General features: G+C 59.7%; 99 protein-coding genes. 42 read left to right on the top strand and 57 right to left on the bottom strand.

The annotated features are described in order from the left end of the window. Nucleotides 1-67: 67 nt before the first annotated feature. From AB5Y95_RS08875 to AB5Y95_RS08785, 19 genes are all read right to left on the bottom strand, one after another. Nucleotides 68-1,150, bottom strand: a complete 1,083-nt coding sequence (locus AB5Y95_RS08875) for an LPS O-antigen chain length determinant protein WzzB (RefSeq protein ID WP_368160653.1) — start codon at nucleotides 1,148-1,150, stop codon at nucleotides 68-70. A gap of 19 nt (nucleotides 1,151-1,169) precedes the next feature. Next, complete coding sequence (rfbC, locus tag AB5Y95_RS08870; protein WP_244366863.1) at nucleotides 1,170-1,709, bottom strand: dTDP-4-dehydrorhamnose 3,5-epimerase; 540 nt, start codon at nucleotides 1,707-1,709, stop codon at nucleotides 1,170-1,172. Nucleotides 1,710-1,729: 20 nt separating this feature from the next. After that, a complete protein-coding gene (rfbD, locus tag AB5Y95_RS08865; protein WP_368160652.1) occupies nucleotides 1,730-2,626 on the bottom strand; it encodes a dTDP-4-dehydrorhamnose reductase in 897 nt (298 codons plus the stop codon). 30 nt (nucleotides 2,627-2,656) lie between these two features. Continuing rightward, nucleotides 2,657-4,618, bottom strand: coding sequence for a polysaccharide biosynthesis protein (locus tag AB5Y95_RS08860; RefSeq protein ID WP_368160650.1), 1,962 nt, complete (start codon nucleotides 4,616-4,618; stop codon nucleotides 2,657-2,659). 82 nt (nucleotides 4,619-4,700) lie between these two features. Further along, a complete protein-coding gene (locus tag AB5Y95_RS08855; RefSeq protein ID WP_244366866.1) occupies nucleotides 4,701-5,258 on the bottom strand; it encodes a sugar transferase in 558 nt (185 codons plus the stop codon). A 1-nt stretch (nucleotide 5,259) separates the two neighbouring features. Continuing rightward, nucleotides 5,260-6,171 (bottom strand): NAD-dependent epimerase/dehydratase family protein, encoded by a 912-nt coding sequence (locus AB5Y95_RS08850; RefSeq protein WP_244366867.1) that lies wholly within the window; start codon nucleotides 6,169-6,171, stop codon nucleotides 5,260-5,262. 56 nt (nucleotides 6,172-6,227) lie between these two features. Next, nucleotides 6,228-7,037, bottom strand: a complete 810-nt coding sequence (locus AB5Y95_RS08845) for a glycosyltransferase (RefSeq protein ID WP_244366869.1) — start codon at nucleotides 7,035-7,037, stop codon at nucleotides 6,228-6,230. A gap of 809 nt (nucleotides 7,038-7,846) precedes the next feature. Further along, nucleotides 7,847-8,476, bottom strand: coding sequence for a haloacid dehalogenase-like hydrolase (locus tag AB5Y95_RS08840; protein ID WP_368160647.1), 630 nt, complete (start codon nucleotides 8,474-8,476; stop codon nucleotides 7,847-7,849). Continuing rightward, nucleotides 8,451-9,785, bottom strand: coding sequence for a hypothetical protein (locus AB5Y95_RS08835; RefSeq protein WP_368160645.1), 1,335 nt, complete (start codon nucleotides 9,783-9,785; stop codon nucleotides 8,451-8,453). The genes AB5Y95_RS08840 and AB5Y95_RS08835 overlap by 26 nt, the downstream gene beginning before the upstream one ends. After that, complete coding sequence (locus tag AB5Y95_RS08830; RefSeq protein ID WP_368160642.1) at nucleotides 9,785-10,678, bottom strand: glycosyltransferase family 2 protein; 894 nt, start codon at nucleotides 10,676-10,678, stop codon at nucleotides 9,785-9,787. Before AB5Y95_RS08830 ends, AB5Y95_RS08835 begins: the two co-directional genes overlap by 1 nt. 15 nt (nucleotides 10,679-10,693) lie before the next feature. After that, nucleotides 10,694-11,944, bottom strand: a complete 1,251-nt coding sequence (locus AB5Y95_RS08825) for an O-antigen translocase (protein WP_368160640.1) — start codon at nucleotides 11,942-11,944, stop codon at nucleotides 10,694-10,696. Further along, a complete protein-coding gene (locus AB5Y95_RS08820; RefSeq protein ID WP_244367213.1) occupies nucleotides 11,941-13,044 on the bottom strand; it encodes a DegT/DnrJ/EryC1/StrS aminotransferase family protein in 1,104 nt (367 codons plus the stop codon). The genes AB5Y95_RS08825 and AB5Y95_RS08820 overlap by 4 nt, the downstream gene beginning before the upstream one ends. Nucleotides 13,045-13,076: 32 nt before the next feature. Further along, nucleotides 13,077-13,604, bottom strand: a complete 528-nt coding sequence (locus AB5Y95_RS08815) for a GNAT family N-acetyltransferase (protein ID WP_368160636.1) — start codon at nucleotides 13,602-13,604, stop codon at nucleotides 13,077-13,079. A gap of 12 nt (nucleotides 13,605-13,616) precedes the next feature. Beyond that, the gene (locus tag AB5Y95_RS08810) at nucleotides 13,617-14,021 is read right to left on the bottom strand and encodes an FdtA/QdtA family cupin domain-containing protein (protein WP_244365277.1); all 405 of its coding nucleotides are present in this window, start codon (nucleotides 14,019-14,021) and stop codon (nucleotides 13,617-13,619) included. Nucleotides 14,022-14,024: 3 nt separating this feature from the next. Continuing rightward, a complete protein-coding gene (gene rfbA, locus AB5Y95_RS08805) occupies nucleotides 14,025-14,891 on the bottom strand; it encodes a glucose-1-phosphate thymidylyltransferase RfbA (protein ID WP_244365276.1) in 867 nt (288 codons plus the stop codon). Then, a complete protein-coding gene (gene rfbB, locus AB5Y95_RS08800) occupies nucleotides 14,891-15,976 on the bottom strand; it encodes a dTDP-glucose 4,6-dehydratase (protein ID WP_368160632.1) in 1,086 nt (361 codons plus the stop codon). The genes rfbA and rfbB overlap by 1 nt, the downstream gene beginning before the upstream one ends. Before the next feature lie 781 nt (nucleotides 15,977-16,757). After that, nucleotides 16,758-18,167 (bottom strand): efflux transporter outer membrane subunit, encoded by a 1,410-nt coding sequence (locus tag AB5Y95_RS08795; protein ID WP_368160629.1) that lies wholly within the window; start codon nucleotides 18,165-18,167, stop codon nucleotides 16,758-16,760. After that, nucleotides 18,160-21,309 (bottom strand): efflux RND transporter permease subunit, encoded by a 3,150-nt coding sequence (locus tag AB5Y95_RS08790; RefSeq protein ID WP_139432864.1) that lies wholly within the window; start codon nucleotides 21,307-21,309, stop codon nucleotides 18,160-18,162. Before AB5Y95_RS08790 ends, AB5Y95_RS08795 begins: the two co-directional genes overlap by 8 nt. A gap of 17 nt (nucleotides 21,310-21,326) precedes the next feature. Then, nucleotides 21,327-22,520, bottom strand: a complete 1,194-nt coding sequence (locus AB5Y95_RS08785) for an efflux RND transporter periplasmic adaptor subunit (protein ID WP_017782277.1) — start codon at nucleotides 22,518-22,520, stop codon at nucleotides 21,327-21,329. 143 nt (nucleotides 22,521-22,663) lie between these two features. Here AB5Y95_RS08785 and AB5Y95_RS08780 point away from each other — a divergent pair, with 143 nt between their 5' ends. The 3 genes from AB5Y95_RS08780 (at nucleotide 22,664) to AB5Y95_RS08770 (ending at nucleotide 25,422) form a co-directional block, all read left to right on the top strand. Then, nucleotides 22,664-23,305: a TetR family transcriptional regulator gene (locus tag AB5Y95_RS08780; protein WP_041203640.1), complete on the top strand. Its 642-nt coding sequence runs from the start codon at nucleotides 22,664-22,666 to the stop codon at nucleotides 23,303-23,305. 239 nt (nucleotides 23,306-23,544) lie between these two features. After that, nucleotides 23,545-24,048 (top strand): class I SAM-dependent methyltransferase, encoded by a 504-nt coding sequence (locus tag AB5Y95_RS08775; RefSeq protein ID WP_368160780.1) that lies wholly within the window; start codon nucleotides 23,545-23,547, stop codon nucleotides 24,046-24,048. 195 nt (nucleotides 24,049-24,243) lie between these two features. Continuing rightward, nucleotides 24,244-25,422: a dicarboxylate/amino acid:cation symporter gene (locus AB5Y95_RS08770; protein WP_065016974.1), complete on the top strand. Its 1,179-nt coding sequence runs from the start codon at nucleotides 24,244-24,246 to the stop codon at nucleotides 25,420-25,422. Between the two features lie 64 nt (nucleotides 25,423-25,486). Here the strand turns inward: AB5Y95_RS08770 and tesB are convergent, their stop codons facing one another. The 6 genes from tesB to AB5Y95_RS08740 form a co-directional block, all read right to left on the bottom strand. Further along, on the bottom strand, nucleotides 25,487-26,350 hold the full coding sequence (gene tesB / locus AB5Y95_RS08765) for an acyl-CoA thioesterase II (RefSeq protein ID WP_368160623.1): 864 nt from the start codon (nucleotides 26,348-26,350) through the stop codon (nucleotides 25,487-25,489). A 188-nt stretch (nucleotides 26,351-26,538) separates the two neighbouring features. Beyond that, entirely contained in the window at nucleotides 26,539-27,462 is a 924-nt protein-coding gene (gene rluB / locus AB5Y95_RS08760; protein WP_005302885.1) for a 23S rRNA pseudouridine(2605) synthase RluB, read from the bottom strand. After that, on the bottom strand, nucleotides 27,455-28,051 hold the full coding sequence (gene scpB, locus AB5Y95_RS08755; protein ID WP_368160620.1) for an SMC-Scp complex subunit ScpB: 597 nt from the start codon (nucleotides 28,049-28,051) through the stop codon (nucleotides 27,455-27,457). The genes rluB and scpB overlap by 8 nt, the downstream gene beginning before the upstream one ends. Nucleotides 28,052-28,083: 32 nt before the next feature. Next, nucleotides 28,084-29,019, bottom strand: coding sequence for a ScpA family protein (locus tag AB5Y95_RS08750; protein ID WP_368160617.1), 936 nt, complete (start codon nucleotides 29,017-29,019; stop codon nucleotides 28,084-28,086). Then, nucleotides 28,967-29,587, bottom strand: a complete 621-nt coding sequence (locus tag AB5Y95_RS08745; RefSeq protein ID WP_005302891.1) for an L-threonylcarbamoyladenylate synthase — start codon at nucleotides 29,585-29,587, stop codon at nucleotides 28,967-28,969. The genes AB5Y95_RS08750 and AB5Y95_RS08745 overlap by 53 nt, the downstream gene beginning before the upstream one ends. A gap of 238 nt (nucleotides 29,588-29,825) precedes the next feature. Beyond that, the gene (locus tag AB5Y95_RS08740; RefSeq protein WP_368160614.1) at nucleotides 29,826-30,707 is read right to left on the bottom strand and encodes a PHP domain-containing protein; all 882 of its coding nucleotides are present in this window, start codon (nucleotides 30,705-30,707) and stop codon (nucleotides 29,826-29,828) included. 437 nt (nucleotides 30,708-31,144) lie between these two features. Here AB5Y95_RS08740 and AB5Y95_RS08735 point away from each other — a divergent pair, with 437 nt between their 5' ends. The 8 genes from AB5Y95_RS08735 to AB5Y95_RS08700 all read left to right on the top strand — a co-directional run bounded on the left by AB5Y95_RS08735 (nucleotide 31,145) and on the right by AB5Y95_RS08700 (nucleotide 40,562). After that, nucleotides 31,145-32,779 carry an anthranilate synthase component 1 gene (locus AB5Y95_RS08735; RefSeq protein ID WP_368160612.1) on the top strand — a complete coding sequence of 545 codons (1,635 nt, stop codon included), beginning with the start codon at nucleotides 31,145-31,147 and terminating at the stop codon, nucleotides 32,777-32,779. Then, the gene (locus tag AB5Y95_RS08730; protein WP_005359135.1) at nucleotides 32,772-33,371 is read left to right on the top strand and encodes an aminodeoxychorismate/anthranilate synthase component II; all 600 of its coding nucleotides are present in this window, start codon (nucleotides 32,772-32,774) and stop codon (nucleotides 33,369-33,371) included. The genes AB5Y95_RS08735 and AB5Y95_RS08730 overlap by 8 nt, the downstream gene beginning before the upstream one ends. 15 nt (nucleotides 33,372-33,386) lie before the next feature. Beyond that, nucleotides 33,387-34,400, top strand: coding sequence for an anthranilate phosphoribosyltransferase (gene trpD / locus AB5Y95_RS08725; RefSeq protein WP_368160609.1), 1,014 nt, complete (start codon nucleotides 33,387-33,389; stop codon nucleotides 34,398-34,400). Further along, on the top strand, nucleotides 34,400-35,920 hold the full coding sequence (gene trpCF, locus AB5Y95_RS08720) for a bifunctional indole-3-glycerol-phosphate synthase TrpC/phosphoribosylanthranilate isomerase TrpF (protein ID WP_368160606.1): 1,521 nt from the start codon (nucleotides 34,400-34,402) through the stop codon (nucleotides 35,918-35,920). Before trpD ends, trpCF begins: the two co-directional genes overlap by 1 nt. Before the next feature lie 80 nt (nucleotides 35,921-36,000). Beyond that, on the top strand, nucleotides 36,001-37,194 hold the full coding sequence (gene trpB / locus AB5Y95_RS08715) for a tryptophan synthase subunit beta (RefSeq protein WP_128836189.1): 1,194 nt from the start codon (nucleotides 36,001-36,003) through the stop codon (nucleotides 37,192-37,194). After that, nucleotides 37,191-37,997: a tryptophan synthase subunit alpha gene (gene trpA, locus AB5Y95_RS08710; RefSeq protein ID WP_368160603.1), complete on the top strand. Its 807-nt coding sequence runs from the start codon at nucleotides 37,191-37,193 to the stop codon at nucleotides 37,995-37,997. Before trpB ends, trpA begins: the two co-directional genes overlap by 4 nt. Before the next feature lie 1,044 nt (nucleotides 37,998-39,041). Beyond that, complete coding sequence (locus AB5Y95_RS08705) at nucleotides 39,042-40,022, top strand: DUF2971 domain-containing protein (RefSeq protein WP_368160600.1); 981 nt, start codon at nucleotides 39,042-39,044, stop codon at nucleotides 40,020-40,022. Between the two features lie 213 nt (nucleotides 40,023-40,235). Next, nucleotides 40,236-40,562, top strand: coding sequence for a hypothetical protein (locus tag AB5Y95_RS08700; RefSeq protein WP_368160597.1), 327 nt, complete (start codon nucleotides 40,236-40,238; stop codon nucleotides 40,560-40,562). Here AB5Y95_RS08700 and AB5Y95_RS08695 read toward each other — a convergent pair. Then, complete coding sequence (locus AB5Y95_RS08695; protein ID WP_368160594.1) at nucleotides 40,549-41,091, bottom strand: metal-dependent hydrolase; 543 nt, start codon at nucleotides 41,089-41,091, stop codon at nucleotides 40,549-40,551. The genes AB5Y95_RS08700 and AB5Y95_RS08695 overlap by 14 nt on opposite strands. 142 nt (nucleotides 41,092-41,233) lie before the next feature. Here AB5Y95_RS08695 and AB5Y95_RS08690 point away from each other — a divergent pair, with 142 nt between their 5' ends. Further along, a complete protein-coding gene (locus AB5Y95_RS08690; RefSeq protein ID WP_005302916.1) occupies nucleotides 41,234-41,476 on the top strand; it encodes a DUF3297 family protein in 243 nt (80 codons plus the stop codon). Nucleotides 41,477-41,673: 197 nt separating this feature from the next. Continuing rightward, entirely contained in the window at nucleotides 41,674-42,216 is a 543-nt protein-coding gene (locus tag AB5Y95_RS08685; protein WP_368160591.1) for a beta/gamma crystallin-related protein, read from the top strand. Nucleotides 42,217-42,285: 69 nt separating this feature from the next. Here AB5Y95_RS08685 and AB5Y95_RS08680 read toward each other — a convergent pair whose 3' ends face one another. Beyond that, a complete protein-coding gene (locus AB5Y95_RS08680) occupies nucleotides 42,286-42,729 on the bottom strand; it encodes an inhibitor of vertebrate lysozyme family protein (RefSeq protein ID WP_368160588.1) in 444 nt (147 codons plus the stop codon). Nucleotides 42,730-42,910: 181 nt separating this feature from the next. Then, the gene (locus tag AB5Y95_RS08675; RefSeq protein ID WP_017765670.1) at nucleotides 42,911-44,122 is read right to left on the bottom strand and encodes a NupC/NupG family nucleoside CNT transporter; all 1,212 of its coding nucleotides are present in this window, start codon (nucleotides 44,120-44,122) and stop codon (nucleotides 42,911-42,913) included. A gap of 482 nt (nucleotides 44,123-44,604) precedes the next feature. Between AB5Y95_RS08675 and AB5Y95_RS08670 the strand changes: the two genes are divergently transcribed. Continuing rightward, nucleotides 44,605-45,759: an ElyC/SanA/YdcF family protein gene (locus AB5Y95_RS08670; RefSeq protein ID WP_368160585.1), complete on the top strand. Its 1,155-nt coding sequence runs from the start codon at nucleotides 44,605-44,607 to the stop codon at nucleotides 45,757-45,759. A gap of 2 nt (nucleotides 45,760-45,761) precedes the next feature. Here AB5Y95_RS08670 and AB5Y95_RS08665 read toward each other — a convergent pair whose 3' ends face one another. Further along, nucleotides 45,762-46,043: a hypothetical protein gene (locus tag AB5Y95_RS08665; RefSeq protein ID WP_368160582.1), complete on the bottom strand. Its 282-nt coding sequence runs from the start codon at nucleotides 46,041-46,043 to the stop codon at nucleotides 45,762-45,764. An 87-nt stretch (nucleotides 46,044-46,130) separates the two neighbouring features. Between AB5Y95_RS08665 and tauA the strand changes: the two genes are divergently transcribed. The 5 genes from tauA (at nucleotide 46,131) to AB5Y95_RS08640 (ending at nucleotide 51,488) form a co-directional block, all read left to right on the top strand. After that, on the top strand, nucleotides 46,131-47,105 hold the full coding sequence (gene tauA / locus AB5Y95_RS08660; RefSeq protein WP_368160579.1) for a taurine ABC transporter substrate-binding protein: 975 nt from the start codon (nucleotides 46,131-46,133) through the stop codon (nucleotides 47,103-47,105). 23 nt (nucleotides 47,106-47,128) lie between these two features. After that, nucleotides 47,129-47,896, top strand: coding sequence for a taurine ABC transporter ATP-binding subunit (gene tauB, locus AB5Y95_RS08655; RefSeq protein ID WP_368160577.1), 768 nt, complete (start codon nucleotides 47,129-47,131; stop codon nucleotides 47,894-47,896). Then, nucleotides 47,893-48,723 carry a taurine ABC transporter permease TauC gene (tauC, locus tag AB5Y95_RS08650; protein ID WP_279972026.1) on the top strand — a complete coding sequence of 277 codons (831 nt, stop codon included), beginning with the start codon at nucleotides 47,893-47,895 and terminating at the stop codon, nucleotides 48,721-48,723. The genes tauB and tauC overlap by 4 nt, the downstream gene beginning before the upstream one ends. Next, entirely contained in the window at nucleotides 48,720-49,574 is an 855-nt protein-coding gene (tauD, locus tag AB5Y95_RS08645) for a taurine dioxygenase (protein WP_368160574.1), read from the top strand. Before tauC ends, tauD begins: the two co-directional genes overlap by 4 nt. Nucleotides 49,575-49,808: 234 nt before the next feature. Continuing rightward, entirely contained in the window at nucleotides 49,809-51,488 is a 1,680-nt protein-coding gene (locus AB5Y95_RS08640) for an alpha/beta fold hydrolase (RefSeq protein ID WP_368160571.1), read from the top strand. Between the two features lie 98 nt (nucleotides 51,489-51,586). Here the strand turns inward: AB5Y95_RS08640 and AB5Y95_RS08635 are convergent, their stop codons facing one another. The 6 genes from AB5Y95_RS08635 to cyoA form a co-directional block, all read right to left on the bottom strand. After that, a complete protein-coding gene (locus AB5Y95_RS08635) occupies nucleotides 51,587-52,948 on the bottom strand; it encodes an MFS transporter (protein WP_017765676.1) in 1,362 nt (453 codons plus the stop codon). A 189-nt stretch (nucleotides 52,949-53,137) separates the two neighbouring features. Further along, nucleotides 53,138-54,034, bottom strand: a complete 897-nt coding sequence (cyoE, locus tag AB5Y95_RS08630) for a heme o synthase (protein WP_017780806.1) — start codon at nucleotides 54,032-54,034, stop codon at nucleotides 53,138-53,140. A gap of 11 nt (nucleotides 54,035-54,045) precedes the next feature. Beyond that, nucleotides 54,046-54,375: a cytochrome o ubiquinol oxidase subunit IV gene (locus AB5Y95_RS08625; protein WP_005302933.1), complete on the bottom strand. Its 330-nt coding sequence runs from the start codon at nucleotides 54,373-54,375 to the stop codon at nucleotides 54,046-54,048. Further along, entirely contained in the window at nucleotides 54,375-54,986 is a 612-nt protein-coding gene (locus AB5Y95_RS08620; RefSeq protein ID WP_005302934.1) for a cytochrome o ubiquinol oxidase subunit III, read from the bottom strand. The genes AB5Y95_RS08625 and AB5Y95_RS08620 overlap by 1 nt, the downstream gene beginning before the upstream one ends. Before the next feature lie 4 nt (nucleotides 54,987-54,990). Further along, nucleotides 54,991-56,967, bottom strand: a complete 1,977-nt coding sequence (gene cyoB / locus AB5Y95_RS08615) for a cytochrome o ubiquinol oxidase subunit I (protein WP_005302935.1) — start codon at nucleotides 56,965-56,967, stop codon at nucleotides 54,991-54,993. After that, complete coding sequence (cyoA, locus tag AB5Y95_RS08610) at nucleotides 56,967-58,004, bottom strand: cytochrome o ubiquinol oxidase subunit II (RefSeq protein WP_201891915.1); 1,038 nt, start codon at nucleotides 58,002-58,004, stop codon at nucleotides 56,967-56,969. The genes cyoB and cyoA overlap by 1 nt, the downstream gene beginning before the upstream one ends. Nucleotides 58,005-58,611: 607 nt before the next feature. Between cyoA and AB5Y95_RS08605 the strand changes: the two genes are divergently transcribed. Further along, entirely contained in the window at nucleotides 58,612-60,537 is a 1,926-nt protein-coding gene (locus tag AB5Y95_RS08605; RefSeq protein WP_005302938.1) for an FAD/NAD(P)-binding protein, read from the top strand. Then, on the top strand, nucleotides 60,534-61,727 hold the full coding sequence (locus tag AB5Y95_RS08600; RefSeq protein WP_368160567.1) for a cytochrome c: 1,194 nt from the start codon (nucleotides 60,534-60,536) through the stop codon (nucleotides 61,725-61,727). Before AB5Y95_RS08605 ends, AB5Y95_RS08600 begins: the two co-directional genes overlap by 4 nt. Nucleotides 61,728-61,789: 62 nt before the next feature. Here AB5Y95_RS08600 and AB5Y95_RS08595 read toward each other — a convergent pair whose 3' ends face one another. Beyond that, nucleotides 61,790-62,125 (bottom strand): DUF3634 family protein, encoded by a 336-nt coding sequence (locus AB5Y95_RS08595; protein WP_017780689.1) that lies wholly within the window; start codon nucleotides 62,123-62,125, stop codon nucleotides 61,790-61,792. 121 nt (nucleotides 62,126-62,246) lie between these two features. Then, the gene (locus tag AB5Y95_RS08590; RefSeq protein ID WP_368160564.1) at nucleotides 62,247-63,215 is read right to left on the bottom strand and encodes a nucleoside hydrolase; all 969 of its coding nucleotides are present in this window, start codon (nucleotides 63,213-63,215) and stop codon (nucleotides 62,247-62,249) included. Between the two features lie 292 nt (nucleotides 63,216-63,507). On the opposite strand from AB5Y95_RS08590, the gene AB5Y95_RS08585 reads away from it, so the two are divergent. After that, nucleotides 63,508-64,068 carry a HutD family protein gene (locus AB5Y95_RS08585; RefSeq protein WP_368160561.1) on the top strand — a complete coding sequence of 187 codons (561 nt, stop codon included), beginning with the start codon at nucleotides 63,508-63,510 and terminating at the stop codon, nucleotides 64,066-64,068. Between the two features lie 108 nt (nucleotides 64,069-64,176). Continuing rightward, entirely contained in the window at nucleotides 64,177-64,632 is a 456-nt protein-coding gene (locus AB5Y95_RS08580) for a PD-(D/E)XK nuclease superfamily protein (RefSeq protein ID WP_139398451.1), read from the top strand. Between the two features lie 16 nt (nucleotides 64,633-64,648). Here AB5Y95_RS08580 and AB5Y95_RS08575 read toward each other — a convergent pair whose 3' ends face one another. Beyond that, nucleotides 64,649-64,855: a hypothetical protein gene (locus tag AB5Y95_RS08575; RefSeq protein WP_010633391.1), complete on the bottom strand. Its 207-nt coding sequence runs from the start codon at nucleotides 64,853-64,855 to the stop codon at nucleotides 64,649-64,651. A gap of 191 nt (nucleotides 64,856-65,046) precedes the next feature. Beyond that, nucleotides 65,047-65,487 carry an azurin gene (azu, locus tag AB5Y95_RS08570; RefSeq protein WP_005302949.1) on the bottom strand — a complete coding sequence of 147 codons (441 nt, stop codon included), beginning with the start codon at nucleotides 65,485-65,487 and terminating at the stop codon, nucleotides 65,047-65,049. A 332-nt stretch (nucleotides 65,488-65,819) separates the two neighbouring features. On the opposite strand from azu, the gene AB5Y95_RS08565 reads away from it, so the two are divergent. After that, nucleotides 65,820-66,860, top strand: coding sequence for an FAD:protein FMN transferase (locus AB5Y95_RS08565; RefSeq protein WP_368160557.1), 1,041 nt, complete (start codon nucleotides 65,820-65,822; stop codon nucleotides 66,858-66,860). Between the two features lie 155 nt (nucleotides 66,861-67,015). Here AB5Y95_RS08565 and AB5Y95_RS08560 read toward each other — a convergent pair whose 3' ends face one another. After that, nucleotides 67,016-68,221 (bottom strand): MDR family MFS transporter, encoded by a 1,206-nt coding sequence (locus tag AB5Y95_RS08560; protein ID WP_368160554.1) that lies wholly within the window; start codon nucleotides 68,219-68,221, stop codon nucleotides 67,016-67,018. 256 nt (nucleotides 68,222-68,477) lie between these two features. After that, the gene (locus tag AB5Y95_RS08555; protein ID WP_368160551.1) at nucleotides 68,478-68,903 is read right to left on the bottom strand and encodes an Hsp20/alpha crystallin family protein; all 426 of its coding nucleotides are present in this window, start codon (nucleotides 68,901-68,903) and stop codon (nucleotides 68,478-68,480) included. Nucleotides 68,904-69,158: 255 nt separating this feature from the next. Between AB5Y95_RS08555 and AB5Y95_RS08550 the strand changes: the two genes are divergently transcribed. From AB5Y95_RS08550 to AB5Y95_RS08530, 5 genes are all read left to right on the top strand, one after another. Beyond that, nucleotides 69,159-70,805: a tetratricopeptide repeat-containing response regulator gene (locus AB5Y95_RS08550; RefSeq protein ID WP_201883880.1), complete on the top strand. Its 1,647-nt coding sequence runs from the start codon at nucleotides 69,159-69,161 to the stop codon at nucleotides 70,803-70,805. Between the two features lie 60 nt (nucleotides 70,806-70,865). Next, nucleotides 70,866-71,828 carry an ion channel gene (locus AB5Y95_RS08545; RefSeq protein WP_368160547.1) on the top strand — a complete coding sequence of 321 codons (963 nt, stop codon included), beginning with the start codon at nucleotides 70,866-70,868 and terminating at the stop codon, nucleotides 71,826-71,828. 126 nt (nucleotides 71,829-71,954) lie between these two features. Then, nucleotides 71,955-72,761 carry an exodeoxyribonuclease III gene (xthA, locus tag AB5Y95_RS08540; RefSeq protein ID WP_005302963.1) on the top strand — a complete coding sequence of 269 codons (807 nt, stop codon included), beginning with the start codon at nucleotides 71,955-71,957 and terminating at the stop codon, nucleotides 72,759-72,761. A 339-nt stretch (nucleotides 72,762-73,100) separates the two neighbouring features. Beyond that, the gene (locus AB5Y95_RS08535; RefSeq protein ID WP_024943359.1) at nucleotides 73,101-74,300 is read left to right on the top strand and encodes an efflux RND transporter periplasmic adaptor subunit; all 1,200 of its coding nucleotides are present in this window, start codon (nucleotides 73,101-73,103) and stop codon (nucleotides 74,298-74,300) included. Nucleotides 74,301-74,309: 9 nt separating this feature from the next. Then, nucleotides 74,310-77,414: a multidrug efflux RND transporter permease subunit gene (locus AB5Y95_RS08530; protein ID WP_024943360.1), complete on the top strand. Its 3,105-nt coding sequence runs from the start codon at nucleotides 74,310-74,312 to the stop codon at nucleotides 77,412-77,414. A gap of 112 nt (nucleotides 77,415-77,526) precedes the next feature. Here the strand turns inward: AB5Y95_RS08530 and AB5Y95_RS08525 are convergent, their stop codons facing one another. Continuing rightward, nucleotides 77,527-78,711 carry an OmpP1/FadL family transporter gene (locus AB5Y95_RS08525; protein ID WP_368160543.1) on the bottom strand — a complete coding sequence of 395 codons (1,185 nt, stop codon included), beginning with the start codon at nucleotides 78,709-78,711 and terminating at the stop codon, nucleotides 77,527-77,529. A gap of 255 nt (nucleotides 78,712-78,966) precedes the next feature. Between AB5Y95_RS08525 and AB5Y95_RS08520 the strand changes: the two genes are divergently transcribed. From AB5Y95_RS08520 to AB5Y95_RS08505, 4 genes are all read left to right on the top strand, one after another. After that, nucleotides 78,967-79,404, top strand: a complete 438-nt coding sequence (locus AB5Y95_RS08520; protein WP_368160540.1) for a hypothetical protein — start codon at nucleotides 78,967-78,969, stop codon at nucleotides 79,402-79,404. 299 nt (nucleotides 79,405-79,703) lie between these two features. After that, nucleotides 79,704-81,221, top strand: coding sequence for an efflux RND transporter periplasmic adaptor subunit (locus AB5Y95_RS08515; RefSeq protein WP_368160537.1), 1,518 nt, complete (start codon nucleotides 79,704-79,706; stop codon nucleotides 81,219-81,221). 73 nt (nucleotides 81,222-81,294) lie between these two features. After that, complete coding sequence (locus AB5Y95_RS08510) at nucleotides 81,295-84,444, top strand: efflux RND transporter permease subunit (RefSeq protein ID WP_368160534.1); 3,150 nt, start codon at nucleotides 81,295-81,297, stop codon at nucleotides 84,442-84,444. A gap of 31 nt (nucleotides 84,445-84,475) precedes the next feature. Then, nucleotides 84,476-84,838 carry a copper-binding protein gene (locus tag AB5Y95_RS08505; protein ID WP_054544432.1) on the top strand — a complete coding sequence of 121 codons (363 nt, stop codon included), beginning with the start codon at nucleotides 84,476-84,478 and terminating at the stop codon, nucleotides 84,836-84,838. Between the two features lie 73 nt (nucleotides 84,839-84,911). Here the strand turns inward: AB5Y95_RS08505 and AB5Y95_RS08500 are convergent, their stop codons facing one another. Together AB5Y95_RS08500 and AB5Y95_RS08495 are read right to left on the bottom strand one after the other, a co-directional pair. Next, a complete protein-coding gene (locus AB5Y95_RS08500; protein ID WP_042006581.1) occupies nucleotides 84,912-86,606 on the bottom strand; it encodes a pyridoxal-dependent decarboxylase in 1,695 nt (564 codons plus the stop codon). Nucleotides 86,607-86,794: 188 nt separating this feature from the next. Beyond that, nucleotides 86,795-87,811 (bottom strand): lipoate--protein ligase A, encoded by a 1,017-nt coding sequence (locus tag AB5Y95_RS08495; RefSeq protein ID WP_368160531.1) that lies wholly within the window; start codon nucleotides 87,809-87,811, stop codon nucleotides 86,795-86,797. Between the two features lie 437 nt (nucleotides 87,812-88,248). Between AB5Y95_RS08495 and AB5Y95_RS08490 the strand changes: the two genes are divergently transcribed. Then, a complete protein-coding gene (locus tag AB5Y95_RS08490) occupies nucleotides 88,249-90,684 on the top strand; it encodes a diguanylate cyclase (protein WP_005302980.1) in 2,436 nt (811 codons plus the stop codon). A gap of 69 nt (nucleotides 90,685-90,753) precedes the next feature. On the opposite strand, the gene AB5Y95_RS08485 is transcribed toward AB5Y95_RS08490, so the two are convergent. Genes AB5Y95_RS08485 through AB5Y95_RS08465 form a run of 5 tightly spaced genes read right to left on the bottom strand, consistent with a single transcriptional unit; the run spans nucleotide 90,754 to nucleotide 96,204 of the window. Beyond that, nucleotides 90,754-93,939 carry an efflux RND transporter permease subunit gene (locus AB5Y95_RS08485; RefSeq protein ID WP_368160528.1) on the bottom strand — a complete coding sequence of 1,062 codons (3,186 nt, stop codon included), beginning with the start codon at nucleotides 93,937-93,939 and terminating at the stop codon, nucleotides 90,754-90,756. Further along, nucleotides 93,932-94,981, bottom strand: coding sequence for an efflux RND transporter periplasmic adaptor subunit (locus tag AB5Y95_RS08480; protein ID WP_267996663.1), 1,050 nt, complete (start codon nucleotides 94,979-94,981; stop codon nucleotides 93,932-93,934). Before AB5Y95_RS08480 ends, AB5Y95_RS08485 begins: the two co-directional genes overlap by 8 nt. Before the next feature lie 36 nt (nucleotides 94,982-95,017). Continuing rightward, nucleotides 95,018-95,464 carry a YeeE/YedE family protein gene (locus AB5Y95_RS08475; protein WP_017765698.1) on the bottom strand — a complete coding sequence of 149 codons (447 nt, stop codon included), beginning with the start codon at nucleotides 95,462-95,464 and terminating at the stop codon, nucleotides 95,018-95,020. 12 nt (nucleotides 95,465-95,476) lie between these two features. Continuing rightward, nucleotides 95,477-95,890: a YeeE/YedE family protein gene (locus AB5Y95_RS08470; protein WP_010633373.1), complete on the bottom strand. Its 414-nt coding sequence runs from the start codon at nucleotides 95,888-95,890 to the stop codon at nucleotides 95,477-95,479. After that, nucleotides 95,890-96,204: a helix-turn-helix transcriptional regulator gene (locus AB5Y95_RS08465; RefSeq protein WP_010633372.1), complete on the bottom strand. Its 315-nt coding sequence runs from the start codon at nucleotides 96,202-96,204 to the stop codon at nucleotides 95,890-95,892. Before AB5Y95_RS08465 ends, AB5Y95_RS08470 begins: the two co-directional genes overlap by 1 nt. A gap of 88 nt (nucleotides 96,205-96,292) precedes the next feature. On the opposite strand from AB5Y95_RS08465, the gene AB5Y95_RS08460 reads away from it, so the two are divergent. From AB5Y95_RS08460 to AB5Y95_RS08450, 3 genes are all read left to right on the top strand, one after another. Next, nucleotides 96,293-96,478 carry a DUF2892 domain-containing protein gene (locus tag AB5Y95_RS08460; protein ID WP_005302992.1) on the top strand — a complete coding sequence of 62 codons (186 nt, stop codon included), beginning with the start codon at nucleotides 96,293-96,295 and terminating at the stop codon, nucleotides 96,476-96,478. Nucleotides 96,479-96,903: 425 nt separating this feature from the next. Then, nucleotides 96,904-97,278 (top strand): hypothetical protein, encoded by a 375-nt coding sequence (locus AB5Y95_RS08455; RefSeq protein ID WP_019840178.1) that lies wholly within the window; start codon nucleotides 96,904-96,906, stop codon nucleotides 97,276-97,278. A 191-nt stretch (nucleotides 97,279-97,469) separates the two neighbouring features. After that, the gene (locus AB5Y95_RS08450; protein ID WP_368160524.1) at nucleotides 97,470-98,198 is read left to right on the top strand and encodes an MgtC/SapB family protein; all 729 of its coding nucleotides are present in this window, start codon (nucleotides 97,470-97,472) and stop codon (nucleotides 98,196-98,198) included. 61 nt (nucleotides 98,199-98,259) lie between these two features. On the opposite strand, the gene AB5Y95_RS08445 is transcribed toward AB5Y95_RS08450, so the two are convergent. From AB5Y95_RS08445 to grpE, 8 genes are all read right to left on the bottom strand, one after another. Further along, nucleotides 98,260-99,270 carry a substrate-binding domain-containing protein gene (locus AB5Y95_RS08445; RefSeq protein ID WP_368160521.1) on the bottom strand — a complete coding sequence of 337 codons (1,011 nt, stop codon included), beginning with the start codon at nucleotides 99,268-99,270 and terminating at the stop codon, nucleotides 98,260-98,262. A 27-nt stretch (nucleotides 99,271-99,297) separates the two neighbouring features. Further along, nucleotides 99,298-100,713, bottom strand: coding sequence for a glycoside hydrolase family 32 protein (locus AB5Y95_RS08440; protein ID WP_368160518.1), 1,416 nt, complete (start codon nucleotides 100,711-100,713; stop codon nucleotides 99,298-99,300). Further along, nucleotides 100,713-102,077, bottom strand: a complete 1,365-nt coding sequence (locus tag AB5Y95_RS08435) for a sucrose-specific PTS transporter subunit IIBC (RefSeq protein ID WP_124251056.1) — start codon at nucleotides 102,075-102,077, stop codon at nucleotides 100,713-100,715. Before AB5Y95_RS08435 ends, AB5Y95_RS08440 begins: the two co-directional genes overlap by 1 nt. A gap of 81 nt (nucleotides 102,078-102,158) precedes the next feature. Next, the gene (locus tag AB5Y95_RS08430; RefSeq protein WP_368160778.1) at nucleotides 102,159-103,115 is read right to left on the bottom strand and encodes an aminoimidazole riboside kinase; all 957 of its coding nucleotides are present in this window, start codon (nucleotides 103,113-103,115) and stop codon (nucleotides 102,159-102,161) included. Nucleotides 103,116-103,230: 115 nt separating this feature from the next. After that, complete coding sequence (locus tag AB5Y95_RS08425) at nucleotides 103,231-104,721, bottom strand: carbohydrate porin (protein WP_214454933.1); 1,491 nt, start codon at nucleotides 104,719-104,721, stop codon at nucleotides 103,231-103,233. Nucleotides 104,722-104,984: 263 nt separating this feature from the next. Continuing rightward, on the bottom strand, nucleotides 104,985-106,127 hold the full coding sequence (gene dnaJ, locus AB5Y95_RS08420) for a molecular chaperone DnaJ (protein ID WP_005303007.1): 1,143 nt from the start codon (nucleotides 106,125-106,127) through the stop codon (nucleotides 104,985-104,987). A 254-nt stretch (nucleotides 106,128-106,381) separates the two neighbouring features. Continuing rightward, nucleotides 106,382-108,310 (bottom strand): molecular chaperone DnaK, encoded by a 1,929-nt coding sequence (gene dnaK / locus AB5Y95_RS08415; RefSeq protein ID WP_005303009.1) that lies wholly within the window; start codon nucleotides 108,308-108,310, stop codon nucleotides 106,382-106,384. A gap of 271 nt (nucleotides 108,311-108,581) precedes the next feature. Continuing rightward, nucleotides 108,582-109,157, bottom strand: coding sequence for a nucleotide exchange factor GrpE (grpE, locus tag AB5Y95_RS08410; RefSeq protein WP_208201130.1), 576 nt, complete (start codon nucleotides 109,155-109,157; stop codon nucleotides 108,582-108,584). Nucleotides 109,158-109,423: 266 nt separating this feature from the next. On the opposite strand from grpE, the gene nadK reads away from it, so the two are divergent. From nadK to AB5Y95_RS08385, 5 genes are all read left to right on the top strand, one after another. Further along, a complete protein-coding gene (nadK, locus tag AB5Y95_RS08405; RefSeq protein ID WP_005303013.1) occupies nucleotides 109,424-110,308 on the top strand; it encodes an NAD(+) kinase in 885 nt (294 codons plus the stop codon). A 148-nt stretch (nucleotides 110,309-110,456) separates the two neighbouring features. Continuing rightward, nucleotides 110,457-112,121, top strand: a complete 1,665-nt coding sequence (gene recN, locus AB5Y95_RS08400) for a DNA repair protein RecN (protein WP_042051209.1) — start codon at nucleotides 110,457-110,459, stop codon at nucleotides 112,119-112,121. Between the two features lie 600 nt (nucleotides 112,122-112,721). Further along, the gene (locus AB5Y95_RS08395; RefSeq protein ID WP_126881409.1) at nucleotides 112,722-113,615 is read left to right on the top strand and encodes a DHHA2 domain-containing protein; all 894 of its coding nucleotides are present in this window, start codon (nucleotides 112,722-112,724) and stop codon (nucleotides 113,613-113,615) included. Between the two features lie 378 nt (nucleotides 113,616-113,993). After that, on the top strand, nucleotides 113,994-114,434 hold the full coding sequence (locus AB5Y95_RS08390) for a universal stress protein (protein ID WP_005303019.1): 441 nt from the start codon (nucleotides 113,994-113,996) through the stop codon (nucleotides 114,432-114,434). A gap of 224 nt (nucleotides 114,435-114,658) precedes the next feature. After that, nucleotides 114,659-115,029 (top strand): biotin/lipoyl-binding protein (locus tag AB5Y95_RS08385; protein ID WP_368160510.1); only part of this gene is annotated, 371 nt, incomplete at its 3' end.

The raw sequence follows: 115,029 nt of genomic DNA, 5'->3' as shown, positions 1-115,029 counted from the left end.
AGTGGCGCTGATGCAAACATCAAAAAAAGGGGGGCCATAGCCCCCCGTTTCTTATTTCATTTTGTCATCATACCTGTTCTGGCCGGCGAAAAGCATGCCGAGCCAGTACGATGCCGATCCCCAGCATACCGCCAAGCAAGGTGGCCAGCACGACTACCAGAGGACGCTTGGGTTTGTCACGGCTCAAAGGCTCGCTTGGGGAAGAGAGGTAGGAGAAAGATTGAAATGGCTGCTCGCCAAGCCTAAGTACCTTAAGAGAGTTCCGTTGCAAGCGCAGATTACCGAGGGTCGGGTTCATGAACTCGGGGTTCTTGATCTCCTTAAGTACCTTGAGCTTCTCTGCTAAAGCCTTTGCCCCGAGATCAATGGGCAAGCTACCTTGATCTTGCAAGTTCTGAACAGGTTCTTCGATTCCCGCAGCCTTGGTGATACGCAGGCTGTATTCAGTTCTCAATAAATCATCCTGCAACTGCATCAACGTATCGTTCTTCACACTCTCGAACTGGGTATCTAACATTTTTAGCTGGTTCCTCCAAATAGTATCCAGCTCCTGATTTTTTACGGCTAATTCCTGCTGCTGAATAAAATCGATGTATTTTTCGAGGCGCTGCTCAGCCTCTGCTGCCGTGCTAGCCGAAAAGGATAACGTTGTGTTGTCGCTCAACTTATCTGACAATCTAGCATTAATACCATCAGCCATTTTCGCCAATAGTAAACGCTTCGTGCGCTCATCAGTGATACCCAACCGTGTTGCTTCGGCATCCAAATACCCTTCGTCGGTCAAAAACCGGCGCTTATTATTAAAGCTGTTAAAACTGTTCAAAAAATCATTGTAAAGAGATTTTTTATCAAAAATAGCAAAGGCTGTTGTAGGTATCTGAGCCCCCGCTAGCTGGGCAATTTTCAGCTCAAGAGATTCGATCTCTTTAAGGGTCGGCTGCTTTATTTCCGCCTGACTAATCCAGACTTGAGGAGCAAAAAAAGCGTAACATAGTCCTGCGAGGAAAAATACGCCGACCATCAGTATTACAATCATTTTCTGCTGCCACAATAGCAACAATAGCTCATGTAAATCAAAGTCGTCAGAGGTGGGCTTCCAGCTATGTGGAATAGGCATCTCGGACTGGTTGGTAATTTCTTTATTAGTCATGGCGACATTTTCTTCCTAATCAGTTAAGTGAATTAATAAAAGGTGCTTGGCGATCTTTCTCAGATATGAACAATGGAGAATTTTTCATGATAGGCCAGTCAATATTCAGCACAGGGTCAGCCCAATTTAGAATTCGTTCATTATCTGGACTGTAATAGTCGGTACATTTGTAGAGCACTACAGCCTGTTCGCTCTGCACATAGAAACCATGGGCAAATCCCGGAGGAACCCAAAGCGACATTGGCTTGTCACTACCTAGGTGTTGTCCAGCCCATGCTCCATAGGTTCTGCTTTCTTTGCGCAAATCAACGACCACATCGAAAACCGAACCAGAGATAACTTGAACAAGCTTGCCCTGTGGCTGCGCTATCTGATAATGCAGACCACGTAATGTTCCTTGCCGAGAGTGACTGATATTATCCTGTACGAATGTATAATCACCACAATACTTCATAAACTCACGTTGACGAAATAGCTCCATCAACTGGCCACGCTCATCCTTGTGGATCGCATGATAAATGAGTATTACATCAGGAATACATAATGATTCGAATGTCATCCAACTGTGCCTTGATAGGATTACGCTGATTTATTAATAGAAAGCTGTCGAATAGTTTCCACTACTCCCTCCTCCCAAGGAGAGAAATTAAATCCAAAAGTGTCACTAAACAACTTATTATCTAGTCTCGAGTTCAATGGCCTTCGTACCTTACTCTCATAATACCTACTTGCTACAGGAACAATCGAGGGTCTACAACTTAGCATACCGGAATGGAAAGCCTCCTGAAAAATTAATGTAGCATATTCATACCAGCTGACGTGTCCACTCGCGACGACGTGATAAGTTCCCTCAAGTAATGGATTAGCCAGCGTCTGACTGATTGCACTAAAGGTAGCTTCAGCCAACATCCGAGCCGATGTAGGAGCACCGATTTGATCACAAACTATTTGAAGGGACGAATGGCTCGGAGCCAAGTTCAACATCGTTTTAAGAAAGTTTGATCTATAAGGACTGTGCAACCAACTTGTGCGCAATATCAATCGCCGGCATCCACTTGCTATAATGGCTTGTTCACCTTGCCATTTGCTCAAACCATAGACGTTCAAAGGAGCAGGCTTATCATTCTCACACCATGGCTTATGACCACTGCCATCAAATACATAATCTGTAGAAAAGTGAACCAACAAAGCCCCGACATTTTTAGCCGCCTTGGCCAATATATCTACAGATTCTGTGTTGATTTTATACGCCAATTCAGATTCAATTTCGGCCTGTTCCACAGATGTATAAGCGGCTGCGTTAATAACAACTGCAGGCCGTAATCTTGTTACCAAGTGAGCTAATCGATCAGGGTAAAGCAGCTCTACATCCGTTCGCTTGGGCAACAAAATGTATTCTTCTCCTGCCAACTGGAAAAGACTCAACCCAAGTTGCCCTGCGCCCCCCAACAACAGTATTAATGAATGATGATTCATTGTATATGTGTTTTATTAAATACTTATAGTTCAATGAATGGAACGATGGATTTCAGTGTTTAAGAATTCAATTTCTGTCAGAGTTGGTGAAGCTGCATTAGTTCCCAACTCAGTTCTCGCTTTCCATACCAAATCACAAATACCATCGGTTGGTGTAAATGCAGCTGGCGCCTCCAACAACAAATATCGGAGTTGCTCATGATCGAATTCATGACAAGCAGTATCAATTTTTGTCAACAGCACTCTCAGCTCGGTCCAAGGCAGCATACTTTCATTCGCCTTCATTATTCTTGGATGATGTGTGCCAGATACGTTGTCACCGATGAGAAGTTCCTCGTACAATTTCTCACCAGGACGAAGCCCTGTAATTTTAACCTCTATATCTCCAGCAGGATTCTTTTCATTTTTTAAAGAGAGACCACTTAGACGTATCATTCTATGCGCCAGCTCAATTATTTTAACAGGCTGACCCATGTCAAGTACAAATACATCTCCGCCACATCCCATTGCCCCCGCTTGGATAACCAGCTGCGCAGCCTCAGGAATAGTCATAAAATAACGAATAATATCAGGGTGAGTCACCGTAATAGGCCCACCAGTTCTAATCTGCCTCCTAAAAAGAGGCACAACAGACCCTGAGGAACCTAAAACATTTCCAAATCGAACCATACAAAAGCGAGTTTTGCTTTGTGCTGAAGCCAATGCTTGTAATGCTAACTCAGCTAAGCGCTTAGTCGCCCCCATAGTATTTGTGGGACGAACTGCTTTATCAGTAGAGATGAGAACAAAAGTCTCTACTCCAGCAGCGATAGCGGCCTGAGCGCTATAAAGCGTGCCAAAAATATTATTCCGAACCCCTTCGACAACATTGTACTCCACCAACGGGACATGTTTGTAAGCAGCAGCATGGTAAACAGTCTGAATCTGAAAATTATTCATAATAGTGACCAATCGGTTCTGTCGCTGTACAGACCCCAAGAGAGGAACTATTTCTAATTCAATACCTTCATCTTGACAAATTTCGTTTAGCTCTTTATCGATTGCATACAGAGCATACTCTGATAACTCAAAAAGAACGAGCTTACTGGGTTTACAGCAAATAATCTGACGACATAACTCAGAACCAATAGACCCACCAGCTCCGGTCACCATGACACGTTTTCCAGTTATGTTTGCATTCATCAGTTCTGGAATTGGAGCGACTGGATCCCGTCCTAATAAGTCTTCTATAGAAACGTCCTTCAATTCATCAATAAGAGCTTTTCCATCAACAAGATCAGCCATGCCAGGAATGGACAGAACCTCACAAGGAAAATGCTCTAAACGCCGAATGACCTCTTGGCGTACCGAACGAGAAGCACTAGGGATTGCCAGTAACACTTTTTTGATATCAAATCGCTCAATCAAATATGAAATCAGATTCGGGGAATATACATTTATTCCCTGAATAGTCGTCTTTGCCAAACTTTTAGAGTCATCAACAAATGCCACAGTAAAAAATTCTTGCCCTTGGCTCAAGGCCTGTTGCAGCTGACGACCAGAGGATCCGGCGCCATATATAATTACAGGCGTACGAGATTTATTTCCACGGTTGATCAACATTCTGAAAAATAGTCTGGTCCCACCTATAAGCAAGATTGCAAACGCAAAGTAGATTATAGGAACAGTTCTTGGAAGAGAAACTGTGAAGAAGAAACCAAGCATGACTAATAGCATCGTCGAAATGAAGACACCTAGTACAACTGTCCAAAGTACTTTAAAACCAACGTAACGCAGAACAGCTCGATATAATCCTAACCGCATAAAAATGAAGATTGTTATTGGTACTAATAATGCCAGCGCCTGCCAGTGTAGAACACTTTTAATGGGTATAGCATCATCCAGCCTAACCCAAAACCCTCCCCAAAAAGCCAGCGATAGCAAGACCGTATCAGCAAGCACACTGATGACTCGCTTATATAAGCGTGGAATGCCAAAAAATGATGCCAACATTATTACACCCCATGGTAAAAATAACGATGAAATACTGTTTCACTACTGATATACATGAAAATAACCTCATAGAATCATATAGTTATTTTTTTTTCACCGCATCTCCTTTACCACTACCAGTAGCAGTCATAGCAATATAACGAACATAGTTAGTAAAAGTTAAACTATCTATCATTTGGCGATCAGTTTTTGCCAACAACTTAGGAGTAGACATATCTATATTTTTCACTTGTGCCAACCCAGTAATACCAGGTAATACATTATATATCCCAAGGGCATCACGTTCAGCAATCAACTCATCTTGATTAAACAAATTAGGTCGAGGTCCAACTAAACTCATCTCCCCCTTCAACACATTTATTAATTGTGGTAACTCATCAATCTTTGTTTTTCTTAAAAAACGTCCAAATTTGGTTATAGATGTAGAACTGGCCAAATGACTGGCTACAGATTTAGTATCAACAGACATAGTGCGAAACTTAATAAGACGAAATGCTTTTTTATTTTTACCAACACGAGTTTGAATAAAAATTGGAGAACCCGTATCAAAGAAACCAACTACAGTAACTATAAGTAAGACAGGTAACAGCAACAACAAACCACATAAAGCGGCAAAAAAATCGAAAAAACGAATTAACATGTCAACCCCTTATGAAACAACGCCTAATGCCCTCTTCCATTGATATCAATGGTTGCCAGCCTAAGGTTTCTTTTGTGTATGTGATATCAACTTGCAAATCATCACACAGACTTCTTATAACCGCATCTCTTCTAGTAATCTTACCTGCAAACCTGAGCCAACTTATAGGCAATGGCAATAACTTAGATGATTTCTTGCCAGAATACATTTCCATCATTTTGAGCAGTTCAGTAGTAGAAACATCTTGCCCATCACTGACTAAAAATATTTTATTGGCAGCTAGAGGATGCTCAGTACAAGTAATTATAAAGTCAACAAGATTATCTATGGCTATAAAGTTACGCTTATTATTAACTTTCCCCAGTGGCAGCCAGTAATCATTATTTACCGCATTTATAAGCCTGCCAAAACTCCCAGGAGCCCCAGCTCCATATACTAATGGAGGGCGAATTATGACAACATCCATGCCACTATTATTAGCTATTTCAAGCAGACCAATTTCAGCTTTGAGTTTTGAATCTGCATATTCATCACAAGGCTGAGGGACATCATCATATCGGAAAGGCACGCCATTGTTATTTCTTCCATTAACTCCAATAGAACTAATGAAGATAAATCTTTTTACACCTGCATCAGCTGCCTGTCTAGCAAGATTCAATGTACCGGAGGTATTTACTTCAGAATACATTTCTGCTGAAAAATCCTTCCTGTGTGCGCAAGCAGCTGTATGGATCACAACTTTCACACCTTCTACAGCACTCTGGTAGCTTGAGTGGCCATCTATCTCACCATAAAAAAAATAACCGTCAAAATGGGGAATATCTTTACGGCTTAGTATTTTTAATGGAACATCAACTAACTTATTTAGTATTGCATTTCCAACAAACCCGCTTGCACCAGTCAACAATATCATAGACAAGACCATCTAATAGTTAAAAAACAAAATCCCTCAGCATTCCTCAGCCACGTTTATTCTCTCAAAAATTCCCTATATATATACTTTCTGAATTTACCAGGTACGAATCTTACTGGGAGTCTAATCGCAATATTACGAATTAATTCATAAGCGTTGGTAAACCCAGTTTTATAAAAACTATATTGAACTTTCAGCTCAGATAAGAAGTAAACCAACCCACCTCTACGAAACTCCATACCATTACCAGTTCTCGCGTAAACTAATACATCTGGCAAATTAGCGGTTACAACTCCATTTTTTATCATTCTAACCCATAAAGCATAGTCTTCATATAAATAGTCATCTTGATATGCACCGGCTGACAATACAGCTGACTTTCTATAAGCAACCGCCATATGATTAAATGGATTTCTTTTCTTTGCAAAAGCTACGATTTCATTGTGATGGATTGGTATTTTTTTTATTGAATGCACATCATCACTTTCTTTATCGAACTCACCGACCCATGTACTTAACAGTCCAACATGCGGATTATTCAGCAAGAATTCTATTTGTCGCTCAAAGCGAAGAGGATGACAAATATCATCCGTATCCATTCTAAAAATTACTTCATGACGACAAAGTTTCAATCCTTCATTTAAGGCTGGCCCTAGACCAACATTATTCTCCAATCTTAAAATGTTTATCGGCAGCCGAGCAGACCATTGTCTCACAGTATCTTCAAGAGAAGCTGTAATAGGTCCATCAAAAACGATGAGCACCTCATTTGGAAACAAAGTCTGTTCAGATAAGCTCTGTAAACATAAAGCTAGATAATCTGGGCTCTCTTTATGATAAAGAGACATTAATACACTAAAGTCCATACCTTTATCCTTTGACTCTAAATAAGAGAATCAATTTCTTAAATCAGCAGCCTTCAAAAAAATAAGCGTTCGATAGAGTAGAAAATACGACGCCAACATTAAAGGTAAAAGGACTATCTCACCATAAGCGACGTAAAATGTAACCAACAACGCCACTAGTATAAAGTAAATCCAAACCCTATAACGATCGTTTTTCGCCAAACCGGATAACATTGATATATTATATTTATCTTTTGCCGCAAATTCTATTGTGCTGACAAATGGATATATTACCCAAAGCAGGAAGATATGACTAATGCTACAAAATAAAAATACAGAGCCAAAATACCTGAAAAATACTAGACAGGAATACAATGGGATATTAATCATACTACGAGCGCTATTATATATGAAATAGAGAACTATAATTGCGAGACATGATAATGCTGTAGATAGGAAAGTATTTATAGCTACTGCATATAATACATAAAGCAATCCAAATAAAACCATCAGTCTGAGCGTATATATGTATAACTTATGCTTTTCATAAAACTCTGTTTCATTATTACTCAGACGTAGTGTTGGATTTATTTCTCTTTTTATTAATTCTGCATCGTTATAAATATAACCTAATTCATAGGCTCCATATATACATGTAACGGAGACGCAAAAAAATATCATGTCTGCCAATACACTATTGGTCTCTGCACCATATATATACATATAGGCTATAAATGTGGGTATAATGTATGTGAATATCCAAGCAACTTTACTTTTCAAACCAAACAGTCTGGTATGAAATGTATACATCAATGGTATATAGAGAAATTTCATTTAATCACCAGATCAACAGTAAATCCATTTTTTTTCCAAAAAGAAATATGCTTTTGTTTTGATAATACAAATGAGCTTTTAGACATTTTGAGCAGTTCTAGGTCACTGATATTATCAGTCACTGTGAGTTCTATATCCATATCTTTAAAAGAAGCATTCTTTTTCCCTAGAAGATCATTGGATAAAAAACCAGAGCAAATCCCATCAGGGGAAAATGAGAGCGATGATGCCTGATACCTCCCCCCTAATCTTTCAGAAATAACCTGAATAATGATATCTAGCGATGCAGAACAATATAGGACATCAACCCCGCTTTGTTGCTTAGAACGCTCTAAAAGCTGATGTGTTGTGTCAATTTTTTTATACTGCAATACATGCTCATAAAAATCGTTTGCTGCTTCTATTAATGTAGCTCTTTCAATCCCCTTTAAACTATATATGAACAGAAAACGATAAATGTCTAAAGATATGACTTTTCCTAAAGCGACCAAAAGCAGCTTTATTGGTCTCCAATCAAGAAGTTTTATATAGATAGAATTTTTTCTAAAAAATCTTATAAAATCAAATGTGGTATTACTGTCATATAAGGTGCCACAAACATCAAATATTATTAGTTTTTTTACCATCTACATCTCCGTTTATAGTTAAAACCCTACATAACAACCCGATAAATACAAAAAACATGCATGGTAAAAGTAAAGCGCTCAACAACATTCCTGGCTTTAGGAGAATAGATATGACATTAAACCACAAAACTGTGTATACAGCTGAAAGATAGTGATTTGATCTACCGGATTTTATTATCATCCGAATTACATATACGTATACACCAAGAAATATAACGAATAGACCGCCTGCATATCCAAAAAATTTATATGCAAATAAATCAAAATGGTCTGTAGGCCCGCCAGCGATATCGTGAAGAGGATAATGATAGAGTAGAATTTGTCGGCCTAATTCGAATGAGCTAACATCATATCCCGCTATAGAACTAAGTACAGATACACCAAGTAATGGTGCAAAGATAATAACAAAAAAATTATCAACATCAATACCATCAATTACATTATATGGTAACCCCATATAATATACATCACCATTTGATAAAATTCTGTCTGTAAATCTTATAAATAGAGAGATAAATATATCGACAAACTCGCTCTCCGCATTTAATGTACTTGAAAAATTGAAATACAACACACAAAAAATAGCAGACAGTCCGAACGAAGAAATATAAAGAATATGCTTTATCTTATATGTTGGTTTTCCATGAAAAACTGACTGCGCATAGAAGCATGCTAAACCATAAAGAAAAACATCTGATTTAGCGCCACTGATGACACTGTTGAAAATTATATAAGAGATGAGACCAATGGAAATTATTTTTCTTTTAAAGGCATTGCTGGCTTTATGAAAAGATATAGATAAATATGCAGTAATAAAATATGACGAATATTCCCAAAATTTTACTGCCGGACCAATCCCCCTATTATCCTCAAATCTGTTCGTTGTGGAAAACAGTGAAAAACCTTTACTATGGATTAGCATTAGAGTCAATAAAATATAGATAAGGGTGATGCAGCCAACAGCAAAGGATGAACCGTTAGCATTAACTAATCCACGAAATATATATGTTATTCGACCACACTCACACCCAGAATACTCCAGTATCTTAAGAGAAAATAAAAACAATATACCATAGATTAGTAACATGATGAATATGTAACTATCAACATACCCGCCCAGCCACAATAAACCGACCACTGCATACGATGTGGCATATGTAAATGTATAGATTATATGAAAGGGGTCTAAAATACCTCCAATACAAAACCGTTTAACCAAAAAATACTGGGATATGAATAAAAAAATCGCTATTAGTATATACTTGTATATATCTTGATAAGCAAAGGAGAAAAATTCTTCATAGTCCATTAATATTTTGCCTTGTAATAAATGAACAATGGCAGATATCTAATATATGAACACTTATATTTTTTAAGTAAAAACAGTACAACATCGAATCTTAATGACAACATCGATTTTATAAAGTATAAGTACCAATACATAGCTTTAGAATGATTACAGACTTTAGTATTAGGTGCTAGCTTATTATAGACAGCTTCAAACATGGAATACATTTTAGCATAATTCTTATATGTATTATTATCATGATGTCTATATTTCACCAAGTTCATATCTGGAAAAAATGCAAATCGCTTAATCGCTTCATCTTTCAAAGCTTGGAAATACTTAATAAAAATTGGATAATCATCAAACTTTAGATCATTATCTATCAAATTATAACTTTTAAACTCTGAGGTTTTAAAAATTGTAGACTGTAATAATATTGGGGCGGGATGTGCATAAAAAACTTTCTCTGCAATTTCATGCTGCGGTAAAGAAAAAAAGTCTCTATGTTTGTTTGTATATGTCGATTGATAACGGTCATCGTTGGAGAAACTCTCTGCTCCAAATATGCTAAAAAATAAAGTGGGGTTCTCCTGCATATAATGTAAAGCAGCTGAAAAGTTCCGATAATCTATTATGTCATCCGATGCGATCAAATAAAAATAATCTGTTTTAATCTTGGCAATACCAAACTTCAGTGAATCAACCAGCCCTTTATTTTCATCTTTAATATAAAATGAGACATTACTTTTATTAGCTGCATACTCCTTTATCAACACATCTGAACCATCAGATGAGCAGTCATCAATTATTAATACATCGATATTCTTTTCTTCTATCTTATCGATTGACTCAAACAGCTCAGTTATATAAGGAGCATGATTGAAAGATGGTATTAGAATTGTAATAGGTTTCATATATTTCCCCAAAAGTCAGCGAGCTACACTCTTTAATTTTAAAAATACAAAAATAAAGTAAAGAGTGTAGTTGACTGTATAGGCAATATTTACACCTTCTAAGCCATAGATAGTCACACTGACATATGAAAGAGCAACGAATAAAAAAGAAAAAATTATTTCTGTAGATATAAACAATTTAGTTGCACCGCGAGACAGCATTACATATGCATAAAGCCAGCTCGCTACTTTAATCACATCCCCCAGAAGCTGCACAGCAAACAAGTCTCTTGCTGCATAAAACTCACTAGTAAATAGAAGCCAAATAGCCACATCACGTAATAGGTAAACACATAAAGCCAAAAAAGCCACTATTGGCAATATGATACGAGTAGTTCGGTGTATTTCGTCAATAATAGCCGCCGAACCAACCAAAGATGAAAGACGAGGTAAATAATATGTACCCAAGGCCATAGTTATCACTCCCAGGTAAACCTCTGATATTTTCCATACAGCCTGCCATTGACCAGCAGCCTCCCATCCTACCTGTGAGATCAAGATATTTCTAACTAAAATAAGTGAGATTGGCACAGTTAAAGCTGTCGTCATTGCCATTAACATGTAGCCACCAATCGCCTTTCTGGCTGTGTTATCTGTATCCCCCCACCAATAGCACAGCCTTAGCCATGGCTGACGAATGTTGGCAATTAGCATTATCAGCCCAATTAAAGAGGCTTGAATCGCGGTAGCCAATAAAGCACCGTTAATATTTTCTTGCATTATTAATATCAACATCACAGCACCAGAAACAAAGGCTGATAACATCCCGAGAGATACGTAGCGACGATATTTCTGTTGACCATTAATTACCGAGTTACACAAAGTACCTATTGCTGAAAGAGGTAATACAGCAACTGTTACCACGATAACCCAAGCAAGAGATTCATTCTGAAACAACCAGATAGCTAGATGCTCGGCTAACAAAAGCCCAGTCGGTATAATTATTGCGGAAATAATTAATACCCATTGTAATGATGCTCGCCACCAGGGAGCACAACTTTCAAATCCCTCACCATGTTTCTCTGCCGTATAGCGAACGAGCCCACTACTCACAGGCGCATTAATGATACCATTAAGACTGATAACCATGCTCTGAACTTGTCCTAGCATTGCCATACCAGTGGGGCCAGTATAAATGGCCACCACCTTGGCAATCACAAACCCCATCGCCATTTTAAACAAAGTTAATAACCCTGTCATAGCGGTGACTTTGAGCAAGCGTTTCATGCAACAAACTCGTTCATTGCTGCAATAACTTTAGCGATCTGTTCATCATCAATACTCGGATCTAGCGGGATAGAAAGTACCTGTTGATGAAGCATCTCAGTAAACGGCAGAGACATATTGGCATAGGCACTATATGCCTGCTGTTTATGTGGTGGAATTGGATAGTGAATTAAGGTTTGAATTCCTCGTTCACTCAAATGTTTATGCAAAGCCTCACGCATTTCACAACGCACGACAAAAAGATGCCATACATGGGCAGACTCTTCTTCTACCTGCGGTAAGATAATTAATGGGTTTGATATATTGCGGCGATAGTTTTTTGCAATCTGTTGGCGACGAACTGTTTCAGTCGTTAGATGACGTAATTTAACCCTTAGCATGGCGGCCTGAATTTCATCCAGGCGGCTATTTACTCCTTTATAGAGGTTTTCATACTTTTTATGAGAGCCGTAGTTGCGCAAAGCCTTCAGCGTTTGGGCCAGGTCATCATCATTCGTAGTCACAGCACCTGCATCACCAAGGGCCCCCAGATTCTTCCCCGGATAAAAGCTGAAACCAGCCGCATCACCCCAATTACCGGCGCGCTTTCCCTTGATTTCAGCCCCATGTGCCTGCGCGCAATCCTCCAATACCAACAGTCCATGTTCTTTGGCAATCGCCATGAGTTCAGACATAGGAGACAGCTGGCCATAGAGATGCACAGGCAGGATTGCTCTAGTTTTAGGGGTGATAGCGGCTTTAACCGACTCAGGATCAAGGTTGTAGGTATCAGTGTTCGGTTCTACCAGGACCGGAACCAGATCGTTCTCAGTAATAGCCAAAACAGATGCTATATAGGTATTGGCCTGAACAATGACCTCATCACCCGCCTTGAGTTTGCCGAGTTCTTTCCAGGCGCGCATTACTAGAATAAGAGCATCCAGACCATTGGCAACACCGATCGCATATTTGGAGCCACAATAGGCTGCAAACTCTGTTTCAAATTGGCTTAGCTCATTCCCCATAATATACCAACCGGAATCAATGACACGAGCACAGGCATCCTTGAGTTCTTGCTGATATCGACTATTGATAGCTTTCAAATCCAGAAAATTGATCATTTTTATGCCTAATGGTTGTTGGAGATTTCTAATTACAGGAAGCGTGACAATTTATTTCTTGCATCTGAAATAGCATTTTTTTCAATTTCAAAAAACAAATCAAGATCATTTTCAGAGACAACTTTCGCCCCCATCTTCTGATGAAAAGCAATGACCTTTACATTTTCTCGTCTTACATCAAAATGTGCTCTTTCAAAACCCAGCTTCTCAAAGGCAATTTGATAAACAAGAAATGCACTTTCCATAGCAGCATATTTTGTTTTGTTTTCATTCAAAATCCAGCTTCCCCAACAAAAGGATTTTTTATCACGAATGAAATCATATAATCTTACTGTACCTACAGCTTCATTATTATCATTACGATATATAATGAAGTAATATTCATCACCTTGACTTTCCCGCTCTTTGTAGTTTTTAATCCAATCTCTTTGCTGTTCTAATGAACTACTAGTTTGTGACAAATGTCTATTTAGACGACCATCTGTTCTTAATGACAAGATAAATTCAGCATCTCCAACATCAATCAATCTGACACTTATTGTTTTTGCTTTAAATTCCATAACCATCACCTTTTAGTTTATATTTGCCATTCGCAAAAACTCATCATATTCCCTTATGTAGTCAGACTCATCATACAACTGATCTGCAACAACCATCAGCACGCAGTCATCCGAGAAGTCGTGCATCTCCCGCCACATAAATGACTCAATTAAAAGCCCCTGAGCCGGATTATTCAATGTAATATCTGCTTGCTCTTTTCCATTGTCTAATCTGAATCGACATGAGCCACTAACAACAATTGCAACCTGCTTTAATTTTTTGTGAGCATGAAAACCTCTCGAGACTCCATGCTTTGTACCATATATATAATATATTCTCTTGATATCGAAGGGGATACTTATTTTATTTTCAAGGGAAATCAATAAACCTCTGTCATCACCAAGCATTGGTAGATCAATCAAATTAACCAATCCCATAAACTAACCCTTAAATAAATCAAAAAGATATTTACCATAGCTGTTCTTTGCCATCATTTTTGCGGTATTTAATACCATCTCTGATTCTAACCAACCATTTCTCCAGGCTATTTCTTCCAAACAAGCGATCTTGAATCCCTGTCTTGCCTCTATCGTTGCAACAAAGTTAGACGCTTCCAATAGGCTTTCGTGGGTTCCACTATCTAGCCAAGCAAAACCACGGCCTAGCAGTTCAACGTTAAGTTTATTTCGCTCGAGGTATATCTGGTTAATGCTCGTAATTTCAAGTTCGCCTCTTTTTGAAGGCTTTACTTGTTTAGCGATATCGACAACCTGATTGTCGTAAAAATAGAGTCCGGTTACTGCAAAATGCGACTTTGGTTCAGCAGGTTTTTCTTCAATAGAAATTACACTTTGCTTTTCATCAAATTCAACAATACCGAAACGTTCTGGATCCTGCACTTTATAACCAAATACCGTAGCACCTTCTGTCCTTAGCGCGGCTTGACGCAACGTAGGTGAAAAGCCCTGCCCCCAAAATAAGTTGTCGCCAAGGATCAGGCAGACGGATTCTTTGCCGATAAACTCCTCACCGATGATAAAGGCTTGTGCCAAACCATCCGGGCTGGGCTGCTCTGCATAAGTCAGCGAAATACCGAATTGGCTACCATCACCTAACAGTCGCTCAAAACTAGCCTGATCTTCTGGAGTAGTGATAATCAGAATTTCTCTGATACCAGCCAACATTAATACCGAAAGAGGGTAATAGATCATGGGCTTGTCATAAACAGGCAGTAATTGTTTGGACACCCCCATGGTAATCGGATAAAGACGGGTACCAGAACCACCTGCCAGAATAATACCTTTCATTACTTCTTCTCCCCGTACTGCTGATCGATCCAGGACTGATAGGATCCACTCTTCACGTTGTTGACCCACCGCAGGTTATCCAGATACCACTGCACTGTCTTGCGGATACCGGATTCAAAGGTCTCTTGCGGTTGCCAGGCGAGCTCGGCGCTCATCTTGCTGGCATCGATGGCATAACGGCGATCGTGACCGGGGCGGTCGGCGACGTAGGTGATTTGGTCGCGGTAGGAGCCGGCCTTGGGTACCATCTCGTCAAGCAGATCGCAGATGGTATGAACGACGTCCAGGTTCTGCTTCTCGTTATGACCGCCGATGTTGTAGGTCTCGCCGATCACACCTGTGGTGACCACGGTGTAAAGCGCGCGGGCGTGATCTTCCACATAGAGCCAGTCACGGATCTGGTCGCCCTTACCATAGACAGGCAGCGGCTTGCCATCCAGCGCATTGAGGATGACCAGCGGGATCAGCTTCTCGGGGAAGTGGAACGGGCCGTAGTTGTTGGAGCAGTTGGTAACTATGGTCGGCAGGCCGTAAGTACGGCGCCAGGCACGCACCAGATGGTCACTGGAGGCCTTGGAGGCAGAATAGGGGCTGCTGGGGGCATAGGGGGTGGTTTCGGTAAAGAGCGGCAGTGCCACACCGGGGGCGACTTCATCCGGATGGGGCAGGTCGCCATATACCTCGTCGGTGGAGATGTGGTGGAAGCGGAAGGCCGCCTTGCGTACCTCGTCCAGACTGTTCCAGTAGGCGCGAGCCGCCTCCAGCAGCATGTAGGTGCCGACAATATTGGTCTCGATGAAGTCGGCAGGGCCTGTGATGGAGCGATCGACGTGGCTCTCGGCCGCCAGGTGCATCACGGCGTCCGGTTGATGCTGGGCAAACACCCGATCCAGTTCGGCGCGGTTGCAGATATCCACCTGCTCAAAGGCATAACGTTCACTGTTTGCGACACTGGCCAAGGATTCCAGGTTGCCCGCATAGGTGAGTTTATCGAGGTTGATAACTGAATCGTTGGTATCCCGAATGATATGACGAACAACCGCCGAGCCGATAAAGCCTGCGCCACCAGTGACAAGAATCTTCATAGTTATGCTCTTGAAAAGTAATAGAAATTCGGTTCTTTTTGAACCAGTTACCATTGTTCATGGTGGTGAAAATGCTCGCTCAAATGGCGGATTTCTGACACCAACCACGAAAAAGACAATAGCTACCGCCCCTGGGTTACAGCCCCCAGATTGCTGCTTTTGACCGGATTGTGTGTGCTGTTGGCCATAGCGCCCTCCAGCTTGGGAAAATTCTGTCACCGCTCCCTGATGACAAAAGTGCGATTTCTCTTGCACATTGAACATGCCAGTTTACAAAAAAACCGCCGTCAATCGTTGCCATGCCCCAAGGGCAAAGTCCGGATTTTAGCGCCTTTCCTGGCCGCTTGAACAGCCATAACAACCCTTCTTAAAGTAAGCGATTTACGCCCTCTCCCGTAGCGGTTCTCTGCTCTTCCAGCAGAAGGAGATGAGCTGCCAACCACCAACAAAGCCTCCTTTGAGACCAAAAAGGTCGTTGCCAGCCGGATTCAAAAGTAAAAATAGTGACAAGCGACGCATCAGTGTGGAGCGCGCTCACAAGACCGCCACTTTTTGCCAATCCGGATGGAGACACGTAACACTTTCTTACAATTGCCCCCCGCCGCACACGTAAAAATGCAGCTCTTCCACCAGAGTCTGATACCGATCACAACTCTGTCTGCACGACGTATTATGTCACTTGAGCTTCATATGTATATGTTTTTGCAGCAAACAAACAGGGCGAACCTGATGGTTCGCCCTGTGACGGTAAGATAACGCAAGGAGGAAAGTGTGGCTACTGTCAGCTTTTTCCTTTGCCACCCTCGCTATCGGCAGCTTGCCAGCCACCGCCGACGGCCTTGTAGAGCGCGACCTGGTTGCTGAGCTGCGCCAGATGGGTAGTGATCAGCCCTTGTTTGGCGCTGAACAGCGAACGCTGGGCATCGAGCCGGGTAAGATAGCTGTCCACCCCCTTCTCGTAACGTACCTCCGCCAGCTTGAAGTAGGTCTGGCTCGCCTTCACCAACTCCTGTTGGGCCTGCAGTTGCTGCTGATAGTCAGCCTGGGCGCCGAGCGTATCCGCCACTTCCTTGAAAGCGGTCTGGATGCTCTTCTCGTAGCTCGCCACCGCCTGCTTGGTGCTCACCTCGGCCACGTCCAGATCCGCAATGCGCTTGCCGCCGTCAAAGATCGGCAGATTGATCTGCGGCATAAAGGTCCAGGTACCGGTGCCACCGTCAAACAACCCACTCAACTGGTTGCTGGCGGTGCCCGCCGTCGCGGTCAGCGAGATGGTCGGGAAGAAGGCCGCACGGGCGGCTCCGATATTGGCATTGGCCGCTTTCAGGCTATGCTCGGCCGCCAGAATGTCCGGGCGCTGTTGCAGCAGGCTGGAGGGGGCGCCTACCGGGATGGCCGCCAGCTGCACCTCGGCCAGGGTCGCCGGCTCGGTCACCAGTGCGGGAACACTGGTCCCGAGCAGCAGCGCCAGGCCATTGCGATCCTGCTTCACCTGCCGTTGGTACTGGGCCAGGCTCACCTTGGCGCTCTCCAGCGCGGTACGGCCCTGAGCCAGCTCCATCTCGGAGGCGGCCCCCAGCCGGTACTTGTGCTCGGTCAGACCATAGCTCTCCTGCTCGGTGGCCAGGGTCGCCTCGCTCAGCGCCAGCAACTCCTGATCCGCCAGCAGGGTGAGATAGGCGTTGGCCACCGAGGCCACCAGGGCTATCTGGGTGCTGCGCTGGGTCTCGATTTGCGCCAGATAGGTCTCCAGCGCCTGATCTTTCAGACTCTGGATCCGGCCGAACAGGTCCAGCTCGTAGGCGGTGATGCCGATGTTGGCGCCGTACTGGCTGCTGATGGTGCCCTGCCCCGTGCTGCTGAGATCGTCCGATCCCTGCTGGCGAGAGCCCGAGCCATTGGCCGCCAGGGTCGGCAGTTGGGCCGCCCGCTGGATCCGGTATCTGGCCTCGTAGGCCTCCACGTTGAGGGCCGCGATACGCAGATCCCGGTTGTTCTCGAGGGCCGTGGCGATCAACTGCTGCAGGGCGGGATCGAGGAACTGCTGGCGCCAGGAGGAGACGGCCGCCTCCCCCGTCTGGTTGCTCTGCCAGGTGGCGCCTTGTGGCAGCTCGGGGCGCTGGTAATCGGGGGCCATGGAACAGCCCCCCAACAGCAGAGTCACGCTCAAGGCGATCAGGGTCTTAGTCATGTTTGATCTCCTCGGCATGGGCCAGACGCGCTTGCTTGGTGCTGTGCTTGGTGAAATAGCGCATCACCAGCACGAAGAACAGCGGCACAAAGAAGATGGCCAGCACGGTGGCACTGATCATCCCCCCCATCACGCCGGTACCGATGGCGTTACGGCTGCTGGCGCCGGCCCCGGTACTGATCACCAGCGGCAATACGCCGAGGATGAAGGCGAGCGAGGTCATCAGGATCGGACGCAGACGCAGGCGCGCCGCCTCCACCACGGCTTCGCTCAGCCCCATGCCCCTGTCATAGAGCTCCTTGGCGAACTCGACGATGAGGATCGCGTTCTTGGCCGACAGGCCTATGGTGGTCAGCAGACCCACCTGGAAGTAGACGTCGTTCTCCAGCCCGCGCAGGGTGGCGGCCACAATGGCCCCCAGCACCCCGAGCGGCACCACCAGCATCACCGAGAACGGAATGCTCCAGCTCTCGTAGAGGGCGGCCAGACAGAGGAACACCACCAGCAGGGAGATGGCGTACAGGGCCGGGGCCTGAGAGCCTGCCTGCCGCTCCTGATAGGAGAGACCGGTCCACTCGATGCCGATACCTTCCGGCAGCTGCTTCACCATCTGCTCGATGGCGGCCATGGCGTCACCGGTACTCTTGCCCGGCGCCGCTTCCCCGACGATCTCCATCGCCGGCACGCCGTTGTAGCGCTCCAGCCGGGGCGAGCCGAAGCTCCAGTCGGTGCTGGCAAAGGCGGAGAAGGGCACCATCTGACCGGCGCTGTTGCGCACGTACCAGAGCTTGAGATCTTCCGGGTTCATCCGGAAGGGAGCATCCGCCTGCAGGTAGACCTTCTTGACCCGGCCTCTGTCGACGAAGTCGTTCACATAGGCAGAGCCCCAGGCACTGGAGAGCGTGCTGTTGATGTCGCTGATGGAGAGCCCCTGCGCCAGCGCCTTCTCGTAGTCGATCTTGATGTCGAGCTGGGGAGTATCTTCCATCCCGTTCGGGCGCACCCGCACCAGGTTGGGATCCTGCGCCGCCATGCCGAGCAGCTGGTTGCGCGCCGCCATCAGCTTGTCGTGGCCCACGCCGGCCCGATCCTGCAGATAGAAGTCAAAGCCGGTGGCCGTCCCGAGCTCTGGGATCGGAGGCAGGTTGAAGGCGAACACCTGGGCTTCCTTGATGCTGAACAGGTAGCCCATGGCGCGGCCGATGATGGCATTGGCGCTGCGATCCGGCGTGTTGCGCTCTTTCCAGTCTTTCAGCTTGATGAAGGCCATGCCGCTGTTCTGACCGCTACCGGCGAAGCTGAAGCCCGCCACCGTTAGCACGGAGTCGACGTTATCCTTCTCGTTCTTCATGAAGTAGTCGCGCATGTCGGCCAGCACCACCTCGGTGCGCTGTTTGGTGGCACCGACCGGCAGCTGCACCATGGACATGATGACCCCCTGATCCTCTTCCGGCAGGAAGGAGGTGGGCATGCGCATGAACAGGATGGCCAGTACCGCCAGCATGGCGGCGTAGATGATGCCGTAGCGCACCCCTTGCTTGACCACCTTGCGCACGCCGCTCTGGTAGCGGTTGGCGCTGGCGTCGAAGGCCCGGTTGAACCAGCCGAAGAAACCGCGCTTGGCACCGAACTCGCCATGCTTGATGGGCTTGAGCAGGGTGGCGCACAGGGCCGGGGTCAGGATCAGCGCCACCAGCACCGACAGCACCATGGCCGAGACGATGGTGAGGGAGAACTGGCGATAGATGGCACCGGTGGAGCCACCGAAGAAGGCCATCGGCACGAACACCGCCGAGAGCACCAGGGCGATCCCCACCAGGGCGCCGGTGATCTGGGTCATCGACTTGCGGGTCGCTTCGAGCGGAGAGAGATCCTCCTCGCTCATCAGGCGCTCCACGTTCTCCACCACCACGATGGCGTCATCCACCAGCAGGCCGATGGCCAGCACCAGACCGAACATGGTCAGGGTGTTGATGGAGAAGCCGAACGCCGCCATGACGCCGAAGGTCCCCAGCAGCACCACGGGCACCGCGATGGTCGGGATCAGGGTGGCACGGAAGTTCTGCAAGAACAGATACATGACGCAGAACACCAGGAAGATCGCCTCCACCAGGGTTTGTACCACCTCCTCGATGGAGATCTTCACGAACGGCGTGGTGTCGTACGGATAGACGATCTCCATGTTGGCCGGGAAGTAGGCGGAGAGCTCGCCCAGCTTGCTGCGCACCTTCTCGGCGGTATCCAGCGCGTTGGCACCGGTCGCCAGCTTGATGGCCACCGCCGCGGTGGGTTGCCCGTTGTAGAGCGCCTCGGCATCGTAGCTTTCACCGGCCAGCTCAACCCGGGCCACGTCTTTGAGCCGCACCTTGGAGCCGTCCTGGTTCACCCGCAGCAGGATGTCGTTGAACTGCGCCACGGTGGAGAGCCGGGTCTGCCCCATGATGGTGGCGGTGAACTGCTGATCGGTCACCGCCGGGGTGCCCCCCAGCTTGCCAAAGGCCACCTGGGTGTTTTGCGCCTTGATGGCGGTCTGCACGTCACCCGGGGTCATCTGCACCCGGTTGAGCTTGTTGGGATCGAGCCAGACCCGCATGGAATACTGGCTGCCGAACAAGGTGATGTCCCCTACCCCGTCCAGACGACTGAGCGGCTCCTTGATGTTGGCCACCACATAGTCGGCCAGGTCATCGTTGGTCATGGCGCCATCTTTGGAGATGAAGGCGGCCACCATCAGGAAGCTGCTGGAGGTCTTCTGGACCCGGATCCCCTGCTGCTGCACCTCTTGCGGCAACAGCGACATGGCTTGCTGCAGCTTGTTCTGTACCTGCACCTGAGCGATGTCGGGGTCGGTTCCCGGTTGGAAGGTGAGGGTCACCGACACCCGGCCGGAGGAGTCCGACTGGGAGGACATGTAGAGCAGGTGATCCAGACCGGTCATGTTCTGCTCGATGATCTGGGTCACCGAGTCTTCCACCGTCTTGGCGGAGGCCCCTGGGTAGCTGGCGGAGATGCCCACCGCCGGCGGCGCAATGCTCGGATACTGGGCAACCGGCAGGCCTATGATGGCCAGGCTGCCCGCCAGCATGATCACCAGGGCGATCACCCAGGCGAAAATGGGTCTGTCTATGAAAAATCGTGCCATGAGGCGACTACTCCATCCTACTTGTTGACCGGGGCATTGGCCGGCGCCTGGGCAGACGGCGCAGCGGCGCCCTGTTCAGCCGGCGCCACGACAACCCCGGGTTTTACCTTTTGCAGGCCGGCGACGATAACCCGCTCACCCGCCTTGAGACCGGATTCCACCACCCAGTCGCTGCCGACGATGCGGCCCAGCTGCACTTCACGCAGCTCCACCTTGTTGTCCGCCGTCACCACCATCACGGTAGCGCCGCCTTTCGGGGTACGGGTCACCGCGGTCTGCGGCACCAACAGCCCTTCGGCGCGCTCGCCCTCCTGCAGGGTGGCACGCATGAACATGCCGGGCAGCAGCAGCTGATGAGGGTTGGGGACGATCACCCGCAGGGTCACCATGCCGGTGGTCTCATCCACGGTCACGTCGGAGAACTGCAGCGAGCCCTCTTCCCCATAGGTGGAGCCATCTTCCAGCTGGAAGCTCACCCGGGCGCCTTTCTGCTCGTCCTGGGTCAGCTTGCCGGCCGCCACCTGGCGCTTGAGGCGCAGCAGATCGGCGGTGGACTGGCGCACGTCCACATACATGGGATCGAGCTGCTGGATGGAGGTGAGGCTGTCGGCCTGCTGGGCCGTCACCAGCGCCCCCTCGGTCACCGCAGACTTGCCGATGCGACCGCTGATGGGGGCCGTGATGCGGGTGTAGGCCAGGTTGATGTTGGCGCTCTGCAGCGCCGCCTTGGCGGCACCGATTTCGGCCAGCTGCTGCTTCCAGGCTGCATCGGCGTCGTCATACTCCTGGCTGCTGATGGCCTTCACCTTCACCAGCTCGGCATAGCGCTTGGCCTTGAGGCGGGCGCTCTGCTCGTTGGCCTGCGCCTTGGCCAGATTGGCCTTGGCACTGGCGACGGCGGCCTGATAGACGGCGGGGTCGATCTGGTACAGCAGCTGACCGGCCTTGACGTCGCTGCCCTCGGTAAAGAGGCGCTTGAGAATGATGCCGCTCACCTGGGGGCGCACCTCGGCGACCCGCAGCGGGGCGCTGCGGCCAGTCAGCTCGGTGGTGAGCTGCAACGGCGCCGTATGCAAGGTGACGACATCCACCGCGGCCGGCGGCATCGCACCGGGTCCTTGCTGGGCGGGGCCCTGTTCGCCGCAAGCGGTCAGCAGACCGCTCGCCAGCAGCGCAAGGCCGACTGAACGTGCGAGAATATGTTTATGCATGAAAAACCTGAGCCTCTGTCTATCAATGAAAAACCACAGGGTTTATAGGACCCGGTTGGTAAAATTGGAAAGATGAGGCAATATACATACATTCATAAATGTATGTAAGTGACTTTTTTTACTTTTACAAGGTGCGCAGAGAGATGGCCAGAAGAACCAAAGAAGAGGCGCAGCAGACCCGCTGCCATATCATGAGTACGGCCCTGGATCTGTTCTGCTCACAAGGCCTGGCCAAGACCAGCCTGACCGACATCGCCAGGGCCGCCGAGCTGACCCGGGGCGCCATTTACTGGCATTTCAAGAACAAGGAAGAGCTGTTCGTCTCCCTCTGGGAGGAGCTCTGCCAGCCCCTCTCCCACCAGCTCGATGCCTGCGTCTCCGAGCAGGAGCCTGACCCCCTCGGCAAGCTGCGCAGCTTCCTCAAAGGGGTGATCATCAAGATAAGCACCGAACCCGCCCATCAGCAGATGTTCACCATACTGTTCAACCTGGAGTCGCTGGAGGGAGAGGCCATCTCACTGCGCGAGCACATGCGCAGCCAGTCCAACAACTTCTTCCGGGATCTGGAGATCACCTTGGGCAATGCGGTGCGCCTCGGCCAGCTGCCGCGGGAGCTGGATCTGCAGCGGGCAGCCACCCTGCTGCACTGCACCCTGGATGGCTACATCATCAACTGGCTGCACTTCCCGGATCGCATCGACTTGCGCCAGGAGGCCGACTTTGTGCTGGACAACCTGTTCGCCCTGATCGCCCAGTCCGGCGGCCCGGCCACCCGCCGCACCTGACTCACAACCGCTCAGCACGGGTCCATTGGCCGGCGCAGGCACTCCCCAGTTCCCTCCCCTTCCTTTGGCGCCCCGGCGCCAAATTGGCTCAAATTTGCTATAGTCACGCCCCCGAAATTGAGTTGCGCCCCAGAGCAAAGGTGCCCGCCATGTCCCGTTCGTCTCCCCATTGCCCGCCGATGTCCCTTGCCACCCCCTCAGCCGACCCACTGTCCGTCGCGCGTCAGCAGTTTCTGGCCTTGCTCCATTGTGGTGCCCATCTGCTGGAGGCGGGCTGCGGTGAAGGCGACGATCTCTGCTTCTTTCGCCAGCAGGGGCTGGTGGTGACGGCCTTCGATGCCCGCCTGACGCAGGCCAAGGTAGCCTCGCGGCGCAGCGGTCAGCCGGTACGGGTATGCCGCATCGATCAGCTGCGCAGTGTGGTGCCCTATGACGGCATCTGGGCGCGCGGGGCATTGCCGCTGCTCGCGGCCAGCGAGCTCAGCGACGCGCTGGCGCACCTGGCTGGCCTGCTCAAGCCTGCCGGGCCGCTCTACTGCGCCTTTCCCCACCCCAGTGGCCAGCCGGCCTCCAACGACGGCACGCCTGAAGCCGCCTCTCCCTTAGCCGAAGATCGCCTCTCCCGACTCGATGAGGAGGGGCTGCGCCGGCTCATCGCCCCGCTGCCGCTGCAACTGCAGCAGTGCTGGGAGAGCGAGCGGACGGATGGCCGCTGGCTGCACGCCCTGCTGCTTCGCAGCTGAAGGGCCGCACCAAATTAATCACCCGCAGCACTTCGCGATCGCCTGGCCAGTGGCTATCACCACCATGATCACATTTAACAATATTTAACTCGACATTAACGCACCTACGACAGACATGATGCGGATTTTGTGTTAAAAAGCGGCATTAAAATCAAAATTAAATAACAAATCAGACACTAACACCTGGATTTACTTATGAAACTTGTCCTCAAACTGGTTGCCGGCATCCTCGCCGGTCTCTTGCTCGGTCTCTACGCCCCTGAATGGGTCGCACGCGTGCTGTTTACGGCCAAGACAGTCATAGGTCAGCTGATCACCTTCACCATTCCGCTCATCATCCTCTTCTTCATCATGAGCGGCATCGCCAGCCTGCCGAAGAACTCCGGCAAGCTGCTGGGCAAGACGGTCGCCCTCTCCTACTGCTCCACCATACTGGCCGGCCTGTTCGCCTTTACCGTGGCCAGCAACCTGATCCCGCGTCTGACCAGCGCCGCCGAGTCCACCGCCGAGAGCGCCATCAAGCTCACCTCCTACATCAATCTGGAGATCCCGCCGCTGTTCGGGGTGATGTCGGCACTGGCCGCCGCCTTCGTGTTCGGCATCGGCATCAGCGCCACCCAGGCCACCGATCTGCGCCGGGTCGCCGATCAGGGCCGCGACATTATCGACCGCCTGCTGGCCAAGGTGATCATCCCGCTGCTGCCGTTCTACATCGCCGGCGTCTTCGTCGAGATGACGGTGGAAGGCACCGTGTTTGCCACCCTGAAGACCTTTGGCGTGGTGCTGGTGATGGCCATCATCATGCACTGGCTCTGGCTCTCCGTGCTGTTCGTTGGCACCGGTCTGGCCTTGGGCCGCTCCCCGGCCCAGCTCATCAAGAACATGCTGCCGGCCTACTTCACCGCCCTTGGCACCATGTCCAGCGCCGCCACCATCCCGGTCGCCCTGCAGGCCAGCAAGAACAACGGCGTGAGCGCCGGCATCGCCAACTTCACCGTGCCGCTGTGCGCCACCATTCACCTGTGTGGCTCCACCATCACCCTGGTGACCTGCGCCACCGCCGTGATGTTCCTCTCCGAGCATCTGGCCATCCCGGGCATCGGCACCATGCTGCCCTTCATCATGATGCTGGGTGTCATCATGATTGCCGCCCCGGGTGCCCCGGGTGGTGGCGTCATGTCCGCATTGGGACTGCTCACCTCCATGCTGGGGTTCGGTGAGGCCTCCATCGCCCTGATGATCGCCCTCTACCTGGCCCAGGACAGCTTCGGTACCGCCTGCAACGTCACCGGCGACGGCGTGATTGCCCTGTGGGCCGACCGTTTCGCCCAGAGCGGCGAACCAGCCCTCAGCACCGAGCAAGACGCGGCCTGATAGAGCAAGCAGATAAAAAAACGGGAGCCGATGGCTCCCGTTTTTTGTTGACGCTCAGCGCTAATCAACCGCGGCGGCGGATCACCCCCTCCTGCGCCGTGCTCGCCACCAGCACCCCGTCGCGGGTGAAGAACTGGCCGCGCACCAGGCCACGACCGGCGCTGGCACTCGGGCTGTCCACCACGTAGAGCAGCCAGTCGTCCAGCCGGAAGTCTCGGTGGAACCACATGGAGTGATCGATGGTGGCCACCTGCATGTCCGGCTCCCAGTACGACACCCCGTGGGGCTGCAGGGCGGTGAACAGGAAGTGGAAGTCGGAGGCGTAGGCCAGCAGGTATTTGTGCACCCGCTGATCGTCCGGCATCTGGCCATTGGCCTTGAACCAGACGTGGCGCACCGGCTCATGCACGTCGGGGCGGATCGGGTCGACCAGGGTCACCGGGCGAATTTCGATGGGCTTCTCGCACATGATCTTGTCGCGCAGGGCGGGCGGGATCTGCTGCTCGTAGGGGCGCACCAGCTCCAGTTCGCTCTTGAGCTGCTCGGGGGGCGTGATCCCCTCCGGCATGGCGATCTGGTGTTCAAACCCCTCGGCCTCGACCTGGAAGGAGGCGTTGAGATAGAAGATGGGCTTGCCGCCCTGAATGGCCTTGACCCGGCGGGTGGAGACGGTCTGACCGTCGCGGATGTTCTCCACGTCGTAGACGATGGGACGGTTGGCATCGCCGGGGCGCAGGAAGTAGGAGTGGAAGCTGTGCACCTGGCGATCGCTGGCCACCGTCTGCTTGGCGGCTGACAAGGCCTGCCCCATTACCTGTCCACCAAACACGGCCCGCAGACCGAGATCCTGGCTCTGGCCCCGAAACAGGCCCTCCTCGATTTTCTCGAGCGCCAGCAACGCCAGCAGCTCATCAAGTACCTTGCTCATTATTATCTCCTGTGTCAGTGCCGGAAGGCTAACAAGCCCGCCCTTGCCGGGCAACCACCCCCGCCCCCGCCAGTCGCCTGCCTGACCCCATTAATTCAGCAATCATGCACACTGAACAATAACGGACGCAACAGGCGCCAACGAAAGGCCCGCCGAAGAGGCGGGCCTTTTACAGTGCGACTGGGCGCTTACTTGCTGCCGGTGCCGGAGTTGCGGGTCGAGGCTTGCGGCTTGCGACGGGCGGTAGTGGCACGGGCACGCGGCTCCTTGCCCTGCATCTCCTTGTGGCGCTTGACGGCGCGACGGATCTGGGCGGCCTGCTTGTGGCGGCTGGCCTTGCCATCCTGCTGCAGATCGACCTTGGACTCGGTCTCCGGTGGCAGGTTGACCAGGCCGCGCAGGTAGTTCACCTCGGGCAGTTTCAGCTCCTGCCAGCCGCCGCGCGGGATGCCGCGATCCAGCTTGACGTCGCCGTAGCGAATACGCATCAGGCGGCTCACCTGCACTTCCTGGGACTCCCACAGGCGGCGCACTTCACGGTTGCGACCCTCGGTCAGGGTAACGTTGAACCACTGGTTCAGACCTTCACCGCCGGCCGGCTTGATCTTGTTGAACTTGGCCATGCCATCTTCCAGCTGCACGCCCTTGCGCAGGCGCTGCAGCATGGCTTCGGTGATCTCGCCAAACACGCGCACCGCGTATTCCCGCTCCACTTCGTGGCTCGGGTGCATCAGCCGGTTGGCCAGCTCACCGTCGGTGGTGAACAGCAACAGACCTGAGGTGTTGACGTCGAGGCGGCCGACCGCGATCCAGCGGGCCCCTTCCATCTTGGGCAGACGATCAAACACGGTGGGACGACCTTCCGGATCGTGACGGGTACACATCTCCCCTTCCGGCTTGTGGTAAGCCAGCACGCGGCAGATCACTTCCTCTGCGGCGCGGGTCTTGACCTGGTGACCATCCACCCGGATCACGGCGTTCACTTCGACGCGATCCCCCAGTGTGGCGACCTTGCCATCCACACTGACCCGACCTGCGGTGATCAGGGCCTCCATCTCACGACGGGAGCCGTGACCCGCGCGGGCCAACACTTTTTGCAGTTTTTCACTCATCGGGGTTACCTGATTGTTGATCGCTGCCCGTCTCTGCCAACGTCAGAGTGGACAACGAGAGTTGCAGTTCGGGATCAAGCTCGGGGAGCTGCTCCAGACTCTGCAGATTAAAATAATCCAGAAATTCTCGGGTGGTGGCGAGCAGCTCGGGGCGACCCACCACCTCCTTGTGACCTATGCTGCGCACCCAGCCACGTTCTTTCAGGGTATTCACTATCTGGCTCGAGACCGCCACCCCACGGATGGCTTCGATCTCGGCCCGGGTGATGGGCTGACGATAGGCGATCAACGTCAGCGTCTCCATCACGGCGCGCGAATAGCGCGGGGCCCGCTCGCTCCAGAGCCGCGAGAGCTCCTCGGCGTACTCCTGGCGGGCCTGAAAGCGCCAGCCGGAGGCGACCTCCTTGAGCTCCACCCCCCGCTCGCTGTAATCCTGTTTGAGCTCCGCCAGCAGCAGCTGCACGTAGCGGCTGGTGACCGGGTAGTCCGCCAGCACGCTGCTCTTGAGCTCGCTGACGTTGAGCGGGCGCCCGGCAACGAACAGCGCCGCTTCGATCAGCGTCTTGAGTCGTTCAGCCGGCAGCGCCATGGTTCGCTCCTCGCATTATCGGCCGCAGTCGTTCAGTGGGCAGCGCCACGCTCGCTCTCCTCATGCTGGCCAGCCAGGGCAAAGTGAATGGGCCCCAGGGGTTCCGCCTGCAGGATCCAGATCAGCTGCTCCTTGCAGAGCTCCAGCAAGGCCAGAAACGTCACCAGTACCCCCATGCGCCCCTCTTCGGCGCGCAGCACCTGCTCCAGGCGCAGGGTCTGGCCCAGCGAGAGCATGGCGAGGATCTCCGCCATGCGCACCCGGGTCGGGATCTGCTCGCGGCGGATCTGGTGATGTTCAAAATGAGTCGCGCGTTTTACCACACTTTGCATGTAAAGGGCGAGCTCAACCAGCGAAACATCGGGCGCCAGTGGTTTGAGATCGCCAAAATCCGGCGCCATGGCGCTGGCGACAAAGATCTCCCGCTCCAGCCTCGGCAACTCGTTGACCCGCTCCGCCCCCACCTTGTAGCGCTCGTACTCCTGCAGCCGGCGGATGAGGGTGACGCGGGGGTCTTCCCCCTCCTCTTCGTCCTCCAGCTCCGGCGCCTTGGGCAGCAGCATGCGGGATTTGATCTCCGCCAGCCAGGCCGCCATCAGCAGGTACTCGGCTGCCAGCTCCAGATTGAGCCCCTGCATCAGCTCCACGTACTCCATGTACTGGGCGGTGATCTGCAGGATCGGCAGGTTGAGGATGTCGAGCTGCTGGCGCCGGATGAGGTAGAGCAACAGATCGAGCGGCCCCTCGAAGGTATCGAGAAACACCTCCAGCGCATCGGGCGGGATGAACAAGTCCTGGGGCAGCTCATGGTAGGGCTGCCCCAGCACCCGGGCGATGGGAGAGAGCGCCGACGGCCCCTCCTCACCAGCCTCGGCGGGCAGTTGGGCGGCCGTCATGACGACCGGTTCGACCGTATCACTCAAACGGGGTCGGATCCCCGGCACCACGCCGACGCAGCACGGGTTCATCGTCGGAGAAGTCCACCACTGTGGTGGGCTGCTCGCCCAGATAACCGCCGTTGACTACCAGATCCAGCTGTTTGCCCAGCTTGTCGAAGATCTCCTCCGGGTCAAACTCCGCCATGTCAGATTCCGGCAGGATCAGGGTGGTGGAGAGCAGCGGCTCGCCGAGGGCCTCCAGCAGCGCCTGGGCAATCTTGTTGTCCGGTACCCGGATGCCGATGCTCTTCTTCTTCTCGTTCATCAGGCGGCGCGGCACCTCTTTGGTGGCCTTGAAGATGAAGGTGTAGGGGCCGGGGGTGTTGTTCTTGATCAGGCGAAACGCACTGTTGTCCACCTTGGCGTAGGTGGAGATCTCGGAGAGATCGCGGCACACCAGGGTGAAGTCGTGGTTGGGATCGATGCGGCGGATGCGGCAGATGCGCTCCAGCGCGCCCTTGTCACCCATCTGGCAACCCAGCGCATAACCCGAATCGGTGGGATAGACGATGACGCCGCCATTCTGGATGATCTGCACCGCCTGGCTGATCAGACGGGCCTGGGGATTTTCCGGGTGTACGTAAAAGTGCTGACTCATGACTCGTTCTCGCAATGGGGGCAGCAATCTCTGCCCGCTTGATGGCCGCGAAGCCGGGCTTCACGACACTACCTTACTCTGTTTGGCACCCGTTGGCGCCCTGCAACTCCGGGACGGTTACCGGCTCGCCAGCAACTCTGCGTGTTGCTCAGTGGTAAGCCCGAAGTAACCGGGATACGCCAGTCATAAATATGGCCATACCCTCTTGTCAGGTGTGTTCCATATTTCGCAAATGCTGTTACCGGCTCGCCAGCAACTCTGCGTGTTGCTCGGTGGTAAGCCCAAAGTGACCGGGATACGCCAACCATACCGGCATCCCCTCCTTGGGCAACCAGAGGTGGCGACCCAGCTCGGTCCAGTTGGAGGGGAAGTGAAAATCCGACCCCACCGAGATGTAGAGGTCGTGCTCTTTGGCCCACTGGCCGAGATTCGCCCGCTCCTGCGGGCTCTGCTGGGGCAGGGAGACCTCCATGGCATCGCCGCCTGCTGCCTTGAAGGCTACCAGCAGCCGCTTGATCCACTTGGCGGTGAGATCGTAGCGGCTCGGGTGGGCCAGCACCGCCAGGCCACCGGCGCCGTGAATGGCGCTGATCGCCTCGCCCATCTCGGGCCACTCGGCCGGCACATAGCCCTTGTTGCCCCGGCTCAGGTACTTTTTGAATACCTTCTGCATGTTGTCGGCCACCCCGCGCGCCACCAGCACCCGGGCAAAGTGGGCCCGGGTCACGGCGGCATCGCCAGCAAGCTGCTTGGCCTCTTCATAGGTGCCGGGAATGAGACACTTCTCCAGACGACGCCCTATTTCCTGGGCGCGCGCTTCGCGACGAGCCTGTTGGCCGACCAAAAAATCGGTGAGCGCCACATTTTTTTCATCCACCCCCAGCGCCACGATATGGATCTCGTGATGCTCCCAGCCGGTGGAGATCTCGACCCCGCTCACCAGCCGCAGCGGCAGTTGCTCATTCTCGATGGTGCGGCGCACCTCATCAAGCCCGGCAAGGGTATCGTGGTCAGTAACTGCTAACACCTCGACCTGTTTGTCGGCGGCGCGGCGCACCAGTTCGGTGGGGCTCAGCACCCCGTCCGAGGCCGTGGAATGGCAGTGTAGATCGAATCTCATCAGATTATTCCGCTCTCGTGGTCAGGTCACCATGGGTACACATTCGGTGAAAGAAGGCTAAAAAGCGACTTGACTTGGCCGCGGCTTTATCGTTTTCTGTAGGCACTTCATTGCAAACATCTTTTTACAGGACTTTATCATGCAAACGACTTCCATCCTGACCATCTGGTGGTGGCACACTCCCTGACATGCGGGCGTGTGGTCGTTGCTGTACCTGTAAATCTGACAGCAAATAAAGAACCCAAAGAAAAAGCCCGCTGACCCCAGCGGGCTTTTTTATTATCCGGCAAATGGACCTGTGATGAAACCGAGAATTCAGACAAGCAAGCTGACCTGGCGATGGCGCCCCTGAACCAGCCACCCCAGACCCATTAAATTTTCAAGGAATTCAACGTCATGAACATCGGTAAACAGCATCACACGCAAGGGAACGCACTATGACAGCCAGCCATCGCCTTCCTCTGGGTGAATTCGATACCCTCACCCTTAACGCCCCCTATGTGGCCGATCCGCTGGCACTCTACAGCGAGCTCTGCCAGGGTCGCCCCAACAACCTGCTGCTGGAATCGGTCGAGATCGACTCCAAGGCCGGCAAACAGAGCCTGCTGCTGGTGGACGCCTGCCTGCGCATCGAGTGCCGTGGCCGCACCGTGCGGGTGCGCAGCCTCAACGACAACGGCGCCCAGCTGCAGAGCCTGCTGGCCGAACGCCTGCCCGCCGCCGTTACCCAGAGCCTGGTGGCCGGCGAGCTGCAGCTCGACTTCCCGGCCTCCGATCGGGAGCAGGACGAAGACAGCCGTCTCAAGGGGATCAGCGTGCTGGACGTGCTGCGCACCCTGCAGCGGGAGCTTGATTGCCAGCTCGGCAAAGAGGCGCTCTTCATGGCCGGCAGCTTCGCCTACGACCTCATCGCCTCTTTTGAAGATCTGCCCGAGGTACCGGAGGGGAGCAACGACTGCCCCGACTACTGCTTCTACGTGGCCGAGACCCTGATCACCATCGACCACATCGCGCGCTCCACTGCGCTGCTCGCCTGCATCTTCGGCGGCGACAGCGACGAGAGCCGGGTGGAAGACAGATACCACCGCCTGAGCGAGCGTCTCGCCCAGTTCAAGCACGCCTGCCAGCAAGCCCCTGCACAGGCCCCGGCCACCCCGGCCCTCGCCGGCGGCATGAGCGTGGACAAGAGCGACAAGCAGTTCTGCGCCGAGGTGGAGAAACTCAAGGGCTTTATCCGCCGTGGCGACATCTTCCAGGTGGTGCCGTCACGCTGCTTCTCCCTGCCCTGCCCCAGCCCCATCGCCGCCTATCGCCGCCTCAAGCAGACCAACCCCAGCCCCTACATGTTCTACGTGCAGGACGAGGGCTTTACCCTGTTTGGCGCCTCGCCCGAGAGCGCGGTGAAATTCTGCGCCACCAGCCGCGACGTGGAGATGTACCCCATCGCCGGCACCCGCCGCCGCGGCTTCAACCCCGATGGCAGCATCAACCGGGATCTGGACGGCCGCATCGAGCTGGAACTGCGTCAGGACGAAAAAGAGGTGGCCGAACACCTGATGCTGGTGGATCTGGGCCGCAACGACATCGCCCGCATCTCGGAGCCCGGCACCCGCTACGTCAAGGAGCTGCTGAAAGTGGATCGCTACAGCCACGTGATGCATCTGGTCTCCAAGGTGGTCGGCACCTTGCGCTCTGACCTTGACGCCCTGCACGCCTATCAGGCCTGCATGAACATGGGCACCCTCACCGGCGCACCCAAGATCCGCGCCAGCGAGCTTATTCGCATGGTGGAAGGCAAGCGCCGCGGCAGCTACGGCGGCGCGGTCGGCTACATCAACGGCGCCGGCGAGATGGATACCTGCATCGTCATCCGCTCCGCCTTTGTCAAAGATGGCATTGCCCATGTGCAGGCCGGTGCCGGGGTGGTCTATGACTCCAAGCCGCAAGCCGAAGCGGACGAAACCCGCGCCAAGGCGGCCGCCGTGCTGGCCGCCATCGCTGCCAGCCATGGCACCTCCCTGCAAGCCCTGAGCGCCCAGCAGGAGCAACATAAGGACGTGAGCCATGACTAATATCTTCCTGCTCGACAACTTCGACTCCTTTACCTACAACCTCGTCGACCAGTTCCGCTCCCTCGGCTATCCGGTGCGGATCTACCGCAACAGCCTGCCGGCCAGCCGCATCATGAGCGAGATCGCCGCCTGTGAAGGAGACGCCGTGCTGGTGCTTTCACCGGGCCCGGGCGCCCCCCATGAAGCGGGTTGCCTCATCGACCTCATCAAGCTGGCTCGTGGTCAGGTGCCCATCCTCGGTATCTGCCTCGGTCATCAGGCCCTGTGCGAAGCCTACGGCGGCACCGTCGGCGCGGCAGGCGAGATCGTCCACGGCAAGCGCTCCCTGATTGAGCACAACGGCCACGGTGCCTTCGCCGGTCTGCCGAGCCCGCTGCCGGTGGCCCGCTACCACTCGCTGGTCGCCACCTATGTACCGGAAGAGCTGACGGTGATTGCCCACTATCAGGGCATGCCCATGGCCATCGAGCAGCAGGATGAGCGGGTGCTGGGTTTCCAGTTCCACCCGGAATCCATCATGACCTCGGAAGGGGCCCGCCTGCTGACCCAGGCGCTCGCCCATATCACCCGCCCAGAAAGCAGCGTGCGTTAAGGTAAGGAGACCAACATGCATCAACATCTCAACACCCTCTATCAGGGTCAGTCTCTGAGCCGTGAAAATACCCGCGACGCCTTCGGCCAAGTGGTACGTGGCGAAGTGGATCCCATCGTGCTCGCCAGTTTGCTGACCGCCCTCAAGATCAAGGGGGAGACCCCGGAGGAGATCGCCGGCGCCGCCGAGGCCTTGCTGGCGGAAGCGCGCGACTTCCCGCGTCCGGATTACGAGTTCTGCGATATCGTCGGCACCGGTGGCGATGGCCTCAACACCATCAACGTCTCCACCACCTCGGCGCTGGTCGCTGCCGCCTGCGGCCTGAAAGTGGCCAAGCACGGCAACCGCTCGGTCTCGAGCAAGTCGGGTTCGAGCGATCTGCTGGACAAAATGGGCATCAAGCTCGACATGAGCCCGGCCCAGGCGCGCCGCTGTCTGGACGAGCTCGGCATCTGCTTCCTGTTCGCCCCCCAGTACCACGCCGGGGTGCGCCACGCCATGCCGGTGCGTCAGGCCCTCAAGACCCGCACCCTGTTCAACGTGCTGGGGCCGCTTATCAACCCCGCTCGCCCCACCTATCAACTGATGGGGGTCTATGCCCCCGAGCTGGTGCGCCCCATCGCAGAAACCCTGCTGGCACTGGGGCTGAAAACCGGTATGGTGGTGCACGGTGCCGGGCTGGATGAGATTGCCATCCACGGCCCGACCCAGGTGGCCCAGATCCGTGACGGCGAGATCCGCGAGTTTCTGCTCACCCCGGCTGACTTTGGCCTCGAGACCTATCCGGTCAGCGCCATTCAGGGGGGAGAGCCTGAAGAGAACCGCGCCATCACCGCCGCCATTCTGGAAGGGCGTGGCACCCCGGCCCACAACGCCGCCATCGCCGCCAACGTGGCACCGCTGCTGCTGATGGCAGACAAGGCGACCGATCTCAAGAGCGCGGCGGCCGAGGTGCTGGCGGTACTGGCGAGCGGCAAGACGGCGGAGCTCGCCGCCCGGCTCGCCACCTTGAGTCATCAGGAGGCATGATGTCAGCCACGACTCTGCACAGCAGTCATTCAGAACGCCCGCAGGGCAAGAGCCAGCTTCGCAAGGATAACGAGATGTCAGACCTTATTGCCCCCCATGCTTTTCTGAACATGGCCTCCATCAGCCAGACCATTCTCGGCAAAATCGTGGCGGCCAAGCAGGAGTGGGTTGCCGCCCGCAAGCTGGCCCAGCCGCTGGCGAGCTTCCAGAGCGCGCTGACCCCAAGCGATCGGGATTTCGTTGGCGCGCTCAAGGCGGGCTCCACCCGCTTCATTCTGGAGTGCAAGAAGGCCTCCCCCTCCAAGGGCTTGATCCGCAACGACTTCAGCCCGGAGGCGATCGCCGACATCTATGGCAAATACGCCACCGCCATCTCGGTGCTGACCGACGAGAAGTTCTTTCAGGGGGATTTCGCCTTTTTGCCGCGGGTGCGCGGTCGCATATCGCAGCCGGTGCTCTGCAAGGATTTCATGATTGACCCCTATCAGGTCTATCTGGCCCGCCACTATCAGGCGGACGCCATCCTGCTGATGCTCTCGGTGCTCACCGACGAGGGCTATCGCGCCCTGTTCGCGGTGGCCAAAGAGCTGGGTCTTGGGGTGCTCACCGAGGTGAGCAATGAAGAGGAGCTGACCCGAGCCATCGCGCTGGGGGCGCCGGTGATCGGCATCAACAACCGGGATCTGCGGGACTTGAGCGTGGATCTGAACCGCACCAAACAGCTGGCCGCCATCCTGTCACAAAAAGCTCCGGCCGATCGGGTGGTGATCAGCGAGTCCGGCATCAACCACCGCGCCCAGGTGGCGGATCTGCGCCACCATGCCAAGGGCTTTCTGGTGGGCTCTTCCCTGATGGCCGAGCCGGATCTGGAGGCGGCGGTACGCAAGCTGGTACTGGGCCAGAACAAGGTGTGCGGCCTGACCCGCGCCGAGGATGCCGCCGCCGCCCATCAGGCAGGTGCGGTGTTCGGGGGTCTTATCTTTGTGGCCAAAAGCCCGCGCTATGTCGACATTCCCGCCGCCCGCGCCGTGATGGCGGGCGCGCCGCTCTCCTACGTCGGGGTATTTCGCAATGCCCAGCCCGCCACCCTCGTCAAGACGGTGGAGGCGCTTGGCCTCGCCGCGGTGCAGCTGCACGGGGATGAAGATGCCGCCTATATCGAGGGTCTGCGCGCACTGCTGCCGGCTGGCTGCCAGATCTGGAAAGCCGTAGGCGTCTCTCTCGGCAAAGAAAGCGGCGAACCGCTGCCCGCCCTCGACTATCCGGCGGATCGCCTGCTGCTCGATACCAAAGTAGGCAGCCAGAGCGGCGGCACCGGTCAGGCATTCGACTGGGCCCTGCTGGCCAATCTCGATAAAGCCAAGCTGATGCTGGCGGGCGGCCTTAACCCCGACAACGCCCTGCAAGCCGCGCAAGTGGGCTGCCTCGGCCTTGATTTCAACTCCGGGGTAGAGAGTGCACCGGGCCAGAAGGATGCGCACAAGCTGGCGGCTGCGTTTGCCGCCCTGCGCCAACTGTAAGCGCGCCCTGTGAGGCCACTACTGAATCGCTGTTTCGTAATTGATGTTCCGTTTTCGACTCAAGATACAAGGAAGAAACCATGACCCTGCTCAACCCGTTTTTTGGTGAATTTGGCGGCATGTACGTGCCCCAGATCCTCATCCCCGCCCTGCTCCAGCTGGAGAAGGCCTTTGTCGATGCCAAGGATGATCCGGCCTTTATCGCCGAGTTTCAGACCCTGCTGACCGAGTATGCCGGTCGTCCGACCCCGCTCACCCTGACCCGCAATCTGACCAAGGGCACCAAGACCCGCCTCTATCTGAAGCGTGAAGACCTGCTGCACGGCGGCGCCCACAAGACCAACCAGGTGCTGGGTCAGGCGCTGCTGGCCAAGCGGATGGGCAAGAGCGAGATCATCGCCGAGACCGGTGCCGGTCAGCATGGCGTGGCGACTGCGCTGGCTTGCGCCCTGCTCGGCCTCAAGTGCCGGGTCTACATGGGTGCCAAGGACTGCGAGCGCCAGAAGCCCAACGTCTTTCGCATGAAGCTAATGGGCGCCACCGTCATTCCGGTGCACTCAGGCTCGTCCACCCTGAAAGATGCCTGCAACGAGGCGCTGCGCGACTGGGCCGCCAACTACGAGTCGGCCCACTACCTGCTCGGCACCGCCGCCGGTCCGCACCCCTTCCCGACCATCGTGCGGGAGTTCCAGAAGATGATCGGCGAAGAGGCCAAGGCCCAGTGCTTCGAGAAGGAAGAGCGGCTGCCCGATGCGGTGATCGCCTGCGTTGGCGGCGGTTCCAATGCCATCGGCATGTTCGCGGACTTTATCGACAACCCTGAAGTGCGCCTGATCGGCGTCGAACCGGGCGGTCACGGCATCGAGAGCGGCGAGCACGGTGCGCCGCTCGGTCACGGCAGCAAGGGGGTCTTCTTTGGCATGCACTCCTACCTGATGCAAGACAATCAGGGCCAAATTCAGGAGTCCTACTCCGTCTCGGCGGGGCTGGATTTCCCCTCCGTCGGCCCACAACACGCCCACCTGGCCGCCATCGGCCGCGCCGAGTACCCCTCGGTGACCGACAAGGAGGCGCTGGACGCCTTCCAGGAGCTGGCCAAATCCGAAGGCATCATACCGGCGCTGGAGTCCTCCCACGCGTTGGCCCACGCCCTCAAGATGGCCCGCAGTGAACCGGAAAAAGAGCAGGTGCTCATCGTCAACCTCTCCGGCCGTGGCGACAAAGATATCTTCACCGTCGCTGACATCTTTGAAAAAGAAGGAACCTTGTCATGAACCGTTACGCACAACTCTTCTCCCGCCTGGACGAAGCCAATCAGGGCGCCTTTGTGCCGTTCGTGATGCTGGGTGACCCCACTCCCGAATTGTCGCTGGCCATCGTCGATGCGCTGGTCACAGGGGGCGCCGATGCCCTCGAGCTCGGCATTCCCTTCTCCGATCCGGTGGCGGATGGCCCCACCATTCAGGGCGCCGCTCTGCGGGCGTTTGCCAGCCACACCACCCCGGACGACTGCTTCGAGCTGCTCGGCCGCATCCGCACCAAGTACCCGCAGCTGCCCATTGGCCTGCTGGTCTACGCCAACCTGGTCTATGTGCGCAAAATTGACGGCTTCTATGAGAAGTGCCAGCAAGCAGGGGTGGACTCCGTGCTGGTGGCGGACGTGCCGGTGCAGATGTGCGCCCCCTACAAAGCGGCTGCCGACAAGTTCGGCATCGACAGCATCTTTATCGCCCCGCCCAATGGCGACGCCGAGACCCTGAAACAGGTGGCGGAGCTCGGCAATGGTTACACCTATCTGGTGAGCCGCGCCGGCGTGACCGGTGCCGAGACCAAGGCCGGCATGCCGGTGGAGGGCCTCATCAATACCCTGCGCGAGTTCAATGCCCCCCCCGCCCTGCTCGGCTTTGGCATCAGCGAACCGGCTCAGGTGCGTGAAGCCATCGCCGCCGGCGCCGCCGGCGCCATCTCCGGCTCCGCCGTGGTAAAGATCATCGAGACCCACCACCAGAACCCGGAGCATATGCTGACCCGTCTGAAAGAGTTTGTGGAAGGGATGAAGGCAGCGACCAATCGATAAGGGGCGGCATTAGTCAAATGCCATTGACCGTGAGCGCGGAAAGGGAGCCTGATAGGCTCCCTTTCTATTTCCTGCTTGTTGCCGCTCACAGCGTCTTTGTCCCCTCTCCCCTTGGGAGAGGGTCAGGGTGAGGGAACCCATAATCCCGCGGCGTTATCGAATCGTAGGTTCGAATAGCGCAGCGTATTCGGACGTTCGCGATCCGGGCGGAGTTAATACGAACGCCCGAGCCGGCAGATATTCCTGATGGCATGGCTTTGCCACGCTGGATGCGAGGGCTCCGCCCTCGACGGGGTTTCGCCCGCCCTTCGGGCCTGGGCGAGTGACTTTGGAAAGACCCAAAGTCACCAAAAGTCTTCTCCCCCGCTTATTCGCCCGACTGACGTCGGGTACCTTCGGCTCACCCTCTTGTCCAACGGCACGCGCCGATGGGCCGTCCATGGCCCAACGCCGCTCGCTCGGCATCCTGCCTCGCGGCCTGGACAAGAGGACTCGCCTCAGCGAATAAGAGGGGGATCACAACCGTGCCAACCATCAATGCCTGTATTTCAACGGGAATCTTCCCCCTCTCCCTCTGGGAGAGGGCTGGGGTGAGGGGAACTTCCACTCACCCAACAGCTCACTTAATCAACAACTTTCACTAATTGGTTGAACCAGCTCAGATTTCTATCAACACCCTCTTCCCATGTCCCGAGCAAAGACCTTAAGATAGCCAAACGACAATCAACCTCTGGGGAGAACGTCATGGCGGCGATTGTTGCTACCTTGAGGCTAAAGGCCGCAGACTGGAGGCTGTAACTCAGGGGCGGTAGCCTTGCCGACGCTTGCCATCACCGACTCCTTCACTATTTCTTTATAAAGGGGCAATGGAAACATTAAACGAGGAGGTCGAGCGAATACATTCAAGCATCAGAAGCAAATTGGTAATTATTTAATTTGGTTTTTCCGTGGCAATTATCAAGGCAGAGTGAATTCATATGGAAGACTCTGCTATCGGATTAGCAACTCATCCTATCTAATCACTGTTAGCTGTTTGAAGGTGTTATGAACAGATTTCTTTATAAATATATGCCTTTACGACCTAGTTTTTTTGATGACCCCATGATTAGAGCAACCCCTGTGCTTGCACTAAATGATCCATTTGAAGGATGGTTCAATAATGACCAAGTGAAAGATGCAGACAGAAATCAAAGGGAATACTATAGAAAGATGGGGGAGGATGTTCATGAGGTCGATGACTCGATGCTTAACGACCTTGTAGGGGACATTCAAAGTGATTTTTTTTCGTTGGGAATCATCTCATTTACTGAAGATTACAACAATCCACTAATGTGGGCACATTATGCAGATGAGCATAGAGGATTTGTCGTTGAATTTGATTTCAATGAACCATTTTTTATGGATTCCATTTATAACCTAAATGGGCGCTTAAGTCGTTTTGGAAAAAACTACCTTGGTGATGTTTTTGAGTTTCCAGAAAAAGTTGACTACCGGAGAGAAATGCCCGACTTTTCAAGAGTTGAGCTTTCTGCGCCAGACGATATGGATGAATTTCATTGGAACAAATTTAACCGAACCATCTTATTCACAAAATCTAATGATTGGATTTATGAAAAAGAGCAGCGTTCAGTTGTACGTTTGAGCGATGCAGACTCTGTAATATGTAAAGACAATGAGTTTGTAAGAAAAAAATGCATGGAAGACCCATCAATAAAGTTACTTGATTTGGAAGATGGGAAAATCCAAGTGATTTTCCCACCCGAATATGAAATGCATGAAGACATGGGCGACCAAAGTATTAAAAAGGAGATTTTCTTTCTAACTAATGACTGGAATGAACCTGCAATTCATTTATTTAGAATCAACCCTGAAGCCATTAGCGGCGTCTATTTTGGGTGTAAATCTGATCATGCTGAGTCATTAGTGAAAATTAGAAAAAACAAATCACTTACTTCGCTAAATCAGCGCTTTAAAATGGAGAAAAAAAGTCATCTTTATCAGCTTAATAAGGTCGCCATAAAGTAACAAAACCATCAAAATTCTCAAAAACTAAAATGCCCACCTTTCTTGATATGCTGCAGCATGACTAGTACATGAGGGTGGGTGTCATTTTCACAAATCTGGGACATCAACCTTTCTGAGTAAGGCGTAGCATACGCCAACATTCAAAAAGATGGATGCCCCAGCTCTGCTTCATCTCAGCCCCAAAAGTTAGCGTTGGAATATTTGAGACGTTGCATGACAACAATCAGCCGAAAAATAAAACAACTGGCCACACTCTGCTTTTCCCTGTTTCTGATCAGACTCGGATTTCTCGCCTTTGGCTATGACCTGCTTTATCACAATCCTAATGACCCCTACGGTATATCGGATTTGATTGAAGGAATGTTAACCCTCATTTATCTGGTAAGCCTGGGTCTCTGCATACTGCATGCCCTGTGGATATTGCTCCGGCACTGGGTACAAGGCGCTTTGGAGGCATCAGCCCTGCTCGCCCTCTGCGCCGCCCAGTGCCACAGCTATGACTATCTTCATCATTTGGCCGCCAGTCTCAGCATCCCCTAGGACCCCTTCCCCACATCCGCCATCCCATCAACACCAGCATCAACACAGCTCCCGGCAACCAGACCCAGTAGAGCTCGGAGAGGACCACCGCCTCACCTCGGGCGGTAAGATAGGCTTCCAGCTTGAAGGGGGCGACCCGGATCACCTGCCAGGGGGCAAAGAAGCGCTCGTCACGCCATGGCCAAAGCCAGCCAACCCCCTTGCCGCCGGTGGTGAGCGAATCGAGCAAGCTGTGGGAGAGCAGCGACACCAGCAGAAACGACCAGACGGTGGCGGCGCTGGCCCGAAATTGGCGATGAAACAGCATGGCCAATGTGGGCAGGGCAAAGGCGAACAGCAGGGAGTGGGTAAAGCCGCGGTGACCAAAGACATGGCCGTAGGCAACCCCCAGTTTGAAGGCGAGCACGTCGGCATCGGGCAGCATGGCGATGGCAACCCCCGCCAGCAGCAGGCGCGGCGGGATAATCCGGCTGCCAAGCCCCAGCCCAAGGCAGAGAGGGACGGCGGCGTGAGTGACTATGGTGGGCATAGGGTAAAGCTCCAACTGAAAATGTGAGCCTACCTTATCCCCGCTCGGTGAAGTGAAGGTGAAGTTGCGTGCCACCAGCCTTGAGCCCATGACGGGCATTGCCTACAATGGCCCACTTTCTTATCACATTCAGGTAAATAAAATGAGCGACAACAAACCTGCCCTGCCCGACCGCCTGGCGGCCAACCCGCGTAGCCCGCACCATGTGGCAGAGTGCTTCCAGCACGAGATCGGCATTCGCGTGAACGGCAAGGAGCGCACCAATGTCGAGGAGTACTGCATCAGCGAAGGTTGGGTGAAGATCCCCTCCCCCAAGGCCAAGGATCGCTATGGCAACCCCATGCTGATCACCGTCAAGGGTACCGTCGAGGCTTTCTACGCCTAAGCCGCCCTGACCGCGTGCCCCGCCGGGCCCGCCGCCATGCTGTTCAGAACACCGGCCTTGCGCCGGTGTTCTGCTTTGGGTCTTTCATCTTGACGCCTGTGGTGGGCAAGGCGTGTCGCAGCGGGCGCCGCCCCCTCTTGCATCGGGCCTGCGTCTCGGCAATCCTTGCCGCCCCTTGAACTGGCAAGATCTCATCCATGAACAAGCTGTTTGTCCTGCTGGCGCTGTTGACCCTGAGCACAGCGGCCCACGCCGATATCCTTATCAATCCCCAGATCGTGGTGAACGGCCAGAACCAGGGTGGCGGACGTATCCACATCTGTACCCTGACCCCCTTCAACAGCGTCTATGCCGATGCAGGGCGCAGCGAGTGGCTGGCGCGCCAGAAGGTGAGCCGCCGCTGCCAGCAGGGCCAAGGCAACAACAGCCTGTTTTGCGAGGCGGCCAAGGCGAGCTGCCTGACAACCCGATTGGACGAAGGGGACGACGCCAGCACCCTGCTGGTGTTTGACGGTGCCCACCAGAGCGGCGACTCCCTGCGCATCGACCGGGATATTGCGGATCTCGGCCGCTACGGCTTTGCCAACCGCATCTCCTCCTTCACCGTGCCGGCTGGCTGGGTGGTGCGCTTTTACGAGGAGACCGATTTTCGCGGTGGCTACTACACCCGCAAGGGCGGCGAGCAGGAGGCGACCGACTTCAACAACCGCATCCGCTCGGTGCGGATCCTGAGCCGCTAGCGCCCTGCCCCATCACTCCTTCGCCATAAAAAAACCTCTGCCTGGGCAGAGGTTTTTGCTTTTCGAGGCTTACTGCCAGTTGGGGTCGGCTTCAACCTGCTTCATCAGGGCGGCCTGCATCCCCTTGTCCGGCTGGCCGAGCCAGGTGTAGCGGGCAAACTTGGACGGGGTTTCGCGGGCGGCGTCGCTATCTGGCAGGTCGATCAGCACGCCCCATACCCGTTTGGCCTTGGCATCCACCAGCAGTTGCATATAGTGGCTGGCGCAGTCGTGAGGTTTGCAGACCGAACCGCTCTGATACGGGGTGCCGGCCACGGCTTCGAGCGGGGAGCTGGTGCCGTTGCCGCTGCGCACCCACTTGGGCAAGTTCTTGATGCCCTGGGTTGCCTTGGCCCAGGGGGCCTTGAAGTCCGCCGACAGCAGCAGATCAGAGGTATAGGTGGCGGCGGCAAACGCCGGCGCGGCGCCGACCAGCAGCAGGGAGAGCGCCAATGCGCGCGAGAAACGGGCCATGGTGTGATTCCTTGTTATATGAATGCCTGAACGGGTGCGGACGGGCCGCGAGCCATCACGCTACCGCCTGCGCCCGCCCCTGTCGAGCCCATGCCGTGCCAAGGCGTCAGTGGCTGGCGCCAGATGGACGACACCCCGCCGCGCCAGTGGCGAGACGGGGTGTGCATGGGGCAAGAGTCGCTTAGCCGAGGGAGGCGAACAGCCCCGCCAGGGTGGCGCTCATCAGGTTGGCCAAGGTCGCCGCCAACACCGCCTTGAAGCCGAGGCTCGCCACGTCGTGGCGGCGCTCCGGCGCCATGGTGCCGATGGAGCCGAGCTGCACCGCAATGGAGCCCAGGTTGGCAAAACCGCACAGCGCGAAGGTGATGATGATCTGGGTGTGGGCGCTGAGATCCTGTTTGATGTTGGCAAAGTCCAGGTAGGCGACGAACTCGTTCATGATCACCTTCTGGCCGATGAGTGACCCTGCCGCCATCATCTCGCTGGCCGGCACGCCGATAAGCCAGGCCACCGGCGCAAACAGGTAACCCAGCAGCTGCTGCAGGGAGAGATCGGCCCAGCCGAACCACTCGCCCACCGTGGTGAGACCGGCGTTGATCATGGTGATCACGCTGACGAAGGCCAGCAGTATGGTACCGATGGCCACCGCGATCTTCATGCCGCTCATGGCGCCACCCGCCAGGGCGTCGATGGCGTTGCTGTAGTCGCTCTTGTCGAGGGTGATCTCGGCCTGATCATTTACCTGCTGCTGCTCCGGCACCAGGAGTTTCGCCATCAAGAGGCCCCCCGGCGCCGCCATAAAGGAGGCCGCGATCAGGTATTTGAGATCCACCCCCAGCCCGGCGTAACCACCGAGCACAGAGCCGGCCACCGAGGCCATGCCGCAGGTCATCACCGCAAAGAGCTCGGAGCGGGTCATGCCGGCCAGGAAGGGGCGAATAAGCAGCGGGGATTCCCCCTGGGAGAGGAAGATGTTGCCGGTGGCCACCAGGGATTCGGCGCGGCTGGTGCCGAGCAGGCGGTGAATGCCGCCCCCCAGCACCCGGATCACCCACTGCATGATGCCGAAGTGATAGAGCACCGCGATCAGCGCGCTGATGAAGATCACCAGCGGCAGCACCCGCACGGCGAAGATGAAGCCGTTGCTGGCCAGATCACCAAACACGAAGCGGATGCCGCTGTCGGCAAAGCCGAGCAGGGCGGAGACGCCGTTGCTCATGGCGCCGAGCATGATTTGACCGGGGGGGAAGTAGAGCACCAGGGCGGCAAAGCCGGTTTGCAGGGCGAGGGCCCCCAGCACGGTCCGCCAGCGGATGGCACGGCGGTTTTCACTGGCCAGCCAGGCGATAAACATCAGGGCCAGCATACCGACCAGACTCAATAACAGCGTCATCTTGCACCTATGAAGAGAGAAGTTTCATACGGCAAGTCTGCAGACAGGCATCGCAGGGAGCGGGCGGGAGAGGTGCCGACCCCGCGACACGCAGACCACAAACCTACAGGTTAGTGGCGGGTCCCATCCTGGGGTCATTCACGTTCCGGGTGACAGCGAGTATCGGGTGACGCCAACCAGAACGCAGGGAGCCGCGCGCCAGGTGGCAGGTCGGGCGGCGATGGTACAGTGATCGCAGTCACAGAAAAAGCGGTAAAACGATTGGCACCGTCAACTTTTTCACAGTCATGGCCCCTTTCGCCGAAAACGCGGCAGGATTGCGCCACAACTGAGCCACTTCACAGGAAAACCACACCTCGCTCCCCCCGAATAGGGCAAACACCACCCCCTTCCCCGGATAACCGAAGCGGTTCACGTTTTTTCACGCCCCAACGCGGTACACTGACCAATCACCAAGTTTATGTTTTTATTGAAAAAGCCCCATGGTCCTGGAATGGCCTGGAGCCATCAACCTTCGGTGGAACGCCATCATGATGAAAAGAACCGCGATTGCCCTGACGCTGGCCGGCCTGCTGACACTGCCTGCCGTGCTCCCTTCCGAAGCCTGGGCTACCCCGGTACGCTCCCTGCAAAAGGAGCAGAATTACGACCAGTACATCAGCAAGCGCCAGGTGGTGGATCAGCTGCTGGCGGACGCCTGGCAGATCTTCAAATCCCCCGCCCGCATCTCCACCGCCGGCTTCACCGCCAAGATGCCGAGCAACATGGAGCAGGTGACCGAGCTGCTGCTGCAGGCCTACCAGCTCGAGCCCTATCGCACCGACCTGCTCATCTCGGCGGCCAACGCCCAGATCTACAACGGCAACGTGGACAAGGCCATCGGCCTGTTCGAGCAGGCCCTCAGCACGGCGCCCGATGACATCGACCTGCTGACCTACCTCGCCACCTGGCAGACCTTCAAGCACAACGAGACCGCCGCCAAGGGGTATCAGAGCAAGCTGGCGACCCTCAATCCCGGCCGGGCCGCCGATCTGCAGCGCATCTTCGACACGGTCGAGCGCGTCGTCGCCACCCCGCTCAAGGAGCAGGGGGAGCGCTCACCCAAGCCGGGCAACCGGGCCATCGTCACCCTGGGTTATGCCCTCAATCCCGACGGCTCCATGCACGACATCCTGCTGGGCCGGCTGGAAACCACCCGGGCGCTGGCCAAGGCCAACCCGGCGGCCCTCATCATCCTGACCGGCGGCGTGCCCCAGAACCGTCAGACCGAGGGCAAGCTGATGGCCGACTGGCTGGTGAAAAAGGGGATCGACCGCTCCCGCATCATCGAGGAGAACTACGCCACCAGCACGGTGGAGAACGCCCTCTACAGCGGCTATGCCCTCGCCCGCCACCAGATCGAGTACGCCACCCTGGTGAGCTCCGCCAGCCATGTGCGCCGGGGCCAGACGTTGCTGGAGATCGCCTGCTGGCAGAGCGGGCCCGCCGGGATCCGGATAGACAGCGTCAGCTACCCCGACAAGCCGCTCTCCGAGCTTGCCAAGGTGAGCGACAGCGAGCTGCTCGGCATCTACCGCGATGCCCTGCGCACCTACGGGCTCTGGAGCTACCGCTCCGCCCCCCTGCTGGAGCGCTGAGCTCAGGCACGCACGCTCACCCGGCCCGTTGCCTGCGCGCGTCTTGCCTCAGCGGCATCCCCTGCCCCATACCAACCCGCCCAACCGGCGGGTTTTATTTTGTCCGTCCAATAAGCCAAACCGGTTCGATATTCAATAACTGGGCAAGCATTGCCATATTCGAATAAGATTGCCGATATTTTCAGCATTTTTTCAGCACTCATTGCCAGCCACCAAATATCGACTTGCCATATTGAGATATATGAATAAACGGATTTAATTGCCGTTCTTTTTCTAAGAACCATATTTCATCATCCATATATTTTCGGTCTTTCCTCAATCTCCCGATAAATGGGAAAACTGCCGCTTCATTCACCCGATGGAGCAATATCATGACAGGAAAAGGACATTCCCTCTGGCTGGCGGCGCTCACCCTGCTCAGCCTGCAAGCCAGGGCCGTGGACGTTACTGTGGCCTACCAGACCTCTGCCGAACCGGCCAAGGTGGCTCAGGCCGACGACACCTTTGCCCGCACCAGCGGCGCCACGGTGAAGTGGCTCAAGTTCGACAGCGGCGCCAGCGTGGTGCGGGCGCTCGCCTCCGGCGACGTGCAGATCGGCAACATAGGCTCCAGCCCGCTGGCGGTGGCCGTCAACCAGCAGGTGCCCATCGAGGTGTTCCTGCTCGCCTCCAAGCTCGGCAACTCGGAAGCGCTGGTGGTCAAGCCCGGGCTCAACTCCCCTGCGGCCCTGGCCGGCAAGCGCATCGCCGTGCCCTTTATCTCCACCACCCACTACAGCCTGCTGGCCGCGCTGCGGCACTGGGGAGTGGATCCGGCCAGCCTGCAGATCGTCAACTTGCAGCCACCGGCCATCATCGCCGCCTGGCAGCGGGGCGACATCGATGGCGCCTATGTCTGGGCACCGGCCCTCAACGAGCTGACCAAGGGCGGCAAGGTGCTGACCGACTCGGCCCAGGTGGGCGAGTGGGGAGCCCCCACCCTGGATGTCTGGGTAGTGCGCAAGGCGTTCGCCAAGGCCCATCCCGATCTGGTGCAGGCCTTCGTCGACAGCACCCTGGCGGCCCAGCGCGACTACCTGGCCAACCCCGACGGCTGGCTCGCCAAGCCGGACAACCTCGCCAAGCTGGCCAGCCTGAGCGGTGTACCGGCCAGCGATGTGCCCGCGCTGGTCAGGGGCAACAGCTACCTGAGCGCCAGCCAGCAGGGTGCCGAGCTGGGGGATCTGGTGAACCAGACCCTGGTGGACACCAGCCGCTTTCTCAAGGAGCAAGGCAAGGTACAGAGCGCCGGCAGCGATTATCGCGACTACGTGACCGACCGCTTCGTCAAGGCTCACGCCCGCTAACCCCGCAAAACAAGGAGGCATGCATGCTGCAGCTCACCCACCTTTGCGCCGATTACGCCGGGCGCAGAGTCCTCGACAACATCAACCTGACCCTGGATGCGGGCGAGCTGATGGTGGTGCTCGGCCCCTCCGGCTGCGGCAAGACCACCTTGCTCAACCTCATCGCCGGTTTTCAGAGCGCCCAGCAGGGCACCATCAGCCTGCAGGGGCGGCCGGTGCGCGGCCCCGGCGCCGAGCGGGGGGTGGTCTTCCAGCACGAGGGGCTGCTGCCCTGGCGCAACGTGCTGGACAACGTCGCCTTCGGGCTGCAACTGGCCGGCGTGCCGCGCCGCGAACGCGAGGCCAGCGCGCTGGCCATGCTGCGCAAGGTGGGGCTCGAGGAGGCCCAGGCCAAACCGGTCTGGCAGCTCTCCGGCGGCCAACGCCAGCGGGTCGGCATCGCCCGGGCGCTGGCCACCCAGCCGCAACTGCTGTTGCTCGACGAGCCCTTCGGCGCCCTCGACGCCTTTACCCGTGAGCAGATGCAGACCCTGCTGCTGCGCCTGTGGCACGAGCAGCGCCGGCAGGTGCTGCTCATCACCCACGACATCGAGGAGGCGGTGTTCATGGCCACACAACTGGTGCTGCTCTCCCCGGCGCCGGGGCGAGTCATGGAGCGGCTCACCCTGGACTTCGGCCGCCGCTTCGCCGCCGGCGAGCCCTGCCGCAGCATCAAGTCGGATCCCGCCTTCATCGCGCGGCGCGAGTATGTGCTGGAGCGGGTCTTTGCCGAGCGGGAGGTGTTTGCATGAGCCTCACCCTCTCCCGCCCACTCGAGCCTGCCCGCCGGATACGCCTGCGCTGGCCGCTGCCACGCCGGCTTGGGATAAGTCTGCTGACTCTGGGTGCCCTGCTGGCGCTCTGGTGGCTGGTGGCCAGGCTCGGGCTGATAAGCCCGCTGTTCCTGCCCCCTCCCGCCCAGGTGCTGCAACAGCTGGTCACCCTCGCCGGGCCGCAGGGCTTCATGGATGCCACCCTCTGGCAGCACCTCGCCGCCAGTTTGCAGCGCATCCTCATCGCCCTCGCGGCCGCCACCCTGTTCGGCGTGACGGTGGGCCTCGCCATGGGGCTCAGCCCCACCCTGCGCGGCATGCTCGACCCGCTGATCGAGCTCTACCGGCCGGTGCCGCCCCTTGCCTACCTGCCACTGATGGTGATCTGGTTTGGCATCGGCGAAACATCGAAGGTGCTGCTCATCTATCTGGCCATCTTCGCGCCGGTCGCCATGGCCACTCTGGCGGGGGTGCAGGGCGCCAGGCAGGTGCGGCTGCGGGCCGCCCGGGCGCTCGGCGCCAACCGCTGGCAGGTGCTCTGGTACGTCATCGTGCCCGGCGCCCTGCCGGACATGCTCACCGGGCTGCGCATCGGGCTCGGGGTCGGCTGGTCCACCCTGGTGGCGGCCGAGCTCATCGCCGCCACCCGCGGCGTGGGCTTCATGGTACAAGCCGCCGGCGAGTTTCTCGCCACCGACGTGGTGCTGGCGGGCATTCTGGTGATCGCCCTGATCGCCTTCACTCTGGAACTTGGTTTACGTGCGCTGCAGCGTCGCCTGACGCCGTGGCATGGAGAAGGACTATGAGCAATTCCCTGCATATCACCCCCCTCGGCCCCCACATCGGCGCCGAGATCAGCGGCATCAGCCTGGCCGGGCCGCTCGATGAGGGCCAGTTCGCGCAGTTGCAGCAGGCCCTGCTGACCCATCAGGTGCTGTTCTTTCGAGATCAGCCCATCAATCCTCGCCAGCAGCGGGCGCTGGCCAACCGCTTCGGCGATCTGCACATTCACCCCGTCTATCCCCACGCGCCGGAGGCCGAGGAGATCATCGTGCTCGACACCCACGACGACAACCCACCGGACAATGACAACTGGCACACCGACGTCACCTTCATCGAGACGCCGCCGGCGCTGGCCATTCTGGCCGCCAAGCAGCTGCCGCCGGTGGGGGGCGATACCCTGTGGGCCAGCGGCATCGCCGCCTTCGAGGGGCTCTCCCCCCGCCTGCAGCAGTTGCTGGCAGGGCTGGAAGCCGAGCACGACTTCACCAAGTCGTTCCCGGCCCATCGCCACAACGCCAGCCCGGCCGAGTACCAGCGCTGGCAGGAGGCGGCGGCCCGCAACCCGCCGCTGCGCCACCCTGTGGTTCGCACCCACCCCTTGAGCGGTCGGCAGGCACTGTTCGTCAATGAAGGCTTCACCACCCGCCTGCCCGACTTGCCAGCGCAAGAGAGCGAGGCGCTGCTCGCCTTCCTGTTTCGCCATGTCACCAAGCCCGAGTATCAGGTGCGCTGGCGCTGGCGGGAGCACGACATCGCCATCTGGGACAACCGGGTCACCCAGCATTACGCCAACGCCGACTATCTGCCGGCCCGGCGGGTGATGCACAGGGCCACCGTGCTGGGGGACAAGCCGTTCTGGCGCGTGCCCGCGTAACGCCGGCTCCTGCCCCCTGCGCCGACCGGTCGCGCCGCCGCTATTGATCCCGCATAAAATAATGGTGCGCGTTGCCGGTCATTATTTTCAAATAGATCAATGAGACCACCAAATATCGCCAGAAATATGTAAATCGACACACCTTGCAATATTTCCATACAACTTCCGGCTGCCATCCGGTCGGCCCGTCCCCGTACTATTTCGGGGTTCAGGCTAGATAAATGGAAATAGACAATGAAATACACGCTGATGATGACCCTGCTGGCACCGGCATTGCTGGCAGGCTGCAATCTGGAAAAGAAAGAGGAGCCCTTCCAGGCCCGCCATATTCGCGCCGGCTATGACGCCGGCCAGGTCTGTCAACAGCTGCGCCAGGGCTGGCAGGAGGACGGCATCGCCATTCCCGCCAGTCAGGTCAGTTGCCACTATCTGACGGTGCCGCTCGATTACGACAAGGAGTGGGTCCAGATCAAGGAGAGCAAGTGGGAGAAAAGCTCCACCTCGCGCTCCAGCAGTGGCTTTTTCTCCGGCGACAGCAGCCGTTTCTCCTCCTGGTCGAACCAGCCCAGCCGCACCCAGATCAAGCAGGAGACCCGCACGGTCAAGGGCGACACCCTGGATATCTTCTATCTGCACTATCGCGCCAGCGGCGACTATCGCGGCACCCTGTTCTACAACCCGGGCGGCCCCACTTCGGCCACCCCGGATCTCGGCCTTTTGCTCGACCTGCTGCGCAGCGCCAACCCCGCCATCCTTGAGCACTACGACATCGTCACCCTGGATCCCCGCGGGGCCGGTTACAGCGCCCTCGGCCACGAGCTGCGCAGCTGCCTGCTGACCGACAAGCAAGGCGTGCGGCCGGACATGACCCCGGCGCAGCTCGCCCAGCTCTTTGCCAGCCGTGACAAGGGCGCCCTGCCGACACTCGAGAGCGGGGCGGATCAGGGCAAGGCCTTTAGCACCACCCTGCGCGAGCGCTGCGACGAGCCGTTGCGGCTGCATGCGCCGCACCTGGGCTCGCGGGCCGTGGTCGAGGACATGGAGCGCCTGCGCCAGCACCTGGGGCGCGAGCGGATCACCCCCATCACCTTCTCCTACGGCACTCGTCTGGCCGCCCTCTATGCCGCCCGCTATCCGAGCCACGTGGCCAATCTGGTGGTCGACTCGCCGATGTCCCCCGCCGAGAGCAGCTACCCGGCCATCTTCCGCCGCGATGCCGAGAATGCCAACCGCATCCTGGCCTGGCGCTTCGGGGAGCAGGCACTGCAGCGCAGCATGGCGGTGACTCGGCAGGTGCGCGACAACGGCCGCTATGTGGACAATCAGGGCAATGTGCTCGACCGCGCCAACTGGGTGGCGGTGCTGGGCGATGCCATCAGCGGCAGCCAGCGCGACGATCAGCTCGCTTTCTGGGAGCAGGACGACGCCGGCCCCCTGCTGGCCCGCCTCGCCGGGCAGGACGATGACAACCCCTATCAGGAACTGCAGGAGATGCCCTTCTTCAGCGCCATCCACTGCACCGACAACAGCGAGCCCTATGGCTGGCAGGGGCTGGATCCGGAAGATGCCGCCTTCCAGGGGGCCGGTGCCCTGCTGCTGGCCAAAAGCTTCAACACCTGCGCCGACTGGCCTTATCCGCGCCAGCCCATCACCAGCTACGGCGCCAGCGAGATAAAGCTGCCGGATGATGCCAAAGCCCTGGTGCTCGGCGCCGAGTACGACCCCAATACCCCCTTCACCGGTGCCAGCCAGATGCAGGCCGCCTTTGGCAGCGCCGCCCGCCTGGTGCAGATAGAGCAGAGCAATCAGCATGGTCAGTTGAACAGCTCCCGCTGCGCCCGGGCGGCTCTCAGTACCCTGCTGCTGGGGGATGCCGCGAGCCTGCCCGCCGAGCAGCGCTGCCTGGCCGACTGAGCCCAGCCCTACCAAGCACAGCTGGGCACAATCCAGCTGAATGGAGCCCAATAAAAAGCCCGCCGAATTGGCGGGCTTTTTCATGCAGGCAGGCGTCCTCAGGCGGCGACCAGCGACTCCAGATCGCGCCGGCTCAGGCGCTTGCTGTCCACCTTCACATAGACGGAGCGCTCGGCAGCGGCCAGCAGCACGTCGCTCACCCCCTCGCAGGCGCGGATCTTCTGCTCCAGCGCCGCATCAGCCTCCACCCCTTCCGGCAACACAATGCGCAGGCTGCTCACATAAGGGGGCTCGGCCATGGTGAGGCTGACCCCGAGCCAGACCAAGGCCAGCGCGGCGCAGCCGCCAAACACCAGGGCGCCGCCGCCCAGGCTGTAGAGCAGGCCGCCGAGGCTGCCGCCGATGGCCACCCCGATGAACTGGCTGGTGGAGTAGATCCCCATGGCGGTGCCCTTGTAACCGGGGGGCGACTCCTTGCTGATAAGGGACGGCAGCAGCGCCTCCATCACGTTGAAACCGATGAAGAAGATCTGCAGGCCGGCGAGCAGGCCCCACAGCTGCAGGCCGCTTTGCCAGAGCACCAGCTCGGCGATGAGCATCACCAGCACGCAAATCTGGAACACCCGCTTCATCTTTCTGCGCTTCTCGGCATAGATGATGAACGGCACCACGCTGACGAAGGCGATCAGCATGGTGACCAGATAAGCCTGCCACTGGCTGTCACGGGGCAGGCCGGCGCGCTCCAGCAGCGGCGGCAGCGCCACGAAGCTCGACATCAGCAGGGTGTGCACGCAGAGGATGCCGAAGTTGAGCTTGAGCAGGCGCGGGTTGGTCAGCACGGTACGCATCCCCCCCTTCACCATGCCGGACTCGCGATTGAGCAGATGACCGCTCGGGGTCGGCACCAGCCAGAGGGTGACGGCGATGCCCGCCAGCGCCAGCAGGGCGATCAGCCAGAAGAGACCACTGAGCCCCAGCGCATGGGTGATGAGGGGGCCGGTCACCATGGCGATGGCGAAGGTGATGCCAAAGCTCACCCCGATGAAGGCCATCGCCTTGGTGCGGTTCTGCTCGCGGGTGAGATCCGACAAGAGCGCCATCACGGCAGCCGAGATGGCGCCGCTGCCCTGCAGGGCGCGACCGAGGATCACGCCCCAGATGGAGTGGGTCAACGCCGCGATCACGCTGCCGAGGGCAAACATCAGCAGGCCGCCGACGATGAGAGGCTTGCGGCCCACCTTGTCGGAGAGCAGGCCGAACGGGATCTGGAACAGCGCCTGGGTCATGCCGTAGATGCCGATGGCCAGGCCGATGAGCGCCTCGGAGGCACCCGCCAGCGACATGCCGTAGGTGGTCAGCACCGGCAACACCATAAACATGCCGAGCATGCGCAACGAGAAGACGGAGCCAAGCGCCCAGGTGGCACGGCGCTCGCCCCTCGTCATGGTGAAATCATTCATGATGGCCTCGATAGATCAGGGAAAAGGAAGACTCAAGGGGTGGCCGACAGATGCCATGCCACACCCGACAGAGGGGAAAAGTGCCCGACGGGGCGGCCCCATAATAACAGAGCCGGGAAGGTTCCCGGCTCTGGATTCTACTGATTTTCCCGCGTCGCATCACAACACGGAGCATGACAGGAAGGCCACTCAGGGCAGCATGCTCACCAGTACCGCAGGCTCGGCCTCCGGCTGGAAGTCCACCGACATCATCACGCTCAGGCAGGTAATGGTGACGATGGAGAACATGAACAGCTTGCGTGCCCAGAGGGAGTCATCCACCGCCGCCTTGTAGCCAGACAGCGCCATCCCCAGCCACCAGACGCTGACCGCGGTGGCCACCACCAGATACTTGTAACCGGCGTAGCCGCCGAGGAACAGCATCAGGGTCGGCACCATGAAGGCCAGGATGTAGAGGGTGATGTGGTGTTTGGCCACGGAGATCCCCTTCACCACCGGCAGCACCGGGATGTTGGCCGCCTGGTAATCCTTGAAGCGGAAGATGGCGATCGCATAGGAGTGCGGCATCTGCCACAGGCTGAAGATCGCCAGCAGGATCAGCGCGCCTGAGTCGAACTGACCGCTCACCGCGCAGTAGCCGATGACCGGCGGCGCGGCGCCGGAGAGGCTGCCGACCAGGGTGCCGTAGACCGAGTGACGCTTCATGTAGAGGCTGTAGACCCCCACATAGACAATGAAGCCCAGCACCGCCAGCAAGGCGGCCAACGGATTGGCCGCAAAGTAGAGCAGTGCAATGCCCGCAATGCCGAGGGCGCTCGCGTACCAGAGCGATACGCCGGGGGCGATCAGACCCTTCACCAGAGCACGGTTCTTGGTGCGCTCCATGATGCAGTCGATGTCCCGGTCGATGTAGTTGTTGAACACGCAACCGGAGGCGACCACCAGTGATACACCAGCCATGGTCAGGATGAAGAGGGGCACATCCAGGCTCCCCTTGGAGGCCAGCAGGAACCCTCCGATAACCGAGATGAGGTTACCGAAGATGATGCCCGGCTTGGTCACTTGCAGGTATTGCTTCATCATCATTGCCAACCTGCTCAGTGAACCATCATGTTGATGTTGAGGTTGTACATGATCCACAGGGAACCCACGACCACGATGGCGATGATGAGCACGGTAAAGATCAGTGCCACCAGGTTCCAGCGCTCCTCGGACGAGGTGTTCATGTGCAGGAAGTAGACCAGGTGCACGAAGATCTGCACCACCGCCATGCCGACCACGGTGGCCAGCACGGTAGTGTGGGAGGCAGAACCGTCCATCACCATCCAGAACGGCACTGCGGTCAGGATCAGGGACAGCACGAAGCCGATCAGGTAGCTCTTGGCGCTGCCGTGGCTGGCGCCGTGATTGTCAACGGAATGACTCATTACATGACCCCCATCAGATAGACCACGGTGAAGACGCAGATCCACACCACGTCCAGGAAGTGCCAGAACAGGCTCAGGCACATCAGACGGGTGCGGTTGCGATCGGTCAGCCCCTTCTTGGCTACCAGCACCATCATCACGATGATCCAGACAAGACCGCTGGTCACGTGGATACCGTGGGTCCCCACCAGGGTGAAGAAGGCGGAGAGGAAACCGCTGCGATCCGGACCGTAGCCCTCGGCAATCAGGTGATGGAACTCGTAGATCTCCATCGCGATAAAGCCGGCACCGAACAGGAAGGTGATGAACAGCCAGGTATTGACCGCCGCCACCTTGTTCTTGTTCATGGCCAGCATGCCAAAGCCAAAGGTGATGGAGCTCAGCAGCAGCAGCATGGTTTCGGCAAACACGAACGGCAGTTCGAAGATGTCCTTGCCGCTCGGGCCGCCGGCGGTGCCGTTGACCAGGACCGCATAGGTCGCGAACAGGGTCGCGAACAGGATGCAGTCACTCATCAGGTAGATCCAGAAGCCGAATACCTTGTTGGCGCCGGCATCATGGTGCCCATCCTCATGGGCACCGTGAGTGTGATGTAGAACGTCAGTCGCCATGGAATTAAGCCACCTTGTTGAGATTTTCAAAATGCTGACGCTCGATCCGCTCGATCTCGTCAACCTGCACGTAGTAGTCCACGTCGTCATTGAAGCTGTGGATGATCCAGGTGGCGATCATGCCGACGAAGCCGGCGATGGCCATCCACCAGATGTGCCAGATCATGGCAAAGCCGAACAGGGTGCTGAAGGCGGCGATGATGACGCCGGCACCGGAGTTTTTCGGCATGTGGATCGGGTCATAGTGCTTGGGCTGTTGATAGGCAGAACCGTCCTGCTTGGCTTCCCAGAACGCATCCAACCCTTTGATCTTCGGCTCGATGGCGAAGTTGTAGAAGGGGGGCGGCGAGGAAGTGGACCACTCCAGGGTACGGCCACCCCAGGGATCGCCGGTCAGGTCGCGGTTCTTCTCGCGGTCGCGGATACTCACCACGATCTGGATCACCTGGCACAGTACGCCCAGCGCAATCAGACCGGCGCCACAGGCAGCCACCACCAGCCAGCCGTGGAACTCGGGATCGATGTTCTGGCTGACACGACGGGTCATGCCCATGAAGCCCAGCACGTAGAGCGGCATGAAGGCCACGAAGAAGCCGGTGATCCAGCACCAGAAGGCGCGCTTGCCCCAGACGTCATCCAGCTTGAAGCCGAACGCTTTCGGGAACCAGTAGGTGATACCGGCGAAGCAGCCGAACACCACACCGCCGATGATGACGTTGTGGAAGTGGGCGATCAGGAACAGGCTGTTGTGCAGCACGAAGTTGGCTGCCGGCACGGAGAGCAGTACCCCGGTCATGCCACCCACGGTAAAGGTGATGATGAAGCCGACGGTCCACAGCATGGGTGAGGTGAACTCGATGCGACCGCGGTACATGGTGAACAGCCAGTTGAAGATCTTCACCCCGGTCGGGATGGAGATGATCATGGTGGTGATGCCGAAGAAGGCATTCACGTTGGCGCCGGAGCCCATGGTGAAGAAGTGGTGCAGCCAGACGATGAAGGAGAGCACGGTAATGGCGATGGTCGCCCACACCAGGGAGGTGTAACCGAACAGTTTCTTCTTGCAGAAGGTCGCCACCACTTCGGAGAAGATCCCGAACACCGGCAGTACCAGGATGTACACCTCGGGGTGACCCCAGGCCCAGATCAGGTTGATGTACATCATCATGTTGCCACCCATGTCATTGGTAAAGAAATGGGTACCCAGGTAGCGGTCTGCGGTCAGCAGGGCGATGGTGACGGTCAGGATCGGGAAGGAGGCGATGATCAGCACGTTGGCGCACAGGGCGGTCCAGGTGAACACCGGCAGGCGCATCATGGTCATGCCAGGGGCGCGCATCTTGATGATGGTGGCGAAGAAGTTCACGCCGGTCAGCAAGGTCCCCAGACCCGAGATCTGCAGACTCCAGATCCAGTAGTCGACCCCGACTCCCGGACTGAACTCCAGCCCCGACAAGGGCGGATAGGCCAGCCAGCCGGTCTGGGCGAATTCACCGACCCCGAGGGAGACGTTGATCAGCACCACGGCGGCGGCGGTGAACCAGAAGCTCAGGTTGTTCAAGAAGGGGAAGGCGACGTCACGGGCACCGATCTGCAGCGGCACCACGATATTCATCAGACCGATCACCAGCGGCATGGCCACGAAGAAGATCATGATGACGCCGTGGGCGGTGAAGATCTGGTCGTAGTGGTGCGGTGGCAGTATGCCCTCGCCGCCAGCCGAGGCCATGACCTGCTGGGTACGCATCATCACCGCATCGGCAAAGCCGCGCAGCAGCATGACCATGCCGAGGATGAGATACATGATACCGAGGCGTTTGTGGTCGACCGAGGTCAGCCACTCTTTCCACAGATATTGCCACTTGCCGAAATAGGTGATGAGACCGGCGATACCCAGCCCACCCAGAATGATGCCGGCGATCGTGACCATGATGATGGGTTCATGGTACGGAATGGCATCGAGTGTTAATTTTCCAAACATCAGTTAATACCCGCTTTCACAGTCTTGTCGGCCGGCATGTGACCGGCGTGGTCCATCTGCTCGCCCTGGGCCTCATGGTGCATGGCGTCGCCGTGCTCCATGCCTTCGTGGCTCATGGAGGCATCATGCGGCATCGCGGCCTGCGCTTCGCCGTGTTGCATGGCGGCGTGCTCGCCGTGCTTCATGTCGCCCATGAACTTGTTGATGATGTTGACGAACAGCTTGGGATCGGCGCTGGCGAAGTACTCCACCGGGTGGTTTTCGCTCTTCTTGGCCAGGGCATTGAACTCATCCATGGTGTTGAGCGCCTTGGAAGAGGCTTTCACCTTGGCGACCCAGGCGTCGAAACCGGCCTGATCCTGAGTGGCGATGGCGTTGAACTTCATGCCGGAGAAACCGGCGCCGCTGTAGCCACCCGAGATACCCTTGTACTGGCCTGCCTCGTTGGCGATCAGGTGCAGCTTGGTCTGCATGCCCGCCATGGCGTAGATCTGGCCGCCCAGCTGGGGAATGAAGAAGGAGTTCATCACGGTGTCGGAGGTCACCCGGAAATTGACCGGGGTGTTGACCGGGAATGCCAGCTCGTTGACCGAGGCGATGCCCAGCTCCGGATAGACAAACAACCATTTCCAGTCAAGGGAGATGACATCGACCTGGATCGGTTTCACCTCGGATTCCAACGGTTTGTAGGGATCCAGAGAGTGGGACGTTTTCCAGGTAATCACCGCCAGGATGGCGATAATGATGACGGGTACGGTCCAGACGACCGCTTCAATCTTGTTGGAGTGGGCCCAGTCAGGCGCATAGGTGGCATTGGTGTTGGACGCTCGGTATTTGTAAGCGAACGCCACTGCCATCACGATCACGGGCACCACCACGATCAGCATCAAGCCGAGTGCGGTCAATATCAGTGACTTCTGCTCCAGACCAACTTGCCCCTTGGGGCTCATCAGCGCCATGTCGCAGCCGCTCAGCAAGCCGGCAGTCGCGAGCAACAGCAAAGCGCCCAAGCCCCTCTTTACATCAAAAGGTCTCATGCAATGTCCTCATCTTCGCAAGGCTAAAGTGGTAAGAAAAACGCAGCATTCTATTTCACCGGGGGGGGATGTGAACAACATGAAAAATTAATCTTTCACTTGTGTGCTGTTTGCGATTTCTGTGTGTCGCATGTTAATGGCTTGACGCCGCTGAATTTATCCATATCGGGCCCTTCTCAATTAATCAGCGGCTGGCTCAATTTCATTCAATCAGCGTTGATTAAATGACCACATCATCGTTTAACCTTTTATTTTACAAGGATAAAGGGTGTCATTTGGTGGCCTTGCGGTGAAAATTCAGGCGATAATCAGGCCCTGTTTGTCGACCATGGCCGAATAAAGGTGAGACTCGAAATTAACCATAATTAATCAAATTAAATTTCAATTAATTCCTTGGTATTGATGTGGCTTTGCCCCACAAACATGCATATTTCATCCATCTCACCGCCATGACCATCACATGATCCCCCATTTTGTTTAATAAGTTATTATCAAAGCCATGGACTCCATCGGGATATAGCGGTAGGTTGCGCCCCTTCGTTACTCGTCAGTCACGAATTCAACCCTATCCCACTTCTCATTCGACTCTTCATTTACAGGGATTGCCATGAGCATCACACGCAGAGACTTTCTCAACGGCGTCGCCATTGCCATTGCGGCCGGCGTCGCCCCCATCCAGCTGCTGCAGGCCGCCGAAGGCGGCAAGGCGCTGGCCGAGAAGACGCTGGTCTATCCGCCCGCTCTCACCGGCCTGCGCGGCAACCACCCGGGCTCCTTCGAGCCGGCTCACAGCATCGCCCGCGACGGCAAGCAGTATGACTTCGCCCACCTCCCGCTGGAGGGCGAGTACGATCTGGTGATCGTCGGCGCCGGCATCAGCGGCCTCTCCGCCGCCTGCTTCTATCAGCAACTGCTCGGGGCGGACAAAAAGATCCTGCTGCTCGACAACCACGATGATTTCGGCGGCCACGCCAAGCGCAACGAGTTCACCACCCCGGACGGCCTGCGGCTGGGTTACGGCGGCAGCGAATCCCTGCAATCACCGCGCTCCGTCTACAGCCCGGTGGCGCTGGGGCTGCTCAAGGCGCTCGAGGTCAACATCGATGAGCTGGCCAAAGGCTTCCAGCAGACCTTCTACCCGGATCTGGGTCTGAGCCGCGGCGTCTTCTTTGACGAGAAGCACTTCGGGGTCAACAAGATAGTGAGCGGCGACCCGGGCCACAGCGTGGCAGACGACATCCCGCGCGATCGCTTGAACGGCCGGCCACTGGCCGAGTTCATCGGCGACTTCCCGTTCGACGACACCGACAAGGCCGCCCTGCTGGCGCTGCACGAAGAGAAGACCGACTACCTGCACGGCATGACCCGCGAGCAGAAAGACGCCTGGATGGAGAGCAACAGCTACACCACCTTCCTGCGCGACAAGGTGGGGCTGAGCGAGCGGGCCATCACCTTCTTCCAGCAGCGCACCGACGACTTCCAGGCGGTCGGCATCGATGCCACTTCCTGCGCCGACGCCCGCCTGTGCGCCCTGCCGGGCTTTGCCGGCATGGATCTCACCCCGCTCGATGCAGAATCCCAGGCCGAGCTGGACGACCCTTACATCTTCCACTTCCCGGATGGCAACGCCGGCCTCACCCGCTTGATGGTGCGCAAGCTCATCCCGCAGGTGGCTCCGGGCCACACCATGCAGGACGTGGTGCTGGCCAGGTTCGACTACAGCCAGCTCGACCGCCCCGAGCACAAGGTGCAGCTGCGCCTTGGCAGCACGGCGCTGCAGGCCAGAAACGTGCCGCTCAAGGACGGCAAACAGGGGGTGGACGTCACCTACATCAAGGAGGGCAAGCTGCACCGGGTACAGGCCAGGCAGTGCATCATGGCCGGCTACAACATGATGATCCCCTACCTGGTGCCCGAGATGCCGGAGCCCCAGAAGGAGGCGCTGCGCCAGAACGTCAAGGCGCCGCTGGTCTACACCAAGGTGGTGATCAGAAACTGGCAGCCGTTCGTCAAACTCGGCGTGCACGAGGTCTATGCCCCGGCCGCCCCCTACAGCCGGGTCAAGCTCGACTACCCGGTCGACCTCGGCGGCTACGAGCATCCCAAGAACCCGGATCAGCCCATGTGCCTGCACATGGTCTATGTGCCGACCCTGCCGGGCAGCGGCCTCTCGGCCCGCGAGCAGTCCCGCAAGGGGCGCGCCATGCTCCTCGGCATGCCGTTCGAGCAGCACGAGCAGATGATCCGCGAGCAGCTGCAAGCCATGCTGGGCGAGGCCGGCTTCAACCATGAGCAGGATATCCTCGCCATCACGGTCAACCGCTGGTCCCACGGCTATTCCTACATCGCCAACTCCCTGTTTGACGATGAAGAGCAGTCGGAGCGCTTCATTGAGCGGGGTCGCCAGCCGGTAGGCAACATCACCATCGCCAACTCGGACGCGGGCTGGAGCCCCTATGCCCACGCCGCCATCGACGAGGCGTGGCGCGCCGTCAACGAGCTGGTCGCCCTGACCAAGGGAGGTGCCAAATGATCCGTTCCCTGACTGCCAGTGCCGTGCTGCTGGCCCTGCCCACCTTCGCCCTGCAAGCCGCCCCCGCCATGTCGGCGGGTGAATACGTGGCCAAGCTGGGGGACTGCGCCGCCTGCCACACCAGCGAGGCGAGCAAGCCGCTCGCCGGCGGCAAGGGTTTCCCCACCCCGGTCGGCACCGTCTACGCCACCAACATCACCCCGGACAAGACCCACGGCATCGGCAACTACAGCCTGCCCGAGTTCATCAAGGTGATGCGCGAAGGGATCACCCGCAGCGGCGACCCCCTCTACCCGGCCATGCCCTACACCGCCTACGCCAAGATGAGCGATGAGGATCTCACCGCCCTCTACCACTACCTGATGCAGGATGTGCAGCCGCAGGCCATTGCCAACAAGGCGAGCGACATCCCCTGGCCGCTCAACATGCGCTGGCCCCTCAGGGGCTGGAACTGGCTCTATCACGATGACGGCCGCTTCACCCCGGTCGCCGGCAAGAGCGAGGAGTGGAACCGTGGCGCCTATCTGGTGCAGGGAGCGGGCCACTGCGGCAGCTGCCACACCCCGCGCGGGATCGGCATGCAGGAGAAAGCCCTGACCGAGGCGGATCCCCTCTATCTGAGCGGCGCCACCCTGGATGGCTGGTATGCCCCCGACATTCGTGGCAGCCGCTACGACAAGCAGGCCCTCATCGATCTGTTGAAAACCGGCCGCAGCCAGCATCAGGCCGTCAGCGGCCCCATGGCGGAAGTGATCACTCACAGCAGCCAGTACTTCAGCGACGCGGATCTGGCCAGCATCGCCACCTACCTGACCGGGCTGGATGACGATGCACCGGCCGCCAGGGGCAACCGGGCCTATGCCAGTGCCGGCGGCAAGGCGGATTACGCCATGTACTGCTCCACCTGCCACGGCAACGACGGGCGCGGCAACGACCACGTCATCCCCTCCCTGGTCGGCAACCAGACCGTGCTGGCCGAGGACCCGAGCAGCCTGCTCAACGTGCTGCTGCACGGCGCCGAGACCCCGGTCACCCAGGGCCACATCGGCTACCACATGCCGGGCTACGGCTGGACCCTCAACGACCAGCAGATCGCCGAGCTGGTCAACACCCTGCGCGCCTCCTGGGGCAATGAAGGGGTGGCCATCAAGCCGGAGACGGTCAAGGCCCAGCGCACCCTGCACCCATAGGTCACGCCGACCATAACGAAACGGGCCTCCAGTGGAGGCCCGTTTGCTGTGTGAGTGACAACTCACCCCTTGCGCGGTTTGGAGCCGGAGAGCGGCACCGCCCCCAGCCGGTAATCGCCATAGGGGAAGATGTTGCGAAAACGCTGGGCCACCGGCTCCGGAATGGAGCGGGAGAAGACCAGCTTGACCCCATCGCCATCGCGCTGACCCAGGATGCGCCCGCGCACCGTCTCGTGACGCAGGATCTGTCTGGCATGCTCGATGAATGCGGGCGACACCTTGCCCCGCTTGACCTGCACCTTGCCGGGGGCAAGCCGGATCTCGAACAGGGCGCCACGCCCCAGCTTCATCAACCACCAGATCAGGGCAATCGCCACCAGCAACGACAACCAGGCCATCCTGTTTCTCCTTCTTCACACGGTTGCTGTCAGTATAAGCCGCAACTGGCCCCCGATTGTTTGGTGCGGATCACAGCCGTACCTCAAGTCCGACCGCAAGCCACCCTGCTCGCCGAGCCCTCTAGCGGTTGCGACCCCAGGCCACCAGCGTCTCCCGATAGAGTGCCAGCAGCGTCTGATCCCGTACCGCCACCCCGACCTGCTGGGCCGGATGATCGGCCCACTCGTCGTGGGGGTGGGACTTGCCGTCAAATTTCTGCAGGGTGTGGCCGATGGCTGGGCCCTCGTTGATGACCCGCACCGGCCCCGCGCGCAAGGTGAACAGGGTCGGATCGATCACGTAGGCGATGGCGGACGGGTCGTGCACGTGGCAACCGTCGAGCCCGATCCGCTCGGAGTAGAAGCGCAGGTAGAAGCGGCTGACATCCCACAGGAAACGGCCCGGCTCGCCCGCTTCGTCGCGCAGTGCGTCCAGATAGGCGCTGCTGAAGAAACTCTGCTGGGTCACGTCCAGCCCGATGATCACCACAGGCCAGCGGGCGGTGAATACCCGGTCGGCGGCATCCGGATCGTCGTGGATGTTGGCCTCGGCATAGGGGGTCACATTGCCGCGATGGCCGTTGACGCCGAAGGCGCCGCCCATCACCACCACCTGCTTCACCAGGCCGGCAATCTCGGGGGCCGCCTGCAGCGCCAGCGCCAGGTTGGTGAGCGGCCCTATGGTAACCAGGGTGATCTCGCCGGGAGCGGCCTTCACCGCTTCGACGATATACTGCCAGGCCGGCCGGGGATCCGGAGTGAGCGTCACCTCCCCCGCCGTCACGTCGCCAAACCCGCTCGGGCCGTGCACGACCGTGGTCGGGCCCACCGGCTCGCGTCGCAGCGGGGCGGCCGCCCCCTGCGCCACATCCGCCTTCATGCCGTATTGCTGCTTGAGCCAGAGGGCGTTGTGGGTGCCGTTCTCGATGGTGGCATTGCCAAAAACCGTGGTGATGGCGAGCAGCTCGATGGCGGGGTGGGCTTCGGCAAACAGAATTGCCATGGCGTCATCGATACCGGGATCGGTATCCAGAATGATCTTGTGAGTCATGGGGCCTCCTTGGGCAACAGAACCGCCAGTGTAGCGAGCCGCCGCCGCTTTAACAGCGACGGGATCACAGCCTGCCGTTTTGCCCTCTCGCCGCCCTGCACAAGTGGTTGCGTTTCATACAGCCGCGACGGGCAAGCAGCTAATGCAAGGGCGATGGCTGGCCTGACTGATGAAACTGATGAAATAGTGGGCGGGCAGTGCGGGACGAACAGACGCGGCCTTGTGGGTCGGCGGGCGGGATGGTATCACTGGGCCACCAGGTTCACCCCTCTCACCAACCGCCGAGGCGCCATTGATCACCCTGATAAAAGAGTCCGACCAGCTGAAGATGCCCTGGAAGAACAAGCAGGGCACCACAGCCCAGATCCTCATCTCCCCTGCCGACGCCAGCCTCGACAGGCTCGATTTTGCCTACCGGCTGAGCTCGGCGCCCATCAAGGGGGCCGGCCCCTTCTCGAAATTCCCCGGCTATCAGCGCATCCTGCTGCCCATCAGCGGAGCCGGCTTCGTGCTCAACGGCCACCCCTACGCCACCTTCGAGGCGGCCCACTTCAGCGGGGATGACGACACCCACTGCGAGCTGCTGAAAAAAGAGGTGACGGATCTGGGGCTCATCTATGATCCGGCCCGCCTCAGTGCCAATGTGCGGGTGCTCAACCTCCCCTTCCCGCTCAGCCTCACCCTGGAAGCGGACAAGACCTATCTCTGCTACCTGCTGAGCGGCCAGCTCACGGCGGCGGGCCAGCCCATGGCAGTCAACGAGACCCTGCTGATCAGCGGCGAGCAGAGCATCCAGTTCGACTGCCAGAAGAAGAGCGCCATCGCCTTCTTTACCCTGCAGCCCATTATTTAAAGTGACAGCCTCACATCAATATCGCTCAAAAAACACCCCCTAATATTGAAAGCAATCAATATTAGGGGGTAGTATGGGTCTCATTGCTTTCCTGTAATGAGAGATCCTATGCAATACACTCTTGAAGGATTCGAGGCTCCACCAGAATTGACTTCGGAAGAAGAAAAAAGCAATCAACAGCTACAAACCAAGATAAAAGAAATTCTTATTGAGTTTCAATACGTTGAAGACAACAAAATCGCTATCCCAAAAACGTTCAAATGCCGGGTGCCTTATGAGGATTTGTACGGTCTCAAAGCCATTAGCGCTTTTGTAATTAACCATCCGATATATGGCCTCACTCGAATTGAGCCACACCAACAACAAGTATCTGGCTCCGTAGACCGCAAGTTTCCTTTCTTCCTGCAAAGTGCTTATAAAGCCCCCGAGCCCAATGTCATTATTTTGATTGAAGGACAAGGGCATAAAAAAGCAGCCTTTGAATGGTTAAAGACTGAATCAGCCAAATGCACAACTAAAAACATCAAATGTTTTGACTTGGCCGATTTCACACTTTGGATTTGATTTTTCTGTGCAGTAATCAGCGTTTCGGCGCCCGGCCGCCACTGTCGAGGCAGGCCTGCATGGAGTCATAGGGGGTGTAGTGCTTGGTGCGGCTGTAGTAGGTGCCGCCCTTGGGATGGCAGATGCCGTTGCGGCTCTTCTTCACCGGCGGCTCTGCCGCCAGCGCAATGGCGCATACCAGCAGCAGGCAACAGCCGACCACCCAGTTGATGGCGTATCTCACGACAAACGGCTCCTCTCCCATGGGCATCAGGCCCGAAAGGGGCCTATCTTACCCGCTATGCTCCCCACTCACCCCGCGCCGGATCATAAAACGGCACACAACTCCCGGCGCAGAGCCAGGGTTTCCTACGGCATGGCAAGCGGCCACAAAAAAGCCGGGCACTGCCCGGCTTCTGAGTCGGCACAACGTGCTTAGCCGACCTTGAAGGTGCCCTTCATCATGGCGAAGTGACCGGGGAAGGAGCAGAAGAAGGTGAGGTCTTTGCCGGCCAGGCCGTCGGTCTTGAAGGTGACGCTGGTGCTCTCGCCGCCGCCCACCAGCTTGGTGTGGGCCAGTACGCGGGGATCATCCTTGGGCAGGTAGTTGTTCTCGGCACCGGCACTCATGCCCGCGGTGGCAACGGCCTGATAGTCGGCGGTGTTGGCCAGCGCCCAGTTGTGGCCCATGGCGGTCACCGGCATCTTGCCGGTATGGTTCAGGGTCACGGTCACCTCTTTGCAGGTGGCCGGTACGCTCATCTCCTTGAGGTTGTACTGCATGGCATCATTGCCTTCGATGACCAACGCGCACTCATCGGCCAGAGCCGGGGCAGCCAGGGTGCTCAGAAACAGCAGGGTAATCGCCTTTTTCATCATCCTCTCCTTTGATTGGCAATAGATGGCAACACAATTGCCTGCAGGCTCGCACCATGGCTGGCAAACATGCTGTCAAAATCGACCTTATTCTACTCAACTGTCGTCATTCGGCTATGTCTTTAGCGCAAAGCTGCGGGTCAGGTCACCAGATTGTTCCCATTATTTGACTGGACAAACCGGCCGTGCCGTCCATTAACCACTCTTTGTTTAATTATCTCCCGCCCTTTTCTCCAGCCGACGCTCGCCCGCCGCTGCGCCCTTGGCTAAGCTGGCGACCCCGGCTCGCAGCCCGCGCTCGAGCCATCCGTTTTTAGCCAGAGAGATCCCGCATGTCGCTCCTTGCTCGCCCGGCCCCCCGCGGCCTGTTGTTGACCCTGCTGCTGATGCTGACCGCCTGTCAGCCAGCCCCGACCCAGACCCGTATCCAGGGCAAGACCATGGGCACCTATTATGCGGTGACCCTGAGCGATCCCTTCCCGGGCGGGGAGCCTGCGCTGCAGCAGGAGGTCGATGCCCTGCTGGTACGCATGAATCACGAGATCTCCACCTACGACCCGAACTCCCTCATCTCCCGCTTCAATCAGGGCAGCGGCCAGCCGCCCATAGCCATTCCCGCCACCATGGCCAAAATCGTGCAGCAGGGCATCGATGCCGGCCATCTCACCAAAGGCAAGCTCGACGTCACCGTGGGCCCGCTGGTCAACCTGTGGGGATTCGGGCCGGACAAGCGTCCGGTCAAGCGCCCCAGCGCCGAGCAGATCGCCAGCGCCCGCCACAAGGTGGGCATCGACCGGCTGACCTTGACCCCCGAGGGGGATCACTTCCTGCTCGGCAAGGGCATTCCCGATCTCTACCTCGATCTCTCCACCCTGGGCGAGGGGGCGGCCTCTGACGAGATTGCCGGCCTGCTCGAGCAAAAGGGGGTGCACAACTACCTCATCGAGGTGGCCGGCGCCGTGCGCAGCAAGGGCAACAACGCCAAGGGCAAGCCCTGGCGGGTAGCCATCGTCGAGCCGTCCGATCAGCCCGGCGCCTTCTCGGACGTGGTGATCCCCAACGGCATGGCCCTCAGCACCGCCGGCAGCTATCGCAACTACTACGAGCTCGACGGCCAGCGCTACTCCCACATCATCGACCCCGCCAGCGGCCAGCCCATCACCCACAAGCTGGTCTCCGCCAGCGTCATCACCCCGACAGCGCTCGAGGCCGACGCCCTCGACACCGCCCTCATGGTGATGGGGCCGGAGCAGGCGATGGCCTTTGCCAAGGAGCATGGGCTCGCGGTCTACCTCATCGTCAAGACCGAGCAGGGCTTCGCCGCCAGCCATACCCCCCAGTTCGCCCCCTATCTGGTGGCCAAACAGCCATAAACTGGCAGCCATAACCCAGCCACCATAAAAAAGAGGCCCCGCAGTGCGGGGCCTCGTTGTTTTCAAGCCGGCGTGATTCGATGGGAATGCAGTGAGGCATTGGCGTATTCCCTCGGCGACAGCAAGCCAGTGAGCGCCGTGAACGCGCTTGCGTGTTACTCCTCGCAGCCAGCAGGCGAGGCCGACGGACGCGCCTCCCGGTGACCCATCCCGTAGAGGGCAAACACCAGCATGCAGATCGCGGTCATCACGGCGAACAGGGCCGGGCCACCCCACACTTGCAAGAACCAGCCTCCCACCATAGGCGAGAATGCCCAACCGAGCCCGGCTAGGGCACTCGCGCCGAAGTAGCTCCCCTTGAGGTGAGCCGGCGCCATCTGGTCGATCAGCACGTTGAAGAGCGGAAACAGCACCGCCTCCCCCACGCTCAGCAAGAACATCGCCACCAGCCAGGGCCACAGCAGGGCCGGGCTCGACAGGGCAAACATCACCTGGGCCGATGCCATCAGCAAGATGGAGAACTGCAGCCGCAGGCTTACCCGCCAGCGCCGGGTCAGGTGCAGCAGCGGAAACTGCAAGGTGATGATGGTGAGCGCATTGGTGGCCACCAACAGGGCCACCAGCGTCTCCACCTCGGGGGCGCCGGCGCGGGTCAGGTACTGGATCAGCGGCGACTCCACCTGGGCGTAGACCAGATTCATCAGCAGGTTGGCGAGGATGAACAGCATGAAGGCGCGATCCCGCCCCACCACCCTGAGCATGGCCCCCAGGGAGAGACCGGCATCCGGCCGGCTGGCGCAGTCGCGGCGAAAGCCGAGCAGGAAGGCGATGCCGAGCAGACCATAGCTGGCGGCCGTCACTACGAAGGTCTCCTGGCGCGCACCCAGCCCCACCATGACGCCGATGAGGGGCCCCACCCCTGCCCCCACGTTGAGCAGGAAGTAGCGCAGGTGCAGAGCCAGCTCCCGCAGCGCCTTCTCGGGCAGCAGATCCCCCATCAGCGCCTTGCCCGGGGTATCGATAAAGGCGTAGGAGAGCCCCGACCCAAACACCCCGAGGGTGATGAGCCAGAGGGAGTGGCCGAATCCGAGCAACAGGTAGGCACCGCACGACAGGGCGCAGCCGAGCAGCAGTATGGTGCGCCGGCCGAGCCGGTCGGAGAGCCAGCCGACGTAGAAGCCGATGAGGCAGGAGAGCACGGCCGCGCCACCCAGCAGCATCCCGATACCGGAGGCTGACAGGCCATACTCCCGGTAGAGCAGGATGGAGAGGAAGGGCCAGACCATGAAGAAACTGGTGCGCACCATGAAGGTGCCCAGGATCACGATCCAGACCAGCGGGGGAAAGGGTGGCAGGCGCATGGGAACTCCTTGTCGCGCAATGGTGGCTGATCCGCAGGGGAAAGCGTTCAGTGGTATCAAAAGAAACCCAATTGCACAATCCCCCCTCTGCAAAAATCCACCCGGAGGGCTGTCCGGGGCCGAGCGGCGGGTGACCTTGTGATCAGGAACGAGCCGGGGTCGCCACCAACCCCCTTGCCCTCTCCTCAGCCTGCCACCCAACCACCATAAAGAGCGAGGCCCCGCACTGCGGGGCCTCGTGGTGTGCAAGCCGGCGCTACTCGATAGGGATGCGGTGGGGCGCCGGGGTCACCGCCTGCTTGGGCAGTTGCAGGGTGAGGATGCCGTTGTCGAAGCGGGCGACCACCTGCTCCGGCATCACCTCCACCGGCAGTTCGACGGTGCGCGATACGCTGCCGAAATAGCGCTCGCTGCGCAGGGGGCGTTCATCCTGGCTCTGGCTGTCGTGCTGGCGGATCTCCGCCTTCAGGGTCACCAGCTTGCCGTGCACATCCACGTGGATGTCCTCCTTCGCCACCCCGGGCAGCTCCGCCTGCAGCAGATAGCCGCCGTCGCTCTCCTTGAGGTCCAGCTTGATCTGGCTCGGCAGCGGATCCCCGTGCAGGGGCCGGATGTAGAAACCGGAGGCCATGTCGTGAAACAGGTCATCAAACAGACTGGTACGGCCTGGTAGCAAACTCATTTGATTCCTCCTTGTGGTCACTGGATGGTCGAAAGCAGGCCCGCGGCCCGCCTCTTTTCAGTCTAAAAACCGGCGTGGGCGCCGCCAGTGCAATCCAGCGCCCGTTTGACCGGGATCAAGGGCTGCGGCGATTTTTTTCAGGCCCGGCGCCCCCTTGCCAGAGGAAAAACGGCGGCGGCATGGATGTTCAATTGCCTGTCTGCGCGCTTTGGTGGCACACTTCTGTTATCCGCCCGTAGCGCCCTGACCAGACAGATGCAGACACCGGAATCCGAGCCAGAGAAAAAAGCCCCACCCAAACCGAAGCGCATCCTGCTGGTCAACGAACAGCGCTCCTTTCAGGTGATGATGAAGGCGATGCTGATCAACATCGGCATCAGTCGCATCACCTATGTCAACTCGGCCGAAGAGGCCAGACGGCGCTGCCAGAAAGAGTCCTTCGACATCTACCTCATCGATTACGAGCTGGGGGTTGGCGAGAACGGTCGCCAGCTGCTGGAGAGCCTGCGCGATCAGAAGCTCATCCCGCCCCAGAGCGTGGTGATCATGGTGAGCGGCGACAGCTCCCGCGCCATGGTGCTGAGCGCGCTGGAGGCCGAGCCCGACGAATACCTGATGAAGCCCTTCTCCCAGGAGCAGTTCTCGTTTCGCCTCAAACGTGCCCTCGCCCGTCGCCAGGCGCTGGAGAGCGTGTTCAGCGCCCTTGCCGAGGAGAACCTGACCACCCTGCTCGCCGCCTGCGCCGAGCGGGCCGATGCGGTGCCGCGCTTTGCCAACTTCTGCCGCTGTCTGCAGGCCGATACCCAGCTCAAGCTGGGCCAGGCCAAGGAGGCCCGCAGCCTGATGCGCCAGCTGCTGGCCGGCCAGGAGAACAGCTGGGCCCGGCTCACCCTCGGCAAGGCGTGCCACACCCTAGGTCTGCACGAGGAGGCGGTGAGCCACCTGCAGGCGACCCTCAAGAACACCCCGCTGATGGTGGAGGCCCACCTCTGGCTGGCGGAATCCCTGCTGGCACTCGGCAATGACGAGCAGGCCCAGCAGGAGCTCAAGCGGGCGGTGGATATCTCGCCCCAGTCGGTACAGCTCTCCCGCCGGCTGGCGGAGGTGTGCCTGCTGCGCCACGACTACGCCCAGGCCAAGGACGTGCTGCTCTCCCTCATCGACCTGTCGCGCAACTCGATCCACCGCACCCCCCACTATCTGGGGGCCTATATCCAGGCGCTGACCCTCTACGCCCTCAACAGCAACGACATCTACCACATCGCCAACCTGCAAAAGCAGGTCAACTCGGCCCTGTCGCGCATTCGCGATTCGTTGATGATGGCGGAGTTCAACTACCCGGTGTTCGAACAGATCTGCCAGGCCCGGGTGCAGATTGCCCTGGGGGAGCTGCTCAAGGGCAAGAAGATGCTCTACCGCGCCAACCAGAACTGGCTCGATCAGCCGGCCACCATGCCCCCCAGCCTGCTGGGCGAGACCATCCTCGCCCTCTATCAGCTCGGCGAGTTCGAGTATGCCGAGAGCCTGCAGGCACTGCTGGCCGAAGACGAGGATCGGCTGCTCACCACCTGCATCCAGGCCACCCGCGACGACAAGACGGTGCTGGAACGCCGCCAGCGCTACCAGCAGCTCAACGAACTGGGCATCAAGGCCTATCAGTCCGGCGAGCTGGAACAAGCGCTCGGCCACTTTCGCGAGGCGCTGCGCCGGGCCCCGGCCAATACCGGTGCCGCCCTCAACAAGATCCAGGTGCTGCTGCAGCTGATGCAGAAAAACCGCAAGAGCCCGGAGTTTGGCACCGAGTGCAAGGAGACCCTGGAGGTGCTGGACGGCATCCCCCTCAACCCGGCCCAGCAGGACCGTTTTCGCAAGCTGCGTCAGGAGTTTACCCAGCTCAGCTGACCCCGCTCGCCGGCCGCTCGCCTATGCTGATACTGACTCGGCAAGGGGAGGAGACGGGCGATGGCCATGTGTCGATATCTGGTGGCGGATGGCCGCCACTGCAGCGAAGAGGCGGGGGAGCATGATCTGTGCCGCTGGCACGATCCCCATAGCCAGCATCAGGATCCCCACACCGCCCGCGAGCTGGAGCACTACGTCCACCAGGGCGGCCTGTGCCACGGCCTGCAACTGGCCCGCGCCAACCTGGCCGGGCTCAATCTGGTGAAGAAGGGCGCGCCGCACGGCTTTCTGCTGGAGCAGTGCAACCTCTACCGGGCCAATCTGCAGGGGGCTCACCTCTACGGTTTGCGCATGAAAGGGGGCAGCCTGATGAAGGCCGATCTGAGTGATGCCAACCTGCACTGCGCCACCCTCGACAACGTCAACCTGCTCGGCATCCGCTGGCACAACACCCGCCTCGACAACCTGGATACCGGCAAACGGCTGATGCAGGACAGAAAGGGGCGCCGCGAGCGGGACCCGGCGCAGGCCCGGATCTGGTTCAAGGAGGCCGAGGAGACCTACCGGGATCTGCGCAAGGCCTCGGAAGCGCAGGGCATCTTCACCATGTCCGGCCGCTACATCCAGCAGGAGCTGACCATGCGCCGGCTGCAGCTGCCATTCTGGTCCGGCCGCCGCTTCACCTCCTGGATCGTCGATCTCTTCTGCGGCTACGGCGAGGCCCCCATGCGGGTGGTGCTCTTCTCCCTGCTGCTCATCTTCATCTGCAGCCTCTTCTACTTCTTCTTTGGCCTGAGCTTCAACGGCAACCACCTCGTCTATCGGCCCGGCGCCCCTTTCGAGCAGAACGCCATCTTCCTGCTGGAGTGCCTCTACTACAGCGTGGTGACCTTCACCACGCTAGGGTACGGGGATTTCACCCCGGTGGGACTGTCGCGGATCTTCGCCGCCTTCGAGGCCTTCACCGGCAGCTTTACGCTGGCGCTGTTTGTGGTGGTGTTTGTCAAGAAGATGACCCGCTGACAACCTCTCGCGACGGATCGTGAACAGGTTACCGAGCAGCTGCGCCAGTCACAGCCCCCGAACTTGCATCCACGGCGGATTCCTAGTCCAATAGCCACTTATAAAAATGACATGAGCATCCCGGACATGAAGATCATCTCTTTCAATATCAATGGCCTGCGCGCCCGTCTGCACCAGCTGCAAGCCATCATCGACAAGCATCAGCCGGATGTGATCGGCCTGCAGGAGATCAAGGTACACGACGAAGCCTTCCCGCTGGCCGATGTGGAGGCCATGGGCTATCACGTCGAGTTCCACGGCCAGAAGGCCCACTACGGGGTCGCCATCATGAGCAAGCAGAAGCCGGTCAAGGTGGAAAAAGGCTTCCCCACCGACGATGAAGAGGCCCAGCGCCGCATGATCATGGCCACCTTCGAGCGCGAAGACGGCTCCCTCATCAAGGTGATGAACGGTTACTTCCCGCAGGGTGAGAGCCAGGATCACGAGACCAAGTTCCCGGCCAAGCAGAAGTTCTACGAGGATCTGCAGCACTACCTCGAGACCAATCACACCCCGGGTGATCAACTGGTGCTGATCGGGGATATGAATATCTCCCCCACCGATCTCGACATCGGCATCGGCGAGGCGAACCGCAAGCGCTGGCTGCGGGACGGCAAGTGCTCCTTCCTGCCCATCGAGCGCGAGTGGATGGAGCGTCTGAAAGGGTTCGGCCTGACCGACACCTTCCGCGCCGCCAACCCCACCGAGTGCGAGCGTTTCTCCTGGTTCGACTATCGCTCCAAGGGCTTTGACGAGAACCGCGGCCTGCGCATCGACCTCATCATGGCCTCCGACGCCCTCAAGGACAAGGTGACCGAGACCGGCATCGACTACGAGCTGCGCGGCATCGAGAAGCCCTCCGACCACGCCCCCATCTGGGCCTGCTTCGCCTGATAACGACAACTGAGGGGGCATTTGACGCCCCCTCTGTGACCAAGCCCCCACTTCCCCCGTTTTTTCCTTCTTATAATTTCTCCCTGAGCCCTCGCATCCGGGCAACACCACGCCGAAAGAGGCCTGCGGGCTGACACAGATTGTCGCTGGCCCCTCGCCCCCATGCCGCCAGATGCAGACAACTTTCACTGCCGAGCAGCTTGGGTTCAATATTCGTGCTTTATCATTAAAAAACTGTCAGTAATCCAATAAGTTAAATTTGTAACCATGCAGTTAACCATGTTCATGAAGAGAAAGGGTGGGCGCGGCAATCGTGCACCATCCCACAGGAGTGTGATGATGAAGGTGCAATCCGTCAGGGAAGAGATGTTCAAGCGCGGCTGTATCGCCCTGGCACTGGCCAGCGCACTGACCGCCTGTGGTGATGAACCCGCCGCCAGTGCCCAGGCACTGCCAGCGGTGCCCGTGGTGGTGGCCGAGGTCAAACTGACCGACGTGCCGCTGACCACCGAGATGGTGGGCGAGACCGCCGGCTTTCGCGAAATTGACGTGCGCTCCCGGGTGAGCGGCATCCTGCTCAAACGCACCTACATCGAAGGGCAGCCGGTCACCGCCGGTCAGGCGCTGTTCCTGATCGACCCCGAGCCTTACAAGGTGGCGCTGGAGCAGGCCAAGGGCACCCTGGCCCAGGAGCAGGCGCGCCTCAACAAGGCTCGCGCCGACCGCGATCGCATCATCCCGCTGTTCAAGCGCCAGGTGGTGAGCCGCAAGGACTATGACGACACCATCGCCAACTACGAAGCCGCCGTCGCCAGCCACCAGGCCGCCCAGGCCAAGGTGAAAGAAGCCGAGCTCAACCTCAGCTACACCCAGGTCACCGCCCCCATCAACGGCATGGCGAGCAAGAGCTCCCAGTCCGAGGGGAGCCTCATCTCCACCAGCGGCGAGAACGGCCTGCTCACCACCATCACCCAGTTCGACCCGCTCTACGTCAACTTCTCCTACTCGGAGCAGGATCGCCTCAACTTCGATAATGCGGTGAAGCAAGGGTTGATTGAAGCCAAGGACGCCACCAACTGGCGTACCCACATCCGGCTGGCGGACGGCTCCGTCTATCCCCAGGCGGGCAAGCTCAACTTCTCCGACAGCCGGGTCGACCCGGCCACCGGCACCATTCGCGCCCGCGCCATCTTCGACAACAAGAACGGGGTCCTGCTGCCCGGCCAGTTCGTGCGCATGACCATCGATCTGGGCACCCGCAAGAACGCCATCGTGGTGCCGCCCCGCGCCATCGTCCAGTCCCAGGCCGACCGCATGGTGATGGTGGTGGATGCCGACAACAAGGTGGTGCCCCGTCCGGTCAAGCTGGGGTCGGTGGTCGACAGCGGCGTATTGATCGACAAAGGCCTGCAGGCCGGCGATCGCTACATCGTCGAGGGGCTGATGAAGGCTCGTCCCGGCGCCGTGGTCAAACCGGTTTCCGCCGAGGAGATGAAGGCGATCAACGCCAAGATCACCCAGGGTGCCGCTGGCAAATAAGGAGCCCCCATGTTTTCCAAGTTCTTTATCGAACGCCCCATCTTCGCCAGCGTGATTTCGATCATCATAGTGCTGGGCGGGATGGCGGCAATGCGCGCGCTCCCGGTGGAGCAGTATCCCCAGATCACCCCCGCCGTGGTCTCGGTGACCGCCTTCTACCCGGGTGCCACCCCGGAGGTGATCTCCCAGACCGTGGCCGCCCCCATTGAACAGCAGGTCAACGGGGTCGAGAACATGATCTACATGCAATCCGGCTCCGCCTCCAACGGCCAGATGAACCTCAACGTCTACTTCGACATCGGGGTCGATCCCGATCAGGCGACCATCGACGTCAACAACCGGGTCTCGGCCGCCATGGCCCAGCTGCCGGAAGAAGTGAAGAAGCAGGGGGTGACGGTGCGCAAGAAGTCCACCTCCATCCTGCAGGTGATCACCCTGCAGTCCCCCAGCGGATCGTTTGATACCACCTATCTGTCGAACTACGCCCTGCTCAACATCATCGACGAGCTCAAGCGGATTCCCGGCGTGGGGGACACCTCCCTGTTCGGCGGTACCGACTACGCCATGCGGATCTGGCTGCGCCCGGACCGACTGGCCCAGCTGCAGCTCACCCCGAGCGACGTGATCGGCGCCATCCGCGAGCAGAACACCCAGTTCGCGGCGGGCAAGATCGGCTCCCAGCCCACCAGCACCCCCACCGACTTCACCTACACGGTGCAGACCAAGGGGCGCCTCGATGACGTGAAGGAGTTCCAGAACATCATCATCCGCGCCATGCCGGACGGCTCCAAGATCCGGGTCAAAGACGTGGCCCGGGTCGAGCTCGGCGGCAAGGACTACGACGTGCTGGCCCGCGCCAACGGCAAGCCGGCCATCGGTATCGCCACCTACCTGCAACCGGGTGCCAACGCGGTGGCGGTGGCCGATCAGGTGCGCGAAACCATGGATCGCCTGCAGGGCCGTTTCCCGCAGGACGTGGAGTACCAGATCCCCTACGACACCACAGAGTTCGTGAAGATCTCCATCGAGGAGGTGGTCAAGACCCTGCTCGAGGCGATCGTGCTGGTGTTCGTGGTGGTCTACCTGTTCCTGCAGAACTTCCGAGCCACCCTGATCCCCTGTATCGCGGTGCCGGTGTCACTCATCGGTACCTTCGCCGGCATGCTGATGCTGGGCTTCTCCATCAACCTGCTGACCCTGTTCGGCATGGTGCTCGCCATCGGTATCGTGGTGGATGACGCCATCGTGGTGCTGGAGAACGTCGAGCGGATCATGAGCGAGAAGAAGTGCTCCGCCAAGGAGGCTGCCATCCTCGCCATGCAGGAGGTCTCCGGCCCCGTGGTCGCCATCGTGCTGGTGCTCTGCGCCGTGTTCCTGCCGGTTGCCTTCATGGGCGGCATGACCGGGGTGATGTACAAGCAGTTCGCCATCACCATCGCCGTGTCGGTGGCCATCTCCGGCCTGGTGGCGCTCACCCTGTCGCCGGCCCTGTGCGCCATCCTGCTCAAAGAGGGCCACCACCAGCCGGCCCGCTTCTTCGTCTGGTTCAACAATGCCTTTGACCAGCTGACCCGCCGCTATGTGCGCGGGGTGGCCTTCCTCAACCGCCGGGTCGGCGTGGCCTTTGGCATCATCGCCATCATCCTCGGCAGCAGCTATGTACTGTTCCACAAGGTGCCGGGCGCCCTGGTGCCGGACGAGGATCAGGGCTATCTCATCGGCTCCGTAATGCTGCCCGATGCCGCCGCCCTGACCCGTACTCAGGCGGTCGCCAATGATTTTGACAAGATGGCCATGGCCAACCCCAGCGTGAAGGACGTGGTCACCTTCTCGGGCTTTGACATCCTGTCCGGCTCCATCATCAGCAACCGCGGCCTCACCTTCATCACCCTGAAAGACTGGAAAGAGCGTCAGGGCGAGGGGCAGGACTCCTTCTCCCTGGCCAAGACCTTCCAGGGGATGAGCCTGATGGGGCTGGCCGATGGCTTCACCGCCACCTTCAACCCGCCTCCCATCCAGGGCATGTCCACCACCGGGGGTCTCGAAGGCTATCTGCAGAACCGCGGCACCGGCGACGTGCACGCCTTCGCGGGCGAGGTGCAACGCCTGATCGATGCCGCCAAGCAGCGTCCTGAGTTCGCCAGCGTGAGCACCACCTTCCGCGCCAACGTGCCCCAGGTCTACCTGGATCTCGACCGCGAGAAGGCCAAGGCGCTGGGACTGCCCATCAACGCCGTGTTCGACACCATGCAGGCCACCTTCGGCCAGGTATACGTCAACGACTTCAACCAGTTCGGTCGTACCTACCGGGTCCAGTTGCAGTCCGAGGCGGACTACCGCGCCAAGAAGGATGACATCCGCAACGTCTATGTCCGCTCCAACAGCGGCGAGATGATCCCGCTCACCAGCCTGGTGACGGTGCGCGATGCCACCGGCCCCGAACTGGTGGAGCGTTTCAACATCTTCCCGGCCGCCAAGATCATGGCCCAGCCGGCGCCAGGGGTGAGCTCGGGTCAGGCCATTGCCGCCCTAGAGGAGATCGCCGCCCAGACCCTTGGCAACGACGCCAAGCTGGAGTGGACCGGCGCCGCCTACCAGGAGAAAGCGGCCGCCGGCAGCGCCGCCACGGCGTTTGGCTTTGGCATCGTGATGATCTTCCTCATCCTGGCCGCCCAGTATGAGCGCTGGAGCCTGCCGTTTGCGGTGATCACCGCCGTGCCGTTCGCCCTGTTCGGCGCCCTGCTCGCCACCTGGGCCGTGGGGCTCACCAACAACGTCTACTTCCAGATAGGTCTGGTGACGCTGGTGGGGCTGGCGGCCAAGAACGCCATCCTGATCGTGGAGTTCGCGGTGATGAAGCACGAGGAGGGGATGAGCCTCATCGAGTCGGCCCTGGAGGCGGCGCGCCTGCGCTTCCGCCCCATCGTGATGACCTCGCTGGCGTTTATCCTCGGCTGTGTGCCCCTGGTCACCTCCAGCGGCGCCGGTGCGGCGAGCCGCCACGCCCTCGGCTGGCCGGTCATCGGCGGCATGCTGGCGGCGACCTTCATCGCCATCTTCTTCATCCCGCTCTTCTTCCGCCTCATCATGCGGCGCTCGGAAAAACGGGCCTGACCATTCGAGTCACGCTCACCCGGCCCCTCCTTCATGGAGGGGCTTTTTTATCGTCATCGTTCGCCGGCAAGAGAACACATAGCCGGCCACCTCCCAACGGACCAGTCAGGCCTCAGAACTGGTGTTGCACCCCTATGCTCAAGAAGTTCAGGTAGCTGTTGTGGTAGGTACCTGACAGCTGGGGACGACCGACCCCATCCTGCTCCACTGCCATATCCCCCAGCCAGGCCAGGGTATAGCTGGCTTCCGGCCTGGTGGCTGGTGTCAGCTGATAGCTGGCCCCCAGACCCCAGCGCCAGCTCTCGCCCAGCGGGAGGGTAACAGTGCGGTGCACGTCGTCCACGGCACTGCTGTCATAGCCGATGCCGCTGCTCAGGCGCAGGACCGGCGTCACATCAAACTGGGTGCCCAGGCTCAGGTGCCAGGTGTCCTGGTATTGCATATCAAGAGTTCGGCTCTGCAGTCCCGACGCGAGATCCACCTCGCCAAAGCGGGACCACTGCTGCCAATTGGCACTGGCCAGCAGGGCCCATTGCGGGTTGAGCTGGTGATAGCCACTCAGGGTCAGGGTCTGCGGGATCATCATCTCCACCCCCAGCCCGGCCCCATTCAGCCGGCTCAACGGCTGATCGTCCAGCTCCCAGTTCAATTCGGAGAAGTAGCTCAACCCGATGCGGGAGTCGTGATCCAGCTCGTAGAGCACCCCGAAGGAGGCGCCATATGCCCAGTCGCTGTCGGAAAATGCCTGACTGGTTGAACCGTTCGGCGTCATGTCCAGTGAGGCCTCCAGCGCCCCATGCATGGCGATCAGGCTGGCCCCCACCGACCAGTGGTCATCGACGCGATACGCCAGGCTGGGAGCAAAGGCGATCCCGGTCAGCTTGGCGGACTGCACATAGCCACGCCCCTGCCACCCCTCGCCATAATCGATCCCCAGCCCGTGGCTGCCGAAGAGCCCGAGGCCGGCGACCCACTGATCATCGATGGCGTGGGTCAGATAGAGGCTGCCGAGCGGGGCGCTCTGCAGGGCATTGCCGCCGTTGTTGCCCCCCTGGTCCAGATCCAGCTCGAGGTCGCCGTATACAGCGCCGCCATTGACCTGCAACTGGGTGCCTGCCAGCCTGGTCATGCCGGCCGGATTGCTGGCGATGGTCTCCGCCCCCTGGGCGCGGGCGGCTGCCCCTGCGTTGGCCAGGGCACTGTTGGCCGCGCTGGTTTCATACAAGGCAAGGCCGCCGGCCATGGCAGAGGGACTCAGCAAGGCTGCAAGCATCAGCGACAGCCGTCGTTGCTGCATATCGTTACTCCCGAACAATGAACTGGATGGAGACTGCCAGAGAGACAGCTCAAACACCCGGTTTGACGCCCCGGCAACTTCTGACCGGTACGCATCCTAACGAGAGAAGAAGCCGGCTTCATTAGGGTTGGCTATACGCCATCGTTAAGTGACGCTTAACGATTCATCAGACCCCTCTCTGACACGCCCGGAGCCATTGACCTTCTCCTCAAGGCAAGGTTTACAGTGTCCCCAGTCATTGTCAGGATTTTCCCCATGCTCTCATCGAGATTGCCCACAGAACGCATTGCCCGGCTGCTGCTGGGGCTGATGCTCGTCTGCAATCTCACCCTCTGCATCGGCTGGCACGGGCTGGATGCCCTCAACGCCGCCATGGCGCAAGAGCATCAGGCCATGAGCAGCAGCGCCATGCAGGGACTCTCCTGCCACGGGGCATCCCAGGATGCCGGGGCACCAGATGCCGCCAGCCAGGAGTGCCAGATGCACGGCGGGCTCACCTCGAGCAGCAGCCCTGGCTTGCCGCTGCTGGCCGCCCTGCTGACCCTGCTCGCCCTGCCGCTGTTGCTGCTGCCCCTCGGGACTGCCAGCTGCGTGCTGGACAACTGGCTGCGGGATCCCTTCCTGCGATCCCGCGGTACCCACCCTCCCTCCTGGCCGCGCCGACACCTGATGCTGTCGGTGCTGCGCCACTAGAAAGCACTTCTCTCGGGGCGGCCCTTGCCCGTTGCCGCCCACCTTGCCTGACCCTGTGTCGCCGGCTGACCCGGCCATGGCACAGGGAGCCGTGCGCACGCTGACCATTCAGCCGCGCCCAGTTTGCCGCCCGGACTCTGGTGATGCCTTGCCTGCACACCCCCTCCGGCGCTCTGACAGAAGAGAAGAAGTATCATGTCATATGCCCCGATCCCCGGCCCCGTGGCCGAACACGGCCGCCCCGCGCCTCTTGCCCACTGCGCCGACCTGCCCCACCCGTCCCGGACAGGAGGTGCGCGATGAGCCGGACCCTGCTGCTATCCACCCTGCTGCTCGCCCTCGGCGCCGGTGGCGGCTACTGGGCCGCCAAACAAGCGGACGGTGGCGCCACCGCCAAGGAGAAGACACCGCTCTACTGGGTCAACCCCATGGATCCCCGCGACAAGCGCGACGGCCCCGCCAAGGACAACATGGGGATGGACTTCATCCCCGTCTATGAGGAAAAACAGGGCGGATCCCCCGGCACCGTCACCATCAGCCCCGAGATCCAGCAGAACCTGGGGGTGCGGCTGGCCAAGGTGGAGAAACTGCCCGTCCACCAGCAGATCGAGACGGTGGGCTATGTGGGTTATGACGAGGAGCGCCTCGAAGCCATCAACTCCCGGATGGCGGGCTGGATCCGCAACCTCGCCATCAAGAACGAGGGGCAGCAGGTCACCAGGGGCAGCTTTATCTACGATCTCTACGCCCCGGATCTGGTGAACGCCCAGCACGAATACCTGCTGGCGCTAGGCACCACCAACCCGCTGCTGCTGCGCGCCGCCGAGGGCAAACTCAAGTCGCTGCAGGTACCGGCGGATCAGATAGCGGCCCTCAAGCGCACTCGCAAGGTGCAGGAGACGGTGCGCATCTATGCCCCCAGCAGCGGCTATGTCTCCGAGCTCAAGGTGCGGGAAGGCCAGTATGTGGAGCCCGCCGCCCCCCTGTTCAACATCAGTACCCTCAAGCAGGTATGGGTGAGCGCCGAGGTGTTCGAGCGCCAGGCCGCCCAGATCAAGGTCGGCGATCCGGTCACCATGACCCTGGACTATGCCCCGGGCCGCCGCTGGCAGGGTCGGGTGGACTACCTCTACCCGACGCTCGATGCCAGCACCCGCACCCTGCGGGTCCGCCTGCGCTTTGACAACCCGGACGAGTTCCTGAAACCCAATATGTTCGCCAAGGTGAGCATCAGCACCGGCAAGGGAGAACCCCGCCTGGTGGTGCCGAGCGAAGCGGTGATCCGCACCGGCAGCCAGGACAGGCTGGTGCTGGCGCTGGGGGATGGCAACTTCAAATCGGTGGCCGTCACCCTGGGCCCCCAGTTTGGTGACAAGGTCGCCATCGACGAGGGAGTCGAAGCCGGTGACAGCATAGTCAGCTCGGCCCAGTTCCTGCTCGACTCCGAATCTGCCATCGATTCGGACTTCCAGCGCATGACGGCGGTGCGTCCCATGCAGGTGTGGACCCAGGGCCAGGTGCAGAACATCGATCTCGCCGGGCGCACCCTCGGCATCTCCCACCAGCCCATCCCCGAGTGGCAGTGGCCCGCCATGGAGATGGACTTCACCGTGGCCGACGATGTGGACATCAGCCAGCTGAAACCGGATCAGACCCTGCATCTGCAGGTAGAGCAGGAGGGGGACGAGTACCGCATCATCCAGATCCATATGGAAGATAAACCGGCCGCGGGCGACGCAATAAAAGAGGCCAAGGGCGAGATGCCAGGCATGGAAGGCATGGATCACAGCCAGCACCAGATGGGGGATAAATCATGATCCCGGCCATGCTTCGCTGCATTGAGCACAAACCCAACCTGCTGCCAGCCCACCGAATGAGAGGAGCCCAGTCATGATCCCTTCCATCATTCGCTGGTCCGTCGGCAACCGCTTTTTGGTGTTGCTGCTGACTGTCATGCTCACCGCCTGGGGCCTCTGGTCGGTCAAGCAGACCCCGGTGGACGCCCTGCCGGATCTCTCCGACGTGCAGGTGATCATCAAGACCTCCTACCCGGGCCAGGCGCCCCAGGTGGTGGAGGATCAGGTCACCTACCCGCTCACCACCGCCATGCTGGCGGTGCCGGGGGCCACCACGGTGCGCGGCTACTCCTTCTTCGGCGACTCCTTCGTCTATGTGCTGTTTGACGACAGCACGGATCTCTACTGGGCCCGCGCCCGGGTGCTGGAGTACCTGAGCCAGGTTGCCCCCAATCTGCCCGCCGGGGCCCAGCCCCAGCTCGGGCCGGACGCCACCGGGGTGGGCTGGGTCTACCAGTACGCCCTGGTGGACAAGAGCGGCAAGCACGATCTCAGCGAGCTCACCTCGCTGCAGAACTGGTTCCTCAAGTACGAGCTGCAGACGGTGAACGGCGTCTCCGAAGTGGCCACCGTCGGCGGCATGGTGCGCCAGTACCAGGTGCGAGTCGATCCGGACAAGCTGCGCGCCTACGGCATCCCGCTCTCCCTCATCGAGACCGCCATCAAGCAGGGCAACCAGGAGACCGGCGCCTCCGTCATCGAGATGGCGGAGGCGGAGTACATGGTGCGCTCGAATGGCTATTTGAAGAGCGTGGAGGATCTGAAGCAGATTCCGCTTGGCACCAATGTGCGCGGCGCCCCCCTGCTGCTGGGTGACGTGGCGGACGTAGTCACCGGCCCCCAGATGCGGCGCGGCATCGCCGAGCTCAACGGCGAAGGGGAAGTGGTGGGCGGCATCATCGTCATGCGTTACGGCGAGAATGCCCAACACACCATAGACGGGGTCAAGGCGCGGCTGGCCGAGCTCAAATCCAGCCTGCCGGAGGGGGTGGAGATCGTCACCGTCTACGATCGCTCCGACCTTATCCAGCGCGCCATCGACAACCTCTCCGGCAAGCTGGTGGAGGAGTTCGCGGTGGTGGTGCTGGTCTGTCTCGCCTTCCTGTTCCACCTGCGCTCGTCGCTGGTGGTGGTCATCACCCTCCCTATTGCGATTTTGACCGCCTTTATCGTGATGCATCTGCAGGGGATCAACGCCAACATCATGTCGCTGGGGGGTATCGCCATCGCCATCGGCGCCATGGTGGATGGCGCCATCGTGATGATAGAGAACGTCCACAAACACATGGAGCGGGAGGCGCTCACCGACAAGAACCGCTGGCGCATCATCACCGAGGCGAGCATCGAGGTCGGGCCGGCGATTTTCTTCTCCCTGCTCATCATCACCATGAGCTTCCTGCCGGTGTTTGCGCTGGAGGCGCAGGAGGGGCGCATGTTCCATCCGCTGGCCTTCACCAAGACCTACGCCATGGCCGCCGCCGCTGCGCTCGCCATCACGCTGGTGCCGGTGATCATGGGCTACTTCATCCGCGGCAAGGTGTTGCCCGAGCAGGCCAACCCCCTCAACCGTGGCCTGAGCCAGGCCTATATCCCGCTGCTCAACGCCGTGCTGGCCCGCCCCAAGACCACGCTCGCCGCCGCCCTGGTGGTTACGCTCGCGGGCTTCTGGCCGCTCCAGCACCTGGGCTCCGAGTTCATACCGCCGCTCGATGAGGGGGACATCATGTACATGCCCACCACCGCGGCCAACATCTCGGTGGGCAAGGCGCGGGAGATTTTGCAGCAGACCGACAAGCTCATTCGCACCGTGCCCGAGGTGCAGAACGTGTTCGGCAAGGCGGGACGCGCCGACTCGGCCACCGACCCGGCGGATCTGGTGATGATGGAGACCAGCATCCAGCTCAAGCCCCGCGATCAGTGGCGCCCCGGCATGACCCCGGAGAAGCTCAAAGAGGAGCTCGACTCCCTCATCCGTTTCCCGGGCCTCACCAACGCCTGGGTGCCCCCCATCAAGACCCGCATCGACATGCTGGCCACCGGCATCAAGACCCCGGTGGGGATCAAGATTGCCGGGCCCGATCTCAAGGTCATTCAACAACTTGGCCAGCAACTTGAGCAGATCGTCGGCAAGGTGGAAGGCGCTTCATCGGTCTACGCCGAGCGGGTGGCGGGCGGTCGCTATGTGAAGGTGGACATCGACCGGCTCAAGGCGGCCCGCTACGGTCTCAACATCGCCGACGTGCAGGCGGTGCTCGCCACCGCGGTGGGTGGCATGGAGGTGGGGCAGACCATCGAGGGGCGCGAACGCTACCCCATCAACCTGCGCTATCCCCAGAGCTATCGCGACTCGGTGGCCAGCCTCGAACTGCTGCCCCTGGTCACCCCCAAGGGGGAGCGGATCGCCCTGGCGGACGTGGCCCGAGTCTACATCAGCGACGAGGCGCCTATGCTGCGCAGTGAAAACGCGCGCCTCAACGGCTGGGTCTACGTAGACATCCGCGGCCGCGACATCGGTTCCTTTGTGGCAGAAGCCAAGGCCGAGGTTAGCAAGCAGCTGGTGCTGCCACCTGGCTATGCCCTCAGCTGGTCAGGTCAGTACGAATACATGGAGCGGGCCATGGAGCGCCTCACCTACGTGGTGCCGCTCACCGTCGCCATTATCGTGCTGCTGCTCTATCTGGCGTTTCGCCGCTTCCAGGAGGTGCTGCTCATCCTCACCACTCTGCCGCTGGCGGTCGTAGGGGGGATCTGGACCCTCTGGCTGCTCGACTTCAACCTCTCGGTGGCGGTGGGGGTGGGCTTTATCGCCCTGGCCGGGGTGGCGGTGGAGACGGGCGTGCTGATGCTGGTCTACCTCAACCACGCCTGGGACGATCTGGTGGCCGGCGGCAAACCGGACCAGGCCGGCCTGCACCGGGCCGTGGTCCACGGCGCCGCCCTGCGCCTGCGCCCCAAGATGATGACGGTGGTGACCATCATCGCGGGCCTGCTGCCCATCATGTGGAGCCAGGGCACCGGCTCAGAGGTGATGCAGCGCATCGCCGCCCCCATGATAGGCGGCATGGTGACCGCCCTGGTACTGACCCTGCTGGTGCTGCCCGCCGCCTATTACCTCTGGCGCAGCCGCACCCTGAAGACCCTCGACCACACGACTGCGCAGACGGATACCCCGACTGCACCCTGATCAACCGGACAACCCAAACAAGGAAACCATCATGAACTACAAGACGCTGACCCTGACCCTGCTGCTGGGCCTTGCTACCCACACCGGCCTGCAGGCCGAGGAGATGATGAACCACGAAGGCCATGACATGAGCCAGATGGGTGACATGCAGCAGATGGAGGGAATGCAGGAGAGGGTGATGACCAAGGGAGTCATCAGCCGCATCGACGCGGCAAATGGCAAGGTGGGCATCAAGCACGAGGCCATCGCGAACCTCAAGATGCCCGCCATGACCATGGTGTTCCAGGTGGCCGACCCGGCCCTGCTCAAGGATCTGCAGGTGGGGGATGCGGTGCGCTTCCACGCCGAGAACCCGGCCGGCAAGCTGACGGTGACGGCACTTAAGAAGCAGTAACCGGAGCCAATAAAAAACGGCGGGATCATCCCGCCGTTTTACTGTCCGGCTCTCTTTAAATACCGTTCGCCGCTCAGCCGCGGATATGGTCGATAAAGGCGTCGATCTGCTCGCGGCCACAGGCCGGGTTCATGAAGACCGCCTTCTCACCGGCAATGTAGGAGTACTTGCCGCGGGCATCGTAGTCGGAGTGGGCGATGGCCTCCACCCAGTTGGTGTAGAGCCCCACCTTGCCACGCCCGGTAAAGAGGCTGCGGTGATAGTCGGTGTTGCGCTGCAGGCGCGCCTTGTAGGCGGGGTCCGTGCTGCGCGCCAGCTCGAAGGCGAACTCGGCCTCCGGATCGCTTACCCACTCGGGGTTGTAAATCTTGAAGCCCACACTCGGACCCTGGTTCTCCTGGGCCACCAGCTTGACGTTGCCGAGCTGGCTCAGGCGGAAGCGGAAGTAGTTGGCGTTTTGCAGGCAGTGGGCCAGCACGGTGCGATACCCCTCGACCCCCAGGTAGTTGAGGGCCGCATAGGCACCGAACAGGCCGCTCGCCCCGCGGGAACACTCGATGGTGGACTGCAGGTGAGTCTGACCCTGGATGTCCCGCTCAAAATAGGAGAAGTTCTCCGGGTCGTTCTCCATCGCCTTGAGATCGTCCTGCTCTTTTATCATCACCAGGCTGGAGGTGTAGGGCACATAACCCCACTTCTGGAAGTCGACGGTGAAGGAGTCGGCGTATCTGAGCTCGGCGAAGCGGCTCACGTTGCGCTCGATACCGGCGAGGGTGGCGGCGTTGATAGCGAGCGGGTTGGCGGCAAAGTCGTAATCCAGGAAGAAGATCATCGACCAGCCGATGGCGGCATCCACGTGGATGTGCGGCTTGACCGCCACCTCGAACCGCTCGCAGAGGCGATCCCGCAGCTCGACCACGGGTCTCACCTGGTCCACCCCGAAGGTGTCGGTGGTGCCCATGGTGAGCATGATGGTGGGCACCACGTGCTTGAGGGCAAAGCAGGCGGTCAGGGTGCGCTCCAGATGGTCGAGATCGATGTCGTTGTTCTCGCCCACCTGGATGCGGATGGTCTTGTTCTCGATGTCCACTCCGAGCAGGGAGAGGTTGGTGATGTTGGAGTAGTGGCCGCCCTGGGAGTTGATGATGCGGTAGTCCTGATAGTGGCCGAGCCCCTTGTGCTTGGCCTCGGGCAGGCTCTTGCGAATGCCGAGCAGGTAGCCATAGAGGTTACAGAAGGTCCCCCCCTGGGTGAAGATGCCGGTGGCGCGGGCCGGATCGTAACCCGCCAGCAGGGCAATCTGGCGCACCACCTTCTTCTCCAGCTCCTCGGCCACCCCGGCATACTCGGAGTAGACCAGGTTGGGGTTGGCGAGGATCCCCATCTGGGCGCCGTAGATGGCGGGATCCGCCGACATGGTGACCACGTTCTCGACGCTGGAGGGGTTCTCCCAGTCTTTGGAGAGGGCGCCGGCAAACAGCAGCTCCGCCATGGGCTCGCCCGGCGTGCGCATGGCTTGCGGCACCGGCATGGTCTCGCACAGGTCGGCGAGACGGGCGCGACCATCGGGCCAGGCGTTCAGCCGCGCCGACGGGGCCAGGCCGCGGGCGCGAAACTCGTTGAGGGTGGCGAAGCCGGGTTCACGAAAGACCGGCCAGAGATCGGGATTACGCGAGAAAAAGTTGGCTTTGACTGTGGTAAAACGACGTTCGAATTCGGGGTGGATGGCGTTGACGCCTTCATCTTTCAAATAGACCAAGTCACTCATTTTTATACCATTAGTACAGCAAATGTGCTGCCCTTATACCCCTGGGTCACCGTTTGAAACAGCGACAATATCTAATGGCCTCCCCTACTTTTTGTCATGCATGAGGGCGGACAACGGCTGGCAAAAAGGCGCCTTTCGGGCGCCTCTTTTGATTTTGTGATCCACCCGCCCCAGCGGCGAGAAAAGCGTCAGCGCAGCGATGCCAGCAACCAGCGCGAGAATGCCTCCAGCTCGATCTGCAGGGCCGGGAACTCGCGGCACCACTGGCGCAATAGCTTATCGATGACCTCCACCTGATAAGCCACCCCGGGCAAGCGCGCGGCCAGCGCATCCAGCGGAGCCGGCTCCAGGCTGTCGCTGAAGATCTGCGCCCGCCCTATCACCCCCTTCTCCACATCGAAGTGCAGCTCTACCCCGCCCCAGCCGAAACGCTCGTCCAGCTGATGGGTAAACGCCGGGGCGTGGCCGAAGTTCCACTCCCAGCTGCGCTGGCGGGCGAAGGTCTCGGCAAAGCCGGGCAAGTCTGGCAGCCGCTCGGGGGAGATGTGCTCTGGCCGTACCCGCTCACCGTAGTGGCTGAAGAAGGCCTCGCACAGGGCCTGGCTCACCTGGCCATGGTCGATGCCCGGCAGCAGCTCGCCGAGGTTGGCCACCCGGCTGCGCACCGAGCTGATCCCCTTGGCCGCCAGCTTCTTGGGGTCAGGATTGAGGTAGTGGGCGAGCCGGCCGAGGTCTGCGTCCAGCAACAGGGTGCCGTGGTGAAAGCCGCGATCATGGGTCTCCCGATAGGCCGAGCCCGACACCTTGCGATCCCCGTCCGGGGTCGCCACCAGCAGATCGTTGCGACCGGAGGCGAAAGCCTCGACCCCGAGCCTCTTGAGCGCGTCCAGCACGATGGCGGTGGAAACGCTCTTGTCATACTCCGGCTTGCCCGCCATGAAGGTGAAGCAGCTGTTGCCAAGGTCGTGAAACACGGCGCCACCACCGCTGCTGCGGCGAGCCAGGGTCACCCCGTCCTCTTCCATGCGGCGGGTATTGCACTCCTTCCAGGGGTTCTGGGCCCGGCCGATCACCACGGTATTGGCGTTGCGCCACAGAAACAGCACCCGCTGATGCGGGTCCATCTGGCGAAAAATGCACTCTTCCACCGCCAGATTGAACAAAGGATCGTGGGAGTCGGACAACAACAGACGCAATCGGGACATGAGAAGGCCTCATCGGGATGGGAGAACCGCTATCATACCACCCGGGCAGCAAGGATCCGCTTCCCCCCTCCCGCCAATAATTGACTCATAACGCAATAATCGCAGTTTCGACACATTTCGACAGCAAGTTGAAAGTATCCCGTGATACGGCGACACAGACTGACGCATTGCGCTAAAAAGAGCCCAAACACTCGCGCTTATTGAGGTAATCGACAATCAAATACGACTAAAATGCGACCATTTTTATAGGTCATATGGCTCCGTAATTCTTCGCTTAATTGCCAAAAATAACGAGCAGGAAGGCCAAATGTGATGAATGACACAGAAATCATTTTTTCTGTTACGCATCCCCTGTTATAGCGCCCTTTCGCCCCCTTGCGGGCAACAAGGAATTGTTTGACTCTAGGACGGACCATCGTCTCCCGAGAGGAATGAGTATGAGCGTCGTAAATTCCTCCCTTCATCGCCTGCTCTGGTACCTGCCAATGCTTGGCTCGGCGATGTTTTGCGCCTTTTTTTCACCGCCGTCGAAGGCGGTGATTGACAAGGTGACAGTGCAGTTGCCCTGGCAACACCAGTTCCAGTTTGCCGGCTATTACGCGGCCCAGGCCAAGGGTTTCTATCGAGCCGCCGGTCTGGATGTCACGCTGCGACCCGCCATGACCGGCACCGATGTGGTCAACGAGGTGATGTCGGGCAATGCCCAGTTCGGGATCAGCGGCAGTGATCTGCTGCTGGCCCGCGCCAGCGGCCAGCCCATCGTGGTGCTGGCCTCCATGTTGCAGCACTCGCCACTGGTGCTGCTCACCCTGGAGCGACCCGACATTCGCCAGCCGGCGGATCTGGCGGGCAAGCGGCTGATGCTGGAGCCCGGCTCCCAGGAGCTGCAGATCTACCTCAACCGCCACACGCCACCGGAGAGCTGGATAAAGCAGCCCTACCGGCAGGGCTTGAAGGCATTGCTGGCGGGCAAGACGGATGCCATCAGCGCCTACAGCACCACCGAGCCCTTCTATCTGGCCAAGATGGGCATCCCCTACCGGGTGTTCTCCCCCCGCAGCATCGACTTCGACTTCTATGGTGACAACCTGTTCACCTCGGAACGCGAGCTGAACAGCCGGCCGGAGCGGGTCTATGCCTTCCAGCAGGCGACCCTCAAGGGGTGGCGCTACGCCATGGACAACCCTGCCGAGATGATCGACTGGATCGTGACCAACTACCCGAGCGGCGCCGGCCGTGATCTGCTGCAGTTCGAGGCCGACACCACCCGGGAGCTGATGCAGCCCGATCTGGTCGAGCCCGGTTACATGCAGCCGGAGCGCTGGCAGCAGATCGCCAGGAACTATCTCGACGCCGGTCTGCTGTCGGCCCTGCCCGATCTGGAGCACTTCCTCTACAACCCGGATAGGGAGCGGATCCGCCAGCAGCGCCAGCTGCTCGACAAGAGCGTGGCGGTGGCCATGCTGATCACCCTCTCCCTGCTGACCCTGCTCGGCATCTTCTGCTACCTCTATCTGCGCCTGCGCCAGGAGGCGCGCGGCCGACAGCGACTGACCCGCGAGCTGGCCCAGAGCGAGCAGCACTACCGCTTCGTGGCGGAGAACAGTGCCGACGTCATCTGGACCATGGACACCACCACCCTGCGCTTTCGCTATGTCAGCCCCGCCATCCAGCCGCTCAGCGGTTACGACCCCACCGATGTGCTCACCCTCCCCCTCAGGCAGCTTATTCCGGAGACATCCAGAAAGCAGCTGCGCGCCGAGCTGAGCGGCTCCCTCGCCGCCTGGCAGCGCGGCGATCACGAGCAGACCCGCTGTGTCATTCGTACCCAGCTGCGTCACAAGGAGGGACATCTGGTGGCCACCGAGACCATCACCACCCTGCATGGCAACGAGCAGGGCCAACCCGATGCGATCCTGGGGGTCACCCGCGACATCACCGAGCGGGCCGCCAGGGAGGAGATGATGCGCCGGCTCGCCTTCTACGACCCGCTCACCAACCTGCCCAACCGCCGCCTGCTGCAGCAGCGGCTGAAGGAGGTCATGGAGGGCAAGGTGGCCCAACTCGCCCTGCTGTTCATCGATCTCGACCACTTCAAGCCGATCAACGACACCTTCGGTCATGAGACCGGTGACGTGCTGCTCAACATGGTGGCCGAGCGGATGCGCCACTGCGTGCGGGAGCGGGACCTGGTGGCCCGCCTTGGCGGGGACGAGTTCGTGATCCTGCTGCCCGATACCGGTGACGAGGCGCTGACGGTGGCCGACCACCTGCACCAGCGCCTGCGCCACCCGTTTCGCATCGACGAGGAGCAGGAGCTGCGCATCTCCAGCAGCATAGGAGTGGCCCTCTACCCGGAGCACGGCACCGACCCCAAGACCCTGATGCACCACGCCGATCAGGCCATGTATCAGGCCAAGGGACGAGGGCGCGGCCGGGTCTGCCTCTATACCGCCGGACTGGATCCGGAACAGGGCTCGCTGGTGTGGCAGAGCAGCCACGAGTGCGGCCACCCGCGCATCGATGCCGAACATCGCCAGCTGTTCGTGCTGACCAACCGGCTGCTGGAGCACATGAAGGATCACCAGGAGCACCCCGCCCTGTTCCTGGAGTGCATGGAGAATCTGTTCGACGTGGCACGCCACCACTTCACCTTCGAAGAGCAGGTGCTGGCCGAGCTGGGTTATCCCGAGTTCACCAGCCACCAGCAAGACCACCAGCTGCTGCTGCAAAAGGCTGACCAGCTGATGACCGCCGCCAGGGCGGGTACCCTTGGCAACGACGAGTTGCTCAACTTCATCATTCAGGAGCTGGTGGTCGGCCACATGAGCCAGGCCGATCGGCGCTACTTCCCGCTGATGAAGGGGCGCTGAGCCCCGCCAGCCGGCATATCTCCTCCCTGAACGTGTGAAACGAGAAGGGCCACCCGGGTGGCCCTTCTGTCATTGTGCGCCCGGCACATCTGCCGTGCCCCCCTCCGCCCGGCGCGACATCAGGCTGTAGTAGAGCAGCGGTATCACCACCAGGGTGAGCAGGGTGGAGACCAGAATGCCGAAGATGAGGCTGATGGCCAGGCCGTTGAAGATGGGGTCATCGAGGATGAACAGGGCACCGATCATGGCCGCCAGCGCCGTCAGCAAGATGGGCTTGGCCCGCACCTGAGCGGCGCCGATCACCGCCTGCTCGAACGCCATACCGGCGCTGCGCTGCTGCTCGATGAAATCCACCAGCAGTATGCTGTTGCGCACTATGATCCCGGCCAGGGCTATCATGCCGATCATCGAGGTGGCGGTGAACTGGGCCCCCAGCAGGGCGTGGCCCGGCATCACCCCGATCAGGGTGAGCGGGATGGGCGCCATGATGATGAGCGGCACCAGATAGGAGCGGAACTGGGCCACCACCAGCAGGTAGATGAGGATCATCCCCACTCCGTAGGCTATCCCCATGTCGCGGAAGGTCTCGTAGGTGATCTTCCACTCCCCGTCCCACAACAGCGCTACCTCCCCCAATTTATCCGGCTGCTGCACGTAATATTGGGGCAAGTCGATATCGGCTCCGGCGGCAAACATGCCGTAGAGCGGGCTGTCGGCATGGCCCCCCATGTCGGCCACCACCATCACCATGGGCCGCATGTTCTTGTGCATGATGTAGCTGGGGGCCACCTCGTCGCGGCGACTCACCAGCTCGGAGACCCGGATGAGCTGCCCGCTCTGGCTGCGCACCTTGAGCGCCAGGATGCCGGCCAGATCCCGCTTGTCGCCGGGGGTGAGCTCGACACGGATCGGTACCGGGTACTTGGCGCCCTGACCATGCAGCCAGCTGGCATCCTGATAGCCCACGCCGCCGTTGAGGGTCGCCACCAGATCGCCGAGATCAACCCCGAAGCGGGCCGCCTTGCTGCGATCCACCACCAGCCGCCACTTGGGCTGGGGGTCGGTCAGATAGATGTCCACATCCATCAGATCCGCCGTCGCCACGAAGCGGGCCTCTACGGCGCGGGCCGCCGCCTCACGCAGCTCCGGCGTGGGGCCATACACCTCGGCGACGATGGGTGACCAGACCGGCGGGCCGGGGGGCACCTCCACCACTTTCAGGTTGCCGCCGGCTGCGGATGCGATGGCCTGCAAGGGGGCGCGCACCGACTGGGCAATCTGGTGGCTGCTGCGATGGCGATCGTGTTTGTCCACCAGATTGACCTGGATGTCCCCCACATTCGCACCGCTGCGAATGAAGTAGTGGCGCACCAGCCCGTTGAAGTTGATGGGGGCGGCGCTGCCGGCGTAGATCTGGTAATCCTTCACCTCGGGCACCCTGGCCAGCTCCCGCCCCACCGCCAGCAGGGTGCGCTCGGTCTGCTCCAGGGTCACCCCCTCCGGCATGTCGAGCACCAGCTGGAATTCCGACTTGTTGTCGAAGGGGAGCATCTTGAGCACCACCCACTGCACCATGGGCATGGCGGCGGCCCCCGCCACCAGCAACAGGATGGCCAGCCAGAGCTTGCGTCTCGAGCTCCTGGCGCCAGCGCCAATCAGGAAGGGGGTCATCAGCCGCTGGAAGAGCCCGGCCCTGGCCTCGCCGTGGGCGACATCTCCCTCGCTCTTGAGCAGATGGCCCGCCAGCCAGGGGGAGAAGATAAAGGCCACCAGCAGCGAGATAAGCATCCCCATGCTGGCATTGATGGGGATGGGGCTCATGTAGGGGCCCATCAGGCCGCTGACAAACGCCATCGGCAGCAGGGCCGCGATGACGGTCAGGGTGGCGAGTATGGTGGGGCCACCTACCTCGTCCACCGCGCCCGGAATGAGATCCTTGAGCGAATCCTTTCCCAAACCGCGATGGCGGTGGATGTTCTCCACCACGACTATGGCGTCATCCACCAGGATGCCAATGGAGAAGATAAGGGCAAAGAGGGACACCCGGTTGAGGGTAAAGCCCCAGGCCCAGCTGGCAAACAGGGTCAGTGCCAGGGTGATGACGATGGCGATGCCCACCACCAGCGCCTCGCGCCACCCCATGCTCACCAGCACCAGCAGCACCACCGCCGTGGTGGCAAAAATCAGCTTGCCGATGAGGGTGTTGGATTTGGTCTCGGCAGTGACGCCATAGTCACGGGTCACCGTCACCTCGACCCCGGCGGGGATGAGCCGGTTCTTGAGACTCTCGACCCGGGCCTCCACCCGCTTGGCCACCTCTACCGCGTTCTGCCCCGGCTGCTTGCCGATGGCCAGGGTCACTGCCGGATGGCTCTGCTCACCCTGCCCCATCCAGCTGCGCTGCACCGGGGTCTCCTCCCCAAGGGACACCTGGGCCACCTCGCCGAGGTAGACCGGCTTGCCATCGTGCAGGCCCACCACCAGCTCGCGGGCCTCCTGCTCGCTCTGCAGGAACTGCCCCACCTGCACCTTGATCTCCCGATTGTCCTGCACCACGGCCTGCTCGTTGCCCGCCTGGTTGGCGGCGGCGAGCCGCTGGTTGAGCTCACCCCAGCTGATGCCGTGGGCGCTGAGGGCGGCCGGATCCGGCATCACCCTCAGCACGGCGCGCTGACCGCCCAGGCTGTAGATATCGCGGGTGCCGGGCAATCGCTTGAGCTCGGTCTCCAGCTCGTGGGCAACCCGGGTCAGCTCGGCGGCCCCCAGCTGCTTGCTCCAGAGCGTCAGGCTGACGATGGGCACATCGTCGATCCCCTTGGGTTTGACCAGTGGCTGGCCGACGCCAAGCCCCTGGGGCAGCCAGTCGCGGTTCGAGTCGAGCTGGTTGTTGAGATCGACGATGGCCTGCTCGCGGCTCACCCCCACCTTGAACACCACCACCAGCAGGGCGCCGTCAGGGCGAGAGAAGGAGTAGAGGGTATCAATACCCTTTATCTGGGAAATAACCTGTTCGGCGGGAGTGGTGACGAGGGATTCGACCTCCGCCGGGCTGGCCCCCGGAAAGGGGATATAGACGTCGGCGAAGGTGACATCGATCTGGGGCTCCTCCTCCTTGGGGGTTACCAGCACCGCAAACAGGCCGAGCAAGAGCCCCACCAGCGCCAGCAGCGGGGTGATGGCCGAGCCCTGAAACAGGGCCGCCAACCGGCCGGCCGGCCCCAGTTTGTTCTTGTTGTCGTGAGCGTCGTTACTCATGGGCCACCGCCTGCTGGCGCGCCCAGCCATCTGGTGCCACCCGATCGCCGCTCTGGACGCCCGCGAGGATCTCGCACTGCCCTGCCTGGCAATGGCCGACCCGCACCGGCGTCAGCACCCAGCCATCCCCCTCCTTCAGGTAGAGACCGCTGAACTCACCCTGCCGGAGCAGGGCCTGCTCCGGCACCTGCAGCAACTGACGTTCGCCCTGCTTGAGCTGCACCTTGAGCCACATACCGGGCAATACCCCGGCGGTTTGCGGCGGCAAGTCGAGGCGCAGCCGAAAGGCGTGGCTCTGGCTGTCGGCGTAGTTGAAGCGGGTCAGTTTGAGGGGGGTAACGGCCTTGCCATCCGGCAGCAACACCTGCGCATCCGACGGCTGGCCGGCGAGGGCCAGCGCGGACTGGGGCAGCTCCACCTCTACCCGCAGGGCATCGAGGGAGAAGCCCGAGAGCAGCGGGGTGCCGGGGGCCACCGTCTCCCCCAGCTCCACCAGCCGCTTGGTGACCACCCCGGCGTAGGGGGCGAGGATGCGGGTATAGCCGTAGGCCTCCCGAGCCTGGGTGAGGGCGGCCTCGGCGGCGTTCACCTCGGCGCGGGCAGATCTGTCGCTCGACAGGGCGCTGTCGAGCTGGGCGCGGGTGATCACCCCCTTGGCTATCAGCGCCTGGAAGCGGGCGAGCTGGCGCTCGGCTTCCACCTGCTGGGCCTGAGCCCGGGCCAGTCGCGCCTCGGCGCCGGTCACGGCGGCAAACTGCTCCTTGCCGCTGATCTCCAGCAGGGGTTGCCCGGCCACCACCTCATCGTTCACATCCACCAGCATGCGGGAGACCCGACCGCCAGTCTGGGCCGCCACCGTCCCCTGATGGATGGCACTGACGGTGCCATCCAGGGTGAGCCAGTCAGTCACCTGACGGGGAGCCAGAATCAGGGCCGCCTCGCCATTCGTCTCGGCAGACCATGCCGTCGACTGCGTCATGGGAGAGACAAGCGCAGATGTCACGGCCAGCAGAATGGCTCCCGGCAAGCGGATCGGTTCCATGATAGTTCTCCTTCCCCGGCAGCGGGGGCAATCCATTCAGGCGGAGCGGGCGTGGCAGCGCTTCTCCCGCACCTTCACCAGGACCCGATCAACCAGCAAGATCCCGGCCACCATGGCGGCTACGAACAACAATATCATGGGCTGGCCACTGGAAATGAGACTCAAGGCAGGCCCAGGGCAGATCCCCACCAATCCCCAACCTATGCCGAACAGGGCAGATCCCCCGATGAGGCGGCGATCCAGCTTGGGGGCTGGCACCACAGCCATGGGCTCTCCCAGCAGGCTCAGGCGCCGCGGCTTCACCAGCAAGAAATAACCCGGCATGAAGACCAGCAGGGCGCCCCCCATCACGAATCCCAGGCTGGGATCCCAGGCGCCGGCCAGATCGAGAAAACCGGTGACCCGGGCGGGGTCTATCATGCCTGAGATGGCCAGACCCAGACCAAACAGCAAACCGGCGAGCAGACTTGTCAACAAGGTCATCGCAATAGCCTCCTAGAAGAGATGATGAGTCAGAAACACGGTCAGCACACCGGTTGCCATGAAGGTGAGGGTCGCTACTATGGAGCGCACGGAGAGCCGCCCCATGCCGCAGATGCCGTGGCCGCTGGTACAGCCATTGCCAAAACGCGTGCCGATGCCCACCAGCAGACCGGCCAGCAGCACCAGCGGCCAGGCGGGCAGCGCGGTGAATGCAGGCATGCTGGCCCAACCCAGCGTCAGTGCCAGCCAGGCTCCCGCTCCCAACCCCAGCAGGAAGAGCAGTCGCCACGGCGCCCTGTGTTGCAGCGCACCGGCCAGAATGCCGCTGATCCCGGCCACCCGGCCGTTGCACAGCATCAGGATCAGGGCCGCGAGCCCCACCAGCATGCCGCCCCCCAGGGAGAGCAGCCATTGGCTTTCCATCATCAAGATTCCTTATTTTCTGAGTGACAAAAATGGGTTTGCAGCGCCGCCAGCACATCGGCGGCCGCCTCGCTCACCAGCGAGTAGTAGATCTGCTGGGAGACCTTGCGCGAGCGAACAAGACCCTGGCGCTTCAATACCGACAGTTGCTGGGAGAAGGCCGACTGGCCGAGCTGGCTGCGGGCCAGCAGCTCCCCGACTCCCTTCTCCCCCTCCACCAACTGACAGAGCACCATCAGGCGTTCGGGATGAGCCAGCGCCTTGAGCAGGGAGGCGGCGGCCGTCGCGTGTCTGTTCATCTCGTCGAATTGGCTCATGGGAGTAAATTAGCAATTGCTGATATTTGGTTCTATTGTATAAAGTGACACTAAATTAGCAATATCTAAATTAACTAAGGAGAAGGTCATGACAGTAGAAAACGGAGTAAGAGTGGTCGCGGGCTGCATGTTGTTGCTGTCGCTGCTGCTCACCGCCTGGGTGCACCCGGGCTTTGTCTGGCTGAGCGTCTTTGTCGGGGTCAACCTGATCCAGAGCGCCTTCACCGGCTTCTGCCCGGCCGCAATGATCCTCAAACGGCTGGGGCTGAAATAGCGGCGCGCCAAGGTAGAGAAAAACCTGCCATCTGGGGCGGGATGAGGGGGCGGGGCATCCCGCTGCCCTCTTATGGCCACGGAGGTAGCCAGCCGGCCCCGACTATTGACGAACTTGTATCTAAATGTTGCTAAATGGGCGATGAGGCTTTACCCCACCGCTCTGGATGAGTACCATCAGGCCGTCCATCAACAGCGGAGACCATCAGTGGGCAACTCATCAAGTGACAGTTGTAGACCGACCCTCGTCGTCGGTACCCGGGTCGCGAGCTAGCCGCAGGTCATCCTCTGCCGCATGCTCGCAGCCCTGCGAGAAGCGGAAATCCACTCCCCTCTTCTCTTTTTACACTTGACGTCTGGTGACCATTGGCCAAAAGCCATGGCCGCCATGCCTGCATAGTTTCTGCTTCCCACAAGGAGGCTGCTATGCGTTTTATTTCAACCCTGTCCGTAACCAACCGGACTCACCCCCTGCTGAGCAGACTGGGTCGCGGCATGTTGCCGCTCTGGCTGCGTGGCAAGGAGCGCCAGCACCACTACCGGCTGCAGATCCGTTGCGAGGATCGGGCCGACATGGAGCAGGTGCTGGATCTGGTGAACCACACCCTGCAACCGGCGGGCCTGCACCCCTTGCAGTCCCTGCGACCCGGTCGCAGCGGCGGGCGGGAGCTGGTGCTCAATCTGCACTGCACCCCGCCCCAGCGGCGCTACCTGGTGCAGTTCGTGCACCAGGTGGGGGTACATCACCCGGTTCGCTGGGAGCTGCATCCGCGCCGCGACCCCGAACCGGCGCTCAATTGAGCAAGCCATAACCGGGGCCAGCCACGCTGGCCCCTTTCAATCCGTTTCGCAGCCCAGCCCGCCATCCTGCATGGCCGGGTCGGGTTTTCCGTGCGTTTTTTCGATGAGGTGATGGCCTTCACGCACGGGGATCAGGCAAGGGAACCCTCGCCCGCCTTCAGGAAGGCCATCTGCAACAGAAGGAGTACGCCATGAGAATGTGGCAACAATTGGACATGATTTCCCTGCTCAACACCCTGGCCAGCCTGCTGCTCGCCTTCGTGCTCGGCAGTCTGGTGGGGCTGGAGCGTCAGTATCGTCAGCGTACCGCGGGCCTGCGCACCAATGTGCTGGTAGCGGTGGGCGCGGCCCTGTTCGTCAACCTGGCCCAGCGCATCTATGACCTGCACGGCGGCACCTACGGGGTGGTGCACGTGGTGGCCTACATCGTCTCCGGCATCGGTTTTCTCGGCGCCGGCGTCATCATGCGCGAATCCGGCAACATCCGCGGCATCAACACCGCCGCCACCCTGTGGGGGGTGGCCGCGGTCGGTGCCGCCAGCGGGGCCGGGCTGGCCATGGAGGCGATCCTCGGCGCCCTGTTCGTGCTGGCCGCCAACACCCTGCTGCGCCCGCTGGTGAACCAGATCAACCGCCGCCCGGTGGACAACACAGACACCGAGGTGACCTACCGGGTGACCGCCCTCACCCAGCGCGAATACCAGAAGGAGGTGCTGCACTGGCTGGAAGAGATGCTGGAGCAGGCCAACTATCCGTTGAGCGAGCTCGACATCGAGCCCTTCGGCGAGCGGGATCTGGAGATATCCGCGGTGCTGCTGGCCACCTCCATCGATGGCGACGAGCTCGACGCCCTGATGGTGAAGCTCGGCATCCACCCTCACATCAAACAGGTGTTCTGGCGCGCCAGTACCACGGATTGAGACGAGATCTCGCCCAACAGCAAAAAGCCCCGCACTGGCGGGGCTTTTTCATCTTTCCGGGTTAGCGGCGGCTGCGCCAGCGCACCCTGGGGGGGATGACCTGAGCGGTCTGGGTGGGGGGATTGCCCGCGATAAGCTGTTGCATCAGCTCGAAGGCGGCGCGAGCCAGGGCCGGGCAGTCCTGGGCCACCGAGTCGATGCGCATGGGGATGCAGTCGAGCAGGTCGTGATCGTCGAAGGTGCACAGCCGCATCCCTGTCTCCATCAGGCCCGTCTCGTTGAGGTAGCGAAGCACCCCTTCGAGCAGGGTGAAAGAGGCGGTGAAGAGCCCCTTGGGCGGCGTCCCGAGCTCGGCCACCAGCTCGGCCATCAGCTGATAGCCCGAGCTTGGCTGGTAGTCACGGTGACGGACCCGGTCTGATGTGGCCTCCAGCCCGGCGCGGTGCAGACCCAGCTCGTAGCCCGCCAACCGGTGGCGGCTGGGGGAGAGATCCAGCAGGCCGCCGAAGTAGTAGATCTCCTCCCCGCAACCGGCCGCCATGTCCTGCACCAGCTCGGCGGTGGCCTTGCAGGCATCCGAGATCACCATGGGCAGGCGCGACTCGCCGATGTGGCGGTCGAGCTGCACCACCGGCAGACGGTCGTGAATGCGGGCATAGATGTCGTCGCTGTGGCCGCTCGAGGCGACGATGAGGCCGTCCACCTGGCGGCTGATAAGGTTGTCCACCACCCGTTGCTCCAGGGTGGGGTCATCCTCGGAGCAGGCGATGAGCAGCTGGATCCCCGCCTCCCGGCAGTGGGCCTCAAGGGCCCGGGCGATGCTGGCGAAACCGAAGTTGGTGAGGTCGGGGATCACCAGTCCCCAGGTGTAACTACGCACCGCCCGCAGGGAACGGGCATGGATGCTCGGCTGGTAGTGGCACTCGTCCGCCACCGCCTGGATCCGCTTGCGAGTGTCGTCGGCGATGCGGTACTCCGCACTCTTGCCGTTGAGCACCAGGCTGGCGGTGGCCTTGGAGACCCCCGCGAGCGTGGCTATCTGGGCAATCGTGATCCGTTTCTTCTTCTCCACCTGACCTCCCGGCAAACTGACACCGGGCTATTGTACAAGGCAGGCCGCCAGCGGCCAGTGATCGAGGCAAATTTTGCTGTCATCACCGTCACAACGTGCGGAAAGTATTGGGTTTTCACCGGGGAAGTAGCGGGTCGACAGGGTCTGGCGACCGCCATCCACGAAACACTCCAGGCTGGATCGATCGCACAAGACGGTGATCTTGCCACCCAGCCAGGGGCAGGATCGCTCCTCCCACTCCCCGCTCTGCCAGTTCTGCCGGCGCAGGACAAGGCGCCCCGGCTGCCACACCAGCTCGGCCACGGCGCCGAACCCGAGGCGTCCCTCCCCGCTCAAGGCCAGGTCCAGCCAGGCCGAGTCGATGGCCAGGGCAGGCAGCTCGTCCGGCGCTCCCTCGAAGCGGGTCGGAGCCCCCTTGAGGGCCGCGATCTCCGCCACCGGCCGCTGGCAGAGCCAGTCGTCCTGCCAGAACAGCTCCCGTGGGCAGCTCATCTGGTGGATCCAGCCATGCTCGACGGTGGGCTGGCTCATCTCGTTCTCCTCCGGCAACCCCAGCCAGGCGAACAAGAGGCGGCGCCCCTGGCTGTCCTGGGTGGTCTGGGGGGCGTAGAACTCGAAGCCTCGGTCCAGCTCGTGGAAGGCACCGTGCGCGAAGTGCTCGCCGTCGAAGTCGCCCGCCAGCCAGCCGCACTGGTAGAGGTTGCGATAATCCTCCCCTCGGGGGTCTATGCCCTGGGGACAGCAGATCAGCACATGGCACTCACCAAGAGCAAACAGATCCGGGCACTCCCACATATAGCCGAACTCCCCAAGCCCACCGCGCCCGCTGCCGGCGATGGGGCCCACCAGCGTCCAACCATCCAGCGCGTCGCCGCGATAGAGCAGCACCTCCCCCTTGTCATCCAGGGTGCGGGCCCCCAGCACCATCAGCCACTGCCGGCCGTCGTGCCACACCTTGGGGTCGCGCACATGGCCGCTGTAGCCTTCGGGCAGATCCAGCACGGGCCCCAGCTTGGCAAAACCGCCCTCACCGTCGGCGCGGGCCAAGCACTGGTAGGCAGTGCGGCTGCCGTCCGGGTACTTGACATTGCCGGTGTAGATCAGGGTCAGACGCCCCTGCTCGTCGCTCACCGCCGAGCCCGAATAGCAGCCGTGGCTCTCATAGGCCTCGGTGGGCAGCAGGGCGACCGGTTCGTGCTGCCAGTGCAGCAGATCGGTAGAGCTGACATGGCCCCAGCCCTTGTTGCGGTGCTCGCAACCGAGCGGATTCCACTGGTAGAAGAGGTGGTAGCGCCCGCCGTGCTCGATAAAACCGTTGGGGTCGTTGAGCAGCCCTACCGGGGCTGCCAGGTGCCAGCGGGGCCGATGGGGATCGGCCGCCGCCTTGAGCTGTCCGGCCAGCAGCGACCGGACAATCTGGTTGAGCAATGCAACGTCCTTCATCACTCCACCTTGTACTTGAGCAGGTAGGAGGCGGCGAAGGCGGCGCCAAAGGCGATCACCAGCCCGATTATGTAGTGGATGAGGCTCATGGGCTGGACGATGGCCATGCCTGGAATCCCGGTCAGCCCCACCGCCGTCATCCCCACCTTGGCCGCCACTACGTAAGCGCCGCCGCAGGCCCCGCCAAACAGACCGGCCAGGAAGGGCTTGATGTAGCGCAGGTTGACACCAAAGATGGCCGCCTCGGTGATGCCGAGTAGGCAGGACATGGCCGCCGGCACCGTGATGGCCTTGATCTTTACATCCCGGGTCTTGAAGTAGACCGCGAGACAGGCGCCGCCCTGGGCCACGTTGGCCATGGCCCAGATGGGCAGCAGGAAGTTGACGCCGATCTGCGGATTGGCCAGCAGGCCCGCCTCGATGGCGTGGAAGCTGTGGTGTATGCCGGTGATGACGATAAGCGAATAAGTCCCGCCAAACACCAGACCCGCCAGCCAGCCCGCCTGCTCATAGAGGGCACTCAGGCCGAAGGAGATGCCATCCCCCAGCACCCGCCCGGCGGGGCCGATGAAGAGCAGCGCCACGAAGCCGGTGATGATGACGGTCAGGAACGGCGTGAGGATGAGATCCAGGGCATCGGGGACGCGCCTTCTCAGCTGCTTCTCCAGGTGGGACATGAACCAAACCGCCAAGAGCACCGGGAAGACGGTGCCTTGATAACCGATCATGGCCACGTCCAGCCCGAAGAAGTCCATGGTCTTGAAGCCCCCCGCCACGCCCCAGGCGTTGGTCAGGGCCGGGTGGGTGAGGATGCCCCCAAGGGTCGCCCCCAGATAGGGGTTGCCGCCGAATTCGCGCGCCGCGGTGAAGCCGATGAGGATCGGCAGGATGACAAAGGCCGCCGAGCTGAACATGTCCAGCATGATGAAGAGGGCGCTGTCGGCGTTGACCCAGCCATAGGTGCGCACCATGCCGAGCAGCCCCATCAGCAGGCCGGAGGCGACGATGGCCGGAATGATGGGCACGAAGATGTTGGAGAGGGTCCGCGCCAGGCGCTGGGCCACGTTGAGCTTGGCCGCCGCCATGTCGGTCAGCTCCGCCTTGCTGGCGGTGCCGGCACCGGTCAGCGCCACGAACTCCGCATGGACCTTGTTGACCAGGCCGGTGCCGAAGATCACCTGGATCTGGCCGGCGTTGCTGAAGCACCCCTTGACCCCGTCCAGCTTGTCGATGGCGGCCTTGTTCACCTTGCTGTCGTCCGCCAGCACCAGCCGCAGCCGGGTGGCGCAGTGGGCGGCGCTGACGATGTTCTCCTTGCCCCCGAGCAGGGGCACAAGATCCTTGGCTATCGCACTGATATTCATATTCTTCCTCTTATGGCCCGCCATCGGCAGGCCCTTGTCACATGAGAGTAGGGTCTGTCGACCCGCGGCTCTAGCCGCGGATCAACAACCGCTTGCACCCGATCGCAAAAAGGCATCCAGTTCGATGCGACTCGGCAGCGCCGTCATGGCCCCCTTGGCGGTGGTAGCCAGCGCCCCGCAGCCGTGGGCCCGGGCCAGGATGGCGGGCAGCTCATCCAGAGCGGGCAGCGAGGTCCGTTCGGCCAGGGCCGCCAGCAATCCGGCGACGAAGGCATCCCCCGCCCCCGTGGTGTCGATGGGCGTCACTTTGGGCCCCACCCACTCCAGCAGCTCGCCGCCGAGACGAGCCACCACGCCGGCCGCCCCCCGGGTCACCAGCACCAGGGCCGGGCCTGAAATGGTGGCGAGCCCCGTCGCCAGATCGTCCAGACCGCTTAGCAGTTGCAGCTCCTCCCCCGAGAGCTTGACCACGTCCGCGAGGGCGATGGCCTCGCGCACCACGGGCAGCATCTCGGCCGGGTTGCCCCACACCTCGGGCCTCAGGTTGGGGTCGAAGCAGACCCGCCCCCCGACAGCCTTGATGGCCGCCATGGCTTGCAGACAACTGCCGCGTACCGGCTCGTTGGCGAGCGCGATGGAGCAGGTGAGCAGCCACTGCCCGGCCTGGAAGACCGGCAGATCGGTGGGGGTCAGGAACTGATCCGCGCTGGGCCTCACCATAAAGGTGAAGCTGCGCTCCCCTGCCTCATCGAGCTCCACCAACACTGTGCTGGTACTATGGGCCGGATCCAGGATCAAGTGACGGGTGTCGACCCCTTCGCTGGCCAGGGTGTCGGCCATAAAGCGGCCGAAGGGATCGGCGCCGACCCGGCCGATAAAGGCCGACTCTCCACCGAGCCGGGCCACCCCGACCGCCACGTTGGCTGGCGCGCCCCCCGGACACCTGAGGTAGTGCTGCCCCCCTTCCGGGATCAAGTCCACCACCGCATCCCCCATTACCCACACACGATTCGTCACCTTGCTACTCCACTGCTGCATCGGATCGACAGTCAAACCCGGACTCTGTTTTGTTGGTTGGCATTATCAGCTAAACCGTTTTAGCCAACCAACAGATCCCGCCGCCGGCTGCCATTTTTGTGATCGGGATAACGAACTAGAACCAGGTTTCCATCTGCACGCCAAAGTTCCACTCGCCCCCGGCGGTGAAGTTGCTCTGACCCATGGCATCGGTGCTGGCGTAGTGGTCGAGCTCGGAGGACCAGTCCATCCAGGTGGCGAATACCCGCAACTCGGGCCGCTCGAAGAAGCCGGCGGTCTGCGCCTTGAAGGTGGGGGCGAAGGTGAGCTTGGTGAAGTCGCCACTCACCGCCTGACGCCCCTTGTAGCCCTTGGGATCGAGATCCATGTACTGCCAGGTGGCCTCGTAGACCAGCTCGACGTTCTGGCTCAGCACCTGGGCCAGCCGGCCATTGAGGGTCACCCAGCGGTACTCGTCCCCCTTCACGTAACGATCCTTGCTTTGCTCGGCCAGCAGGGCCGGGGCGATACGCCAGCGGGGCGCGAGATCGGTGGCGCCAAACACGGCGACTCGCACCGCATCGGCGTCCGCCAGCAGCTCGCTGTCGGAACCCAGCCCCTTGAGTTCGGCACCCAGGCCGTGGCCATACAGCACGGCCGCCTTGGAGAAGCCTGGGTTGATGCCAAAGAAGCTGTCGGCGTGGTAGGCCAGCAGGGTGTGCGCCCCCTTGTTCGCCGCCTCGCTGCCGGCGCCACCGTCGTTGATGCGCGCCTCGTTGTCCTTGGCCGACAGGCCGTTCACCATCCACTGCCAGTTGCCGACGCGGTTGTTCATGGTGAGGATGTAGCTCTCGATGTCGGAGAGGCCGCTGGCGCTGATGTCGCCGTAGTCGCGTCCGTAGAGGGAGAAGTTCGCCTTCCAGCTGTCGGCCAGCTGCACGTCGTAGACGCCACCGCCAGTGCCGGCCAGGAACACCACGTCCGAGTCGAGCCAGTGGATATCGAAGTTGTCCCGGTCAAAGCGCTTGCCCGCCCACAGCACTGCATGCTTGAAGGGACCGTCGAAGCTCGCCAGATTGCCGATCTCGGCAAACACCTGGCGGGTGTTGAGACTGGAATCGCTAGCGGTCCAGTCGTTGCTGGTCTCCACCCCGTCCGCCAGCATCAACTTGTAGCGGGCCCAGCTGCCATCGGCGAAGGTCTGGGTCTTCAGCAGGTTGGCCTCCATGTAGGTGTCATCCTCGTTGCCAAGGCGACCCACGGCGCCACCCACCGAGCCGGCCGGGGTGATGTAGGGGCCGCCGCGACCGCCGTTGCCATTGCCGTTGACCAGCAGGCCCGAGCGGGCATAGCCGTGGAACTCGAAACCCTGGGCCCCGGCGGTCTGCTTGTCCACCTTCTCGCTCTGGGCCTTGGCCACCACGGCCGTCTCGCGGGCTTCGTTTGCCTTGCTCTGGGCCTCATCGGCCCGCGCTTCGGCGGCGGTGGCGCGCGCCTCGGCCGCCTGCACCCGCGCCTCCAGCGCCGCCAGACGGGCCTCGATACCGCCATCCGCCGCCCACAACGGGCTGCTCATCCCCAATCCCAGCGCTACCGCCAGCGCCAACTTGTGCTTGCACATCGTCATCGTCCTCACCTGTCATCTGTTGCCCGGTCGGGCCTGTTGTTATCGACGACGAGAGCATAGCTAAACCAATTTAGCTAACTCAATACATCAGCTAAACCGTTTCAGCTCAAGTGTGAGCGGGATAACATTCGTACAGCAGGAATTGGCGGAAGTTGTGAGGAAGATCCCTCATCGGGATCCACTCAATAAGCGGGGATCTTGCTAAAGCTGGGGCAAAAAAAGAGCCGGCACAGGGCCGGCTCTTGATATCTGGGTCGCGAACATCAGCTGGTCAGATCGTCGAAGAAGCGTTTCACCCCTTCGAAGAAGCCTTCCGATTTCGGCTTGTGAGTCTTGGCGGCGGCACCGCTGAAGGATTCGTCCAGCTGGCGCAGCAGCTCTTTTTGCTGCTCGGTCAGCTTGACCGGGGTCTCCACCACCACCTTGCACATCAGATCCCCCACCTGGCCGGAGCGCACGGACTTGACGCCCTTGCCCCGCATGCGGAACATCTTGCCGGTCTGGGTCTCAGGGGTGACCTTGAGCTTGACCCGGCCATCCAGGGTCGGCACTTCGATCTCGCCACCCAGGGCTGCCGCGGTAAAGCTGATGGGCACTTCGCAGTAGAGGTTGTTGCCGTCACGCACGAAGATCTCGTGCTCCTTGACGTGCACCTGTACGTACAGATCGCCCGCCGGTGCGCCGGCCTCCCCCGCTTCCCCTTCGCCGGAGAGACGGATGCGATCGCCAGTGTCGACGCCAGCCGGGATCTTGACCGACAGGGTTTTGGTCTTCTGGTAGCGCCCTTCGCCGTGGCACTTGCGGCACGGATCCTTGATGATCTTGCCGCGGCCGTGACAGTGCGGACAGGGTTGCTGCACCGCGAAGAAGCCCTGACGCATCTGCACCTGGCCGGAGCCGTGGCAGGTCGGGCAGGTCTGGGCAGAGCTGCCGGTGTGGGCACCGGAGCCGTTACACACTTCACAGTGGACCAGGGTCGGTACCTTGATCTCCTTGGAGACCCCGCGTACCGCCTCTTCCAGGGTCAGCTCCATGGTGTAGCGCAAGTCGGAGCCACGGGCCGGGCCGCGACGGCCACCACCACGGCTGCCACCGAAAATATCGCCAAACACGTCGCCGAAGATGTCGCCGAAATCGGCGCCACCGCCAAAGCCGCCGTGGCCACCGCCACCCTGGCTCTGATCCACGCCGGCGTGGCCGTACTGGTCATAGCGGGCACGCAGGTTGGCATCGGTCAGGATCTCGTAAGCTTCCTTGACCTCTTTAAACTTCTCTTCGGCACCGGCATCCCCCTGGTTGCGGTCAGGGTGATACTTCATGGCCAGACGCTTGTACGCCTTCTTGATCTCGCGCTCGTCGGCATCTTTCGATACCCCCAGCACTTCGTAGAAATCGCGCTTCGACATACTTATCCTGTTGCTATATCAGCAGTTACGCAGACGGGCGTTGGTTACCCAACGCCCGTAAATTCATTGACGAATCTGCTCACACTCTTTCTACGAAGCCGTGATCAAGGCTCATGTGCTGCTCGGAATCCTCATGTATTCACATACACTCCGGTTCCTGCGCTGCGCTTTACCTTGCTGACGGCCTCTCGTGACAGACCGTGAACAGATTCTGAGCCGATGGGCGAAGCGGACTTCGCCCATCTGGGTCGGGCTTATTTCTTGTCGTCTTTCACTTCTTCGAACTCGGCGTCGACCACGTCGTCGTCAGCCTTGGCGGAAGAGGAGGACTGACCGGCGTCAGCACCGGCGGCGCCTTGCGCCTGAGCCTGCTGCTGGGCAATCTCCATCAGCTTCTGGGACGCTTCCAGCAGTGCCTGCTGCTTGGCCTCGATAACGGCCTTGTCGTCGCCCTTGATGGCGGTTTCCAGCTCGCTCAGTGCAGCTTCGACCTTGGTCTTGTCGTCGGCAGGCAGAGCTTCACCGGCTTCGGTCACCTGCTTGCGCACGGAGTGGACCAGACCATCAGCCTGGTTGCGGGCCTGCACCAGCTCTTCGAACTTCTTGTCCTCGGCCGCGTTGGCTTCGGCTTCACGTACCATGCGCTCGATCTCGTCATCAGACAGACCAGAGGAGGCCTGGATGGTGATCTTCTGCTCCTTGTTGGTCTCCTTGTCTTTGGCGGAGACGTGCAGGATGCCGTTGGCGTCGATGTCGAAGGTCACTTCGATCTGCGGCAGACCACGCGGTGCCGGACGGATGCCTTCCAAGTTGAACTGGCCCAGGGACTTGTTGTCGCTGGCGCGCTTGCGCTCACCCTGCAGCACGTGAATGGTCACGGCAGACTGGTTGTCTTCGGCAGTGGAGAACACCTGGGACTTCTTGGTCGGGATGGTGGTGTTCTTCTCGATCAGCGCAGTCATCACGCTGCCCATGGTTTCGATACCCAGGGAGAGCGGGGTCACGTCCAGCAGCAGTACGTCGGTCTTGTCACCGGACAGCACGGCACCCTGGATGGCAGCACCCATGGCCACGGCTTCGTCCGGGTTGACGTCTTTGCGCGGCTCTTTGCCGAAGAACTCGGCAACTGTCTTCTGAACCAGCGGCATACGGGTCTGACCACCAACCAGAATCACGTCGTCGATCTCGCCAACCGCCAGACCGGAGTCTTTCAGGGCGACACGAACCGGCTCCAGAGAGTCTTTCACCATGTCTTCCACCAGGGATTCCAGCTTGGCGCGGGTCACCTTGATGTTCATGTGCTTCGGACCGGTGGCATCGGCAGTGATGTACGGCAGGTTGACGTCGGTCTGCTGGGCGGAAGAGAGCTCGATCTTGGCTTTCTCGGCGGCATCTTTCAGACGCTGCAGGGCCAGCTGGTCGTTGCGCAGGTCGATGCCCTGCTCACGCTTGAACTCGTCAACCAAGTAGTTGATGACGCGGTTGTCAAAGTCTTCACCACCCAGGTGGGTGTTACCGTTGGTCGCCAGTACTTCGAAGGTGGTTTCCCCTTCCACTTCGTCGATCTCGATGATGGAGATGTCGAAGGTACCGCCACCCAGGTCATAGACGGCAACCTTGCGCTCGCCCTTGACCTTGTTGACGCCGTAGGCGAAAGCAGCTGCAGTCGGTTCGTTGATGATGCGTTTTACATCCAGACCGGCGATGCGACCGGCATCCTTGGTGGCCTGACGCTGGGCGTCGTTGAAGTAGGCCGGTACAGTGATGACGGCTTCGGTGACCGGCTCGCCCAGGTAGTCTTCGGCGGTCTTCTTCATCTTTTTCAGCACTTCGGCAGAGATCTGCGGCGGTGCCATTTTCTTGCCTTTCACCTCGACCCAGGCGTCACCGTTGTCGGCCTTGGCGATGGCGTACGGCATGATTTTCAGGTCACGTTGTACTTCGTCATCTTCGAAACGACGGCCGATCAGACGCTTGATGGCGAACAGCGTGTTCTTCGGGTTGGTGATGGCCTGACGCTTGGCCGGCTGACCAACCAGGATTTCGCCGTCATCGGCATAGGCAATGATGGACGGAGTAGTACGGTCGCCTTCCGCGTTCTCGATCACGCGAGCATGGTCGCCATCCAGAATAGCGACGCAGGAGTTGGTAGTACCCAGGTCAATACCGATGATTTTACCCATTTGACGAATCTCCAAATACTTTGAATAAACTGGCGAGGGGCTCGCCTTAATGCGTTAACGGCTAGGTGGGGCCTGCCAATCTGGCTTTCAAGCTCCCGGCATCAAATTTTTTGTGCCGCCGTGGCCTTGCATCCTATATGGGGTCGCAAGTGGCCACTTCAAGCCCCGCCCTGCAAAAACCCCACCTTTTGTCATGGCCGGGCCATGACGCACCGCAGGGATACACAACAAAAAGCCCGCCAAGCGGCGGGCCTGGGCATCAAGCGCCGACTCAGTCGACGGCCTTGGATACCATGACCATGGCCGGACGGATCACGCGACCGTTCAGCTCGTAGCCTTTCTGCATCACGGCGATGACGGTGTTCGGCGCCACGTCGGCACTCGGCACCATGCTCATCGCCTGATGGGCGTTGGGGTCAAACGGCTGGTTGGTCGGATCCAGCGCCGCCAGACCGAACTTGGCCACGCCGCTCTGCATGGATTTCAGGGTCAGCTCGACCCCTTCGATCATCGGCTTGAGGGCGTCGTTTTCCTTGTCGGCCAGCTCGATGGCGCGCTCCATGTTGTCCAGCACCGGCAAGAGCTCGGCGGCGAACTTCTCCAGCGCGAACTTGTGCGCCTTCTCCACGTCCTGCGCCGCGCGACGACGCAGGTTCTCCATCTCGGCGACGGCACGAATGGCGCGCTCGCGCTCTTCGGCAGAGGCTTGCTGGGCAGCTTCCAGCTGCGCCTCCAGCTCGGCAATGCGGGCCTGCTCGGCTGTCACTTCACTGTCTACATCGGTCGTCTCGACTGGCTGGGCTTCCACTTGCTCCATCGCTTCAACCTTTTGTTCTTCGTGGTTCATGACATCTCCAATTGCGGGTTACTTATGAGGGCCCGCTCTCCGGTTGCGCGACCGGACGGCAACGGGCCGACTATGTTGGCGCTATTATGGGGATGGATCCCCGGCTTTCAAGGGGAAAAGGGCGCCATTATCGCCAAGGAGGTGAAGCGACAGGCAATTTACGGCGTTTTCCCGCCCCATGGCACAAGCGGACACGCCGGCAGCAGACAAATCCCCCCCAAAGCGCGGTATACTCCCCCCAATACTCATCCCAGACCCGACAGACCATGGATTCTCCGTTCAAAACCATCGCCCTGATTGGCAAGCCCCACCACGAAGGGGCCAACCAGACCCTGACCGGCCTGCATCAATACCTGACCACCCGCGGTTTTCGGGTGCTGGTAGAGAGCCGGGTGGCCCACGCCCTCGGCATCATGGACGAGAACGTGATGGACTTGGTGCAACTGGGCCAGCAGGCGGATCTCGCCATCGTGGTCGGTGGTGACGGCAACATGCTGGGGGCGGCGCGGGTATTGTCGCGCTTCGACGTGGCGGTGATCGGGGTGAACCGGGGCAACCTCGGCTTTCTCACCGATCTCTCGCCGCAGGATTACCTGCTGCCACTGGAGCAGGTGCTGTGCGGCCACTACAAGAGCGAGCATCGCTTCCTGCTGGAGGCGGCGGTCTATCGCCACGGCGAGCGCAAGTCCAACAACCTGGCGGTCAACGAGGCGGTGCTGCACCCGGGCAAGATTGCCCACATGATCGAGTTCGAGGTCTACATCGACGGCAGCTTCATGTACAGCCAGCGCTCGGACGGCATCATAGTGGCCACCCCCACCGGCTCCACCGCCTACTCATTGTCGGCAGGGGGCGCCATCCTCACCCCCAAGCTCAACGCCATCACGCTGGTGCCCATGTTCCCGCACACCCTGAGCAGCCGCCCCATCGTGCTGGACGCCGACAGCGAGGTGCGGCTGCTGGTCTCACCGGACAATCAGGACGACGCCATGCAAGTGAGCTGCGACGGTCAGGTGACGCTGGCGGTCCACCCGGGGGACGAGATCCTCATCAAGAAGAGCAGCCACAAGCTGCATCTGGTCCATCCGCTCGATTACAGCTACTTCCACGTGCTGCGCAACAAGCTCGGCTGGGGCAGCAAGCTGTTCTGATCCCCAGCCCTGCACTCCATCTCCCTCACAAAACGGTCCCTGGCGCGGGCCGTTTTGCATTCCGTCCCGCGGCGACATCTTTACTGTATGGAAAACCAGTATATACTGGATGCATACACAGTAATGTTGGCCCATACAGGATGAGACCATGCTGACCCAGCTGACCGTCAACAACTTCGCCATCGTCAAGTTTCTCGAACTCGATCTGCAACCGGGCATGACCTGCATCACGGGTGAGACCGGGGCGGGCAAATCCATCGCCATCGATGCCCTGGGCCTGTGCCTGGGGGAGCGTGCCGAAGCCGGCATGGTGCGACCGGACAGTGACAAGAGCGAGGTCAGCGCCCGCTTCCTGCTGGACGGCAACCCGGCCGCTCGCGCCTGGCTGGCCACCAACGAGCTGGAAAACGAAGGGGAATGCATAGTGCGGCGGGTCATCTCTGCCGAGGGGCGCTCACGCAGCTACATCAACGGCGTGCCCGTGCCCCTCACCCAGCTCAAGAACCTGGGCCAGCTGCTGGTCAACGTCCATGGCCAGCATGCCCACCAGATGCTGCTCAAACCCGATTACCAGCTCGCCCTGCTCGATGGCTACGCCGGCCACCATCTGCTGCTCGATGAGGTGCGCCGCCACTACCAGCAGTGGCGCCAGCTGCAGAACGAGCTCAACCGGCTCAAGGCCGAGCAGCAGCAACGGGAGGCCCGCCGCCAGCTCATCGAATACCAGGTGCAGGAGCTGGACGAGTTCGCCCTGCAACAGGGGGAGTTTGAAGAGATTGAAGAGGAGCACCAGCGCCTGGCCAACGGCACCGAGCTGATGCAGGAGTGCGGCGCCTGTCTGGATCTGCTCTATGACAACGAGGAGACCACCATCGCCGGTCTGCTGCAGACTGTCGTCGATCGGGCCGAGGGGCTGGTCGCCATGGACAGCCGGCTGGGCGACGTGCTCGGCATGCTCAACGAGGCCCTGATCGGGGTGCAGGAGAGCCACAGCGAGCTGCGCAGCTACCTGGATCGGCTGGAGCTGGATCCAGAGCGCTTCAACGAGCTGGAGAGCCGCCTCTCCAAAGCCATCAACCTGGCCCGCAAGCACCACGTCAAACCGGCGGAGCTGGCCCTGCACCATCAGGAGCTGGCCGCCGATCTGGCGCGCCTCAACTCCGACGAGGAACGGCTGGAGGGGATGGAAGACGAGCTGGCCGAGGCCCGCCAGGCCTTCGTGCAGGCCGCCGAGGCCCTGAGCCAGAGTCGCCAACGCTATGCCGAAGAGCTCGGCGCCAAGGTGAGTGCCAGCATGCACGAGCTGGCGATGCCGGACGGCCGCTTCGCCATTGAGGTGCGCCCCGATGCCCAGAGCAGCCTGTCACCGCTCGGCATCGACCGGGTGGAGTTCATGGTCACCACCAACCCGGGCCAGCCCATCCAGCCGCTCGGCAAGGTGGCCTCCGGCGGCGAACTGTCGCGTATCAGCCTCGCCATCGTGGTGATCAGCGCCCGCAAGATCTCGACGCCGACCCTCATCTTCGATGAAGTGGACGTGGGGATCAGCGGCCCGACAGCGGCCGTGGTAGGGCGCCTGCTGCGCCAGCTGGGGGAATCGACCCAGGTGATGGTGGTCACCCACCTACCCCAGGTCGCAGGAAAGGGGCACCAGCACATGGTGGTGAGCAAGCACACCGACGGCAAGACCACCGAAACCCAGATGCAGGCGCTGGATCAAAGTGCCCGTCTCAACGAGCTGGCCCGTCTGCTGGGGGGCGATCAGATCACCGACAACACCCTGGCCAACGCTCGCGAACTGCTGGCCTGCTGAGGCAAAGGTCAGCCATCTGCACGCGGGGCCCACGTTGAGGATCAGGTTCCCCGCGTAACCCCGCCTGCTGGTGACGGCGGTTTGCTGCGCCGCGGCGGGTGCATCATCACCATGCCGCCGTTGCCGCATTCTGGAGAGCTCACCCCCCGAGAGATCACTTTCTGGCGGTTTGAATGGTCACGGCCTGCCTGGCCGGATCGAAGCCTCATAGCCTCTCGCTCATACCGAGACGCGGCCTAATCTCTTTGCTTGCCCATCCCCCTATCCACCTCTTGCAGCGTGAACCTTGCGGCCATGGGCGATCCCCCGGCGCTTGCCACACAGCTATCTCCTTCCGCTTGTCTCCCTGTCCGAGTTTGCCTCCCTGCCCTAATCTGCTGCCCGGGTCTGCCTCCCTACCCAGCCCCAAGGCGATTCAGCAGCAGGAGTGAGCGCCCCTTTTACAACAGGGTCTCGCCCGCCGCAGGGCGGCCTGCGCCGGTTGCCATGAGCGGGGACGGCGCATAGAGTGAATCCAGAGCAGGGCAAGCCCCTGTTTTCCCGTTTGCCCCGCATACCTGATCTTGCCTCAGGTACGTCATCAACCGCAGGAATGGCACCATGCTCCACGTGTTTGGTCACAAGAATCCCGATAGCGACAGCATCTGTACCGCCCTGGTGGCTGCCGACTGGCTCAATCGCCAGGGCCGCCCTGCCCAGGCCTATGCCCTTGGCGAACCCATCGCCGAAACCCGCTTCATTCTGGAAACCGCCGGCGTCGCCGCCCCGCCCCTGCTGCAGGGCAGCGTGGCCAACAAAGAGGTGTTCCTGGTGGATTTCAGCGAGCTGGAGCAGGGGCCGGATGGACTGGCAGAGGCCGACGTGCAGGGCCTCATCGACCACCACCGCATCGGCACCCTCATTACCCGTGGGCCGCTCGATGCCTGGATCCGGGCCGTGGGCTGCAGCGCCACCGTGCTGCTGGAGCTGATGGGTTACCATACCCTCTCCCGCGCCCAGGCTCGCCTGCTGCTCGGGGCCATCATCAGCGATACCTTCAGCCTCACCTCGCCCACCACCACGGCGCGCGATCGCGCCGCCGTCCATGCCCTGCTGCCGCTGGCGGATCTGGCGCTGGAGCCCTTTGCCCAGACCCTGCTGGAGCGCCGCACCCAGCTCGGTGACGCCCCCATGGCCGAGCTGCTCACCGCCGACGAGAAGGCCTACCAGATAGCCGGCTACCAGCTCTATGTCAGCCAGATCTGCGTGATGGATCCGGGTCAACTGCACAGCCGGCAGGCGGAACTGGAACAAGCTATGCAGCTGCGGCTGGCAGAGGATGGGCTGGATGCCTATGTCCTGATGCTGACCGACCTGGCTCAGGGGGGCAGCCAGCTCCATTTCGCCAGCAACGGCATCCTGCCCGCCCACCCCATCCAGCTGATCGGCGCCGTCAGTCGCAAGAAAGAGGGGCTGCCCTGGCTGACGAGCTATCTGGCAGGCAAGCCACTCTGACGCTGACCCGGCGAGTCCCGCTTCACGCCGGACTCGCCGTTCTGCTCACCCGTCCCACCCACTCTCTTGTTATCTTGCCGTCTGCCAGCCAACCCCCTCCGGCATGGCTCCAGAGAGGGGCCAATCCCGGCTTTGCTCACACTTTTGACGGCTCGCACGTCATTTGCCCGTCCAGCCCAGGTTTTCCTTCATTTTCCATTCAACTCAGTCTGTTATGATGATGTAAACGAGCATGCCCTGGCGCTGCATCAGCGACACCCGCTGACACCGGCAGCCACAGAGACAGGTTCGTGCTATGCGACACATAGCGGGTACACAGTGATCTGGGACAGGCCGTTTGTCCCTGGTGGCCCGCACCATGCCAAGGGAGAACTGCTTATGACCTCAACCAATATCGTGCTGTTGCTGGAAGGCAAGGATTACGAGCAGGAGACGCTGGCCAAAGCGAGTCAATTGGCACAAGGAATGGGGGGCGAGCTCACCCTGCTGCACCTGACCCACAGCAGCAAGATGCGCCGCAACAGCCTGTCGCTGTCGGAAGAGGAGCGCAGCGCCCAGGGTACGCTGGACGCCAAGGCCATCATCAGCGAGCTCATCACCACCCTGCAACACCCGGTGGATTACCAGTGCCTGGTGGTCGATGACGTGGTGCCTGACCTGAAACGCTGGCTGGCCACTCACCCGATGGATCTGCTGCTGGTCGGCAGTCGCCACCACTGGATGGAGGGCTCCCTGGCCCGCCTGCTTATCTACAAGCTGCCGCTCGACATCCAGATCTGCCACGAGCCCTACGCCGAACAACTCAAGGCCGTCGGCTGACGACCGGCCCCCGCCGACTCAGGCCGGGTACCCGAATGACCGCCCGCAGCGGGCTTTTTCGCCCGCTGCCCCCCGCCCCGTCTGCTCGCCAGGAAGCCCAACCAGGGCACGCTAGTGACAAGACTATCTACATGTTTTCTTACATATTCATCACTGTTTTTTGAGCCTCGTTTGCTGCAGGATGTTGCCCTTGCACGCCTTCGTTCGCTTCTTTCAGGTGAAAAATGAACATCACTCCCAAGCAGAGAAAAATTGCCCTGCTCGCCCTCGTGCCCGTGCTCGCCATCGGCTGGCTGGCCTGGCCGAGCAAGGCTCCCGAGCCGGTACTGACCGCCGAGGTGACCCGCCAGGACGTGGAGCAGACCGTACTGGCCAGCGGTGTGCTGCAGGCCATCGAGCAGGTAGACGTCGGTGCCCAGGTCTCGGGCCAGGTCACCTATCTGGCGGTAGAGGCAGGTCAGAAGGTCAAGCAGGGAGACCTGCTGGCCGAGATCGATCCGCTGATCGCCCAGAACAACCTCAAGACCGCCGAGGCGGATCTCGCCAGCCGCCGCGCCCAGCTCAAGATCAAGCAGGCCCAGCTCAAGCAGAACGA

The sequence above is a fragment of the Aeromonas sp. R5-3 genome (assembly GCF_040908225.1).
Lineage (GTDB): Bacteria > Pseudomonadota > Gammaproteobacteria > Enterobacterales > Aeromonadaceae > Aeromonas > Aeromonas dhakensis.
Note: the sequence above shows the minus strand (reverse complement) of the source record. Positions and strands in the feature narration are given on the sequence as shown.

Excerpts from the sequence above, each read along its gene's own strand:
- AB5Y95_RS08875 (WP_368160653.1), bottom strand. The coding sequence starts at position 1,150 with ATGACTAATAAAGAAATTACCAACCAGTCCGAGATGCCTATTCCACAT.
- rfbC (WP_244366863.1), bottom strand. The coding sequence starts at position 1,709 with ATGACATTCGAATCATTATGTATTCCTGATGTAATACTCATTTATCAT.
- rfbD (WP_368160652.1), bottom strand. The coding sequence starts at position 2,626 with ATGAATCATCATTCATTAATACTGTTGTTGGGGGGCGCAGGGCAACTT.
- AB5Y95_RS08860 (WP_368160650.1), bottom strand. The coding sequence starts at position 4,618 with ATGTTGGCATCATTTTTTGGCATTCCACGCTTATATAAGCGAGTCATC.
- AB5Y95_RS08855 (WP_244366866.1), bottom strand. The coding sequence starts at position 5,258 with ATGTTAATTCGTTTTTTCGATTTTTTTGCCGCTTTATGTGGTTTGTTG.
- AB5Y95_RS08850 (WP_244366867.1), bottom strand. The coding sequence starts at position 6,171 with ATGATATTGTTGACTGGTGCAAGCGGGTTTGTTGGAAATGCAATACTA.
- AB5Y95_RS08845 (WP_244366869.1), bottom strand. The coding sequence starts at position 7,037 with ATGGACTTTAGTGTATTAATGTCTCTTTATCATAAAGAGAGCCCAGAT.
- AB5Y95_RS08840 (WP_368160647.1), bottom strand. The coding sequence starts at position 8,476 with ATGGTAAAAAAACTAATAATATTTGATGTTTGTGGCACCTTATATGAC.
- AB5Y95_RS08835 (WP_368160645.1), bottom strand. The coding sequence starts at position 9,785 with ATGGACTATGAAGAATTTTTCTCCTTTGCTTATCAAGATATATACAAG.
- AB5Y95_RS08830 (WP_368160642.1), bottom strand. The coding sequence starts at position 10,678 with ATGAAACCTATTACAATTCTAATACCATCTTTCAATCATGCTCCTTAT.
- AB5Y95_RS08825 (WP_368160640.1), bottom strand. The coding sequence starts at position 11,944 with ATGAAACGCTTGCTCAAAGTCACCGCTATGACAGGGTTATTAACTTTG.
- AB5Y95_RS08820 (WP_244367213.1), bottom strand. The coding sequence starts at position 13,044 with ATGATCAATTTTCTGGATTTGAAAGCTATCAATAGTCGATATCAGCAA.
- AB5Y95_RS08815 (WP_368160636.1), bottom strand. The coding sequence starts at position 13,604 with ATGGAATTTAAAGCAAAAACAATAAGTGTCAGATTGATTGATGTTGGA.
- AB5Y95_RS08810 (WP_244365277.1), bottom strand. The coding sequence starts at position 14,021 with ATGGGATTGGTTAATTTGATTGATCTACCAATGCTTGGTGATGACAGA.
- rfbA (WP_244365276.1), bottom strand. The coding sequence starts at position 14,891 with ATGAAAGGTATTATTCTGGCAGGTGGTTCTGGTACCCGTCTTTATCCG.
- rfbB (WP_368160632.1), bottom strand. The coding sequence starts at position 15,976 with ATGAAGATTCTTGTCACTGGTGGCGCAGGCTTTATCGGCTCGGCGGTT.
- AB5Y95_RS08795 (WP_368160629.1), bottom strand. The coding sequence starts at position 18,167 with ATGACTAAGACCCTGATCGCCTTGAGCGTGACTCTGCTGTTGGGGGGC.
- AB5Y95_RS08790 (WP_139432864.1), bottom strand. The coding sequence starts at position 21,309 with ATGGCACGATTTTTCATAGACAGACCCATTTTCGCCTGGGTGATCGCC.
- AB5Y95_RS08785 (WP_017782277.1), bottom strand. The coding sequence starts at position 22,520 with ATGCATAAACATATTCTCGCACGTTCAGTCGGCCTTGCGCTGCTGGCG.
- AB5Y95_RS08780 (WP_041203640.1), top strand. The coding sequence starts at position 22,664 with ATGGCCAGAAGAACCAAAGAAGAGGCGCAGCAGACCCGCTGCCATATC.
- AB5Y95_RS08770 (WP_065016974.1), top strand. The coding sequence starts at position 24,244 with ATGAAACTTGTCCTCAAACTGGTTGCCGGCATCCTCGCCGGTCTCTTG.
- tesB (WP_368160623.1), bottom strand. The coding sequence starts at position 26,350 with ATGAGCAAGGTACTTGATGAGCTGCTGGCGTTGCTGGCGCTCGAGAAA.
- rluB (WP_005302885.1), bottom strand. The coding sequence starts at position 27,462 with ATGAGTGAAAAACTGCAAAAAGTGTTGGCCCGCGCGGGTCACGGCTCC.
- scpB (WP_368160620.1), bottom strand. The coding sequence starts at position 28,051 with ATGGCGCTGCCGGCTGAACGACTCAAGACGCTGATCGAAGCGGCGCTG.
- AB5Y95_RS08750 (WP_368160617.1), bottom strand. The coding sequence starts at position 29,019 with ATGAACCCGTGCTGCGTCGGCGTGGTGCCGGGGATCCGACCCCGTTTG.
- AB5Y95_RS08745 (WP_005302891.1), bottom strand. The coding sequence starts at position 29,587 with ATGAGTCAGCACTTTTACGTACACCCGGAAAATCCCCAGGCCCGTCTG.
- AB5Y95_RS08740 (WP_368160614.1), bottom strand. The coding sequence starts at position 30,707 with ATGAGATTCGATCTACACTGCCATTCCACGGCCTCGGACGGGGTGCTG.
- AB5Y95_RS08735 (WP_368160612.1), top strand. The coding sequence starts at position 31,145 with ATGACAGCCAGCCATCGCCTTCCTCTGGGTGAATTCGATACCCTCACC.
- AB5Y95_RS08730 (WP_005359135.1), top strand. The coding sequence starts at position 32,772 with ATGACTAATATCTTCCTGCTCGACAACTTCGACTCCTTTACCTACAAC.
- trpD (WP_368160609.1), top strand. The coding sequence starts at position 33,387 with ATGCATCAACATCTCAACACCCTCTATCAGGGTCAGTCTCTGAGCCGT.
- trpCF (WP_368160606.1), top strand. The coding sequence starts at position 34,400 with ATGTCAGCCACGACTCTGCACAGCAGTCATTCAGAACGCCCGCAGGGC.
- trpB (WP_128836189.1), top strand. The coding sequence starts at position 36,001 with ATGACCCTGCTCAACCCGTTTTTTGGTGAATTTGGCGGCATGTACGTG.
- trpA (WP_368160603.1), top strand. The coding sequence starts at position 37,191 with ATGAACCGTTACGCACAACTCTTCTCCCGCCTGGACGAAGCCAATCAG.
- AB5Y95_RS08705 (WP_368160600.1), top strand. The coding sequence starts at position 39,042 with ATGAACAGATTTCTTTATAAATATATGCCTTTACGACCTAGTTTTTTT.
- AB5Y95_RS08700 (WP_368160597.1), top strand. The coding sequence starts at position 40,236 with ATGACAACAATCAGCCGAAAAATAAAACAACTGGCCACACTCTGCTTT.
- AB5Y95_RS08695 (WP_368160594.1), bottom strand. The coding sequence starts at position 41,091 with ATGCCCACCATAGTCACTCACGCCGCCGTCCCTCTCTGCCTTGGGCTG.
- AB5Y95_RS08690 (WP_005302916.1), top strand. The coding sequence starts at position 41,234 with ATGAGCGACAACAAACCTGCCCTGCCCGACCGCCTGGCGGCCAACCCG.
- AB5Y95_RS08685 (WP_368160591.1), top strand. The coding sequence starts at position 41,674 with ATGAACAAGCTGTTTGTCCTGCTGGCGCTGTTGACCCTGAGCACAGCG.
- AB5Y95_RS08680 (WP_368160588.1), bottom strand. The coding sequence starts at position 42,729 with ATGGCCCGTTTCTCGCGCGCATTGGCGCTCTCCCTGCTGCTGGTCGGC.
- AB5Y95_RS08675 (WP_017765670.1), bottom strand. The coding sequence starts at position 44,122 with ATGACGCTGTTATTGAGTCTGGTCGGTATGCTGGCCCTGATGTTTATC.
- AB5Y95_RS08670 (WP_368160585.1), top strand. The coding sequence starts at position 44,605 with ATGGTCCTGGAATGGCCTGGAGCCATCAACCTTCGGTGGAACGCCATC.
- AB5Y95_RS08665 (WP_368160582.1), bottom strand. The coding sequence starts at position 46,043 with ATGGTTCTTAGAAAAAGAACGGCAATTAAATCCGTTTATTCATATATC.
- tauA (WP_368160579.1), top strand. The coding sequence starts at position 46,131 with ATGACAGGAAAAGGACATTCCCTCTGGCTGGCGGCGCTCACCCTGCTC.
- tauB (WP_368160577.1), top strand. The coding sequence starts at position 47,129 with ATGCTGCAGCTCACCCACCTTTGCGCCGATTACGCCGGGCGCAGAGTC.
- tauC (WP_279972026.1), top strand. The coding sequence starts at position 47,893 with ATGAGCCTCACCCTCTCCCGCCCACTCGAGCCTGCCCGCCGGATACGC.
- tauD (WP_368160574.1), top strand. The coding sequence starts at position 48,720 with ATGAGCAATTCCCTGCATATCACCCCCCTCGGCCCCCACATCGGCGCC.
- AB5Y95_RS08640 (WP_368160571.1), top strand. The coding sequence starts at position 49,809 with ATGAAATACACGCTGATGATGACCCTGCTGGCACCGGCATTGCTGGCA.
- AB5Y95_RS08635 (WP_017765676.1), bottom strand. The coding sequence starts at position 52,948 with ATGAATGATTTCACCATGACGAGGGGCGAGCGCCGTGCCACCTGGGCG.
- cyoE (WP_017780806.1), bottom strand. The coding sequence starts at position 54,034 with ATGATGATGAAGCAATACCTGCAAGTGACCAAGCCGGGCATCATCTTC.
- AB5Y95_RS08625 (WP_005302933.1), bottom strand. The coding sequence starts at position 54,375 with ATGAGTCATTCCGTTGACAATCACGGCGCCAGCCACGGCAGCGCCAAG.
- AB5Y95_RS08620 (WP_005302934.1), bottom strand. The coding sequence starts at position 54,986 with ATGGCGACTGACGTTCTACATCACACTCACGGTGCCCATGAGGATGGG.
- cyoB (WP_005302935.1), bottom strand. The coding sequence starts at position 56,967 with ATGTTTGGAAAATTAACACTCGATGCCATTCCGTACCATGAACCCATC.
- cyoA (WP_201891915.1), bottom strand. The coding sequence starts at position 58,004 with ATGAGACCTTTTGATGTAAAGAGGGGCTTGGGCGCTTTGCTGTTGCTC.
- AB5Y95_RS08605 (WP_005302938.1), top strand. The coding sequence starts at position 58,612 with ATGAGCATCACACGCAGAGACTTTCTCAACGGCGTCGCCATTGCCATT.
- AB5Y95_RS08600 (WP_368160567.1), top strand. The coding sequence starts at position 60,534 with ATGATCCGTTCCCTGACTGCCAGTGCCGTGCTGCTGGCCCTGCCCACC.
- AB5Y95_RS08595 (WP_017780689.1), bottom strand. The coding sequence starts at position 62,125 with ATGGCCTGGTTGTCGTTGCTGGTGGCGATTGCCCTGATCTGGTGGTTG.
- AB5Y95_RS08590 (WP_368160564.1), bottom strand. The coding sequence starts at position 63,215 with ATGACTCACAAGATCATTCTGGATACCGATCCCGGTATCGATGACGCC.
- AB5Y95_RS08580 (WP_139398451.1), top strand. The coding sequence starts at position 64,177 with ATGCAATACACTCTTGAAGGATTCGAGGCTCCACCAGAATTGACTTCG.
- azu (WP_005302949.1), bottom strand. The coding sequence starts at position 65,487 with ATGAAAAAGGCGATTACCCTGCTGTTTCTGAGCACCCTGGCTGCCCCG.
- AB5Y95_RS08565 (WP_368160557.1), top strand. The coding sequence starts at position 65,820 with ATGTCGCTCCTTGCTCGCCCGGCCCCCCGCGGCCTGTTGTTGACCCTG.
- AB5Y95_RS08560 (WP_368160554.1), bottom strand. The coding sequence starts at position 68,221 with ATGCGCCTGCCACCCTTTCCCCCGCTGGTCTGGATCGTGATCCTGGGC.
- AB5Y95_RS08555 (WP_368160551.1), bottom strand. The coding sequence starts at position 68,903 with ATGAGTTTGCTACCAGGCCGTACCAGTCTGTTTGATGACCTGTTTCAC.
- AB5Y95_RS08550 (WP_201883880.1), top strand. The coding sequence starts at position 69,159 with ATGCAGACACCGGAATCCGAGCCAGAGAAAAAAGCCCCACCCAAACCG.
- AB5Y95_RS08545 (WP_368160547.1), top strand. The coding sequence starts at position 70,866 with ATGGCCATGTGTCGATATCTGGTGGCGGATGGCCGCCACTGCAGCGAA.
- xthA (WP_005302963.1), top strand. The coding sequence starts at position 71,955 with ATGAAGATCATCTCTTTCAATATCAATGGCCTGCGCGCCCGTCTGCAC.
- AB5Y95_RS08535 (WP_024943359.1), top strand. The coding sequence starts at position 73,101 with ATGAAGGTGCAATCCGTCAGGGAAGAGATGTTCAAGCGCGGCTGTATC.
- AB5Y95_RS08530 (WP_024943360.1), top strand. The coding sequence starts at position 74,310 with ATGTTTTCCAAGTTCTTTATCGAACGCCCCATCTTCGCCAGCGTGATT.
- AB5Y95_RS08525 (WP_368160543.1), bottom strand. The coding sequence starts at position 78,711 with ATGCAGCAACGACGGCTGTCGCTGATGCTTGCAGCCTTGCTGAGTCCC.
- AB5Y95_RS08520 (WP_368160540.1), top strand. The coding sequence starts at position 78,967 with ATGCTCTCATCGAGATTGCCCACAGAACGCATTGCCCGGCTGCTGCTG.
- AB5Y95_RS08515 (WP_368160537.1), top strand. The coding sequence starts at position 79,704 with ATGAGCCGGACCCTGCTGCTATCCACCCTGCTGCTCGCCCTCGGCGCC.
- AB5Y95_RS08510 (WP_368160534.1), top strand. The coding sequence starts at position 81,295 with ATGATCCCTTCCATCATTCGCTGGTCCGTCGGCAACCGCTTTTTGGTG.
- AB5Y95_RS08505 (WP_054544432.1), top strand. The coding sequence starts at position 84,476 with ATGAACTACAAGACGCTGACCCTGACCCTGCTGCTGGGCCTTGCTACC.
- AB5Y95_RS08500 (WP_042006581.1), bottom strand. The coding sequence starts at position 86,606 with ATGAGTGACTTGGTCTATTTGAAAGATGAAGGCGTCAACGCCATCCAC.
- AB5Y95_RS08495 (WP_368160531.1), bottom strand. The coding sequence starts at position 87,811 with ATGTCCCGATTGCGTCTGTTGTTGTCCGACTCCCACGATCCTTTGTTC.
- AB5Y95_RS08490 (WP_005302980.1), top strand. The coding sequence starts at position 88,249 with ATGAGCGTCGTAAATTCCTCCCTTCATCGCCTGCTCTGGTACCTGCCA.
- AB5Y95_RS08485 (WP_368160528.1), bottom strand. The coding sequence starts at position 93,939 with ATGAGTAACGACGCTCACGACAACAAGAACAAACTGGGGCCGGCCGGC.
- AB5Y95_RS08480 (WP_267996663.1), bottom strand. The coding sequence starts at position 94,981 with ATGGAACCGATCCGCTTGCCGGGAGCCATTCTGCTGGCCGTGACATCT.
- AB5Y95_RS08475 (WP_017765698.1), bottom strand. The coding sequence starts at position 95,464 with ATGACCTTGTTGACAAGTCTGCTCGCCGGTTTGCTGTTTGGTCTGGGT.
- AB5Y95_RS08470 (WP_010633373.1), bottom strand. The coding sequence starts at position 95,890 with ATGATGGAAAGCCAATGGCTGCTCTCCCTGGGGGGCGGCATGCTGGTG.
- AB5Y95_RS08465 (WP_010633372.1), bottom strand. The coding sequence starts at position 96,204 with ATGAGCCAATTCGACGAGATGAACAGACACGCGACGGCCGCCGCCTCC.
- AB5Y95_RS08460 (WP_005302992.1), top strand. The coding sequence starts at position 96,293 with ATGACAGTAGAAAACGGAGTAAGAGTGGTCGCGGGCTGCATGTTGTTG.
- AB5Y95_RS08455 (WP_019840178.1), top strand. The coding sequence starts at position 96,904 with ATGCGTTTTATTTCAACCCTGTCCGTAACCAACCGGACTCACCCCCTG.
- AB5Y95_RS08450 (WP_368160524.1), top strand. The coding sequence starts at position 97,470 with ATGAGAATGTGGCAACAATTGGACATGATTTCCCTGCTCAACACCCTG.
- AB5Y95_RS08440 (WP_368160518.1), bottom strand. The coding sequence starts at position 100,713 with ATGAAGGACGTTGCATTGCTCAACCAGATTGTCCGGTCGCTGCTGGCC.
- AB5Y95_RS08435 (WP_124251056.1), bottom strand. The coding sequence starts at position 102,077 with ATGAATATCAGTGCGATAGCCAAGGATCTTGTGCCCCTGCTCGGGGGC.
- AB5Y95_RS08430 (WP_368160778.1), bottom strand. The coding sequence starts at position 103,115 with ATGCAGCAGTGGAGTAGCAAGGTGACGAATCGTGTGTGGGTAATGGGG.
- AB5Y95_RS08425 (WP_214454933.1), bottom strand. The coding sequence starts at position 104,721 with ATGACGATGTGCAAGCACAAGTTGGCGCTGGCGGTAGCGCTGGGATTG.
- dnaJ (WP_005303007.1), bottom strand. The coding sequence starts at position 106,127 with ATGTCGAAGCGCGATTTCTACGAAGTGCTGGGGGTATCGAAAGATGCC.
- dnaK (WP_005303009.1), bottom strand. The coding sequence starts at position 108,310 with ATGGGTAAAATCATCGGTATTGACCTGGGTACTACCAACTCCTGCGTC.
- grpE (WP_208201130.1), bottom strand. The coding sequence starts at position 109,157 with ATGAACCACGAAGAACAAAAGGTTGAAGCGATGGAGCAAGTGGAAGCC.
- nadK (WP_005303013.1), top strand. The coding sequence starts at position 109,424 with ATGGATTCTCCGTTCAAAACCATCGCCCTGATTGGCAAGCCCCACCAC.
- recN (WP_042051209.1), top strand. The coding sequence starts at position 110,457 with ATGCTGACCCAGCTGACCGTCAACAACTTCGCCATCGTCAAGTTTCTC.
- AB5Y95_RS08395 (WP_126881409.1), top strand. The coding sequence starts at position 112,722 with ATGCTCCACGTGTTTGGTCACAAGAATCCCGATAGCGACAGCATCTGT.
- AB5Y95_RS08390 (WP_005303019.1), top strand. The coding sequence starts at position 113,994 with ATGACCTCAACCAATATCGTGCTGTTGCTGGAAGGCAAGGATTACGAG.